Raw genomic sequence first — 106,327 nt, forward strand, 5'->3', positions numbered from 1 at the left:
TCGATCCGCCACTTGACCTGCATCGCACCCCGGGTGTGCCGGGCGATGTCGCGCAGCGCGTGCAGCACCGTGTCCTGGCTGTCGGCGCAGATCTGCAACGACAGGTCACCGTGCAGCTCGGCGGCCTGGAGGTTGTCGTTGGGGAAGGTCTTCATCGGGCGCAGCTTCACCGGCTTGGCCTTCGCGAGGCCGTAGCGGCCGTCGAAGAGCGAGGCGCCGACGCCGACCGTCACGGTGAGGTCGTCGGTCGGGACGACCGGCCCCAGGATGCCGTTGTCGGCCGGCGGGGCACCGACGCCCAGGTCGGGCGGGGTGCCGCCGGCGGTGAGGAAGCGGATCCGGTCGGTCAGGGTGTGGAACAGCGTCTCCAGCGCGGCGCGGTCCGCGGCGATCACGTCGAAGGAGACGAAGGCCGCGTAGCCGGGCGCCGGGGTGGTGACACCGGCCTGGTGCTCGCCGTGGAACGCGACGGCGCCGCGCTTGGCCGCACCGCTGGTCTCCGCGCTGGCCGGACCGGCCGAGAGGGTGAACGCACCTCCGGCTATGGCTGCGGCGCCGGCGCCCGCGCCGAGCGCGGCCTTGACGAAGCTGCGGCGGGCCGGCCCGGCCGGGCAGCCGCTCTCGGCGGGAGCGGCGGTGGCGGCAGCGTGCGGGAAGGGGCAGGAACCGGTTGCGGTCTGGTCGGTCATCAGGCTGACTTCCGGATCTCAAGAAGGTCGGGGATCGGGGCGAGGTCTTCGAGCAACTGGCCGGTGGCGCCGTTCAGCTGCTGTCGCGTGGCGGCGGGGAGCTGGTCCACCGGGGTCCAGCTGCCGTCCGGCTTGCGCGCGGCGGTGAGCAGGGCGTTGACCCGCAGCATTCCGGCGTCGACCTTGGCCAGCAACTCGGGCGACCGCTCCTTGATCAGCGGCTGGAGGACGGTCAGCAGCTCCTGCGTACCCGCCACATTGGCCTGCGCGGTGGCCAGGTTGCTGCCGCTGCCCTGGTCGGTGTCGCCGGTCAGCTCGAACTGGAGGGTGTTCTCCAGGATCTCGTGGGTGCGCAGCGGCAGGTCGCCGGGGTCGAACGACTGGGCCGGGAAGGCCTTGGCCAGGCCGTCCACGTCGGCGGCCAGCTGGTCCGCGACGGGGGCCAGGTCGGCGGCCGACTGGTTGTGCCACAGGCCGTACTCCAACCGGAGGAACCCGCCGAAGTCCTTGTCCCCGGCCTTGTCGGGCAGGCCGTCGGGGCGGCCGTTGATCTTGCCGTCGAAGTCCGCGAAGGTGCCGTACGCGGCGCCCAGCGAGGCGTACTGCAGGTGTGCGGTCAGCCAGTCGGCGCGGGCGGCGTTCAGGTCACCGGCCTGGAGGTCGGCCTGGAGCTTGCGGGTCTTGGCCTGCAGGGCGGTCAGGCCCTGGCCGACGTACGCCTTGTAGGCGTCCAGCGGTGCCTTGAGGTCGTCCTCGGCGACGGGGGCGACGGCCTTGACGTCGGCTCCGCCGGTGACATGCACGGCCGCCGAGGTGACGCTCTTGCCGCCGGTGGGCACGCAGCGCCAGGCGTAGTCGCCGGTGCCGATGGTGGCGGTCAGGGCGCGGGTGGTGGCGGGGGCCAGGCCCTCGACCTCACCGTAGACGGCGCCGCTGGCCGGGTTGATCAGGTAGACCTCTGAGGTCTTGTCACCGGTGTTGCGCATCTGGAAGACCTGCTGGCCGGGCTGCGGGGTGCTGAAGCCCTTGCCGCACTCGGTCTCGGAGACCGCGACCGTCGCGGTGCCGGCCGGCTTGCCGTCGCTCACCGCGATCACCACGGCCGCCACCACGGCGGGGGCGGCGACCAGGGCGGCGGGGAGCAGCCAGCGCGGGCGGCCCGGCGCGGCGGGGGCGGCGGCCGGGGAGGCCTCCGGGGCGCTCTGGGCGGCGGTCCGGGTGGCGGCGTCCGGGGCCTCGGCCGCCGCCTCGGAGACGACCGGCGCAGGGGCGGGCGCGGGGGCGGTGCTGCGGACGCCCTGGACGAAGAGGGTCATCACGATCGCCAGGTAGCCGGCGTAGGCGAGGACCTGGAGCCAGGTCATCGTGACGGTGAGGTTGAACACGCCCTGGACCAGGGTGGCGTACCAGGAGCCCGCGTCCACGGTGGAGCTGATGTCGAACGCGTACGCGTGGCCGCCGGGCAGCACGCCGGACTCCTGGAGGTCGCGCAGGCCGTAGCTGAGCACGCCCGCCGCGATCACGATCAGGACGGCGCCGGTGACGGCGAAGAACCTGGTCAGGTTGATCTTCAGGACCCGGCGGTACAGGCCCCAGCAGAGCCCGGTGGCCAGCACCAGGCCGACGGCCGCGCCGATCAGCGGGCCGGTCGAGCTCTTGGCGGTCTGGATGGTGCTCCAGAGGAAGAGCGAGGTTTCGAGGCCCTCGCGGCCGACGGCCAGGAAGCTGGTCAGGACGAGGGTCCCGGCGCCCATCGCGAGCGCGGCGGTGACCTTCTCGCGGATCTGCGAGGAGAGGGTGCGGGCCGAGCGGCGCATCCAGAACACCATCGCGGTGACGAAGGCGACGGCGATCAGGCTGAGCGCGCCGCCGAACGCCTCCTGCGCGGAGCCGGAGAGCTTGGCGGCGGTGAAGGTGAGCACCGAGCCGAAGCTCAGCGCCAGCGCCAGCGCGGCCAGCACGCCCGTCCACACCTGCGGGAGCCGGGACTTCTGCCCGGAGCGCACCAGGGTGGCGACCAGGATCGACACGATCAGCCCGGCCTCCAGGCCCTCACGTAGACCGATCAAGAAGCTTGGAAACGCGTCGTCCCACATGGCCTTACCTGTCCGAGTGCCCTGACGCCCCGGGCATGGTGCTGCCCGGGGCGTCCCTACTTAGCTTAGGCATACCTTAGCCACAGTGGGGTCGAGCGTCCACGCCGGGGACGGAAGACAGGCGGCAAATCAGACAATCACTCAGGAAACGGCGCGTGAGTCGGCCCACACGCCCTCGAACTCCTCGCGGTAGACCTCCAGCAGACCGGGCTCCTGAACGCCCGGCCGGACACCCGCCTGGGCGGCCGGCCGGCCGCCGGACAGACCGCCCGACAGACCGCCGGGGGAACCCGCCGCCTGACCGGCCGCCGACTGGCCGAAGCCCTGGCCCGCCCCCTGCCCGGCCCCGCCGCGCAGCACCAGCGCGGGCGACTCGATCCCCCGGGACCGCCGCAGGTAGGGCTGCACCACCCCGATGTCCGTCGAGCGCCGCCGACCGCCCGCGCCGGTCACCCGGGGGCCCTCCACCAGGTAGGCGGTGAACCGCGGCGTCTCGTCGAAGACCCGGATCTCGAAGGCGCCCTGGTCGCGCAGCCCGGCCCGGACCCGGCGGACGTGCATGATGTTCATCTCGATCGAGCGGGCCAGCTCGCCGCGCCCGAGCCCCAGCTCGCGCTCGCGGCGGCGGACGGCGCTGCTGGCCGGGTTGAGGAAGAGCAGCCGGACCCGGCAGCCGCCGGAGGCGAGCCGCACCAGCCGCTTGCCGGTGTAGTTCTGGCAGAGCATGCCGAGGCCGATCCCGACGGCGTCCAGCCGCCGGGCCCCGTCGAGCAGGTCCTCCACCGGCAGGTCGCGCTGGAGCCGGACGCGGTCCGGGTGCACGGCGACCACGTCCGCGTACCGGCCGGCGACCAGTTCCTCGACCACGTCGGCGGGCACCCCGCCGGTACCGCCATCCAGCAGGGTCAGCACCCGGGCCGCCGCCCGCTCGGCCTGGGCCAGCACGGTGTGGGAGAGGCTGCGGTTGCGCGAGACCACGTGCCGGGCGACCTCCAGTTCGTCCAGCGCGAGCTCCACCTCCCGGCGGTCCGGCACGTACGGCTCGAAGCACGGCCAGTGCTGCACCATCAGCTCGCGCAGCTGGGGCATGGTCAGGAAGACCAGCGGGTCGTCGTCGGACGGGTCGAGCAGGTAGCCCTTGCGGCGGCTCACCTCGCGGACGGCGCCCGCCCGGTGCACCCACTCCTCGCCGGCCGGTCCGGCGGCGGCCGTCACCCAGTCCTCGCCGTGGGCCGGCGCGTAGACCGGGCGCAGCACCTCGTCGACCAGGGCGCGCAGCCGCTGCTCGACCAGGTTCAGCCAGACGTAGGCCCGGCCGGTCAGCCGGACCCGCTGGTGCGCCAGGTCCCACTGCTCGCCGGACCAGGCGAGCGACAGGCCGTCGGGCGGGCCGGACTGGGCCGGCACGGTGGCGCGGCCCGCCATGGACGCGCGCATGACCATCGTCGGCGCCTCGCTCCGCCCGGGGCCCTCGGACCCGCCCCGGCCGCCGGAGGGGACCACCATGCGCTACCTCACCTCTCGGCCCGCCGACTCCCCGGAGTGACCCGGGGGTGACGTACCGTCCGCTGACACAGTCTCAACCACGGCGGCCTCGGCAGAGCCTGTCTCCGCTTGCGGTTCCGGCATGGTGTCCGGAGCGCGCCGGAAGATCACAGGGTACTGCGCGGGCCGTCCGGGCCGCAGCCGCTTCGCGGCTCCGCCACCGGAATCGGGGCATCCGGCGCCGCTCCGGCCGCCGGACCCCCGGGGGGCGTCACAACCGGCGCGACAGCATCCGGGGGCAGCATCCGCTGCGGGCCCCGACCGCGCCGCGGACACCCGTTCGGGCGAACAACACGTGAATGCGCCCTAACGGCGGGCAGGTGTTGGGGAGTATGCCCCCTGTGTCGTGTATCACGGTACGAACGGAGTCGGCCTACCCGGGCAACCGGCCGGGCAGAGCCCACTGGAGCGCCAATTCCCATGAAGCCAAGGGAGTTTGAGGAATATGCAGGTCTGGCCAGGTCAGCCGTACCCCCTCGGCGCCACGTACGACGGGGCCGGCACCAACTTCGCGGTGTTCTCCGAGAGCGCCGACCGGATCGAACTGTGCCTGCTCTCCGAGGACGGCTCCGAGACGGCCGTCGAGCTCCGTGAGACGGACGCCTTCGTCCGGCACGCCTACCTGCCGGGCATCCAGCCCGGCCAGCGCTACGGCTTCCGGGTGCACGGCCCGCACAACCCCGGCCTCGGCCAGCGGCACAACAGCTCGAAGCTGCTGCTCGACCCGTACGCCAAGGCGATGAGCGGCCAGATCGACTGGGACGAGTCGGTGTACGGCTACCACTTCGGCGCCCCCGAGCGGCGCAACGACCTGGACTCCGCGCCGCACACCATGCACTCGGTGGTGATCAACCCCTACTTCGACTGGGGCAACGACCGCCCGCCGCGCACCGACTACCACCGCACCGTGCTGTACGAGGCGCACGTCAAGGGGCTCACCCAACTGCACCCCGGCATCCCCGACGAGATCCGGGGCACGTACGCGGGCCTGGCGCACCCGGCGGTGATCGAGCACCTGGCCAAGCTGGGCGTCACCGCGATCGAGCTGATGCCGGTGCACCAGTTCGTCCGGGACCACCGGCTGCGCGACCTGGGGCTGGCCAACTACTGGGGCTACAACACCATCGGCTTCTTCGCCCCGCACTCCCCGTACTCCTCCGGGGGCGACCGGGGGCAGCAGGTGCAGGAGTTCAAGTCGATGGTGAAGGCGCTGCACGCGGCGGGCATCGAGGTGATCCTCGACGTGGTCTACAACCACACCGCCGAGGGCAACCACCTCGGCCCGACGCTTTCCCTGCGCGGCCTGGACAACGTCTCGTACTACCGGCTCGCCAAGGACCAGCGCTTCTACGAGGACACCACCGGCACCGGCAACAGCCTGCTGATGCGCAGCCCGCACGTGCTCCAGATGATCATGGATTCGCTGCGGTACTGGGTCACCGAGATGCACGTGGACGGCTTCCGCTTCGACCTCGCGGCCACGCTGGCCCGGCAGTTCCACGAGGTGGACCGGCTCTCCTCGTTCTTCGACCTCTGCCAGCAGGACCCGGTGGTCTCGCAGGCCAAACTGATCGCCGAACCCTGGGACCTCGGCGAAGGCGGCTACCAGGTCGGCAACTTCCCTCCGCTGTGGACGGAGTGGAACGGCATGTACCGGGACACCGTCCGCGACCTGTGGCGCGGCGAGAACGCCAGCCTGGCCGAGTTCGCCTCCCGGCTCACCGGCTCCTCCGACCTCTACCAGGACGACGGGCGGCGGCCGATCGCCTCCATCAACTTCGTCACCTGCCACGACGGCTTCACGCTGCGCGACCTGGTCTCGTACAACGACAAGCACAACACCGCCAACGGCGAGGACAACCGGGACGGCGAGAGCTTCAACCGCTCCTGGAACTGCGGCGCCGAGGGTGACACCGAGGACCCGGACGTGCTGGGGCTGAGAGCCCGCCAGCAGCGCAACTTCATCGCCACCCTGCTGCTCTCGCAGGGCGTGCCGATGCTCTCGCACGGCGACGAGCTGGGGCGCACCCAGCAGGGCAACAACAACGCCTACTGCCAGGACAACGAACTCTCCTGGGTGCGCTGGGAATCCGGCGACACCCACCTGCTGGAGTTCACCCAGGGCATGATCTGGCTCCGCCGGGACCACCCCGTCTTCCGGCGCCGCCGCTTCTTCCACGGCCGCCCCGTCTCCGGCACCCACGACGACCTCACCGACATCGGCTGGTTCACCCCGGCCGGGGAGGAGATGACCAAGGGCGACTGGAGCACCAGCTACGCGAAGTCGCTGACGGTCTTCCTGAACGGCAACGCGATCTCCGAACCGGACCGGCGCGGCGGGAAGATCGTCGACGACTCCTTCCTGCTGATGTTCAACGCCCACTTCGAGCCGCTGGAGTTCACCGTCCCCGCCGACCACGGCCAGGAGTGGGCGGTCGTGGTCGACACCAGCGAGCCGGTCCTCCCGGCCCCCGGCACCGGCACCCGCGTCAAGGCCGGCGACTCCCTCTGGCTCACCGACCGCTCCCTCCTCGTCCTCCAACGCCCAGCCTGACAGACAGGGCCCACCCAAGGGGCGCGGGGAACTGCGCGAGGGCGGAAGGCAACGGTCCGTTCCTCCCGATTCGCGCAGTTCCCCGCGCCCCCAAGGGGTACCCGCACCCGTCCGGTGAACCCAGCGAAGCGTGCGGCGCCGGTACGAAGGTGTTGGCCCGTTCGTACCAACGGGCTCATAGCCGCGCCCCTGCGGGGGTAGGCATGACCTCATGACCTCCGCCGAAGCCTCCGCTCAGCCACGCCCGGCCGGGGCCGCCCCCACGGCCAGCTACCGGCTCCAGCTCCAGCCGGGCTTCACCCTGCGGGACGCCGAGCGCGCGGTGCCGTACCTGGCCGCGCTCGGCGTCTCGCATCTGCACCTGTCCCCGCTGCTGGCCGCCGTCCCCGGCTCCACGCACGGGTACGACACCGTCGACCACGGCCGGATCAGCGAGCAGCTCGGCGGCGAACCCGCCCTGCGCGCGCTCGCCGCCGAAGCCCGCCGGCACGGACTGCGGCTGATCGCGGACGTCGTCCCCAACCACATGGCGCTGCCGGTGCCCGAGCAGCTCAACCAGCCGCTCTGGCAGGTGCTCCGGGACGGCCCCGACTCGCCGTACGCGCCCTGGTTCGACATCGACTGGACGTCCCAGCCGGGCCCCTGGGACGCCCCGGAGCGCGGGCGGCTGCTGCTGCCGCTGCTCGGCGGGCGCCTCGGCGAGGTGCTCGGGGAGCTCGCGGTCGACGGCGAGGTGCTGCGCTACCACGACCACGCCTTCCCGCTGCGTCCCGGCACCGCCGGGCTGCCGTTGCCGGAGCTGCTGGCCCGCCAGTGGTACCGGCTGGCCTGGTGGGAGCTGGCCGGCAGCGAGCTGAACTACCGCCGGTTCTTCACCGTCAACGAGCTGATCGCGGTGCGGGTCGAGGTGCCCGAGGTGTTCGAGGCGACGCACCGGACGCTGCTGCGGCTGCACGCCGACGGCGTGCTGGACGGCTTCCGGATCGACCACCCGGACGGCCTGGCCGACCCGCTCGGGTACCTGCGGCGGCTGGCGGCGGCCACCGGCGGGGCCTACACCGTGGTGGAGAAGATCCTCACCGGACCGGAGCGGCTGCCCGCGGACTGGCCCTGCGCGGGCACCACCGGGTACGACGCGCTGCGCCGGATCGACGGGGTCCTCACCGACCACCTGGGCGCCGAGCGGCTGGTCGCCGCGTACCGGCACGACACGGGCGCCGGGTCCGCGTCGGAGGCCGCCCGGCAGGGCCGGGCCGAGCTGACCGCCCCGCACGGCGAGCTGGCCGCCGAGGTGGACCGGCTGGTCCGGCTCGCCCGGCGGATCTGTGCCGCCGAACCCGCGCTGGCCGACCACGCCGCGCCGGACCTGCGGGAGGCGCTGGGCGAGCTGCTGACGGCGTACCCGGTCTACCGGCCGTACGTCCGGCCGGGCGAGCCCGCGCCGCCGGAGGCCGTCGCGGACGTCGAGGCGGCGCTGCCCGGGGGCGGCGCCACCGGCGAGCTGGTCCGCGGCCTGGCGCTCGGGCGGCTGGGGCGCAGCGCGGCCAAGGACGAGTTCTGCGCCCGGTTCGGCCAGACCGCCTCGGCCGTCGCCGCGAAGGGGGTCGAGGACACCGCGTTCTACCGCTGGAACGCGCTGCTCAGCCTGAACGAGGTGGGCGGCGACCCGGGCCACCCGGGGGTGCGGCCCGCCGACTTCCACCACTGGTGCGGCTACCTCCAGGAGAGCTGGCCGCACTCCATGACGGCGCTCTCCACCCACGACACCAAGCGCAGCGCGGACGCCCGCGCCCGGCTCGCCGTGCTGGCCGAGCTGCCGGAGCGCTGGGCCGCCGAGTGCGCGGCCTGGATGACGGCGGCCGGCCCGTGCCCGGACCGCGGCTCGGCCTGGCTGCTGTGGCAGACCCTGATCGCGGCCTGGCCGGTCGGCCCGGACCGGCTGGTGGCCACCGTGCTGAAGTCGGCCCGCGAGGCCAAGCAGCGGACCTCCTGGACGGCCCCGGACGAGCGCTTCGAACACGCCCTGGCCGACTACGCGCGCGGGGTGGCGGCCAACCCCGGGCTCCACCCGAGGATCGACGGCTTCGTGCGCACCCTCGCCCCCTACGCCCGCAGCAACAGCCTGGCGGCGGCGCTGCTGCACCTGACCGTGCCGGGTGTGCCGGACCTGTACCAGGGCAGTGAGGAGCCGCTCCACACCCTGGTCGACCCGGACAACCGGGCGCCGGTGGACCTGGGCGCGCTCGCCGTCCGGCTGACGGACTCGCCGGTGGACCGGTCCGGCGACCTGGCCCGCGAGAAGCTCCACCTCACCACCACGGCGCTGCACCTGCGCCGCACGTTCGGCCCGTACCGGCCGCTGGCGGCCGAGGGGCCGGCCGCCGCGCACCTGCTGGCCTTCGAGCGCGGCCCCCGGGTGATCAGCGCGGTGACCAGGCTGCCGTACGGGCTGGAGCACTCCGGCGGCTGGCGCGGCACGGTGCTGGAGCTGCCCGCCGGGCGGTGGACGGACCAGCTGACGCGGCGTACGTTCGGCGCCGGCCCGCTCCAGCTGGGGGCCCTGTTCGAGCACCTCCCGGTGGCGCTGCTGACGGAGGGCCCGTGACGGACTACCAGGTGTGGGCGCCGGCGGCCGACCGGGTCGAGGTGGAGGTGGCGGGCTCGGTGTACCGGATGAGCCCGTCCGAGGGCCGTCCCGGCTGGTGGCGGGCCGAGGCACCGGCAGGTGACTACGGCTTCCGCCTGGACGGCGGCCCGCCGCTGCCGGACCCGCGCTCGCCGCGCCAGCCGTACGGACCGGACGGCCTGAGCCGGGCGGTCGACCACGCGGCCTTCGCCTGGTCGGACGTCGGGTGGCACGGAAGGGCGCTGCCGGGCGGCGTGCTGTACGAACTGCACGTCGGCACCTTCACCCCGGCCGGGACCTTCGACGCGGCCGCCGAGCGGCTCGACCACCTGGTCGGGCTCGGCGTGGACTTCGTCGAGTTGATGCCGGTCTGCCCGTTCTCCGGCCGGCACGGCTGGGGCTACGACGGGGTGTCGCTCTGGGCGGTGCACGAGCCGTACGGCGGACCGGAGGGGCTGAAGCGCTTCGTGGACGCGGCCCACCGCAAGGGGCTCGGCGTGGTGCTGGACGTGGTGCACAACCACCTGGGCCCGTCCGGCAACTACCTGCCCGCCTTCGGCCCGTACTTCACCGACCGGCACCGGACGCCCTGGGGTTCGGCGGTCAACCTGGACGCGCCGGGCTCGGACGAGGTGCGGGCGTACCTGATCGGCAGTGCGCTGGCCTGGCTGCGGGACTACCGGATCGACGGGCTGCGGCTGGACGCGGTGCACGCGCTCGCGGACGACCGGGCGGTGCACTTCCTGGAGGAACTGTCGGCCGCCGTCGACACGTTGGCGGTGGCGACCGGCCGGCCGCTGTTCCTGGTCGGCGAGTCCGATCTCAACGACCCGCGTACCACCGCCCCCCGGCAGGCGGGCGGCCACGGGCTGGCCGCGCAGTGGAGCGACGACTTCCACCACGCCCTGCACGCGCTGCTGACCGGCGAGTCCCAGGGCTACTACGCCGACTTCGCCGAGCGTCCGCTCGCCGCGGTGGCCAAGACGCTGACCCGGGGGTTCTTCCACGACGGGTCCTGGTCGTCGTTCCGGGGCCGCACCCACGGGCGCCCCTTCCCCGCCGGGTACGGACACCGGCTGCTGGGCTACCTGCAGACCCACGACCAGGTGGGCAACCGGGCCACCGGCGACCGGCTCTCCGCCGCGCTGCCGCCCGGCCGGCTCGCCGCCGGGGCGGCGCTGGTGCTCACCTCGCCGTTCACCCCGATGCTGTTCATGGGCGAGGAGTGGGGCGCGGGCACGCCCTGGCAGTACTTCACCAGCCACACCGACCCGCAGCTGGCCGAGGCCGTCCGGCAGGGGCGGCGGCGGGAGTTCACCGGGCACGGCTGGACGGCGGAGGAGATCCCCGATCCGCAGGCCCCCGGCACGGTACTCGCCTCGACCCTGGACTGGACCGAACCGGCCCGCGAGCCGCACGCCGCACTGCTCGACTGGTACCGCAGGCTGCTCCGGCTGCGGCGGTCCTGCCCCGAGCTCGCCGACCCGGACCTCGCGGCCGTCCGGGTCGAGTCCGACGAGGAGCAGCACCTGCTGGTGGTGCACCGGGGGCCCTACCGCGTGGTGGTCCGGCTCGACGGCGACGCCCCGCTCGCGGTGCGGCTGGACCGGCCGTACGCGCGGACCCTCGCGCTGTTCGGCGACGCCTGGCCCTCCTCGGCCGAACGCGAGCTCTTCCTCGCGCCGGACTCGGTGGCCGTGGTGCGGGTGGAGACGGAGCCCCGGCAGGGCGCGCGGCCCGACCCCGGCGCCGGGCCTCACCCGAGGTAACCGGCGATCCGCTCGCGCAGGCCGGGCGCGTCCAGGCCGTAGGCGGCGAGGTGCTCGGCGACGGTGCCGTAGTGCCGGTGCTCCTCGCGCGGCACACCGAGGCCCAGCACCCGGTGCGGAAGGTCGGCGAGGGCGTCGTGCGCCTCGTTGTTGGAGGTGCCCGCGAGGTAGGGCTCGACCAGCACCACGTCGGCGCGCCCGCCGAGGGCCGCGCGCAGCCCGGCGGCGTCGAACGGCCGGACGGTGGCGGCGTACAGCACGGTGACGTCCAGGCCCTCGGTGGCGGCCAGCACCGCGTCGAGCATCGGGCCGACGGCGAGCACCACCCCGCCCGTGCCCTGCCGGACGGTCAGGAACCGGCCCGGTGCGACCGGCAGCGCCTCGGCGTTCTGGTGGCCCGAGAGGCGCAGGTACACCTTGCCGTCCCCGTCGGCGGCGGCGTGCCGCAGCAGCGCCTCGGCCTCGTCGGGGTGGCCGGGCACGTGCACCGTCCAGCCGGGCAGGGTGTCGAGCAGCGCGACGTCCCCGGGTGCCATGTGGGTCCGGCCGCCGGCCGGCCAGTCGTACGAGCCGGAGGCGCTGACCAGCACGGCGCCGACGCCCTGGTGGCCGAGGTCCAGCTTGACCTGCTCGAAGGGGCGCTCGACCAGGAAGCTGGCGAAGGTGTGCGCGATCGGGCGCATCCCGGTCAGCGCGAGCCCGCCGGCGGCGCCGATCAGCAGCTGCTCCCGGATACCGACGTTGATCACCCGGTCGGGGTGCCGCTCGGCGGCCGGGGCGAAGCCCGCGGCGCTGATGTCGGCGAGCACCACGGCGAGCCGGGGGTCGTGGTCGAGCAGGTCGGCGGTGGTGGCGATGAAGCGGTCGCGCATGGTGTCCATCAGGGAGCCTCTCGGGTCTCTTCTTCGGGGTGCGGGTTCAGGAGTTCTTGGGCTCGACGCGGGCGACCACGGCGTGCGGGCGGCCGGGGTGCGGCGCGGTGTACGCCGCGTACAGCGCCTCGTGGTCGCGGCCGTCGACGGTCGCGGTGGACCAGCCCTCCGTCTCGAAGCGGGCGGCGATGCCGCCGCGCCAGCCGTGCGTCGCGGAGGAGTTGTCGATGGCCACCACGTGCAGCCGGTCCAGTCCGGCGGCGCCGGCGAAGGCGACCGCCTCGTGGTTGCTGCCCTCGTCGAACTCGGCGTCGCCGATCAGCACCCAGACCGCCGGGTCGGTCAGCCCCTGGGCACGCAGCCCGAGCGCACTGCCCACCGCCAGCGGCAGGCCGTGCCCGAGCGAGCCGGAGCCGATCTCGGCGCCGGGCACGAGCAGCCGGTCCGGGTGGTGGCCGAGCGGGGAGTGGTAGGAGCCGAAGCTCGGCAGCAGGTGCGGGGAGAGGAAGCCCTTGGCCGCCAGTACGGAGTAGTAGGCCATCGGGCCGTGGCCCTTGGAGAGCAGGAAGCGGTCCCGGTCCTGGTCCCGGAGGGTCTCGGGGCTGACCCGCAGGACCCGGTCGTACAGCACCCAGAGCGCGTCGAGGGTCGAGGTGGCGGCGGCGGTGTGCTTCTCGGCGCCGGTCATCAGGGACATCAGCCGGGGCAGGTCCGCGAAGCCGGACTGCTCCGGCCGCTCGGAGTGGCCGGCCCGGCCGGGCCGGCCGGACTGCTGGGGGGTGATCGCTGCGGTGGTCATGGGAGTAGCGTGCAACTTGAAGCCGACTTCAAGTCAAGCGCTATCCTTACGGCCCGTGACACTCTCCCGGCACGACCTCCTCACCATCGGCCAGCTCGCCGAGCGCAGCGGTCTGGCGACCTCGGCGCTGCGCTACTACGAGAAGGTCGGGCTGATCCACGCGACCCGGACGGCGGGCGGGCAGCGCCGCTTCGAACGGGCCAGCCTGCGGCGGGTGGCCTTCGTCCGGGCCGCCCAGCGGGTCGGGCTCTCGCTGGACGAGGCCCGCGCCGCGCTCGACCGGCTGCCGCAGGACCGGGCGCCGAGCACCGGCGAGTGGAGCGGGGCCGCCGCCGCCTGGCAGCACCGGATCGACCAGCAGATCGAGGAACTGGAGCGCCTGAAGCGGAAGTTGACGGGCTGCATCGGCTGCGGCTGCCTCTCGATCTCCCGCTGCGCGCTCTACAACACCGATGACCGGGCGGGCATGGCGGGCCCGGGCGCGCGCTATCTGCTCACCCGTGAACCGACCACCGGTCCCGAGTCCCGTCCACCGGCCGGTTGATTGACCTATGCTGCCTGGCGAACCTGTCGAACGCTCCGGGGGGAAGACCGACATGACCAGCCGTCATACCGAACACCAGTACGTATCACTGGACTGGATGGGCGTGGGGGCCGAGGGGCAGAACCCCGCCGACCTCCACCCCGAGGTGCCGCACCCGGCCCGGATGTACGACTACTTCCTCGGCGGCAAGGACAACTTCCCCGCCGACCGCGCCGCCGCCGAGCAGGTGATGGCGATCAGCCCGATGGTCCGGATCAGCGCACTCGCCAACCGGGCCTTCCTGCAGCGCGCCGTCCGGTACCTCGCCGAGCTGGGCGTCGGGCAGTTCCTGGACATCGGCACCGGCATCCCCACCGCCGGCAACACCCACGAGGTGGCCCGTCGGGTCAACCCCGACTCCCGGGTCGCCTACCTGGACAACGACCCGATCGTGCTGGTGCACAGCCGCGCGCTGCTCGCGGGCGCCGGCCACGGCAGCGCCACCGTCGTCCAGGGCGACCTGCGCGACCCGGCCGCCATCCTGGCCGACCCGCAGATCCGCGAGGTGCTGGACCTCGGGCAGCCCGTCGCCCTGCTGCTCTTCGCCGTCCTGCACTTCATCGACGACCGCGACGACCCGTACGGGCTGGTCCGCCACCTGGTCGACGCGCTGCCCTCCGGCAGCTACCTGGCGCTCTCGCACGGCACCGCCGACTTCCTCTCCCCCGCCGACGCGGCCAAGGGCCCGGCCGTCTACCGCAGCGCCACCGCGCAGCTCACGATGCGCAGCCGCGAGCAGGTGCTGCGCTTCTTCGACGGCCTCGAACTGACCGACCCCGGCCTGGTCACCGCCCCGCTCTGGCGCCCCGACCAGCCGGCCCGGCCGACCGACGCCGAGACCGCCGTCTGGGTCGGCCTCGCCCGCAAGCCGTAGCCAGAGGCGCCGGGGCGCTCCGGCGCCTCTGCCAGGATGTCCGGTATGGCACACATCGGGCTCACCACACTCCTCGTCCGCGACTACGACGAGGCGATCGCCTTCTACGTCGGCGCCGTCGGCTTCGAGCTGCGCGAGGACTCCCCGCGCGGCGACGGCGGCCGCTGGGTGGTCGTCGCCCCGCGCGGCTCGCGGGAGACCGGGCTGCTGCTCGCCCGGCCCGGCCGGCCCGAGCAGGTGGCCAGGATCGGCGACCAGACCGGCGGCCGGGTCGGGCTGTTCCTGAACACCGAGGACTTCGCGGGCGACCACCGGCGGATGACCGAGGCCGGGGTGGTCTTCCTGGAGGAGCCCCGCCACGAGGCGTACGGCTCGGTCGCGGTCTTCACCGACCTGTACGGCAACCGGTGGGACCTGATCCAGCCGAAGGCCTGACACACCGTCGGCACGGTCGTAGAGTTCAGCCCCGGGATCCGAGGGGGGTGTGCCGTGCAACTGCCGAGTGCCAGGATCACGTTGGTGCGCGGCCGGCTGCTCGCGCTCTGTCTGCTGGTCGTCGCCCTGGGCAACCCCTGGTTCCAGCGGACGGTGCGCCCCGAGCGCGCCTCGGACCCGACCGACGCCTGGCTGCGCCAGATCCTGGCCGTCCCCGGGTGGCACCCGACGCTCGCGATGCCCCGGCCCGTCGCCCCCGTGTTCGACTGGACGGCCGACGTCGGCCTGCTCGTACTGCTGGGCTCGGTCGTCCTGCTGGTGCCGTACCTGGTACTCGGCGCCGCGCCGGGGCCGGCCCGCTGGGCCGCGGCGCTCGGCACCGGCGTGCTGGCGGGCGTCCTCTCCGACCTGGCGAGCTTGGCGGTCGTGCTCCGGTTCGGGCACCTCGGACTGTCGGCCGACTCCCTGCTCCAGCAGACGGTGTATCCGTCCGCCGCCTTCGGCGCACTGCTCGGCCTCGCCACCGGGATCGCCTTCGCCGTCCCGCCGACCGGCGCCGTCGCCCGGCCCGCGCGCCCCCGAACCCGCGAACGGAGCCCCGCCATCGCTCAGCAGCACGCCGGACCGGCCGAGCTCGGCAGCGTCCCCGGCGACGTCACCCGCTACCTCTGCGCCGCCGCCTACCTCGACCCGGCCTTCGCCGACCAGGTGGTCGAGGAGCTCCTCGCGGACGAGTTCGGCGCCGTCGCACCGTCCCCGGGCGTCGACCTGGTACCGGTCGCCCGGCACTGCCTGACCGCCCGCCTGCTCCGCCACCGGCGCGACCGCCGGCTGGCCCTGGTGCTCGGCACCCTGCTGCTCATCGCCCCGCTCTGGCTGCTGCTCTGCCGGCCGGCGCTCGCCCTGCTCGGCCGCGCGGGCCGGGACCGCTCCCGCTACCGGGCCACCCGGGGGCGCGACCACAGCGACAGCACGACGGTGTTCTGGCGGGTCGGCGCCACCGGCCTGACCCTGTTCCTGACGGCCACCCTGATCGCCGTCCTGCTCACCGCGCCCTCGCTGCCCGGCCCCGTCCGGTGGCTGACCGGCTCCTACCTGTACGGGATCCCCGCGCTGGCCGCCGTGATCGCCGGGGTCGCGTACGCCTACCTGGTCGTGCTGCGCCACGAGGCGGACACGGACGCCCGGTTGCGGTCCGGGCTGCGCCGCGCGGTCTTCTCCCCGGGCGCCGTCCCGAAACCCGCCCCCGCCGACCCCTGGATCGAAGAGCGCCTGGCGGTGATCGCCGACACCCAGCAGGGCAACGTCACGGTCTACAGCGGCTACACGCCGTTCCTCGGCTACACGAACCCGGAGTTCAGCCGGCGGCTGTCCGTCCCGCTGCTGCCACCCGTCCGGCCGCACGACCGGCGGAACCGCACCGTGCAGGAGTTCGACACCTGGCAGCTGCTGACCCGGATCCGGGAGCGGCTGACCGCCCTCGCGGCCGCACCGGACGGCCACGACGGGACCGCCCTGGCCGGCCTCCTGCTGGAGGACCGGGTGTTCGTCAACGGCGCCACCCTCAAGGGGGACGGCCGCTTCCTGAGCGGCGACCGGCTGACCCCGGCCACCCGGCTGACCGCCGACCAGGTCCGGGAGATCGCCCTGCACCCGACCGGGACCGTCCGCCACTACCTGGCCGCGCACCTGCCGCTCTGGGGCGACGACGTGGTGCCGAGCATGTTCCTGCACCTGTCGACGACCGGACGGACCCTGCACATCGACTGCACGGCCCACGGGCTCGGGCCGGTCCACCGGCGCTACCACCAGGTGGACTCGCTGCCGGCCCACAGCACCGACGAGCGCCGCCGCCGGCTCCTGCTGGCCGCCCTCCAGGAGACCGGCCGGGCCCTGTTCGGCGCACCGGCCGCGGCCGGCCGGCACCGCACCGCGGAGAAGCGCAGGTCCGAACGGCTGCTCCGGGAGCACCTCGCCTTCGAGGAGGACCCGGCCTTCGACTACGGCGCCCGGTCGAGCGTCCGGACCGCCGCGCTGAGCCCCGACTACCAGAACTACTTCCAGGTGGTGGACGCCAACCGGATCCTCTCCGCGCTCTACCGCCACATGCTGGCCGCCATCCGGGACTTCCTCGACGAACACGGCGTCGACACCGTCGACTTCCGCGCCCAGCAGCAGACGATCCTCAACAACGGCATCCTCCAGCAGGGCGGCGTCAGCCACGTCGGCAACCAGGCCGTCGGCACCGGCGCCGTCGCCACCCAGACCGCTCAGAGCTGAGGAGTGTGACCCCGTGACAGCCGAACACCCGCAGGGCTTCCCCGTGAACAACGGCGTGCAGCAGTCCGGCGGCCACAGCCAGGTCGGCAACCAGGCCGTCGGCGCCGGCGCCCGGGCCGTCGCCGGCAACGTGGGCTTCCAGACCGCGCTGCCCGCACAGCAGGCCGGCCCCGCCGAACTGATCGCCCTGATAGAGCGGTTGCTCACCGAGCACCGGGACGCGCTCCCCGACCAGTCCGGCACCCAGGTGGAACTACGCCGGCTGCGCGAGGAGTTGGACGAGGCGGAGCCGCAACCGGGCGTGCTCCGGCGGGCGTTGGAGCGCCTGACGGACTTCGTCGCGCCGGTCGCCCCCCTGGTCGTCGCCGTCGGCCAGCTGGCGCAGGCGCTGAACGGCTGACGCCAGGCCCTACCGGCGCCCCTTCAGCTGCTCCCAGACCTCGCGGACCCGGGCGTCCAGCTCCTCGGGCGTCCCGCCGTTGTCGATCACCAGGTCGGCGATCGACAGACGGTCCTCGCGGGTCGCCTGGGCGGCCATCCGCGCCTTCGCCTCGGCCTCGGCCATGCCGCGCAGCCGCACCAGCCGGTCCAGCCGGACCTCGTCCTCGGCGTCCACCACGACCACCAGGTCGTAGAGCGGGGCGAGCCCGTTCTCGGCGAGCAGCGGGACGTCGTGCACCACGAGGTCGTCCGGCCCGGCGGCGGCCTCCAGCTCGGCGGAGCGGGCCCGCACCAGCGGGTGGACGATGGCGTTCAGGGCAGCCAGCCGCTCCGGGTCCGCGAAGACCACGGCGCCCAGCGCCGGGCGGTCGAGGGTACCGTCCGCCCGCAGGACGTCCGGGCCGAACTCCGCCGCCACCGCGCGCAGGCCGTCCGTACCGGCGGCCACCACCTCACGGGCGATCAGGTCGGAGTCCACGATCACCGCGCCCAGCGCCGCCAGTCGCCCCGAGACCACGCTCTTGCCCGCGCCGATCCCGCCCGTCAGTCCGATCCTCAGCATGGCGCCAGGCTACCGGTCGCCCCCGGCCCGGCCCTCGGCCGGGCCCCGAGGACAACGCCACGCGAACATCTGGCGGCGCCCCGGCGAACAGTACCTCCGCCCACCGGTTACCGGACTCCTGACCTCCGGTAACGCCGGTTAGGGTGCCGGTCAGGCCCCCGCACCTGACCGATCGGAGCTCCCCCATGTCCAGCCGCTGGCCCGTCGGACCCCGCCGCGTCCTGGTCGTCGGTATCGACGGCGTCCGCCTCGACCTGCTGCCGGAGCTGCGCACCCCGCACCTGGACTCGTTCGCGGCCGAGGGCTTCCTCGCCCCCGTCCAGGTGGACGAGGCGACCCCGACCATGTCGGGCCCGTGCTGGGCCACCATCACCACCGGCGTCGGCGTCGCCAAGCACGGCGTGCTCGGCAACCACCTCGGCGGCAACCGGCTGGACGTCTTCCCGGACTTCACCACCCGGCTGGCCGCCGTGCACGGCCGGCGGACCTTCGCGGCCGGCGGCTGGGAGCCGCTCTTCCTGGCCCGCAGCGGCGGCCCGCTCTTCGCCGCACCCGGCCGGCTCTCGTACATCGCCCCGCTGGAGGACACGCCCGAGGCGTGGGAGGTCTGCGACGAGCGGGTGACGGCCGAGGCCGCGTACGTGCTGGGCAGCAGCGACGACGACCCGCAGGCGTCCTTCGTCTACCTCGGCGCGGTGGACGAGACCGCCCACTTCCTCGGCTGTGGCGAGGAGTACCGCCGTTCGATCGAGACCGCCGACCAGCGGCTCGGCCGCCTGCTCGCGGCCGTCCGCAGCCGGCCCGGCTACGCCGGGGAGGAGTGGACGGTCATCGTCGTCACCGACCACGGCCACCTCGACCAGGGCGGCCACGGCGGCCGCACCGACCTGGAGCGGACGGCCTGGATCGCGGCGAGCGGGCCCGGCATCACCCCGGGCGCGCCCGTCGCCCCCCTGCACCACACCGATGTCGCCGCGCACGTCTACGCGGCGCTGGAGATCGTCCCGGACCCGCACTGGACGCTCGACGGCCGCCCGTTCCGGCCGGCCGCCGAGCCCGCACGGGCCCTGGTCAGCAGTGCGGTGCCGGTGTGACGCGTGCGGTGACGGGCACCGGCTCGGGCTCCTCGGAGGCCGCGTCGTAGACCGTCACGCCCGCCTTGACGGTCTCCTCGACGGTGAGGTCCTTGATCGCCTTCGAGGGGACCAGCAGCGGGTTGTCGCTGAGGACGACCAGGTCGGCGAGCTTGCCCACCTCGATGCTGCCCTTGTCGTCCTGCTCGAAGTACTGGTGGGCGGCGTTGATCGTGAGGGACTTCAGCGCGTCCAGGGCCGACACCCGCTGGTGCCGCCCCAGCACGTGACCCGAGCGGGTGACCCGGGTGACCTGGCTGGACAGGATGGCGATCGAGTTGGGCAGCGCCACGGGGGCGTCGTGGTGCGAGGTGTAGACCAGGCCCCGGTCCAGCGCCCAGCGGGCCGGGGAGATCTCCGCCGCGCGTGCCTTGCCGAGCACGGTCTCGCGGTACCAGTCACCCCAGTAATAGGTGTGCATGGAGAAGAACGACGGGATGACGCCCAGCTCGGCGAACGCGTCGAGCTGGTCCGCGCGAGCGGTCTGGGCGTGGATCGCGACCGGCCGGCGGTCGGCGGGCCCGGGCTCGGGCTCGGCCCCGGACTCGGACTCGGCCGTGACCGTCCGTAGGGCTCCGACGAACTGGTCGATGGCCGCGTCGCCGTTGACGTGCGCGATGACCTGCCAGTCGTTCTCGAACCCGGCCCGCAGCTGGGCCAGGGCGGTTTCGTCCTCGATCGCGCGGTAGCCGCGGTAGCCCTCGTCCGTGCCGTCCGGCCGGGTCTTGTACGGCTCGGTGAGCCAGGCGGTCCGGCCCTGCGGCGAGCCGTCCAGCACCATCTTGATCCCGCCCGCCCGCAGACCCCGGACGTACTCCCGGCCGGCCCGGACCCGCTCCGGCTCCGCGACCGCCTCGCCCGCCTTCACGTAGACGACCACGTCGGCGGGGAGGCCGCCGGGGTACTCCGCGGCGGCCTCCCGCATGGCGTCCAGGACGTCCAGCGAGGCGGCGCCCTCCTGCACGGTGGTGAAGCCGAAACGCGCGGCGGCCCGCAGCCCCTTGAACAGGAACTGCCCGACGTCCGACGGGTCCATCCCGTCGATCGCCAGACCTGAGGCGGGGAGGAACGCCGACTCCTCCAGCACGCCGTCGGGCACCCCGTACGGCCGCACGAGAGCGGACTCCCGCCGGATCACGCCACCGGCCGGGTCGGGGGTGCCCGGGCCGTAGCCCAGGAGTTCGAGCCCCTTGCTGTTGACCGCCCCCAGGTGGAACGACTGGTGGATCGCCAGCACCGGCCGCTCGGTGGACACCTCGTCCAGGTCCGCGCGGGTGGGGTGCTTCCGCCCGTCCAGCATGGAGTCGTCGTACCCGAAACCGATGATCCACTCGGACCGCAGGCCGACCGGGCTGTCCGCGAACTCGCGCAGCTTCTGCCGCAGCGAGTCGAGGTCGGTGACGTCACCGTCGGGCTCGGCCAGCAGATTGGCGATCGTGGCCTGCAGGCCGGTGCCGGTCAGATGGCCGTGGGCGTCGATGAAACCGGGCAGCAGCGTACGGCCCTGGAGATCCCGCAGCACCGTCCCGTCGCCCTGCCAGTCCGCGAACGCCCGGGAACGGTCGCCGACGAAGACGATCCTGCCGTCCTTGACCGCCACCGCCTCCGGCGCGAGCTCGGACTCCTCCGCCGCCACGGTCACGATCTCACCGCCGAAGAAGATGACATCGGCGTCGCCGGACGCCGTTCCGCCTGGAGGATCCATTGCCATGACTGGCCACCTGCCTCTGTGCGTCGATCACCCAAAGTGCCGGTTCGCATACTCTCAGAAGCGGGCGGCCCCGTCCATGACGCCCCCGAAGCGGACCGGGGGCCGGCTACCCGAGGTCGAGCTGCTCACCCGGAGACGGCTGGTGGAACTGTGCCCCGGTGCCCGGTCCGCCGTCGCCGAGGAGGCGGCCGTGGACGAGTTGCCCGACGTCGCTGAGGACCGCCTCGTGGATGGCGACGGCCCGCTGCGGGGCGGCCTCGCGGACGTAGTCGATCAGCTCGGAGACCTTGGACCACGGAGCGGCGATCGGCAGCAGCAGCGTCTCGACCGGGTGCGGCGGCAGGGTCAGCGCGTCGCCGGGGTGGAACAGCTTCCCGTCCAGCAGGAAGCCGATGTTGCCGACCCGGGGGATGTCGGGGTGGATGACGGCGTGCCACTCGCCGTGCACGCTCACCCCGAGGCCGTTGATGTCGAAGGCGTCGCCCTCCCCCACCACCGTGACCCGGGCGCCGAGCCCGTCCAGCTGCCCCGCGACCGCGCTGTTGGTCCAGATCCGCAGGCCCGGGTGGGCCTCGGCGGCGGCGCGCAGCCGGTCCTCGACGAAGTGGTCCATGTGCTCGTGCGTGATCAGCACCGCGTCCGCGCCCGTGAGGGCCTCGGCGTCGGTGAACATCCCGGGGTCGATGACGACGGTGGTGCCGTCCTGCTCGATGCGGACGCAGGCGTGTCCGAACTTGGTGAGTCGCATGGGCAAAACAGTACAGCAATGCTGTATTGATTGCGGGTACGATCGTCCCATGACCGACGAACTGGACCCGCTGGAGCTGGCAGCCGAACTGCGCCTCGCCATCGGCACCCTGGTACGCCGCCTCCGGGCGGACGACGAGCTGCCGCAGAACCAGGCCGCGGTGCTCGGCCGGCTGGTCCGCGAAGGCCCCTGCACCACCAGCGAGCTGGCCGGCCTCCAGCGCGTCCGGCACCAGTCGATGGCCCGCACGGTGGCCCTGCTCACCGAAGCCGGACTGGTCGAGCAGCAACCCCACGCCACCGACGGCCGCAAACTCGTGATTACGGCCACCGACTCCGGCGTCCACGCCCTGCACGAACAGCGCGCCCGCCGCGAGGGCACCATCGCGGCGGCCATCACCGAACGCCTCACCCCGGCGGAACAACGGCAACTTCGCGACACCGTCATTCTTCTCGCCAAACTCAGCCGCTGAGACCCCGGGGCGGCAACCGTGCACTATCCAGGGGCGCGGGGAACTGCGCGAAGCGGAAGGCACCCCACCGTCACTCCCGATTCGCGCAGTTCCCCGCGCCCCTGGGGGCCCTACCCCACACGCCCCCGCGAAGGCGCCGCGCTCCGCCAAGCGGGTGACCAGCGCGTTCCTTCGCGGCCGCAGCCGCGTTGTGCAGGGCGTTCCACCCCGCCCCCGAAGGGAACCCCGTGACCACGGTCCGCAACACACTGCTCGTCGCCGCCGCCCTCTGCGGCCTGATGTTCGCCGCCGCCGGCAGCGCCTCCGCCTGCAGCGCCCTGGACGGCATCGCCGGGCTCGCCCCCGGATTCGGGAACTCCTGCGTCAGTCGCTGACGGCCACCAGCGGCCGGTCCCGCTCGGCGCGCTGCGCCGGAACGGTGGCGGTGGCAGCCGCGATCGGCGGCAGCGCCACGTGCTCGGTCAGGCCGATCCTTCGGTGCAGCCGCCGCAGCGGGGCCGGCGCCCACCAGTTGAACTCGCCGAACAGCGTCATCGCCGCCGGGACGAGCAGGCACCGCACCAGCGTGGCGTCCACCGCGACGGCGACCGCCAGGGCGATCCCCATCTGTTTGACCATCAGCATGTCCCCGGCGGCGAACCCGGCGAAGACGATCACCATCAGCAGCGCCGCCGAGGTGATGATCCGGCCGCTGCGCTGGAGCCCCAGCTCCACCGAGCGGGTACAGCTGTACCCCTGGTCCCGGAGTTCCTTGATCCGGGACAACAGGAAGACCTCGTAGTCCATCGACAGCCCGAACGCGAAGGCGAACACCAGCACCGGGATGAAGGTCTCCAGCCCGCCGGTCGGGCTGAACCCGAGCAGTCCGCTGAACCAGCCGTCCTGGAAGACCAGGGTGAGCGCACCGAGCGAGGCGCCGAGCGAGAGCAGGTTCATCAGCAGGGCCTTGACCGGCATCACCACCGAGCCGGTCATCAGGAACAGCAGGATCAGCGTCCCGGCCGCAACCAGGCCGAGCGCCCACGGACCCCGGTTCATCAGTTCGTGCTGGAAGTCGACCACGGACGCGGCGCCGCCGGTCACGTAGGTCCGCAGCCCGCCCCGGTCGGCCCGCAGCTCGTTCACCACGGACTTGGCCGCGCCGCCCTGCGGGTCGCCCTTGACCAGCACGTCGACGGTGCTCACCCGGTCACTGACCGGGGACACCGCCCGTACCCCGCTGACGCCCGGCAGCTTCGCCACCACGGTGTCCGCGTACGACTGCGCCGCCGCCTGCCCGGCCTGCACCACCACGGTGACGGGCGCGGGCGCGGCCTGCGGGAAGCGGTGGTCGATCGTCTCGGCGACCTGCCGGCCGGCCGAGGAGGCGGGCAGCACCGAGGCGCCGGAGTTGCGCATCTGGGCACTCGCGAACGGCGCGCCGGCCGCCACCAGCAGCGCCGTGCAGACTAGTGCCACCGGCACCGCGCGCTTGCGGACCCGCCGCACGGTACGGGCGAAGAAGCCCTCGTCCGGCACCGGCGCGGTCGGCGCCTTGATCCGGTGCCCGGCGAAACCGAGCAGCGCGGGGATCAGCGTCAGCGCGGCGGCGACGGCGATCACCACCACGCTCACCCCGGCCGCCGCGACGGCGCCGAGCACGGGGTTGGTGAAGACGAACAGGCCGCTCAGCGCGACCGCGACGGTCAGCCCCGAGAAGGCGACCGTCCGCCCGGCGGTCGCGGCGGTGCGTTCGACCGCCGCCGCGATGTCCGCGCCGTGGCCGCGCTCCTCGCGGAACCGGTTGACCATCAGCAGCGCGTAGTCGATCGAGAGCCCGAGACCCAGCACGGTCGCGATCGGCAGCACGCTGGTGTCGATCGACATGATCTGGCTGAACCCGAACATCGCCAGCAGCGCCCCGCCGACCGAGGCCACCGCCCCGATCACCGGCAGGCTCGCCGCGGCCAGCCCGCCGAACACCAGCACCATCACGACCAGGGTGAGCGGCAGGGTGACGATCTCGCCGAACTTGGTATCGCTCTGGGTCTGGTCCTTGACCTCCTGCTGGAGCACCAGGTCGCCGCCGACGGTGACGTGCGCGCCGTCCGCCTTGATCGAGTCCAGCCGGTCGGTGACGGCGGTCAGCTGCGCGTTCGTACTGTCGACGGCCATCCGGACGTCGACCAGGCTGGCCCGGCCGTCGGCGGCGGTCAGCGAGGGTCCGGCGCCGTAGGTGTCGGTGACGGCGGAGACGCCCGGGAGCTTCGCGATGTCGGCGGTGGCCTGGGTGACGGCCGCCCGGACGGCCTGGCCGTCCACCGGCGCGCCGTCCACGACGGCCGTGACACTGCCCAGGACCGGGTCGGCGGCCGCGACGACGGCGGATCCCCGGTCCGCCTCGGCGGAGGCGGAGGGCGCGCCGGCCACCGTGCCCTCGAAGACCCGCCCGCCGATCAGGACACCGAGCGCGAGCACCAGCACCCAGAACCCGACCACCCACCGCCGCCTGCGATGGCAGAACCGGCCGAGAGCGGCGAGACGCCCGGCGACCTGGGGAGCGGCGGCGGAGGCGGGTGCTACTGCGAGGGTATTGCGCATATGTGCGTAAGCCTTTCGGGCAGTTCCCTCCAAAGCTAGGCGTAAACGGACCAATCCCCTAGAGCCGTGCAGTGCGGCTCATATCACACGCAACCCGGGCACCATGACGCGGGCTTGTGCCTCAGGGGCGCGGGGAACTGCGCGAAACCGGAAGGCACAGACCGCTGCCTACCGCTTCGCGCAGTCTCCCGCGCCCCCAAGAAACCCCGGCGGAGCCGGAAACGCACGAAACCCCCCACCCGGAGACCCGGGTGGGGGGTTTCGTTCAGCCACTAACCCTCAGCGAGGGAGAGATCAGCTCTGGCCGCCGGCCAGCTTCTCGCGCAGAGCGGCGAGCGCCTCGTCCGAAGCGAGAGCGCCGGAGCCCTCGTCGCTGCTGGAGGAGTACGAGCCACCGGCGGCGGCGGCAACAGCGTCGCCACCCTCGGCAGCGGCCTCGGCGTCGGCCTCACGGCTCTTGATGACCTGGGCCTGGTGCGACTCGAAGCGCGACTGCGCCTCGGCGTACTGGGCCTCCCACGCCTCGCGCTGCTTCTCGAAGCCCTCGAGCCAGTCGTTGGCCTCGGGGTCGAAGCCCTCGGGGTAGATGTAGTTGCCCGCGTCGTCGTACGAGGCAGCCATGCCGTAGAGGGTCGGGTCGAACTCGGCCGTGGCCGCGTCCGCGCCCAGCGCCTCGTTGGCCTGCTTCAGCGACAGGCTGATGCGGCGACGCTCCAGGTCGATGTCGATGACCTTGACGAAGATCTCGTCGCCGACCTGGACGACCTGCTCCGGGATCTCCACGTGGCGCTCGGCCAGCTCGGAGATGTGGACCAGGCCCTCGATGCCCTCGTCGACGCGCACGAACGCACCGAACGGAACGAGCTTGGTGACCTTACCCGGGACGACCTGACCGATCTGGTGCGTCCGGGCGAACTGCTGCCACGGGTCCTCCTGGGTCGCCTTCAGCGACAGGGAGACGCGCTCGCGGTCCATGTCAACGTCGAGAACCTCGACGGTGACCTCCTGGCCGACCTCGACAACCTCGGACGGGTGGTCGATGTGCTTCCAGGACAGCTCGGAGACGTGGACGAGACCGTCGACGCCACCCAGGTCCACGAAGGCACCGAAGTTGACGATCGAGGAGACGACGCCGGAGCGCACCTGACCCTTCTGGAGGGTGGTGAGGAAGGTCTGGCGGACCTCGCTCTGGGTCTGCTCCAGCCAGGCACGGCGGGACAGGACCACGTTGTTGCGGTTCTTGTCCAGCTCGATGATCTTGGCCTCGAGCTCCTTGCCCACGTAGGGCTGGAGGTCGCGGACGCGGCGCATCTCGACCAGCGAGGCCGGGAGGAAGCCACGGAGGCCGATGTCGAGGATGAGACCACCCTTGACGACCTCGATGACGGTACCGGTGACGATCCCGTCCTCTTCCTTGATCTTCTCGATCGTGCCCCAGGCGCGCTCGTACTGCGCACGCTTCTTGGACAGGATCAGGCGACCCTCCTTGTCCTCCTTCTGGAGAACCAGGGCCTCGATGTTGTCACCAACCTTGACAACCTCGTGGGGATCAACGTCGTGCTTGATCGAGAGCTCGCGGGACGGGATAACGCCCTCGGTCTTGTAACCGATGTCGAGGAGAACCTCGTCACGGTCGACCTTCACGATGACGCCCTCAACGATGTCGCCATCGTTGAAGTACTTGATCGTCTCATCGATCGCCGCGAGGAAAGCCTCGGCGTCGCCGATGTCGTTGATCGCAACCTGCGGGGTGGTGCTGACAGAGGTGTCGGTCGTCATTAGGAAAAGGGCTCCGGTACGGACATGAAGTCGTAGGTAATGCCACGCGGGGGGCCTGTGTCGCTCCCACCGAAAGCCGGACAGCCAAGAACACGGCCCACCGATCTGGTTACCCAAGAGGTGTCCGTCTTGCGACCGTGGGGTCTTCGACAGATGCGAGCGCGACCTGCTCCGTCCGAGGCGCGCAGGCCCGCAGCGCAACTTGTAGCATACGGGGACAGCCAGGCACGGTCAACGCCAGGGTAGGCGAGACGGTAGAGGCCGGGATGGATCAGGCCATATCCTCCAACTGCGCACCCCGCGCCCTTGATCGAACAGGGCCGAGGGACGGCAGCCGCAGGGGCCAGCTCCCCGGATGCCACCGCCTGTGCCGCCCCCTCTCACAGGGGTGGACGCGGGCAGCAGCGCTTCCGCAGCCACCACCCTACGCGACAGGCTCTATCACCTTGGCCACCACCCCTGACACAGCGCCGTCAATCCACGCCGAGGACGAGGACGGCGACGCCGTCCGCCGCGACGCCGCGCCCGCCGAGACCAGCCGCGCCAGCCGCTCCTGGTGGGACCGCAACGCCGACGAGTACCAGGACGAGCACGGCGAGTTCCTCGGCGACGACCGCTTCACCTGGTGCCCGGAGGGCCTCGACGAGGCCGAGGCCCGGCTGCTCGGCCCCGCCGGGTCGCTGCGCGGGCTGGACGTGCTGGAGATCGGCGCCGGCGCCGCCCAGTGCTCGCGCTGGCTGGCCGCCCAGGGGGCCCGGCCGGTGGCCCTGGACCTCTCCTTCCGCCAGCTCCAGCACTCCCGGCGGATCGACCTCGGCCGCGGCGGCGAGCCGGTCGCGGTGGTGCAGGCGGACGCCGAGGTGCTGCCGTTCGCCGACGGCGCCTTCGACCTGGCCTGCTCGGCGTACGGCGCCGTGCCGTTCTGCGCCGACACCGCCGCGCTGATGCGCGAGGTCCACCGGGTGCTGCGGCCGGGCGGACGCTGGGTCTTCTCCGTCACCCACCCGATCCGCTGGGCCTTCCCCGACGAACCCGGCCCGGAGGGGCTGACGGCGACCGCCTCGTACTTCGACCGCACCCCGTACGTCGAGCAGGACGAGACCGGGCAGGCCACGTACGTCGAACACCACCGCACCCTCGGCGACCGGGTCCGGGAGCTCACGGCGGCCGGGTTCCAGCTGCTCGACCTGGTCGAGCCGGAGTGGCCGGCCGGCCTGGAGCAGGAGTGGGGCGGCTGGAGCCCGCTGCGCGGGCGGCACTTCCCCGGTACCGCGATCTTCGTGGCGCGCCGCGGCTGATGGTGCTGAACCCCGGGCTGGAACTCCCCGTCCGCACCGCCGTCCCCGCACTGGGCCGCGCCCTCGACGAACGCGGCGTGGCCGTGCTCGCGGCGCCGCCGGGGACGGGCAAGACCACCCTGGTGCCGCTCGCGCTGGCCGGGCTGCTGGACGCCTTCCCCGGGCCGGTGCGGCGGGTCCTGGTCGCCGAGCCGCGCCGGCTCGCCGTCCGGGCGGCGGCCCGGCGGATGGCCTGGCTGCTGGGCTCCGAACTCGGCGGCACCGTCGGTTACAGCATCCGGGGCGACCGGCGGACCGGGCCCGGCACGGTGGTGGAGGTGGTCACCACCGGGGTGCTGCTCCAGCGGCTCCAGCGCGACCAGGAGCTGCCCGGGGTCGACGTGGTGATCCTGGACGAGTGCCACGAACGGCACCTGGACGCCGACACCGCGCTCGCCTTCCTGCTGGACGTCCGCGCCGCACTCCGCCCGGAGCTGCGGCTGGTCTGCGCCTCGGCCACCTCCGACACCGAGGCCTGGGCCGCACTGCTGGGCGGCCCGGACGAGGGCCCGGCGCCGGTGATCGAAGCACACGGCACCTCGCACGCCGTCGACGTGATCTGGGCGCCCCCCGCCCGCCTCGCCCGCCCCGCGCAGGGCACCCGCACCGACCCGGCACTGCTGGAACACGTCGCGGCGACCGTCCGGCGGGCACTCTCGGAGCACCCCGGCGACGTGCTCTGCTTCCTGCCCGGCGTCGGCGAGATCGCACGGGTGGCCGCCCGGCTGGACGTCGACGCCGAGGTGCTGCAACTGCACGGCCAGGCGCCGCAGGCCGTCCAGGACGCGGCGCTCACCCCGGGGAACGGACGCCGGGTGATCCTGGCGACCTCGGTGGCCGAGTCCTCGCTGACCGTCCCGGGGGTCCGGATCGTGGTGGACTCCGGGCTGGCCCGCGAACCGCGCACCGACCACGCCCGCGGACTGGCCGGGCTGGTGACCGTCCGGTCCTCGCTCGCGGCCGGCCGGCAACGGGCCGGACGGGCCGGACGCGAAGCACCGGGGGTGGTGTACCGCTGCTGGTCGGAGGCGGAGGACGCGCTCGCCGTACGCTTCCCCACCCCGGAGATCGCCCTCGCCGACCTGACCGCCTTCGCCCTGCAGGCCGCCTGCTGGGGCGACCCGGACGCACGCGGGCTGGCACTGCCCGACCCGCCGCCGGGCGGGGCGATGGCGGCCGCCCGGCAGACCCTGGCCGCACTCGGCGCGGTGGACGCCGACGGGCGGGCCACCGAACGCGGCCGGCGGATCGCCCGCGCCGGGCTGCACCCCCGGCTGGGCCGGGCGCTGCTGGACGGCGCCGCCCTGGTCGGCTCGCGGCGCGCGGCGGAGCTGGTCGCGCTGCTCTCGGAGGAGCCGCCCCGGGCGCTCGGCGACGACCTGCTCGCCGTCCTGCGGGCCGTCCGCGCGGGGCGGGACGGCTACGCCGCACGCTGGCGCGAGGAGGTCCGGCGGCTGCGCGCCGGCGACACACCCCAGACCGCGCTGCCGGACACCGCCGCGGCGGGCCTGGTCGTCGCGCTCGCCCACCCCGAACGGATCGCCCGCGCCCGGACGGCCGAGGGCCCGTACCTGATGGCCTCCGGAACGGCCGCCGAGGCCACCCCCGGTTCGGCGCTGGCCGGGGCGCCCTGGCTGGCGGTCGCGGTCGCCGACCGGCCGGCCGGCTCGCCGTCGGCCCGGATCCGGCGGGCGGTCGCACTGGACGAGGAGACCGCACGGCTGGCCGGGGCCTCACTGCTGACCGAGCGCGAAGAGGTCCGCTGGGCGGTGCCGCCCGGCGGACGCCGGGGCGAGGTGGCGGCCCGCCGGGTGGAGACGCTGGGGGCGATCGAGCTGGCCTCGGCGACACTCACCTCCCCCGACCGGGCGCTGGTCCGCGAAGCACTGCTGGACGGGCTGGCCCGCGAAGGGGCCGACGCGCTGCTGACCTGGTCCCAGGCGGCCGTCGCGCTGCGCGAGCGCCTCGCCTTCCTGCACCGCGCGCTCGGGGCGCCCTGGCCCGACGTCGGCGAGGCCGCGCTCGCGCAGCCCGACTGGCTGGAGCCCGAACTCTCCCGGGCCCGGCGCCGCGCCGACCTGGAACGGATCGGCGTCGCCTCGGCGCTCCAACGGCTGCTGCCCTGGACGACCGGCGAGGCCGGGCGCCTCGACGAGCTGGCACCGGAGCGGATCACCGTGCCGAGCGGCTCACGGGTGCGGGTCGACTACTCCGGCGAGCGGCCGGTCCTCGCCGTCAAACTCCAGGAACTGTTCGGCTGGCAGGCCGCACCGGCCCTCGCGGGCGGCCGGGTGCCGCTCACCGTCCACCTGCTCTCCCCCGCCGGCCGGCCGGCCGCCGTCACCGGCGACCTCGCCACGTTCTGGCGCGAGGGCTACCGGGCCGTCCGCGCCGACCTGCGCGGCCGGTACCCGCGTCACCCCTGGCCGGAGGACCCCGGCGCCGCCCAGCCGACCCGGCACCTCAACCCGCGGAAGTGACGCTGCCGGGTCACCGCGCACGGGCTCTCCCCGTGCGCCCCGTGGGTGAACAGGGCGCTCGGGGACGGGGACGGCGAAGGACTCGGCACGCCCTGCTGAGCCCTGCCGCAGGTGAGGACCTGCCCGGCCGCGTCCCGCACGCAGTCGGCGGCGTCCGGCGCGGGCGCCGGGCGGCAGGTGGTGCACGCACTCGGCGGCAGCTCCGTACGCCGCCCGGACGACGGCGCCGGGGCGCTCGGCGCCGCGCTGCTCCTCGGCACGGCGCCGGAGGGCTGCCCGGGCACCGGCGCGGCCGCGGGCGCCGAGCCGGGCTGTGCGCCCGGCGGCGCGGAGGGGGCGCCGGAGAGGGACGACGGTACGGCCACCGGCAGGCCGAGCGGCCGGGCGGAGGCCGTCGCGCCGACGGGCGCTCCCGGCTCCGCCGGAGCCGCCGACCCGGGCCCGGCCACCGCCCACCCGAGCCCCGCCACCGCCAGCACGGCCACGCCCCCGACCACCGCGAGGCGTACCCGTCTCCCCCTGGACCGCTCCACCATGTCTCCCCCGGACTCGACGAATCGCGGGGCATCGTAGCGCGCGGAAAAGTCGGGCGGCCCGCCCGGCTCGTGCGGTGCAGCGGCGCGGGGGCCGCGCCGGGCGGCGGGAGCGGCACCGCGCCCGCCGCGCCGGGAGCGAGCCGCAGGTCAGTGCGCGGCCACCTCCCAGTTGGCGCCGACGCCGACCGAGACGTCCAGCGGGGCGCGCAGCGGGTAGGCCCCGGCCATCTGCTCACGGACGATCGACTCGACCTGCTCGCGCTCGCCCGGCGCCAGCTCCAGGACGATTTCGTCGTGCACCTGGAGCAGCATCCGGGTGGCGACCTTCGCCTCCGTCAGCGCGCGGTCGACGTTCAGCATGGCGATCTTGACGATGTCGGCGGCCGAGCCCTGGATCGGGGCGTTCAGGGCCATCCGCTCGGCCATCTCGCGGCGCTGGCGGTTGTCGCTGGTCAGGTCGGGCAGGTAGCGGCGGCGGCCGAGCAGCGTCTCGGTGTACCCGACGGCGCGGGCCTCCTCGACCACCCGGTGCAGGTAGTCGCGGACGCCGCCGAAGCGCTCGAAGTAGGTGTCCATCAGGCCCTGTGCCTCGCCGGGCTTGATGCCGAGCTGCTGCGAGAGCCCGTACGCGGAGAGCCCGTACGCGAGGCCGTAGGACATCGCCTTGATCTTGCGGCGCATCTCGGCGTCGACGGCGTCGCGCTCGACGCCGAAAACCGAGGAGGCGACGGTGGTGTGCAGGTCCTCGCCGGAGGCGAAGGCTTCGAGCAGGGCCTCGTCCTCGGAGAGGTGAGCCATGATCCGCAGCTCGATCTGCGAGTAGTCGGCCGTCAGCAGCGACTCGTACCCCTCGCCGACCACGAAGGCGCGGCGGATCATCCGGCCCTCCTCGGTGCGGACCGGGATGTTCTGCAGGTTCGGGTCCTGCGAGGAGAGTCGGCCGGTGGCGGCGACCATCTGGTTGAAGGTGGTGTGGATCCGGCCCTGCGGGGAGACCGTCTTGAGCAGGCCCTCGACGGTGGTGCGCAGCTTGGCCTGGTCGCGGTGGCGGAGCAGGATGACCGGCAGCTCGTTGGTGGTCTGGCCGGCCAGCCAGGTGAGCGCGTCGGCGTCGGTGGTGAAGCCGGTCTTGATCTTCTTGGTCTTGGGCAGGTTGAGCTCGCCGAAGAGGATCTCCTGGAGCTGCTTGGGCGAGCCGAGGTTGAAGGGGCGCCCGGCGGCGGCGTGCGCCTCCTCGACCACCCGCTGGATCTCGGCGGCGAACTGGGCCTCGATGGTGGTCAGCCACGCACGGTCGGCGGCGATGCCGGTGCGCTCCATCCGGGCCAGCAGCTCGGCGATCGGCAGCTCCATCTCGTGCAGCAGCTCGGTGGCGCCGACCTCGGCGAGCCGGTTCTCGAAGTACCCGGCGAGGTCGAGGACGGCGCGGGCCTGGGTCATCAGGGCCTGGGCGCCGGCCGTCGGGTCGTGCTCGGGCGCGTCGAACGAGAGCTGCCCGCTCTCGGCCGCGGCGGCGGGGGCCAGCGAGCGCGCCAGGTACTCCTCGGCGAGCACGTCCAGGGTGAAGGTGCGGCGGCCGGGCTTGTCCAGGTACGCGGCGAGGGCGGTGTCGGCGGCGACCCCGGCGATCTGCCAGCCCTGCTCGGCGAAGGCGCGCATCACCTGCTTGGCGATGTGCAGCGCCTTGGGCCGCTCCGGGTCGGCGAGCCAGCCGGCGAAGGCCCGCTCGTCGGTCTCGTCCAGCTCGGCCGGGTCGAACCAGGCGGCGGTCTCGCCGGCGGCGAGCGCGATCTCCTGGACCCGGCCGGAGCCGAGCGCCCACTCGTAGACGGCGGCGACGGCGACCCGGCCGCCCGCGGCGTCCGCGTGCTCGGCGAGCCAGCCGGCCAGTGCGCCGGGCTCGGTGAGCACGCTGCCCTCGACGGCGAGGCCCGGGGAGGCCGCGGCCTCCTCGGCCGGCTCGACGCCGCCCGGGTCGACGCCGTAGACCCGGTCCCGGAAGTTGGGGTTGCGGAACTCCAGGCTCTCCATCAGCCGGCCGACGGCCTCGCGGTCGAACGGAGCGCGGGCCAGCTCGGGCACGGTGAGCGGGAGTTCGACCTCGCGGACCAGCTCGGTGAGCACCCGGTTGCGCTTGACGGAGTCGAGGTGCTCGCGCAGCTTCTCGCCGATCTTGCCCTTGACCTCGTCGGCGCGGGCGACCAGCTCGTCGAAGGAGCCGAACTGGTTGACCCACTTGGCGGCCGTCTTCTCGCCGACGCCGGGGATGCCGGGGAGGTTGTCCGACGGGTCACCGCGCAGGGCGGCCAAGTCCGGGTACTGGGACGGCGTCACGCCGTACTTCTCGGCGACCTTCTCGGGGGTGTAGCGGGTGAGCTCGGAGACGCCCTTGGTGGGGTACAGCACCGTGACACGGTCGCTGACCAGCTGGAGCGCGTCCCGGTCGCCGGTGACGATCAGGACCTCGAAGCCCTCGGCCGCGGCGGCGGTCGCCAGGGTGGCGATGATGTCGTCCGCCTCGAAGTTCTCCACCGACATCCGGGAGATCTTCATGGCGTCGAGCAGCTCGTGGATCAGGCCGATCTGGCTCTTGAACTCGTCCGGCGTCTTGGCCCGGTTCGCCTTGTAGTCGGGGAACTCCTCGGACCGGAAGGTCTTGCGGGAGAGGTCGAAGGCCACCGCGAGGTGGGTCGGCTGCTCGTCCCGGACGGTGTTGGCGAGCATCGAGGCGAAGCCGTACACCGCGTTGGTGGGCTGGCCCGTCACGGTGTTGAAGTTCTCCACCGGCAGGGCGAACCACGCCCGGTAGGCCATGGAGTGTCCGTCGAGCAGCATCAGCCTGCCACTCGCCGCACTCTTCCCTGCACTCTGCGTAGCCACGTCAACGTCCGTTCCTGCCGATTCCACTGCCGACAACTGATCCTATGGCCCGCCGCCGACAAGTCCCCCGACCGCACCGGCCCGCCGTACGATCACTGGCAACAGGTACGAAGCCAGCAGGCACGAAGCGACCCCTGAACGGCAAGGAGCACCATGACCGACTCGGCCCCGGTTCTGAACGTCCCGCAGGACGTCCTGGACCACTTCGCGAAGCTCGGCGTCGACCCGACCACCTTCAGCGGTGGCCTGCTCGGCGAGAAGCTGGGACTGCGGATCGTCGAGGCGTCCGGGGACCGGGTGGTCGGCACCATGCCCGTCGAGGGCAACCAGCAGCCGTACGGGCTGCTGCACGGCGGGGCCTCCGCCGCCCTCGCCGAGACGCTCGGCTCGATAGGCGCGATGCTGCACGCCGGCCCCGGCCGGTACGCGGTCGGCGTCGACCTGAACGCCACCCACCACCGCTCGGCGACCTCCGGCCTGGTGACGGGGGTGGCGACCGCCGTCTTCAAGGGCCGGACGGCCGCGACGTACGAGATCGCGATCACCGACGACACCGGGAAGCGGATCACCAGCTGTCGGCTGACCTGCATGCTGCGGGATCTCTGAGCGAGGCTTTACCGGGGGGCATGGGGGGCATGGCGGGCCCTCGCGGCAGGTGCGGCGCCGTACCTGCCGGTTTCGCGCAGTTCCCCGCGCCCCTGGGTAGTGCCTGGCGGGTCCCAAGGGCAAGTGCGGCGCCGTGCCTTCCGTTTCGCGCAGTTCTCCCCCAGCCTTCGGCCGGGAGGTACCCCCACGCGCCCCTGGGGAGTGCCTGGCGGGCCCTGACGGCGGGTGCGCCGCCGTGGGAGTGCAACCGTTGTCGTCACGTCGTTTGGCTGCCGGTTCGGGTGGGCAGGCCATGGCCTGACGAGGGGCGGCGGTATGTCCGGCACGGGACGGGGCGACAGTGCTCACGGTGCGCTCGGCCCGGTGGAGGCGGCCGGGGGCACCGAGGTGCGGCCGGGGCCGGCCCGGCGGCCCGGGCCGACGCGGCGTCAGTGGTACGGGCTCGCCGCCCTGTTGCTGACGGCGGGCGTGCTGCTGGCGGCCCGTGAGCATGCCGGGCGGCCCGCTCCGGAGGCCAACTCGCCGCCTCCGTACCCCTCTCAGGCGGCGGCCTTCAGCTACCTGGGGCCCCTGCGCGACGCCGTGCCCGGCGGCCGGGAGTTCACGCTGAAGGTACGGGCCGCCGCCACCGGCCGGGTCCCGTACGCGATCGTCGCGGTGCGCCAGGAGTACCGGGGGATCAGCACCTCGCTGGACGGAACCGCGCTGCCGGCCACGGTCGGGCCGGGGCGGCCGGCCGAGCTCACCCTCGTGTACCGGGTGACCGACTGCGCGGCGGCGCCGCGCGATGCGGGGATGCCTCTGCTGGATGTAACGCTACGTAACACGCGGGCAATCCAGACCGTCAGCCAGATCCTGGGGGCGGATTACGCCCGCGACCTGTCCCGGAATCTGCACATCATCTGCCCGGATACCGATATCCGGACATCCACGCCCGTTCCAGCCATCCCGGACAGCGTTATCCGATATCCGGACACGGCCCTCATTACCAGGGTTTCTGAAGCCGCGAGCCCTTCCGCCACCTGAGACGTCCTGCACCAACTGACGTCCGCTCAGGCGCAAACGACCAGAATGTGAGACTACTCCGTCATGTCCGCATAACAAGAGAATCACAGCATGCCCGCACCCCTGCCCGAGCCGCCGAACCAGGTTTAGAGTCACGGCCAGTCACCGCGCCAACGGATTAGGCCTGGCCCCAGCGCGCGACCCGGTACCTCGCCACCTCCGGCCGGTGCCTTTCCTCAGAAAGGGAACCCTCGTGCGTAATCGTTCACTCCTCGTCGTGAGCATCGCAGTCGTCGGAGCGCTCTCCCTCTCCGCCTGCGGCTCCCGCGGCGGAAGCAAGTCCGGCTCCGACAACGCGGGCGGCACGGTTGTCACCATCGGCGTCGACGCCCCGCTCACCGGCCCGCTCTCCGCGCTCGGCCTGGGCATCCAGCACTCCACCGAGCTCGCCGCGAAGGTCGCCAACGCCAACAACGAGGTTCCCGGCGTCACCTTCAAGGTGACCGCCCTCGACGACAAGGCCTCGCCGCAGGAAGGCCAGCAGAACGCCACCGCGCTGGTCGCCGACAAGACCGTCATGGGCGTCGTCGGCCCGCTGAACTCGGGCGTCGCCCAGTCGATGCAACAGGTCTTCGAGTCCGCGACCCTGACCGAGGTCTCCCCCGCCAACACCAACCCGGCGCTGACCCAGGGCGACAAGTACGACACCACGAAGAAGCGTCAGTTCAAGACCTACTTCCGGACCGCCACCACCGACGCGATCCAGGGCCCCTTCGCCGCCCAGTACGCCTACACGGACCAGGGCAAGAAGAAGGCCTACCTGATCGACGACAAGAAGACCTACGGCGTCGGCCTGGTCGCGGCCTTCCAGAAGGAGTTCACCAAGCTCGGTGGCACCATCACCGGCTCGGACCACATCGACGACAACAACCTGGACTTCTCCGCCGTCGCCACCAAGGCCAAGGCCGCCGGCGCCGACATCATCTACTACGGCGGCGAGTACCCCCAGTCCGGCCCGCTCACCGACCAGCTCAAGAAGGCCGGCGTCACCGCTCCGGTCATGGGCGGCGACGGCATGTACGACCCCGAGTACATCAAGAAGGCCAACAACAACGCCAACGGCGACCTGGCCACCTCGGTCGGCGCCCCGGTCGAGCAGCTCGACTCCGCCAAGAAGTTCGTCGCCGACTACAAGGCCGCCAACTACGCCGACCCGTACGCCGCTTACGGCGGCTACTCCTACGACGCCGCCTGGTCCATCGTCCAGAGCGTCAAGGCCGTCGTCGCCGCCAACGGCGGCAAGCTGCCCTCCGACGCCCGCAGCAAGGTCGTCGACGGCATGAGCAAGGTCAGCTTCGACGGCGTGACCGGCAAGGTCGCCTTCGACGAGTTCGGCGACGCCGTCAACAAGCAGCTCACCGTGTACGTCGTCAAGGACAACGCCTGGACCGTCGCCAAGACCGGCACCTACGCCGGCTGACCGACCGTCACACCAGCGGCGACAGCCGCACCGGACACACACGAACCACCCAGCGGGGGCGCTGCCAACCAGCGCCCCCGCCGTGCTCCACAGGTTCGAGCGAACCCCACACCGAACCCACCACACCGAAACCCCCTCGGAGGCCCAGCGGTGCACGAACTGCCGCAGCAGCTGGCCAACGGCCTGATCCTCGGCTCCCTCTACGGGCTGATCGCGGTCGGCTACACAATGGTCTACGGCATTGTCCAGCTCATCAACTTCGCCCACGGCGAGATCTTCATGACGGGTGGGTTCGGAGCCCTCACCACCTACCTCGTCCTCCCGTCCGGCACCAGTCTGTGGCTGGCGCTTCCCCTCATGCTGCTCGGCGGCGTGCTCGTCTCCGTCGTGGTCGCCGTCACCGTCGAACGCTTCGCCTACCGGCCGCTGCGCGGCGCGCCCAAGCTCGCGCCGCTGATCACCGCCATCGGCCTCTCCATCACCCTCCAGCAGCTCTGCGAGCAGCTGTACCCCGGCGCCCGGGCCGGCCGCAGCTTCCCCCAACTGCCCGGCGGCGCCACCCACATCGGCAGCGTCACCCTGCAGCCCGCGGACTTCTACCTCTTCATCGCCGCCCCGCTGTGCATGGGCGCACTCGCCGCCTTCGTCGGCAAGACCCGCACCGGCCGCGGCATGCAGGCCACCGCGCAGGACCCGGACACCGCGAAGCTGATGGGCATCAACACCGACCGCATCATCGTCATCGCGTTCGCCCTCGGCGCCGCCTTCGCCGCCATCGCCGCCATCGGCTGGGGCCTGCGCTACGGCCAGGTCGCCCCCACCATGGGCTTCCTCGCCGGACTCAAGGCCTTCACCGCCGCCGTCCTCGGCGGCATCGGCAACATCTACGGCGCCATGCTCGGCGGGCTGGTCCTCGGCATCGCGGAGTCCCTCGCCACCGCCTACATGCAGAACGTCCCCGGCATGCACCAGCTCGGCGGCAACTCCTGGGCCAACGTCTGGGCCTTCGTCCTCCTCATCGTCGTGCTCCTCGTCAGGCCACAAGGCCTACTCGGCGAACGCGTCACGGACCGAGCCTGAGGAAGCGGGAGACCCACACACCATGACCACCACCGTGCGCAGCGCCATCCCCATGCCGCCCGCGGCCGCCAAGGCCCTGGTCGCCACCGGCGGCCTCGCCACCGCCGCCAGCACCTTCGTCCACTGGACCTGGACCTCCGCCTTCCCCGGCGACCTCACCGTCGACGGCTACCCCGGCGGCCTCCAGATCCTCACCCTCGTCGCCGGACTGCTCACCGCCCTCTTCGCGCTCCCGCTGTACGGAGTCAGGGGCACCCGCTGGCTCACCCCGGCCGGCCCCGCGGCCCCCGCGCTCCTGCTCGCCACCGGCGGGTTCGCCACCACCTGGTTCACCCTGATCGCCATCAGCTACGAACTCGGCGGCATCGCCAACCTCGAACCCGGCGGCTACATCGCCGGCGTCGCCTCCGCCCTCCCGCTGATCGGCGCCCTCGGCCTGCCCCACCGCTCCACCACCACCGCCCGGCCCCAGGGCGTCAAGGCGGGCATCCGGCACTACCTCGGCGCCTTCGGCCGGCTGATCGGCCCCGGCGCGGACCTCAAGCCCGCCGAGCCGCTGGACCGCTGGACCGAGATCCTCGTGATCATCACCGCCGCCGCCCTCGGCCTCGTCGTCTTCACCTACGGCATCGTCACCGAGTACGGCGAGCTCTTCGCCGGATTCCTCGTCCTCACCGCCTTCTGCGCCTGGGCCCTCATCAGGTCCGGACTCCTGGCCCGGCTCACCGCCATCACCGCCCGCCACCGCGGCACCGCCACCGCCGCGGCCTTCGCCGCAGCCGCCGCCTTCCCCTTCACCCAGAGCGACGACCACTTCGCGACCGTCGGCGTCAACATCCTCATCTTCGCCACCGTCGCCCTCGGCCTGAACGTCGTCGTCGGCCTCGCCGGCCTGCTCGACCTCGGCTACGTCGCCTTCCTCGGCGTCGGCGCCTACGCCGCGGCCCTGGTCTCCGGCTCCACCTCCTCCCCCGTCGGCCTGCACTTCCCCTTCTGGGCCGCCGCACTCACCGGCATGGGAGCCGCCCTGGTCTTCGGCGTCGTCATCGGCGCCCCCACCCTGCGGCTGCGCGGCGACTACCTCGCCATCGTCACCCTCGGCTTCGGAGAGATCTTCCGCATCGCCGTCAACAGCCTCGACGGCATCTCCGGCCCCAAGATCACCAACGGGCCCAACGGCATCCGCAACATCCCGGACCTCAACGTCCTCGGCTTCAACTTCGGGATCGAGCACACCTTCGGCAGCTTCACGCTCGGCCGCTTCGCCAACTACTTCCTGCTGATGCTCCTCTTCACCGGCATCGTCGTGGTCGTCTTCAGCCGCGCCAACGACTCCCGGATCGGCCGCGCCTGGGTCGCCATCCGCGAGGACGAGACCGCCGCCCAGGCCATGGGCATCAACGGCTTCCGGCTCAAGCTCCTCGCCTTCGCCCTCGGCGCCTCCCTCGCCGGACTCGCCGGCACCGTCATGGCCCACGTCAGCTACAGCGTCGTGCCCGACCCGTACCAGTTCGCCGGCCCCGTGCCCCCCAACAGCGCCTTCCTGGTCGCCGCCGTCGTCCTCGGCGGCATGGGCACCGTCAGCGGACCCCTCCTCGGCGCCACCCTGCTCTACCTGATCCCCGAGAAGCTGGTCTTCCTGAAGAACTACCAGCTGCTCTTCTTCGGCATCGCCCTCGTCCTGCTCATGCGACTGCGCCCCGAAGGCCTCATCGCAGGCCGCCGCCAACAGCTCGAATTCCACGAGGACGAGGACGACAGCCACGAGTCGGCCGAGCCCGGCGAACCCGCACTCACCACGGCAGGGGCGTGACCCGCACCATGACCACCAGCACCGTCCCCGCCCCGCGCCCCGCCGAGAACGCCACCGCGACACCCGTACTCGAAGCCCGCGGCGTCATCATGCGCTTCGGCGGCCTCACCGCCGTCAACAACGTCGACCTCACCGTCAACAGCGGCGAGATCGTCGGCCTCATCGGCCCCAACGGCGCCGGCAAGACCACCTTCTTCAACTGCCTCACCGGCCTGTACGTCCCCACCGAGGGCACCGTCAGCTACAAGGGCACCGTCCTGCCGCCCAAACCCCACCTGGTCACCCAGGCCGGCATCGCCCGCACCTTCCAGAACATCCGGCTCTTCGCCAACATGACCGTCCTGGAGAACGTCCTCGTCGGCCGCCACAGCCGCACCAAGGAAGGCCTCTTCTCGGCCATCCTCCGCGGCCCCGGCTACAAGCGCGCCGAAGCCGAGAGCCGCGAACGCGCCATGGAACTCCTGGAGTTCACCGGACTCGCCGCCAAGGCCGAACACCTCGCCCGCAACCTCCCCTACGGCGAGCAGCGCAAGCTCGAAATCGCCCGCGCCCTCGCCAGCGAACCCGGCCTCCTCCTGCTCGACGAGCCGACCGCCGGCATGAACCCGCAGGAGACCCGCGCCGCCGAGGAGCTGGTCTTCGCGATCCGGGACAAGGGCATCGCCATCCTGGTCATCGAGCACGACATGCGGTTCATCTTCAACCTCTGCGACCGCACCGCCGTCCTCGTCCAGGGCCAGAAGATCGTCGAAGGCGACCGCGAAACCGTCCAGAGCGACGAACGCGTCATCACCGCCTACCTCGGCGCCCCCCTCGAAGGCACCACCGACAGCGCCACCGCCGGCACCACGAACACCACCGAGAGCACCACCGAAGCGGCACCGAGCACCGGGACCGCCGAGGACACGGACGCGGACGCGGACGCCGACGAGGGCACCAACAGCACGGACAGCACGGAGGCCGACCAGTGACCGCTCTGCTCGAGGTCAAGGACCTCCGCGTCTCCTACGGCAAGATCGAAGCCGTCAAGGGCATCAGCTTCACCGTCAACCAGGGCGAAGTCACCACCCTCATCGGCACCAACGGCGCCGGCAAGACCACGACGCTGCGCACCCTTTCCGGACTGCTCAAGCCCACCGCGGGGACGATCGTCTTCGACGGTGCTCCGCTGAACGCCGTCCCCGCTCACAAGATCGTCTCGCTCGGGCTGGCCCACTCCCCCGAAGGCCGGCACATCTTCCCCCGGATGACCATCGAGGAGAACCTGCTCCTCGGCGCGTTCCTCCGCAAGGACACCCCGGGCATCACCGAGGACGTCGAGCGCGCCTACACGCTCTTCCCCATCCTCGGCGAACGACGCAAGCAGGCCGCAGGCACCCTCTCCGGCGGCGAGCAGCAGATGCTCGCCATGGGACGGGCCCTGATGTCCCGCCCCAAGCTGCTGATGCTCGACGAGCCCTCGATGGGCCTCTCGCCGCTGATGATGCAGAAGATCATGGCGACGATCGTCGAACTCAAGGCCGCCGGCACCACCGTGCTGCTCGTCGAGCAGAACGCCCAGGCCGCGCTCTCGCTCTCCGACACCGGCTACGTGATGGAGATCGGCCGCATCGTCCTCACCGGCACCGGCGCGGACCTCCTCCACGACGAGTCCGTCCGCAAGGCGTACCTCGGCGAGGACTGAGCCCGTACACACGGAAGGCCCGGCCGCCGCTGCGGCCGGGCCTTCCGTGTTCTCTCCTCAGCCCTCGGACTGGGCGGCCTCGGACTTCTTCTTGTCCTGCGCCACGCCCTCCTCGATCACGGCCTCGGCGACGGCGGCCATCGTCATCCGGCGGTCCATCGAGGTCTTCTGGATCCACCGGAAGGCGGCCGGCTCGTTCAGCCCGAACTTGGTCTGCAGCACGCTCTTCGCGCGGTCGACCAGCTTGCGGGTCTCCAGGCGCTGGGTGAGGTCGGCGATCTCCTCCTCCAGCGTGCGCATCTCGGTGTAACGCGAGACGGCCATCTCGATCGCCGGCACCAGGTCGCTCTTGCTGAACGGCTTCACGATGTACGCCATCGCACCCGCGTCCCGCGCCCGGTCGACCAGCTCGCGCTGCGAGAACGCGGTGAGCATCAGGACGGGCGCGAGGTGCGCGGCGTGGATCTGCTCGGCAGCCGACAACCCGTCCAGGACGGGCATCTTCACGTCGAGGATCGCCAGGTCGGGGCGGAGTTCCTCGACCAGCTTCACGGCCGTCGCACCGTCCCCGGCCTCGCCGACGACGGTGTAGCCCTCCTCCTCCAGCATCTCCTTGAGGTCGAGACGGATCAGCGTCTCGTCCTCGGCGATCACAATTCGGGTGATCTGGGGCGACTCGGTCTCAAGCGGCTGGGGCTGCTCGTCGGCGGTGCTCACGGGGCTCCTCGTTCCGGCGGGGGTACTGCATGCATGAGGGTACCTAGCTGCACCCGGGGGCGCGCACAGGGTATCCTTCTCAAGCTCGACCACGCCGGGTTGGTGGAATGGCATACACGGATGTCTCAAACACATCTGCCTGAGAGGGCTTGCGGGTTCGAATCCCGCACTCGGCACCAAGATTTACCTTTGAATCCAAGACCGCAAGTGATTGGGTCAAGTTCATCACGTTGAGTGATATTTCCGAATTCCGGTCCGGCATTCGGACTTCGGAGTCACACACTTGGCCGCATGGTCGAACGGTCGATTCGCGAGCAGGCCGTCCTGCTCCTGCGCGACGGACAATCCAACGCCGACGTAGCCCGTGCTCTGAACGTCCCCAAGGGCACGGTCAGCTGGTGGAAGCACCGGGATCTGGCCAAACGGGGTGAGCTTCCGGGAAGGAAGCAGTCCACCTGTCTCCGCTGCTACGACGACCCGCTCGACGGGTCCGCGTACACGTACTTGCTGGGGCTTTATCTGGGCGACGGACACATCATGCACCCGAAGCAGCACCGGGTACCGAACCTCGCCATCACCTGCGACGACAACTGGCCCGGCGTCATGGACTCCGTCGAGCAGGCGATGCGGCAGGTACTCCCGAAGAACTCGCCCTGCCGTGTTCGGCGCACCGGTTGCCACGACGTCAAGGTCTACTCGATGCACCTGCCCTGCTACTTCCCGCAGCACGGTCCCGGCAAGAAGCACGAACGGCTGATAGCCCTGGAGCCGTGGCAGCAGCAGCTGGTCGACGCACACCCCTGGGGGCTGCTCCGGGGCCTCGTCCACTCCGACGGCTGCCGGATCACCAACTGGGCCACCCGCACGGTCGACGGGGTCGTCCGGCGGCACGAGTACCCGCGCTACTTCTTCACCAACACCTCGGCCGACATCAGGCGGATCTTCACCGACACGCTCGACGCCGTGGGTGTGGAGTGGAAGGCCTCGGTGCCACGTCCCTTGGGCGGCGTGAACATCTCCGTCGCCCGCCGGGCGTCCGTCGCCCTGATGGACGAGCACATCGGCCCCAAGTACTGACGTACGGCGTGGCCGCCCCTCAAGGCGACCACGCCGTGCGGCGATGAGGTCAGTTGTCGAGTTCGCCGACGTGGTGGACGCGGACGAGGTTGGTGGAGCCGGCCAGGCCGGGGGGTGAGCCGGCGGTGATGACGACGATGTCGCCCTTCTGGCAGCGGCCGAGGCTGAGCAGCTGGGAGTCGACCTGGGCGACCAGTTCGTCGGTGGTGGGGGCGAACGGGCCGAGGAAGGTCTCGACGCCCCAGGTGACGGCGAGTTGGCTGCGGACGGCCGGCTCGTAGGTGAAGGCGAGGACGGGGATGGGCGAGCGGTAGCGGGTCAGCCGGCGGGCGGTGTCGCCGCTCTGGGTGAAGGCGACCAGGTACTTGGCGTTCAGGAAGTCGCCGATCTCGGCGGCCGCGCGGGCGACGGCGCCGCCCTGGGTGCGGGGCTTGTTGCGTTCGGTGAGCGGGGGGAGGCCGGCGGCGAGGACGTCCTCCTCGACGGCTTCGATGATGCGGCTCATGGTGCGGACGGTCTCGACGGGGTACTTGCCGACCGAGGTCTCGCCGGAGAGCATCAGCGCGTCGGTGCCGTCGAGGACGGCGTTGGCCACGTCGGAGGCCTCGGCGCGGGTGGGCCGGGAGGCGTTGATCATCGAGTCGAGCATCTGGGTGGCGACGATGACCGGCTTGGCGTTGCGCTTGGCGAGCTTGATGGCCCGCTTCTGCACCAGCGGGACCTGTTCCAGCGGCATCTCGACGCCGAGGTCGCCGCGGGCGACCATGATGCCGTCGAAGGCTTCGACGATGGATTCGAGGTTGTCGACCGCCTGCGGCTTCTCGATCTTGGCGATGACCGGGAGGCGGCGGTTCTCCTCGGCCATGATGCGGTGGACGTCCTCGATGTCCTTGCCGCTGCGGACGAAGGAGAGGGCGATGATGTCGGCGCCGGTCCGCAGGGCCCAGCGCAGGTCGGCGACGTCTTTGTCGCTGAGCGCGGGGACGGAGACGGCGACGCCGGGGAGGTTGAGGCCCTTGTGGTCGGAGATCAGGCCGCCTTCGATGACGATGCAGTGCACCCGGAGGCCGTCGACGTGGGTGACTTCGAGGCAGACCCGGCCGTCGTCGACGAGGATGCGTTCGCCGCGGGAGACGTCCGCGGCGAGGCCCTTGTACGTGGTGCCGCAGATGTCGCGGTCACCGACGACGCCGTCCTCGACGGAGATGGTGAACTCGTCGCCGCGTTCAAGGAGTACGGGTCCGTCGGCGAAGGTGTCGAGTCGGATCTTCGGGCCTTGGAGGTCGACCAGGACCCCCACGCTGCGGCCCGTCTCGTCGGAGGCCTTGCGGACCCGGCGGTAGCGTTCCTCGTGCTCCGCCTGGGAGCCGTGGCTGAGGTTGAATCGGGCGATGTCCATGCCGGCGTCGACCAGTGCCTTGATCTGGTCGTACGAGTCGGCGGCGGGCCCGAGAGTACAGACGATTTTTGCTCGGCGCATAGTCACGAGCGTAGGCATTACCCGTGCGTAACAATGACGTTCCGGCCGTCCCCCCGGTGGCGGTTGGTGAACGATTCGGTGAACGGCCTGACACGGCGTGACTTCGACTCCTGTGCGGTGGAGTTGACGCCGGGAGGCGGGCGGGCGGCGGTCGTGCCCGGCCCGGACACCAGCCCTTCGGGTGACCGGTGGGGGTGACGTTGACTCACGGCCGCGTCACCTGGGCGTCTTCCAGTACTCACCTGTTGGCAACGTCCGGGGTCTGTTCCGCGGGCGGATTCTTGTGCAGACTTCTACGCGCGTCACTTGTTCCTTGTTGACGCCTCGTCTTCCCGCCCCACGTTGGAGTCGTCCATGCCCTTGAACCGTCGTGACTTCGTCACCCGCTCGGCCGCCACCGCAGCCGGCGCCGCCATGGTCGGCGGCCTGCCGATGGTCGCCGCCACCCCGGCCGCAGCGGCGGCGGAGGCCCCCGAGTGCCACCAGCCTCCGCAGAAGCAGACGTTCACCGTGATGGGCACCACCGACCTGCACGGCCACGGCGTGAACTGGGACTACTTCACCGACGCCGTCTACGCCGACAAGGCGCAGAACGCCGTCGGCCTGAGCAAGATCTCCACCCTGGTCGAGCAGATCCGCAAGGAGAAGGGCCGCGCGCACACCCTGCTGATCGACGCGGGCGACATCATCCAGGGCACCCAGCTGTCCTACTACTACGCCCGGGTCGAGCCGATCACCGCCAAGCACCACGCGCCCAAGCACCCGATGGCGGTGGCGATGAACGCCATCGGCTACGACGCCGCCGCGCTCGGCAACCACGAGTTCAACTACGGCATCCCGACCGTGCGCGCCTTCGAGGAGCAGCTGGACTTCCCGCTGCTGGGTGCCAACGCCCTGCACGCCAAGGACGAGAAGCCGGCGTTCAAGCCGTACGTCATCAAGGAGCTGCACCTGGGCCACGGGCGCCCGGTGAAGGTGGGCATCCTGGGCCTGACCAACCCCGGTATCGCGATCTGGGACAAGGCGAACGTGGCGGGCCAGATGGTCTTCCCCGGCATCGTGGAGATGGCGAAGAAGTACGTGCCCCGGATGAAGGCGGCGGGTGCGGACATCGTCGTGGTGTCGGCGCACTCGGGCATCGACGAGCCGACCTCGTACGGCGACCAGCTGCCGTACCCGGAGGACGCCTCGGGTGAGATGGCGGAGACGGTGCCGGACATCGACGCGGTGCTGGTGGGCCACACCCACAAGGAGGTGGCGCAGCGGCTGATCGTGAACAAGGCGACCGGGAAGACGGTCGTGCTGTCGGAGCCGCTGTGCTGGGGTCAGCGGTTGTCCTGCTTCGACTTCGAGGTGGAGTTCGACAAGGGTGCGTGGAAGGTCACGTCGCTGTCGGCGCGGGTGCTGAACTCGAACACGGTGGCCGAGGACCCGAAGATCGTGAAGCTGCTGGCCGCGCAGCACAAGAAGGTCGTGGCGTACGTCAACCAGGTGATCGGGACCTGCAAGGTGGACCTGTCCATCGCGGAGGCGCCGTACAAGGATGTGCCGATCATCGACCTGATCGGGCGGATCCAGGCGGACACCGTGAAGGCGGCGCTGGCGTCCACGCAGTACGGCAAGCTGCCGGTGCTGGCGCAGGCGGCTCCGTTCAACCGTACGGCGGACATTCCGGCGGGGCAGGTCAAGCTGCGGGATGCGGCGGGTCTGTACATCTACGAGAACACGTTGGAGGCCCGTATTCTGACGGGTGCTCAGATCAAGGATTACCTGGAGTTCTCGGCGAAGTACTTCGCCCAGCGGGCGGTGGGTGCGCCGATCGACCTGCCGACGCTGACCAACCAGCAGAACACGCCGGACTACAACTACGACTCCGTGTACGGGGTTTCGTACGACATCGACCTGACCCAGCCGGTGGGTTCGCGGATCGTCAACCTGTCGTTCGCGGGCAAGCCGGTGGATCCGGCGGCGCAGTTCGTGCTGGCGGTGAACAACTACCGGGCCAATGGCGGCGGTAACTTCCCGCATGTCGCGACGGCGACGAAGGTGTGGGCGAACTCGGACGAGATCCGCAACACGATGATCGCCTGGGTGAAGGCGAAGGGTGTCATCGACCCGGCGGACTTCGCGGCCGTGGGCTGGCGTCTGGTGCGGGCGGGCGTGCCGCTGTTCTAGTCCTCGCCTGGGGGCTTGCGTGGGGAACCGGTCGGCGGCACTGTGCGTCACAGTGCCGCCGATTCGGTTTTCACGTACGGGGGTTGCCGCATGTCCGGCCCGGTTGCCGGGCGGGGTCACCTGCTGAGGGAGCCGGCCCCTCGGGCGCCTCGGGGGCGGGTGAGTGTGAAGCGGTCGACGGGGAGGAGGTCGCCGTAGGGGCCGGTGACGGCGTAGTAGGTGACGGCGATGGTGGTGTTGCCGCCGCGCTCGCCGGGGTCGACCTCGAAGGCGGCGAAGCCGTAGGAGTGCTCGCCGTCGCGGTACGCGGACCAGGGGGCGTCCTCGACGACGTACAGTGGCGGGCGCTTGCCGGTGGCGGGGTCGAGCGGCCCGACGCCGGTGATGACGCGGCACTTGGCCGGGCTGAAGAACAGCCCGTTGGACGGCGCCGAGGTGCCGCCCCCGCCGATCACCATGTGGACGGTGCCCTTGGTGGTGTCGATGAGCTCGGTGCCGGTGGCGACCGGGATGGGGGTGCGGGTGTCGGTGGGCTGCTGGCCCCGGATCGGGTGTGAGCGCTCGTAGTGGTGCTCGTGGCCGCAGACCACCAGGTCCACCCCGTAGCGGTCGAACAGCGGTACCCAGGTCTCCCGGATGCCGAGGTCCGCGCCGTTGAACTTGTCGGCGGTGGAGATCACCACCTGGTGCATGCAGACCACGATCCAGTCGATCTCCGGATCGGCGTCGGCGGCCGCCAACTCGTGCTCCAGCCAGCGCTGTTGGGCGCCGCCCGAGTAGCCGTGGACGTAGGAGTTGCCGGCGTCCTGGTAGGCGATGTCGTCGTTGTTCAGGCTGATGACGCGGACGGCGCCGGCCGTGAACGAGTACCACAGGCCGCTCAGCTCCTGGTCCGCGCCGGCCGCCGGCAGGCTGAAGTACGCCTGGTAGGCGCCGTAGCCGATCGGGCCGTTGCCGAGTTCGTTCTCGTGGTTGCCCGCCGCGGGCATCCACGGGCGGTGCCGGGCGGAGCGGGAGTTGTTCTCGAACCAGTCCGACCAGGTGCGTACCCGGTCGGTCGACAGGTTGGCGTAGCAGAGGTCGCCGTTGACCAGGTGGAAGAGCGGGGCGATGTGCTCGACCCCGGCCGTGGTGTCGCCGGCGGCCGGGCTGCCCAGGTTGTCGTTCGCGTAGCCGGTGGCGGTGAGCTTGCCGAGGGTGGGTGTGCCCTGGTCGCCGAAGCTGGTGAAGGTGAAGGCGCCGCGGCCGCGCGGTGCGGTGCGCAGCGTGCCGAGCTCCGGGGTCGCGCCGTCGTGGAGGGCGGCGTAGACGTAGTCGGTGTCCGGGTGCAGGCCGGTCAGCCGGGCGTGGTGCACCTGTACCTCGGTGCCGGATTTGGCGTCCCGGTAGGTGGTGGTCTGCGCCTGCTCGGTGCGGCCGAATCCGCCTTGCGAAGTCCCGTACTTGACGCGGGGGTTGGACACGGAGGCGGTGGTGTGCCAGGAGACCACCGCCTCGCGGGAGGCGTCCGAACCGAACTGCAGGTGCAGGCCGGACACCCGGGGGGCGCCCAGTCGGCCCGGCCGCTCCCAGAGCAGCGGGCTCGTCGCCGCCGCGGGGGCGGCGGTGACACCGGCCAGCCCGATGCCGGTGGCGCCGGCCATGAGACCGCGCCGGCTGACGATGGGGCGATCAGCAGAATTCGTAGCACTCATGGCCCGTCAGCCTGCCGGGCACGAGGTGAACAGCATCAGAGCTTTGACGTGAACAAGCTTCACCAGTCGGCCAGTTGCACTTGCAAGGGGCGCGAGGAACTGCGCGAAACCGGGAGGCTACGGTCTGCAGCCTCCCGCTTCGCGCAGTTCTCCCCCAGCCTTCGGCCGGGAGGTACCCCCACGCGCCCCTGGGGTGACCCCGTCCTGCTGGTCATCCCAAGGCCGTTCGCTAGAACGGGAAGCGGGTGCGCTCGTGCTGGATGGAGATCCACTTCAGGGTGGTGAAGGCCTCCACCGTGGCGTCGCCGCCCAGGCGGCCGACGCCGGAGCTCTTCTCGCCGCCGAAGGGGACGATCGGCTCGTCGTGGATGGTGCCGTCGTTGATGTGGATCATGCCGGTGTCGATCTGCTGGGCGAGCCGGACGCCGCGCTCGATGCTGCCGGTGTGGACGGCGCCGCTCAGGCCGAACGGCGTGTCGTTGGCCAGCCGGACGGCTTCGTCCTCGCCGTCGAAGGGGACGATCAGCACCACCGGGCCGAAGATCTCCCGGCGCAGGATCGGTGCGTCCTCGGCCAGGCCGGTGAGCACCACCGGGTCCATCAGGGTGCCGACCGTGGCGCCGCGCAGCAGGACGGTGGCGCCGTCGGCCACGGCTGCGTCGACCTGCGCGGTGATGGCGTCGGCCTGGGCGGTGTTGATCAGCGGGCCGATCTGGGTGGCCGGGTCCTGCGGGTCGCCGACCTTCAGCGAGCTGGTCTTGGCGACGAACTTCTCGGTGAACTCCGCCAGCACCTTCCGGTCGACCAGCACCCGGTTGGCGGCCATGCAGACCTGGCCCTGGTGGGCGAAGCGGCTGAACACCGCGGCGTCGACGGCGTAGTCGAGGTCGGCGTCGTCCAGCACGATCAGTGCACTGTTGCCGCCGAGCTCCAGTACGGTGCGCTTGAAGTGCCCGGCGGCCACCCGGGCGACGTGCCGGCCGACCTGGTCCGAGCCGGTGAAGGCGATCACCTTGGGCACCGGGTGCTCCAGGAAGGCGTCGCCGATCTCCGCGATGTCGGTGAGCAGCACGTTGAGGACGCCTGCCGGCAGGCCGGCGTCCTCGAAGATCTTGGCGATCAGCGTGCCGCCGGTGACCGGGGCGTCCTGGTGGGGCTTGAGGACCACGGCGTTGCCGAGCGCCAGCGCGGGCGCGACGGCCTTGAGCGAGAGGAACAGCGGGAAGTTGAACGGGCTGATCACCCCGACCACACCGACCGGGAGGCGGTAGAGCCGGTTCTCCTTGCCGTCCACCGGGGAGGGCAGGATCCGGCCCTCGGCGCGCAGCGAGATCTGCATCGCCTCGCGCAGCGCGTCCTTGGTGAGCGACAGCTCGAAGGCCGCCTTGAGTGCGGTGCCGCCGAGTTCGGCGATGATCGCCTCGGTGATCTCCTGCTCGCGGTCCTCGATGATCCGCAGGGCCCGCTCGAAGACCAGCCGGCGGGCGTACGGGTTCAGCTTGCCCCAGGGCTTCTGGGCGCGTTCGGCCGCCCGGTACGCCTGGTCGAGTTCCTCGACGGTGGCGACGGTGATCGAGGCCAGCTTCTCGCCGTTGTAGGGGTTCAGGTCGACGATGTCCCAACGGCCGCTCCCGGTCCGCCACTCGCCGTCGATGTACTGCCGTGACAGTTCCGAGAAGTAGGACATCCGATCCCTTTCACCGAGGGGTCGACACCCCTTCACCTGACGGATCATCATCGTACTGATCCGTCACAGCTCCCGGAGGGCGGAGTCGAGAAGTGCCAGCGTGCGGTCGGGTGACAGGCTCTCGGCCCGGACCCGTTCCATCGCGGAGGCGTACTCGGCGACCTCGGCGGGCTTGTCGAGGTAGAGCGCGGTGGTGAACTGTTCCAGGTAGACCAGGTCCGCCAGGTCGGGCCCGGGGAAGCCGAGCACCGAGAACGCGCCGACCTGCGCGGCGACCCCGCCCGAGCCCAGTGGCAGGACCTGGACCGTCAGCCGGGGCAGTGCGGCCAGTTCGACCAGGCGGTGCAGCTGGCGGCGCATCACCTCGGGCCCGCCGCACGGGCGGCGCAGCGCGGCCTCGTCCACGATCGCCAGGATGTCGGGGCCGTCCTCGGCGAGCAGCAGGTGCTGGCGCCGCATCCGGACGGCGACCCGGCGCTCGATCTCCTCGGGCGGTGCGGCGGGGTTGCCGAGCACGATGACGGCGCGGGCGTAGTCCTCGGTCTGCAGCAGGCCCTGGATGAACTGCACCTCGTAGCTGCTGATCGTCCGGGCGGCTTCCTCCAGGCCCAGGTAGGTCTGGAACCAGGGCGGTACCACGTCGCTGTAAGCGTGCCACCAGGCGGGCGTGTTGGTGTCGCCGACCAGGTCGAGCAGGGCGGCCCGCTCGGCTTCGTCGTCGACCCCGTAGAGGGTGAGCAGGTCGGCGACGTCGCGCTGTTTGAAGCCGACCCGGCCCAGTTCCATCCGGCTGATCTTCGACTCGGAACCGCGGATCGAGTACCCGGCGTCCTCACGGGTGACGCCTCTGGACTCGCGCAGGCGGCGCAGCTGGGAGCCGAGCTGCATCCGCCGCGCGGTCGCGCCGCTGCCCGTCTGCACGCCGGTCATTCGCATCAGCCTCCGCACCTGAGTGGTTCGTACTCCGCCCCGCGCGCAGTCTGCCAGTTCCGGCCGCGGCCGGACGGGAAAACGGGCCGACTGCCAGGAACCCCACAGTTTGGGCGGGCGGTTCCCCAGCCGGGTGGTTCCCCGGCCGGCCCCGGCGGCCGGCCGGTCTCCGGGCATGCGGAACGGCACCTGCCCCCAGCTTGGTCGGGGAGGGGGCAGGCGCCGTAGGGACCGCGGTGGCCCGGCAGCTCTGGCGGGTCGGCGGGTGGAGCAGCCGGACGGGGAACATCCGGCGGTTTGCGGTGAGGGTGTTCTGGGGTGGGGCTGGGGTCAGACCGTCAGCGGGCGGTCGGTGGGGCGGATCGGGGCGGGCAGGGCGGTCTTGCCGCCGAGGTACCGGTCCACCGCGGCTGCGGCGGAGCGGCCTTCGGCGATCGCCCACACGATCAACGACTGGCCGCGGCCGGCGTCACCGCAGACGTACACGCCGTCCACGTTGGTGGCGAAGGCGCCGTCCCGGTCGATGTTGCCGCGGGTGTCGAGTTCGACGCCGAGCTGCTCCACCAGGCCGTTGCGCACGTCCGTCCCGGTGAAGCCCATCGCCAGGGTGACCAGCTGCGCGGGGATCGAGCGCTCGGTGCCCTCGACCGGCTGGAACCGGCCGTCCTTGAACTCGACCTCGACGAGGTGGAGTTCGGCGACGTTGCCGTTCTCGTCGCCGGTGAAGTGGGTGGTGTTGACCGCGTAGACGCGTCCCTCCTTGCCCGCCTCCGGCGAGGAGGGTCCCTCTGCCTGGTTGCCCGCCGTCTTCGTCTCCCGGACGTAGATGGCCTCTTCGTGCGCCGAGGTGACCTTGTACGTCATCGGCATGGTCGGCCAGGGCTGGTGGCCGGGGCGCTCGTCGCTGGGGCGCGGCATGATCTCCAGCTGGGTGACGGAGGCCGCCCCCTGACGGAGTGCCGTGCCGAGGCAGTCGGCGCCGGTGTCGCCGCCGCCGATGACGATGACGTGCTTGCCCTTGGCGCTGATGGGGGGCTCGACGAAGTCGCCCTCCTGGACCTTGTTGGCCAGCGGCAGGTACTCCATCGCCTGGTGGATGCCGCCCAGCTCGCGGCCGGGGACGGGCAGGTCGCGGGCGGTCGTCGCACCGGCCGCCACCACCACCGCGTCGAACCGCTCGCGCAGTTGCTGGCCGGTGATGTCCTCGCCGACGCTGACGCCGGTACGGAAGCGGGTGCCCTCCGCGCGCATCTGCTCGACGCGGCGGTTGATGTGCCGCTTCTCCATCTTGAACTCGGGGATGCCGTAGCGCAGCAGGCCGCCGACGCGGTCGGCGCGCTCGTAGACCACGACGGTGTGCCCGGCCCGGGTGAGCTGCTGGGCGGCGGCGAGGCCGGCCGGGCCGGAGCCGACCACGGCGACGGTCTTGCCGGACAGGCGCTCGGGGATCTGCGGGGTGACCCCGCCGCGGTCCCAGGCCTTGTCGATGATGGTGACCTCGACGTTCTTGATGGTCACCGCGTCCTGGTTGATGCCCAGCACGCACGCCGACTCACAGGGAGCCGGGCAGAGCCGCCCGGTGAACTCCGGGAAGTTGTTGGTCGCGTGGAGGCGCTCGATCGCGCCGGTCCAGTCCTCCCGGTAGGAGAGGTCGTTCCACTCGGGGATGAGGTTCCCGAGCGGGCAGCCGTTGTGGCAGAACGGGATGCCGCAGTCCATGCAACGGCCGGCCTGCTTGGTGATGATCGGCAGCAGGCTGCGTTCGACGTAGACCTCGTTCCAGTCACGAAGCCGGACGTCCACCGGTCGCCGTTCGGCGAGCTGCTTGGGCGTGGTCAGGAAGCCCTTGGGGTCAGCCACGTGCCGCCTCCATCATCTTGCGAGTGGTCTCGGACTCGGAGAGTCCGTCGCGCTCAGCGGCATCCTTGGCGGCGAGCACTGCCTTGTAGTCGGTCGGCATGATCTTGGAGAAGCGGGAGACCCCGCTGCCCCAGTCGGCCAGGAGAGCGGCGGCGACGGTGGAGCCGGTCTCCTCGTAGTGCTGCTGCACCGTCTGGCGCAGCCATTCGCGGTCGGCGGCGGTCGGGGCCTCGATGCCCACCATGCCGTCGTTCACGTTCGCGGGGCGCAGGTCCAGGACGTACGCGATGCCGCCGGACATGCCCGCTGCCAGGTTACGCCCGGTCTCGCCGAGCACGATCACCCGGCCGCCGGTCATGTACTCCAGGCCGTGGTCGCCCACGCCCTCGACGACCAGGGTGGCGCCGGAGTTGCGGACGGCGAAGCGTTCGCCGGCCTTGCCGCGCAGGTGGATCCGGCCGCTGGTGGCACCGTACCCGATGGTGTTGCCGGCGATCACGTGGTGCTGGGCGTCGGCGCCGATGGCGGCCGCCTCCCGCGCCGGGCGGACGACGACGACGCCGCCGGAGAGGCCCTTGCCGACGTAGTCGTTGGCGTCGCCCTCCAGGCGCAGCGTGATGCCGCGCGGCAGGAAGGCGCCGAAGGACTGGCCGGCGCTGCCGGTGAAGGTGACGTCGATCGTCCCCTCGGGCAGGCCCGCGCCGCGGTACCGCTTGGTCACCTCGTGGCCGAGCATGGTGCCGACGGTGCGGTTGACGTTGCGGATCGGCAGCTGGATGCGGACGGTCTCGCCGTGCTCCAGGGCGTCGGCGGAGAGCGCGATCAGCTCGTTGTCCAGGGCCTTGTCGAGCGCGTGGTCCTGGGTGGTGGTGTTGTGCAGCGCGGCGCCCTCGGGCAGTTCGGGCACGTGGAAGAGCGGCGTCAGGTCGAGGCCGGCGGCCTTCCAGTGGGTGATGGCGTCGGCGGCGTCGATGTGCTCGGCGTGGCCGACCGCCTCGGCGATCGAGCGGAAGCCCAGCTCGGCGAGGATCTCCCGGACCTCCTCCGCGATGAACTCGAAGAAGTTCACCACGAACTCGGGCTTGCCGGAGAACCGCTCGCGCAGCACCGGGTTCTGGGTGGCGACGCCGACCGGGCAGGTGTCCAGGTGGCAGACCCGCATCATGATGCAGCCGGAGACGACGAGCGGCGCGGTGGCGAAGCCGAACTCCTCGGCGCCGAGCAGCGCGGCGATGACCACGTCGCGGCCGGTCTTGAGCTGGCCGTCGGTCTGGACGACGATCCGGTCGCGCAGGCCGTTGAGCAGCAGGGTCTGCTGGGTCTCGGCGAGGCCGAGCTCCCAGGGGCCGCCCGCGTGCTTGAGCGAGGTGAGCGGGGAGGCGCCGGTGCCGCCGTCGTGGCCGGAGACCAGCACGACGTCCGCGTGCGCCTTGGAGACGCCGGCCGCGACGGTGCCGATGCCGACCTCGGAGACCAGCTTCACGTGGATGCGGGCCGCCGGGTTGGCGTTCTTCAGGTCGTGGATCAGCTGGGCGAGATCCTCGATCGAGTAGATGTCGTGGTGCGGCGGCGGGGAGATCAGGCCGACGCCCGGGGTGGAGTGCCGGGTCTTGGCGACCCACGGGTAGACCTTGTGGCCGGGCAGCTGGCCGCCCTCGCCGGGCTTGGCGCCCTGGGCCATCTTGATCTGGATGTCGTCCGCGTTGACCAGGTACTCGGAGGTGACGCCGAACCGGCCGGAGGCGACCTGCTTGATCGCCGAGCGGCGCTCGGGGTCGTACAGGCGCTCCGGGTCCTCGCCGCCCTCGCCGGTGTTGGACTTGCCGCCGAGGCGGTTCATCGCGATGGCGAGCGTCTCGTGCGCCTCCATCGAGATGGAGCCGTACGACATGGCGCCGGTGGAGAACCGCCTGACGATCTCGGAGACCGGCTCGACCTCGTCGATCGAGATCGCCTCGCGGCCCTTGCCGTCGAACTTGAACAGGCCGCGGAGCGTCATCAGGCGCTCGGACTGCTCGTTCACCCGGCCGGTGTACTGCTTGAAGATGTCGTAGCGGCGCGAGCGGGTGGAGTGCTGGAGCCGGAAGACGGTGTCCGGGTCGAACAGGTGCGGCTCGCCCTCGCGGCGCCACTGGTACTCGCCGCCGATGTCCAGCGCGCGGTGTGCGGCGGAGATGCCGGAGGCCGGGTACGCCTTGGCGTGCCGGGCGGCCACCTCCTTGGCGACCTCGGCCAGGCCGATGCCGCCGAGCTTGGTGGTGGTGCCGGCGAAGTAGGTGTCGACCAGGTCCTGGGAGAGGCCGATCGACTCGAAGACCTGGGCGCCGCGGTAGGACGCGACGGTGGAGATGCCCATCTTCGACATGACCTTCAGAACGCCCTTGCCGAGCGCCTTGATCAGGTTCTTGATGGCCTTCTCGGGCTCCAGGCCGGTGAGGAAGGTGCCCTGGGCGACCAGGTCCTCGACGGTCTCCATCGCCAGGTACGGGTTGACCGCGCCGGCACCGTAGCCGATCAGCAGGGCCACGTGGTGGACCTCGCGGACGTCGCCGGCCTCGACCAGCAGCGCGGTCTGAGTGCGCTGCTTGGTGCGGATCAGGTGGTGGTGCACGGCGGAGGTGAGCAGCAGCGACGGGATCGGCGCGTGCTCGGCGTCCGAGTGGCGGTCGGAGAGCACCAGGATGCGGGTGCCGTCGGCGATCGCGGCGTCGGCCTCCTCGGCGATGGCCTTCAGCCGGGCGGCGAGTGCCTCGCCGCCGCCGGAGACCTTGTACAGGCCGGAGAGGGTGACGGCCTTCAGGCCGGCCTGGTCGCCGTCGGCGTTGATGTGGATCAGCTTGGCGAGCTCGTCGTTGTCGATCACCGGGAAGGTGATGCCCACCGAGCGGCAGTGCGCGGCCTCGGCGGCGAGCAGGTTGCCCTCCGGTCCGAGGTTGCTCAGCAGCGAGGTGACGAGTTCCTCGCGGATGGAGTCCAACGGCGGGTTGGTGACCTGCGCGAAGAGCTGGACGAAGTAGTCGAACAGCAGCCGGGGCTTCTCGGAGAGCGCGGCGATCGGGCTGTCGGTGCCCATCGAGCCGAGCGCCTCGCCGCCGGTCTTCGCCATCGGGGCGAGGATGATCCGCAGCTCCTCCTCGGTGTAGCCGAAGGTCTGCTGGCGGCGGGTCACCGAGGCGTGGGTGTGGTGGATGTGCTCGCGCTCGGGCAGCTGGGAGAGCTGGATCTGCCCGGCCGCCACCCACTCCTGGTACGGGTGCTCGGCGGCGAGCTGCGCCTTGAGCTCCGAGTCCTCGATGATGCGGTGCTCGGCGGTGTCGATCAGGAACATCTTGCCGGGCTGGAGCCGGCCCTTCTTGACGATCTTCTCCTGGTCGAGGTCGAGCACGCCGACCTCGGAGGAGAGCACGACCAGGCCGTCCTCGGTGACCCAGTACCGGGCCGGGCGCAGGCCGTTGCGGTCCAGGACCGCGCCGATCTGGGTGCCGTCGGTGAAGGTGACGCAGGCCGGTCCGTCCCAGGGCTCCATCAGGTTGGAGTGGTACTGGTAGAACGCGCGGCGGGCGGGCTGCATGGTGGCGTGGTTCTCCCACGCCTCCGGGATCATCATCAGCACCGAGTGCGGCAGCGACCGGCCGCCGAGGTGCAGCAGCTCCAGCACCTCGTCGAAGGAGGCCGAGTCGGAGTGGTCCGGGGTGCAGATCGGGAAGATCCGGCTCAGGTCGCCGGGCAGCACGTCGGAGGCGAGCTGGGACTCGCGAGCCGTCATCCAGTTCCGGTTGCCCTTGACGGTGTTGATCTCACCGTTGTGGGCGACGAACCGGTACGGGTGGGCGAGCGGCCAGCTCGGGAAGGTGTTGGTGGAGAAGCGCGAGTGCACCAGGCCGATGGCGGAGGCGTAGAGCCGGTCCGACAGGTCGGGGAAGAAGGGCTCCAGCTGGCCGGTGGTCAGCATGCCCTTGTAGACGATGGTGCGCGCGGAGAGCGACGGGAAGTACACCCCGGCCTCGCGCTCGGCGCGCTTGCGCACGATGAACGCGGTGCGGTCCAGGACCAGCCCGGCCTTCTCGGCGTGGCCGACGAAGAACTGCGCGAAGCGCGGCATCACCGAGCGGGCGGAGGCGCCGAGCAGGTCGGGGGCGACGGGGACCTCGCGCCAGCCGAGGACGGTCAGGCCCTCCTCGACGGCGATGGCGTCGACCCGGGCGGCGGCCTCGGCGGCGGCCTCGTCCTCGACGGGCAGGAAGGCGATGCCGACGGCGTACGAGCCGGCGGCGGGCAGCTCGAAGGAGACCTTGGAGCGCAGGAAGGCGTCCGGGATCTGGGTCAGGATGCCCGCGCCGTCACCGGAGTCCGGGTCGGCGCCGGTGGCACCGCGGTGCTCCAGGTTGCGCAGGACGGTGAGCGCCTGCTCCACGATCTTGTGGTCGGCGATGCCGGTCAGTGTGGCGACGAAGCCGACGCCGCAGGCGTCGTGCTCGTTCCTCGGGTCGTACAGGCCCTGAGCAGCAGGTCGCGCATCCGGAACGAGCGCGTAGGGCTGGCGTGCGGCGCCGGCCTGCTGAGGCTCGTTGGCGGAGTGCATGGATGCAGACAGCATCGGCTCTCCCGTCGTCGTCTTTGGCAAGTGCGAGTTGGCAATAGGGACGACGTTGGCCCTCTGCGATTTCGTGCAGGTTACATGATGCCGGAAATCCCGGTCAGTGGAACGCGGCGTCCACATCGCGGACAGAGTCCCCAGCTCAGAGGCTATTACCAGCCAGTAACCAGAAGGGGGAAGGCGAGCGTTCATCCGCACGCTCCCACCAGTGTGCCCGGGTCTGCGGACGGCGAAACAGGGGTGAAATCCGCCGTCCATTTACCGGGAACGACACCGCCTGCGATTCCGCCTCCGGCAACGGACCGGTGGGCACGAATCTGCGGGTCGTCACCTTCCGCTGGCGAGGTTAGGCCAGGTCGGGGCACCGAACCCATGTGTGGAACGTCACGCATCACCCAGCATATTCATGCAGCGCTCTGTGTCATCGCACGAGCCCGAACGGGTGAGGCACTCTGTCAGCTCACGCCCCTCCGGGGTGCCGCATGCACGTGGGCAACCACAGCAGGGGCGCGTGGGGGTACCCCCGGCCGAAGGCTGGGGGAGAACTGCGCGCGCAACCGTGCACCTACGTCGTGCCCTGGTCGCGCAGTTCCCCGCGCCCCTGTAGGAACCCTGTCCTGAACGGTGAACCCAAAGGTTCAGCCGACGTGGCCGCCGATGAGGAGGCCGAGGAGGTAGGTGACGCCGGCCGCCGCGCCGCCGAGGACCAGTTGGCGCAGGCCGCTGAACCACCAGGCGCGAGCCGTCACGCGGGCGACGACCGCACCGCAGAGGAAGAGACCGATGAGCGACAGCACCAGCGCCGGCAGCAGCGAGGTCGCGCCCAGCAGGTAGGGCAGCAGCGGCAGCAGGGCGCCGAGGGCGAAGCAGAGGAACGAGGAGGAGGCCGCCACCAGCGGCGACGGCAGGTCGTGCGGGTCGATGCCGAGTTCCTCGCGGGCGTGGATCTCCAGCGTCTGGTCCGGGTCGGCGGAGAGCTGGCGGGCCACCTCGTGGGCGAGCGCGGGCTCGACCCCGCGCGAGACGTACAGCTGCGCCAGCTCGGCCAGCTCGCCCTGCGGGTTGCGGTTCAGCTCCAGGCGCTCGGCCTCGATCTCCGCCTCGACCAGCTCGCGCTGCGAGGCGACCGAGGTGTACTCCCCCGCCGCCATCGAGCAGGCGCCCGCCGCGAGCCCGGCGAGGCCGGTCAGGATCACCGCACTGTTGCCGACGTTGCCGCCCACCACCCCGGTCATCAGCGCGAAGTTGGAGACCAGGCCGTCCATCGCACCGAACACGGCGGGGCGCAGCCAGCCGCCGTTCACATCGCGGTGGTGGCCCTCCGCGGGTATCCGCGGCCTGGGCTGCTCGTCGGCAGCGGGCTCGACAATGGTTGTGCTCACGGTGCAGGGCCTCCGAATCGATGTCCCCCCGGCAGCAGCCGGGCCCGGCTCCGGCCGTGGCGTGGCTGCCCGCGGGGCTCTCACATTGTTGAACGTAGTCGGATGGTCAGACACATTCCAGCAAAGTAAGGCTGTCCGAACACCGCGAAGGCCGCCCTCCGATGCTGCGGCGGGCGGCCGGGGTGCGGTGTCGGCGCAGGTCAGGAGTGGTTTTTCAGGTCCTTGTCCCGGTCCGTGACGGCACTGTCGGGGGCATCGGGTGCCGTGGTCCCGGCCGGGACGTCCGGCTCGCTCTCTGCGGACTCGGTCAACTCGTCCTCGTGGGCGGCCGGGTCGATCGAGTCGGGGGCCTCCCGTCCGGGACGCTTGCGGCCCACGATCAGCAGGTAGGCGACCGCGCCGACGAAGACCACGATCGAGGTCCAGTCGTTGAGCCGCAGGCCCAGGATGTGGTGTGCCTCGTCGATCCGCAGGTACTCGATCCAGGCCCGGCCCACGGTGTACGCGGCGACGTACAGCGCGAAGGCGCGGCCGTGGCCGAGGGTGTAGCGGCGGTCGGCCCAGAGCACCAGCAGGGCGACGCCGACGCACCAGATCGACTCGTAGAGGAAGGTCGGCTGGTAGACGCCGCTGACGATGCTGCCGTCCGGCTGGACCTTGTGGATCTCCAGGCCCCACGGGAGGGTCGTGGCCTTGCCGTACAGCTCCTGGTTGAACCAGTTGCCCCAGCGGCCGCAGGCCTGCGCCAGGGCGATGCCCGGCGCGATGGCGTCGGCGTAGGCGGGCAGCGGGACTCCTCGGCGGCGGCAGCCGATCCAGGCGCCGACCGCGCCGAGCGCGATCGCCCCCCAGATGCCGAGGCCGCCCTCCCAGATCTTGAAGGCGTTCCACGGGTTCTTGCCGTCACCGAAGTACAGCTGGTGGTCGGTGATCACGTGGTAGAGGCGTCCGCCGACCAGGCCGAACGGCACCGCCCACACGGCGATGTCACCCACGGTGTGCTTGGCACCGCCCCGGGCGACCCAGCGCTTGCTGCCGAGCCAGACGGCCACGACGACACCGATGATGATGCAGAAGGCGTACGCGCGCAGCGGGATCGGTCCCAGGTACAGGACGCCTCGCGACGGGCTCGGAATGTAAGCGATATCCATGGCAGGGTCGACGCTACCGTGCGCGCCCGCCCGACCGGGCACCGGTGCCGGTCACAGCTTGCGAACGACGGCCCGCCGTCCCTCCTTCGAGGGACGGCGGGGCGACTCGCGGGGCCGCTCGGGGGCAGCGCTCAGGGGGACGGCGAGGTGCCGGCCGCCGGGGCGGCGCTGCCGGTCGGGGCCGGGCTCGCGGAGGCGGCGCCGGTGGTGCCCAGCGGCTTGCCCTGGTTGGCTTCGTCGATCCACTTGACCAGGTTCTGCGGGCTGATCTCCTCGTCGCCCTTCTTGGGGTAGATCGGGGTGCCGTTCAGCAGGATGGTCGGGGTGGACTTGTAGCTGGACTTGTCGAAGTCCTGCTGCACCGCCGACACCCAGCCGCTGTACTTGTTGCCGTTGACGCAGCTCTCGAAGGCCGGGGTGTCCAGGCCGGGGACCTGCTTGGCCAGGCTGATCAGGGTGGCGTTGCTGCCGAAGGCGTCCGAGGTCTCGTCCGGCTGGTTCTTGTACAGGACGTCGTGGTAGTCGCGGAACTTGCCGGCGTCCTGGGCGCAGGCAAGCGCGTTGGCGCCGAGCTTGGAGCCCTTGCCGCCGAGCGAGCGGTCGATGAACGAGACCAGGTGGTAGTTGTTGTAGACCTTGCCCTGGTCCTGCAACTGGTCGACGGTGGCCGAGAACTCGCGCTCGAACGAGCCGCAGGCGGGGCAGCGCGGGTCCTCGTAGACGGTGAGCACGGACGGCGCGTTGGCGGGGCCGTCCGGGATCACCAGGTTCTTCGGGCCGATCGCGCCGGCCGGCGCGGCGACCGGGGTGTCCGGCTTGGAGCGCTGGTTCTGCACCACGACGCCGACCACGGCGGCGGCGGCGACCACCGCCAGCACGACGCCGACGACCGCCAGCTTCTTGTTCCGCTTGCCACGGGCCTCCTCGGCCGCCCGTTCCTCGTGCATCCGCTCACGGGCGGTGCGCTTGCCTTCTCGGTTCTTCTCACTCATTGCTCGGTACGTCCAAGGTGGGGGCCGGTGGATTCGGTTGCGGTGGGCGACGTGCCGCTACATGGCGAGCCAGGCGTCGGCCGAGAGCTTCGTCCGGGGCCGGAAGAGCAGCCAGCCCGCCATCAGCAGGAAGCCGGTGTCGCGCAGGATCTCCTGCAGGTACTCGGTCTGGGAGGCGGCGACCGCGCCGCCGCCGCCGAAGCAGCCGCAGTCGATCGAGATGCCGCGGGCCCAGGCCGAGCTGATCCCGGCGATGAAGGCGAGCAGCATGACGGCCGAGATGCCGGCCACGATCCGCACGCCCAGCCCGATGACCAGCAGCAGGGCCAGTGCCAGCTCCAGGAACGGCAGCGCGTACCCGACCGGCTTCACCAGGGATTCGGGCAGGATCTCGTAGGCCCGGACGGCCTGTGCGGCCGCGGCCGGGTCGGAGACCTTCGCGAACCCGGCCCAGGCCCAGACCACCGCGAGGCCGAGCCGGACGGCCAGGCCGACCCACTCCGCCACCGGCCCGTCCACCGCACGGCGCAGCGCCGAGCCGCCGCGCGGCTGCGCCGTCTGCTCACCGGCCATCTGGATACCCCCCTCGGAGTCACGTCCTGACGTGGCGGCACGTACGCCACCCGATGAACCGTAGGGGATGAGGGGCAGTTCCTCCACATTCGGGGTTTAAGCCTAATGAGTGACGTATCTGAGTGTATGTCCGATTAACTCACCGTCAGTCGACCGCCCTGTCAGCGGGCCCCCGGGGCACAGTGGCGGCCCGGGTGCACGGTGGCCAGCACCGGCCTGCCGTCGCTCTGCGAGCGGCTGGCCCGGGCCCCCGAGGCGAGCACGGCGGCCTGGCCGCATACGGACGCCTCCCGCTCGGCGCGCTCCGCACCCCGCCTGGCCAGCGCGTGTCCGACGGCGGCCTCCGCGCCGACGGCGGCGGTCAGGGCCAGGACCGCGGCGGCGGCCCGCAGGATGACGGCGCGCTGGAGGCCGGGCACCGGCAGCTCCTTCGATAGGTCTCGACGGCCGGTCGACCGCCTCACATTGGTTGAACAGTGCACGAACCACGAGGGGCGGAGACCACCCCAACTCGTCCCTCCACTCAACGCCGGTCAACCCTCACCGATGCGTCGGGAGCGCACTCTTCACCCTTTCGGGTCCACCGGCTTGCCACCGGCCCGTCAGGGCGGACGAAAGGGGCGCGGGGCCGTGCGGGACCGGAAGACACTGTGTCTTCCGGTCCCGCCCGTCCCCGCGCCCCTCGCGAGCCCCGGCCCGCAGGGCCGGCCCGTGGACCCGGCGCAGCCTCAGCGGCGGCGGACGCCCTCGGCCAGCTCGGCGGCCAGCCCGCGCACCGCCGTCAGCGCGGCGGCCTCGTCGCCGTCGGCGTCCAGGATGCGCTGGACGAACGCGGAGCCGACGATCACGCCGTCCGCGAAGCCCGCGACCTGGGCCGCCTGGTCGGCCGTGGAGACCCCGAGGCCGACGCAGACCGGCAGGTCGGTGGTGGCCCGGGTACGGGCGACCAGGTCCTCGGCCAGGTTGCCGACGGCCGCCCGGGTGCCCGTCACGCCCATCACGGCGGCCGCGTAGACGAAGCCGCTGCCGGCGGCGGTGACCTCCGCCAGGCGCGGGTTCTTGCTGCTGGGGGCGACCACGAAGACGGTGTCCAGACCGTGCTCCCCGGCGGCCTTGCGCCACTGCTCGGACTCCTCGACCGGCAGGTCCGGCAGGATGCAGCCCGCTCCCCCGGCGGCGGCCAGGTCGGCGGCGAACCGGGCGACGCCGTAGCGGTCGACCGGGTTCCAGTACGTCATCACCAGGACCGGCGCGTCCGGGTGGGCGGCCACCACCTCGGCGACGGTGCGCAGCACGTCCTTGATCCGGACGCCGCCGCGCAGCGCGATGTCGTCGGCGTGCTGGATGGTCGGACCGTCCAGCACCGGGTCGGAGTGCGGCAGGCCGACCTCGACGACGTCGCAGCCGCCTTCGAGCAGGGCGCGGGCGGCCTTGATGCCGCCCTCGATCGTCGGGAAGCCCGCAGGGAGGTACCCGACCAGGGCCGCGCGGTTCTCGGCCTTGGCGGCGGCGAGGGTCTGGCTGAGCTTCGAGCCCATGGTCACTTGCCCTCGCTGTCGTAGAGGCCGAAGTACTCGGCGGCGGTGTGCATGTCCTTGTCGCCACGGCCGGAGAGCGAGACCAGGATGGTCGCCTCCGGGCCCAGCTCGCGGCCGAGCACCAGCGCGCCGGCCAGCGCGTGCGCGCTCTCGATGGCCGGGATGATGCCCTCGGTGCGCGACAGCAGGCGCAGCGCCTGCATGGCCTGGTCGTCGGTGACCGGGCGGTACTCGGCCCGGCCGGTGTCCTTGAGCCAGGCGTGCTCGGGGCCGACGCCGGGGTAGTCCAGACCCGCCGAGATCGAGTGCGACTCGATGGTCTGGCCGTCCTCGTCCTGGAGTACGTACGTCCGGGAGCCGTGCAGCACGCCGGGGTCGCCCTTGGTGAGGGTGGCGGCGTGGCGCGGGGTTTCGGCGCCGTCGCCGGCCGCCTCGCAGCCGATCAGCCGGACGCCCGCGTCCGGGATGAACTCGTGGAAGATGCCCATCGCGTTGGAACCGCCGCCGACGCAGGCGACCACGGCGTCGGGCAGCTTGCCGGTGCGCTCGATGACCTGCTCGCGGGCCTCGATGCCGATCACCCGGTGGAAGTCGCGGACCATCATCGGGAAGGGGTGCGGCCCTGCGACGGTGCCGAACAGGTAGTGCGTGGAGTCGACGTTGGCGACCCAGTCGCGGAACGCCTCGTTGATGGCGTCCTTGAGCGTGCGGCTGCCGGACTTCACGGCGACGACCTCGGCGCCGAGCATCCGCATCCGGGCCACGTTGAGCGCCTGGCGCTCGGTGTCGACCTCGCCCATGTAGATGGTGCAGTCGAAGCCGAACAGGGCGCAGGCGGTGGCGGTGGCCACTCCGTGCTGCCCGGCGCCGGTCTCGGCGATGATCCGGGTCTTGCCCATCCGGCGGGTCAGCAGCGCCTGGCCCAGCACGTTGTTGATCTTGTGTGAGCCGGTGTGGTTCAGGTCCTCGCGCTTGAGCAGGATGCGCGCGCCGCCCGCCTCGGCGGAGAAGCGGTGCACGTCGGTGAGCGGGCTGGGGCGCCCGGTGTAGTCCTTGAGCAGGGCGTCCAGCTCGGCGGCGAACGCCGGGTCGGCCTTGGCCTTCTCGTACTCCTCGGCGACCTGCTCGACGGCGGCGACCAGCGCCTCCGGGATGAAGCGGCCGCCGTAGGCGCCGAAGTAGCCCTGGGCGTCGGGGACTTGGGTACCGGGCAGGTAATCGTTCTCGGACATGGCAGAGGTCCTTGGGTGTCGTGGTCGGACGGCTACGGTGACTCGGAGCGGCTTGCTCAGCCGTGAGTCCCACGCCATCGACTGCCCTGGACCTGGCCCGGCTCACAGCCGATCACGTACCGCACCCGCCGCCCCAGCACCCGGCGCGCGGGCGCGCGGCAGCCGCGCGGGCGGCAACCGGGAGCGAGGCGGGTGGCGAGTGACATGGCTCTGTTCAGCCCCGTCCGGGGTTGCGCAGCGCCGGGTGGGCGCCGGCGGCGACCAGGTCGGCCACGGCGGCCTTCGGGTCCCGGCCGGTCACCAGCGACTCGCCGACCAGCACCGCGTCGGCGCCGAGGTTGGCGTACGCGATCAGGTCGTGCGGGCCCCGGACACCGGACTCGGCGACCTTGACGATGTGCGCCGGGATGGCGTCCACCACGTTGCCGAAGGTGTTGCGGTCCACCTCAAGGGTCTTGAGATTGCGGGCGTTGACGCCGATGATGCGCGCTCCGGCGTCGACCGCGCGGGCGATCTCCTCCTCGTCGTGCACCTCGACCAGCGGGGTGAGGCCGATCGACTCGGCCCGCTCGATGAGCGAGACGAGGGCCGGCTGCTCCAGGGCCGCGACGATCAGCAGTGCGAGGTCGGCGCCGTGGGCGCGGGCCTCCCAGAGCTGGTACGCGGTGACGATGAAGTCCTTGCGCAGCAGCGGGGTGTCCACTGCGGCCCGGACTGCGTCGAGGTCGGCGAGCGATCCGCCGAAACGGCGCTGCTCGGTCAGTACGCTGATCGCCGCCGCGCCTCCGGCGGCGTAGTCCGCCGCGAGGGCCGCCGGGTCGGCGATCGCCGCCAGCGCCCCCTTCGACGGGCTGGAGCGCTTGACCTCGCAGATCACCCGGACACCGTCGCCGCGCAGCGCGGCGACGCCGTCCTTGGCCTCGGGTGCCTTGGCGGCCAGCTCCTTGAGCTCGTCAAGGGTGACCCGGGCCTGTCGCTCGGCGAGGTCCGCACGGACCCCGTCGATGATCTCGTCGAGCACGCTCACGCGGGTGCCCCCATCATTCTGCTAGGCATTCGGCCAGCTGCGCCGGAAGCGCTGAGTGCTCCGGCCTGGCGGATCCGGTCAAGTCCCACGGGTGCGATTCGCACGGATCGGTGAGGATCGTGTGCCGGTACGCCCCCGCCGGTTTTTTGATGATATCGGGCACGGGCCTCGTGAAGCGCATCGAAATGTTATCGGCCGACAGGGGCGTGAACCTCATCCGAGCGGCGCGCGTCTCGCGGAGCGGACCGGCGTGCAAGCCCTTCGCACACCACGCGGCGGCCCGGCGCGCGCTGCTCCACGGCTGCTCCGCCGCTGGTCTGCCGCTGCTCCACCCCTGGTCAGACCAGTGGCGGAGCTAGTCCGGCCCCGGCCGGGAGGTTGCGGAAGACCGTGAAGAGGGCCAGCACCAGCATCAGTACGGCGGTCTGCCGGCCACTGATAACGACGCGCGGCGAGGGGCCGCCGGTGAGCGCGGCCCAGAACCAGCGCAGCCAGAGCACCCCCAGCACGCCCGCCAGGGCGAGTACCAGCAGGTTGTCGTGGCCGGCGGTGGTGAGGTCGCCGTGGGCCAGTGCGTGCACGGCCCGCAGGCCGCCGCAGCCCGGGCACCACCAACCGGTGGCCCGCAGTACCGGGCAGGCCGGGTAGTGGCCGGGGGTGTTCGGGTCGACGGCCGCGACGTACAGCGCCGGGACGCCCACGGCGGCCAGAGCGGCGAGCGGACGGGCGATCCGCCGCAGCACCGGGGGCGGGGCGGCGGACTTCGGAGCGGCGGGCTTGCGGGCGGCGGGTACGTTCACGCCGCTGATTGTTCCCCGCCGTACTGCCGGACACCCGCACACCGGGCGGCGGCGTGGCGCGCACAGCGGCACACGGCGTGGCGCGGGTGGCAGCGCGGCGCGCGGCGCTGCGCGGAAGCCGCCGGGCCGCCGGGCAACCGGAACCGGGCAGCGCGAAGGGGCGCGGGGAAGCGCGCCGTCCGGAAGGTGCCGTCACTTCCGGATGCCGCGCGGTCTCCCCGCGCCCCTTCGGGTGGAACCGGCCGCGTCAGGCGGCGCTGGCGACGGACTCCGCCTCGGCGGCCACCGCGTGGTGCTGGTGGTGGCCCGGGGCCGGCTTGCCGAGGCCCGCCATCGCCATCGCCTTGCCGACCACGCCGGCGAGCACGACGACGGCCATGCCGACCCAGAAGAGCCAGACCATGGGGATGATCATGGCCACGCCGCTGACGCAGAAACCGGCGAAGGCGATGGTCACGCCGGTCCAGGCGGCGGGGTTGTGGCCGTGCGCTGCTGCCGACATCTCAGGTACTCCTTGGTTCTACGGGGCCCGGCCGGGCTGCGCGGGGCGCTCGGCGGGTTGACGTCTTCCATTGTGCCGGGCCGGTGTGACCGACCCCAAGCGGGGTCCGGGGTCAACTGGTGGGATCTTCGCCACGGTCCAGTGCCTGCCAGAGCTCGGCCGGGGTCCCGGCCGTCCCGGCCGACGGCCGGCCGGCCTTCGCCTTGCGGGTCGGGGCGTCGTACCGGGCGCCCATCGAGGGCCAGTCCCGCCCGTCCCGCAGGGTCAGCAGCCCCGCCAGCGCCAGCAGCAGCCCGCCGGCCAGCGCGACCCAGGGCCAGGCGGTGTGCGAGACCTGCTCCGCGTGCGCGCTGACCAGGGCGAGCTTGTGCGCGGCCTCGGCGTCCAGTCCGGCGGTGTCCCTGGCCCCGAGCACGGCCGAAACGGCCACCCCGAGCCCGGAGAGCAGCGCCAGGACGCCGACGGCGATCCGGCCCGCCCCCCGGACGGCGAACACCGCCACGGCCGCCGCCATCGCGACCAGCGCCAGCCCGCCGGGCAGTCCGGAGACGGCACTGCCGGTGACCGTGACCGCCAGCTGCTGACCGGCCCTGCCCTGCCCCCAGACCCGCCCGACGGCGGTCAGCACCAGCACGGCGCCGAGTCCCGTCAGCAGCAGCATCAGCCCGAGGCTGCGCCGGCCCGCCCCCTTCGCGGCAGGGGCGGGCTCATCGGCCACGGCGGGCGCGTCGGTACGGGGGGAGGGCAGCTCGGTCACCCGTCCACTATCCCTGACGCCCGCGACCGCACGGCCGGCCGGGGTCCTCCGGGAGGCCGTCGGTGCGGATCGCCCGGCTCCCGGTCACTCTCACGACAGCGGCGCCCGCAAGGTGTTGGCCGTGGCGACGGCGCGCAGGACGGCGGCGGCCTTGTTGCGGCACTCGGTGTCCTCGCTGTGCGGGTCGGAGTCGGCGACGACGCCCGCGCCGGCCTGGACGTAGGCGGTGCCGTCGCGCAGCAGGGCGGTGCGGATGGCGATCGCGGTGTCGGAGTCGCCCGCGAAGTCGAGGTAGCCGACGCAGCCGCCGTAGAGGCCCCGGCGGGTGGGCTCCAGCTCCTCGATGATCTGCATCGCCCGCGGCTTGGGCGCGCCGGAGAGGGTGCCGGCCGGGAAGCAGGCGGTGAGCACGTCGAAGGCGGAGCGCCCCTCGGCGACCCGGCCGGTGACGGTGGAGACGATGTGCATCACGTGGCTGTACTTCTCGACCGACATGAAGTCGACCACCTCGACGCTGCCCGGCTCGCAGACCCGGCCCAGGTCGTTGCGGCCCAGGTCGACCAGCATCAGGTGCTCCGCCCGCTCCTTCGGGTCGGCGAGCAGTTCGGCGGCGAGGTCGGCGTCCTCGTGCGGGGTGGCGCCCCGGTGCCGGGTCCCGGCGATCGGGTGCACCATCGCCTGACCACCCGTCACCTTGACCAGCGCCTCCGGGCTGGAGCCGACCACGTCGAAGCCGCCGTCGGCCGTGCCGTCCGGGCCGGGGAAGCGGAACAGGTACATGTACGGGCTGGGGTTGGTGGTGCGCAGGATGCGGTAGACGTCCAGGGCCGAGGCCGCGCAGGGAGCTTCGAAGCGCTGCGAGGGGACGACCTGGAAGGCCTCGCCGGCCCGGATCCGCTCCTTGATCTCCTCCACGGCGGCCCGGTACGGGGCGCCGCCGAAGGGTGAGTGGGCGTCAACGGCGGTCGGGGTGAAGACCGCAAGCCCCGGGTCGACCGGGTGGGCGAGGTCGGCCTCCATCGCGTCGAGGCGGGCGACGGCGTCCGCGTAGGCCTCGTCGACGCCGCTGGCCAGGTCGTTCTGGTTGACCGCGTTGGCGATCAGCAGCACCGAGCCGTCCGAGTGGTCCAGGACGGCCAGGTCGGTGGCGAGCAGCATGGTCAGTTCGGGGAGTTCGAGGTCGTCGGGCGTGAGGTTCGGCAGCTTCTCCAGCCGGCGGACGATGTCGTACCCGAGGTAGCCGACCAGGCCGCCGGTGAGCGGCGGGAGGCCGTCGTCGTCGTGGCGCGGGGTGTGCAGCGCGGCCAGGGTGGCCCGCAGTACCTCCAGCGGGTCGCCCTCGGTGGGGATGCCGACCGGCGGGGCGCCGTGCCAGCGGGCGTTGCCGTCCCGGTCCGCGGTGAGGGTGGCCGCGCTGCGCACGCCGACGAAGGAGTGGCGCGACCAGGTGCCCTGCTCGGCCGACTCCAGCAGGAAGGTCCCCGGGCGCTCGCCGGCCAGGCTCCGGTACAGGCCGATGGGGGTGAGACCGTCCGCGAGGAGCCGGCGGGTGACCGGGATGACCCGGGTGTCTACGGCGAGCTTGCGGAATGCCTCAAGGTCCATGGGGTTCAGCACCGTTCAGGGTTGGCGGACAGTGGGGAGAAGACTACCGAGCGGGCAGCAGGACGTCCTCGTCGAAGCAGGTCCGCGCACCGGTGTGGCAGGCGGCGCCGACCTGGTCGACCCGGACGAGCAGGGTGTCGCCGTCGCAGTCCAGCGCGACCGACTTGACGTGCTGGTAGTGGCCGGAGGTGTCGCCCTTGACCCAGTACTCGTTGCGGCTGCGGCTCCAGTAGGTGCAGCGGCCGGTGGTGAGGGTGCGGTGCAGCGCCTCGTCGTCCATCCAGCCGAGCATCAGCACCTCGCCGGTGTCGTACTGCTGGGCGACGGCGGGAAGCAGGCCGTCGGCGGTGCGCTTGAGGCGGGCGGCGACGACGGGATCGAGCGCGGTGCTGCCGGGGGCTGCGGGTGAGGTCGACATGCGGCCATTGTCGCAGCCCGGCCTGCCGCCGCCCCGCCCGGCCGCCCGGGCCGCGCGGCCCGGCGGCCACCGCCCACGGTCAACGTCCGGCGGTCAACGTCCGGGTACGGGACCGGGTCCCGGCCCGGGCGCCGGCTCGGGGCTCGCGCAGCCGTCCGGCCAGACCACCTGGACGTACAGGCCCGCCCGGCGCGCCTGCGCCACCACCTCGGCGGCCTCGCTGCCGGGACGGCCGTCCCAGACGGCGATCACCTCGTCCACCATGCCCACCAGGGCCCGGCAGGTGTCGTCCCCGAGCCCGCCCGACTCGGCGGGCGCCAGCCGGTGCACCGCGTTGGCCTCGTTCAGCAGCCGCTGCCTGGTCCGGCTGCCGGGCCCGGCGAAGGCCCCGGCCCGGCCGGCACCGGCCGGGACGATCACCTCGACCTTGCCGCCGTGGTCGAGCACCGCCTGCGCGAACCAGCTCTCCGGCCCCTCCCGCAGGCAGGTCACCCCGACCAGCTCGTAACTGCCGAACACCGTGACCAACTGCCACATCTCGCCGCGCACCAGCATCTCGGTGATCCCCGAGAGGCCTTCGTGACCGATGATTCCGACTCGCATGAGTGAAAGACCCCTTGAACGGGTCGTGCCGCCCTCAGCGTAGGGCACGGCCCGGCCGCGCAGCCCGCCGATCCCGGGCCGGTGCGCGGCCGGACTGGGATAGCTTGGAGCACCGACAGCTCGAACACCCGTGCACCAGCACGTCCGTACACCCGTACACCCGTACACCGACCGGTCGTACCGCGTCGACCGCCGCCGGACCGAGGAGGCCCCCGCTTGAGCACGTACCAGCAGCAGCCCGGATGGACCCCCGGGTGGGGCGGTGCGCCCGCGCCGCTCGGGCACCCGTCGCTCCAGCAGACCGCCGCTGCGCACCTGCACCCCGGCGAGGCGCTGCTCGGCGTGTTCGCGGTCGACCTCGACCCGCTGCTGCCGCTCTGGACCGTCGACTGGGGGCAGACCCGCAGCGACCTGCTCTGGGCGCCGGTGCGGTTCCTCGTCCGGTGCCTGCGCGGTCTCTGGCGCGGGATCTGCCTGTACTTCCTCCCCCGCTGGCTGGTGGAGATCCTGATGCCCGACCTGCTGTACCGCCGGCCGTACGGGCTGCGCCTGGAGCGGCGGGCGTACCGCGCGATCCGGCGGCCGCTGCACGGCGGCTCGTGGAGCGGTGGCGAGAAGAGCACGGCCCGGGCGGTGTGGCGGGCCGTGCGGACCACGCCGGGCGAGAAGCTCCGGGCCGACCACGACCACTTCACCCTGGTGCTGACGGACCGCCGGATGCTGCTGCTGAGCCGGCTCTGGCTGTACGAGGAGTCGAAGGCCTACCAGGCCACCGGACTGCTCGAACTGCCGCGCGGCACGTACGGGCTGCGCCGGGACGTGCCGGGCTCCGTGTTCACCCGGCGGATCGACCTGGCCTTCAGTGACGGCTCGTGGATCGCGCTCGACGCGGTCAACGAGGACGCGCTGAAGGGGCTGACCGCCCTGCTGGGCTGACGGGCCGGCCCCGGCCGGGACGCCCGAGGGGGCACCGCGGAGTCCGCGGTGCCCCCTCGGGCGTGGGGCCCGCCGTCCGGCGGGCGCGGGCGTCACCCGAAGGCGCTCTCGATCCTGGACGTGTCGACCCGGTACGGCGCCGGCTCGGTCTCGATCCCCAGGTCGTGCCCGAGCTCGCCCTCGACGGCGGACTTGTTGGTGCCGCTCATCAGGCCCTCCTTCGCCACTCCCAGGGCCGACTTGCCGGCCGCCCCCGCAAGGCCCTTGAAGCTGAGGTCACCGGTCTGCACCTGGTCGTCCGGGCTGATGCCGAGGACGTTGTCGATACCGTCCTGGGCCAGGCCGGTCAGCTTGCCGTCGGCGTAGCTGACGCCCTTGCGGACGGCGAAGTCCTTGAGGCCGTCGCCGACCCCCGCCATCGACTTGTCCTTCCAGGCGTCCTTGGCCAGCTTGCCGAGTCCGTCCCCGCCCTGCTCGAAGTCCCGGAGCCCCTGGGCCGCGGTCTTGACCTCCTTGAGCGCGTCCATCGCCTTCTTGGCGTCACCGATGCTCCTGGCCGTCTTGACGGCGGACCCGAGCTTCTTGAGCGCCATCAGGAGCTTTTCGAGCGTCTCGGCCAGCTTCGTGGACACCCGGGCGACCCGGGCCACGTAGACCGCGATCTCGCCCTCGGTGAGCAGCGCGTCCGCGATGACGCCGATGCCCGCCGTGAAGACGGCGATCACGGCCTCGGCGGCGAGCGAGGCGATCAGTGCCTCGATCGCCTCGCTGATGATCTCGATGACCATGCCCTCGGCGAGGGCGCACTCCTGGGCGCACTGGCCGATGATCTGCGCCGTCTGCAGCATGCAGTCGGCGGTGGAGTCGAGAGCCTCGACCACCTGGCCCATGTGGTTGCCGAAGGAGTCGGACGCGGTGCCCGACCACTGCCCGGCCAGCGGCTGGACGCGGCCGCGCAGTTCCTCCGCCGCCAGCTGCGCGGCCTTCGCCTGCGCCTGCCACTCCTGGGCGGCGGCGTTCAGCTGGGCGAGGTCACCGGTGACCTTCTCCAGCTCGTCCATCAGGCCGGACTTCTCCAGCGCGTACTGGACGGCCTCGTCCAGCATGCCGCCCAGACCGCCCCGGGACGGGTGGGTCGCCTCGGGGATCGGGGCCATCGGCGTCGGCGGGGTGGCCTGCGCCCAGTCGTACGCGGCGCTCCCGGACTCGTCTCCCGGCGCCGATCCCGGGTAGCCGCCGGAGGAGGAGTGGAGACGCGACGTGGGACCGGCCGCAGCACCGCCCACCGCACCGACCGCTGCCCCGACGCCCGCGCCGACGCCGGCCGCGAAGCCGCCGCCGGAACCCTCGCCGCCCGAGCCCTCGCCACCGGCGCCCTCACCGGCGCCGTCGCCCACGGAGTCCAGGCCCGTCGAGGACTCCCCCGTGGAGCCCCCGCCTTCGCCCGAGCCGTCCTCGGGCCCGAAGAGCTTGCCGTTGACCCACTCGCCGGCCTTGTCGCCGACCTTCTCGCCGACCTTGTCCTTGAAGCTGTCGCCGGCCTTCTGGACGAGGCCCCCGAGGAAGCCGTGCTGCGGCTCGCCGCCCGCCTCGCCACCGCCGCCGTCCGGCGCGGGGTCGTCGCGGTCCGGTGCGGGGTGCGGCGCGCCGTTGTCGTCCGGCGGCACGGGATTCGGCGCGGGGTGCGGGCCGGGGTGCGGGTGCGGGTGCACGACCGGCTCGGGCGGGGTGGGAGCGGGGTGGGGGTGGTTGCTCCAGGACTGGCCCGGCTGCCGGGGGTCGACCGGCCGGTGCGTCGGCTCCGGAGCCGGGGTGTGCCCGTGGGTGTGCCCTGACGTGTGGTGCTGACTCACTGTCCGCCCCCGAGACCCGAGCTGATCGCACGATCCTGCTCGGCGTAGTTCTGTGCCGTGTAGTTGAGCCCGTCCGCCGTACCGGTCAGCGCCTGGAGGAGGTCGGCGAGGTTCTGCCGGCTCGCGTCGGCGTGCTCCTGGTAGACCTGTGCCAGATTCTGAGCGTTCGGCAGGTGGCCGAAGGCGTCCGACGAGATGGCGATCCCGGAGACCGCCGACTGGATCTGCCCTACCTGCTCGGCCTGTCCGGCGACCGTTGCCGCATATCCGCTGATCGAGTCGGGCTGTGCCCGAAACCCCGTGTCCCCCATGGCAGATGCCCTTCAGCTAGCCGCTATTCAGCGGCTTATCCTACTGACACACGCATCCCGGGCGTACCGAGGGTCGGCCGCCACCCCCTGGGCCCGGCCACCTCGCGCCGCTCCGCCGCAGCCCCCGCACGGAACCCGCGAATCCGTGGCGCCACCCTCACCGGGCCGCCACAATGGGCCGCGACGGGTGGGCGGGCCGAGGGGGACGGACAGACATGACAGACGAGCCGACAGAGCGGCGTCCGCGCCGCGCACGGGCAGCGGTGATCGTGGTCCTCGCACTGGCGCTGGTGGCCGCCGTGACGGTCCTGCTCTGGCCGGACGCGCGGAAGAAGGCCGCCCTCCCGCCGCCCCCGACGGCGCCGAGCACGTCGAGCGCCCCGTCGCCGAGCCCGACGAAGGTGCTGCCGTACCCGTACTTCCTGCCGGGGACGTGCTTCGACCACCCGCAGCTCAGCACCGTGATCACCCGGGCCGAGGCCCGGCCGTGCGCTCAGGGGCACGACGGCGAGGCGATCGCCGACGTCGTGCTGCCCGAGGGGCTGACCAGCGACACCCAGATCGGCCGGGCCCTGCGGGAGGCCTGCAAGACGCCGCTGGCCCAGTGGGAGCAGCGCCAGGGCGGCGGCGGCCCCTACTACGGCTTCCCGCTCGGCCCCTACCTCCAGTACTACGAGGCGGGGATGCGGGACGCCACCTGCACCCTGACGGCCAGCGACCGGCAGGGCGGCCGGAAGCTGACGGGTCTGCTGCGGTAGGTCTATGTTGACGCCATGTCGAACTTCGCACGTACCGAACGTCAGCGGCTGGCCGACCTGCTGACGGCGGCCGGCCCCGAGGCGCCGACCCTCTGCGCGGGGTGGACGGCCAGGGACCTGGCCGCGCACCTGCTGCTGCGCGAGCGCCGGGCCGACGCGGCCCCCGGGATCCGGGTGAAGGCGCTCGCGGGCTGGACGGCGAAGGTCCAGGCCGGGTACGCGGCCCGTCCGTACGAGGAGTCCGTCCGGGTGTTCCGGGCCGGGCCGCCCCGGTTCTCGCCGTTCGCGCTGGCGCGGGTGGACGAGGCCGCGAACACCGTCGAGTACTTCGTCCACGCGGAGGACGTCCGGCGGGCGCAGGGCGGGGAGCGGGGCTGGGAGCAGGGCGGGGGGCCGGAGGATGTCCCGGCCGGCCTGGCGGCGGCGCTGTGGCGGCGGCTCCCGCTGCTCGCCCGGCTGGAGGCGGGCCGGAAGTCGCCCGTACGGCTGGCGCTCGTCAGCCCCGGCCGGGGCCGGATCGAGGTCGGCCCGGCCGGTGCGGAGGTCGTCGAGGTGACCGGCGAGCCGGGCGAGTTGGTGCTCTTCGCGTTCGGGCGCGGCGCCCGGGCTGCGCTCACGGTGGAAGGCGCGGAGGGGGCGGTGGCGGCGCTGCGTGCGGCGCTGCCACTGCCCCCGGCCGACCGGTGAGGTCAGCGGCACAGCCTGGTGGTGTGCAGCTGCGGGTCGGCCTTGATCTCGGCCTCGGTGAACCGCTCGGTGACCCACTGCTTCTGCGAGAACAGCACGGCCTGGTCGCTGTAGTGGGGTGACGTGGGGTTGACGGACTCGCCGTAGGTGAGCAGCGTCCGGGCGTCCGGGCCGTGCGGCGTCAGCTCGACGGCCATCACGAAGCTGGAGCCGAAGGCCCCGCCCGCCTGCCCGGGGTCGACGGCACCGGCGCCGCCCGAACCCACCGTCGCGTTGAGCACGTTGAAGCAGCCCTCGCCGCCGTCGCAGCCGTTCAGCGGGACGCCCGCCCAGCGCTGGGTGCTCGCCGGGGCGGCGTCGGGTGCGAGGCCGCGCGACCCGAGCTGCTGCACGGCGTCGGCCAGGGCGCGCTGCACCTGCGGGTCGTCGCCGTTGATGCCGCGCGGGGTGGTGAGCGGCTGGGCCGGGTCGTACGGCACCCGCCACCAGGTCTGCGGGATCCGCCAGTCGTTCAGCAGCCCGAAGAAGGCGGACCACAGGACGGCGCCGTGGCTGTCGGCGTCGCCGCGCAGATTCCAGCCGGCCAGCGCGTCGCAGGCGGCCCGGGTGTCGACCGGGGTGCCGTCGGTGGCGGTCAGGGTGGAGTGGGCGCGGCACATCGTGAGCACGTCATCCCGGCCGAGCTCCCCGCTGAGGTCGCGGTCACCGAGCATCGTGTCCTGGAGCGTGGGCAGGGTGAAGCCCGGCGTGCCCAGCCCGTCCGTCCCGTCCAGCCGCTGCGCGATCATCCGGAGCCCGAGCTGCGGCCGCAGGTCGAGCTGCCGCCCGGAGGCATAGACACCCGGGTAGCCGGTGAGCGGTTCGGCGGGGTTGGCGAGGTACGGGCTGTTGTTGGAGTTGGCCAGGTAGTCCGTGCGGGTCAGCCGGGGAGCACTGCCCGGGCCGAAGATGCCCGGCTCGATCGCGTCCGGGTCGCTGCCCCAGTCGCAGGCCGTCGTCGAGCCGTCCAGGGCGCCGCCCGGGACGGCGCACTGCCGGGCCTGGGCGTCGGTGAGGTGCGGGACGACCGAGGAGTCGGTGAAGTACGCCGTACCACCGGTGTCGGTCGCGAGGGTGTACGTCCACGGGATGCCCTGGTAGGCGCTCTGCGCGGCCTTCAGCTGAGCGACGTTCTGCGAGGTGTCCATCGCCAGCCACTCGTTCATCGAGCGCAGGTTGTCGGCGTTGGCGTCCCGGATCGCGTAGGCGTTCGCCGCCGTCCAGTTGCTCGCCAGCACCGGACCGTAACGGGAGGTGTAGAGCGTGCTGGTGACGGTGGCCGGCTTGCCGTCGGCCCCGGGCGCGGAGACCTGGACGGTCTGCCGTGTCATCGGCACGGCCTTCCCGTCCACCAGGTAGCTGGTCGGGTCGCCGGGCACCAGCGAGAGCCGGTAGAGCTCGGCGTGCTGTGCGTAGGTGGTGGTGTGCGTCCAGGCCAGGCCCCGGGTGTGGCCGATCTCGACCAGCGGCGTGCCGTAGATGCTGGCACCGGAGACGTCCAGCACCCCGGGGATCGTCAACTGCACCTGGTAGAAACGGGCGTTGCCCGTCCACGGCAGGTGCGGGTTGGCCAGCAGCATCCCGTCGTGGCCCTGCGTCGCATCCCGGCCGAGCGCCCAGCCGTTGCTGCCCGTCCGGCTCACCGGCGCGTCCGGGGCGCCCGGGACGCCCGAAGCACCCGGGGCGCCCGGGAGGGAGAGCGGAGCGGGCGGTGCGGCCGCGGCCTTGCCGCCGGCACCCGCACCGGCACCCGCGCCGGTGCCGGCCGTCGGCGGCGTCGCGGTGGCGATCAGCTGCTTGTACTGCGGGGCTCCGGCCACCTGGTCGACGTCGTGGATGAGCGTCCAGATGTCCAGTGCGGTGATCGGGCCGACCCAGGGCTTGCCCTTGCAGGTCGGGTCCGGCAGGTTCGCCACGCCGGTGTCGCGCAGGTAGCGGTTGTAGCCGTCGGCGTACCCGTCGACCAGTTGGCGCATCCGGTCCGTGGGGCCGAGCGGTGCCGGGCGGTCCAGCAGCTGCTGGACGGTGCCGGCCTCCCGCTGCGCCTGGTAGTAGGTGTCGCTGGCCAGGTTGGTGGCAGGGCTCTCCAGGATGTCGCTGGAGGCCGCCGTCGGGCCGAAGTACCTGGAGCGCTCACCCCGGAGCGTCACCACCCGGTCGGCCGTCGCGCAGAGGTTGTCCTGGGCGAACGCGTAGCCGTACCCGTACCCGAGACCGCCGAAGTCGTGCGCCAGGATGTGCGGTATCCCGTACTCGGTGCGCCGGATCTCGGCCGTGTGCCCGTTGCCGCTCGTCGTCGTGACGGCCGAGGCCGTCGACGGTGCGGACGCGGAGGCGGGTGTCGGCAACAACCCCGGGGCTGCGGCGATGCACAGGGCGGCGGCGGAGGCCGCCAATCGCTTCAGCGGGAACCGGTGGTAACGCTTGGTCAGCTCGCCAGGTTCTCTCATGCGGCCAAGATTTCCACGGGTGGTGACGGAGCGTCATCCTCCTCCAGGGCGGACTTCGCGGGTACGCGTCACTCCTTGGATGTACTCCTGTGGACCGACGCGGCGGGGCCCGCCGCGCGGCGCCCTCGGGCGGTGTGCGGCGGGCCCCGGTGGAGCCGTTCGGTGGAGCGGCCGGGCCGCTCAGCGGACCGGGTGGCCGGCCTCGCGCAGGGCGGTCTTGACCTGGCCGATGTGCAGGTCGCCGAAGTGGAAGACGCTCGCGGCGAGGACGGCGTCGGCGCCGGCCTCGACGGCCGGGGCGAAGTCGGCGAGCCGGCCGGCGCCGCCGGAGGCGATCACCGGGACGGAGACCGCCTTGCGGACGGCACGGATCATCTCCAGGTCGTAGCCGTCCTTGGTGCCGTCGGCGTCCATCGAGTTGAGCAGGATCTCCCCCGCGCCCGACTCCGCCGCGCGGCCCGCCCATTCGACGGCGTCCAGGCCGGTGCCCTGGCGGCCGCCGTGGGTGGTGACCTCGTAGCCGGAGGCGGTCTCGGTCCCTTCGGGGCAGCGCCGGGCGTCCACCGAGAGGACGAGCACCTGGCGCCCGAAGCGCTGGGCGATCTCGCGGATCAGCTCGGGCCGGGCGATGGCGGCGGTGTTGACGCCGACCTTGTCCGCGCCGGCCCGCAGCAGCCTGTCGACGTCCTCGACGGCACGGATGCCGCCGCCGACGGTGAGCGGGATGAAGACCTGCTCGGCGGTGCGGCGGACCACGTCGTAGGTGGTCTCCCGGTCGCCGGAGGAGGCGGTGATGTCCAGGAAGGTCAACTCGTCGGCGCCCTCGGCGTCGTAGAGCTTCGCCAGTTCGACCGGATCGCCCGCGTCGCGCAGGTTCTGGAAGTTGACGCCCTTGACCACCCGGCCGTTGTCGACGTCGAGGCAGGGGATCACACGTACTGCGAGGGTCACGGCGTGCCTTCCAAGGGCTGTGCGACTGGCTGTGCGAGCGGTCGGGCGAGTGGTTCGGCGAGCGAGGCGGCGAGCCCGGGGCGGTGGGCCTCGACCTCGACCTCGACCATCATCCGGGAGTCGATCAGGCCCTCGACCACGACCATGGTCGCCACCGGGCGGGTCGCGTCGAAGAGCTTCTTGTGCGCCCGGCCGACCTCGTCGCAGTCCCGGACGTGGGTCAGGTACATCCGGGTGCGGATCACGTCGGCGGCCGAAAGCCCGTACTGGGCCAGGGCCTTGAACGTGACGCCGAAGGCGGCCAGGGCCTGGTTGTACGGGTCGCCCTCGTGCTGGACCATGCCGTCGTCCCAGGCGGTGGTCCCCGCCACGTAGACGAAGTCCCCGGCCGTCACGGCGCGGGCGAAGCCGAACTCGTCCTCCCAGGGGGACGTGCCGGATACCCAGTGGGTGCGCGGATTCGGTGTGCCGGCCGGGGTCTCGGTCATCGGGATACAGCCTCCAGGGCCTCTTCGAGGGTGAACTTCTGCTCGTAGAGGGCCTTGCCCACAATGGAGCCCTCGACACCTACCGGTACCAGGCCCGCGATGGCGCGCAGGTCGTCGAGCGAGGAGACACCGCCGGAGGCGACCACCGGCCGGTCGGTGGCGGCGCAGACGTTGCGCAGCAGCTCCAGGTTGGGCCCGGTGAGGGTGCCGTCGCGGTCCACGTCGGTGACGACGTACCGGGTGCAGCCCTCGGAGTCGAGGCGGGCCAGCACCTCGTACAGGTCGCCGCCGTCGCGGGTCCAGCCGCGGCCGCGCAGGGTGGTGCCGACCACGTCGAGGCCGACCGCGATCTGGTCACCGTGCTCGGCGATGACCTTGGCGACCCACTCGGGGGCCTCCAGGGCGGCGGTGCCGAGGTTGACCCGGGTGCAGCCGGTGGCGAGGGCGGCGGCCAGCGACTCGTCGTCGCGGATGCCGCCGGACAGCTCGACCTTGATGTCGAGGCGGCCGGTCACCTCACGGAGCAGCTCGCGGTTGGAACCGGTGCCGAAGGCGGCGTCCAGGTCGACCAGGTGCAGCCACTCGGCGCCGGCGTTCTGCCAGGCCAGGGCGGCGGCGAGCGGCTCGCCGAAGGAGGTCTCGGTGCCGGAGGCGCCCTTGACCAGGCGGACGGCCTGGCCGTCCCGGACGTCGACGGCGGGGAGGAGTTCGAGGCGGCTCATATGCAGCAACTTCCAAGCGTCAGAGGGTGTTGACCTGTCAGAGGGTGTTGACCCAGTTGGTCAGCAGGGCGGCACCGGCGTCGCCGGACTTCTCGGGGTGGAACTGGGTGGCCCAGAGCGGGCCGTTCTCGACGGCGGAGACGAACGGCTGCCCGTGGGTGGTCCAGCTGACCAGCGGCGCGTTGATCTTCTCGTTGGTCACCTCCAGCTCCCAGTTCCGGACGCCGTAGGAGTGCACGAAGTAGTAGCGCTCCTGCGGGTCGAGCCCGGCGAACATCCGGCCGCCCTCGGGGCGCTCGACGGTGTTCCAGCCCATGTGGGGGACGACCGGCGCGTCCAGCGGCTCGACCGTGCCGGGCCACTCGTCGCAGCCGGGCGTCTCGACGCCGTGCTCGACACCGCGCTCGAACAGGATCTGCATGCCGACGCAGATGCCGAGCACCGGCCGGCCGCCCGCGAGGCGGCGCCCGATGATCACGTCGCCGCGGACGGCCTTCAGCCCGCGCATGCACGCCTCGAAGGCTCCCACGCCGGGGACGAGCAGGCCGTCCGCGTCCAGCGCGGTCTGGAAGTCGGAGCTGACGGTGACCGTCGCCCCGGTCCGCTCGACGGCGCGCTGCGCGGAGCGGAGGTTGCCGGACCCGTAGTCGAGGACCACGACGTTCTTGGACATGAGAAGAGGTGATCCAGTCTCTAGAGGCGCATGGCGCCGGCGGCCAGGCACATCACCGCGCCGATCGCGAGGACCGCGATCACGCTCTTCGAGTGCTTCTGCTTCCAGAACGAGTACACACCGCCGGAGAGGAAGAGTCCGACGACGATCAGCAGTGTTGCTTTGCTCACAGCGCACCCTTGGTCGAGGGGAGGATGCCCGCCGCGCGCGGGTCGCGCTCGGAGGCGTAGCGCAGGGCACGGGCGAGGGCCTTGAACTGGCATTCGACGATGTGGTGCGCGTTGCGACCGTACGGTACGTGCACGTGCAGCGCGATGGCGGCCTGGGCCACGAAGGACTCGAGTATGTGCCGGGTCATCGTGGTGTCGTAGGAGCCGATCATCGGCGCCATGCCCTCGGGCTCGGTGTGCACCAGGTACGGGCGGCCGGAGAGGTCCACGGTGACCTGGGCGAGCGACTCGTCCAGCGGCACGGTGCAGTTGCCGAAGCGGTAGATGCCGACCTTGTCGCCGAGCGCCTGCCGGAAGGCGGCGCCGAGCGCGAGGGCGGTGTCCTCGATGGTGTGGTGGCTGTCGATGTGCAGGTCGCCGTCGGTCTTCACGGTGAGGTCGAAGAGTCCGTGGCGGCCGAGCTGGTCGAGCATGTGGTCGTAGAACCCGACGCCCGTGGAGATGTCGGTCTTTCCGGTGCCGTCGAGGTCGATCTCGACGAGGACCGAGGTCTCCTTGGTGGTGCGCTCAACGCGTCCGAGACGGGACATACGAGTTACAGCTCCTTGATCACAGTGGCGACGGCTTCCAGGAAGGCGTCGTTCTCGGCGGGAGTCCCGGCGGTGACGCGCAGCCGGCCGGGGACGCCGTTGTCGCGGACGAGCACACCCCGGTCGAGGATCGCCTGCCACACGGCGTGGGTGTCGGCGAAGCGGCCGAACTGGATGAAGTTGGCGTCCGAGTCGGTGACTTCGAGGCCGAGGTCGCGCAGCGCGGCGACCAGCCGGTCGCGCTCGGACTTCAGCCGCTCGACGTACCCGAGCAGGGTGTCGGTGTGCTCCAGGCAGGCCAGCGCCGTCGCCTGGGTGACGGCCGAGAGGTGGTACGGCAGCCGGACCAGCTGCACGGCGTCCACCACGGCCGGGTCGGCGGCCAGGTAGCCGAGCCGCAGCCCGGCGGCGCCGAACGCCTTGGACATCGTGCGGGTGACCACCAGGTGCGGGCGGCCTTCGAGCATCGGCAGCAGCGAGGCGCGGTGCGAGAACTCGACGTACGCCTCGTCGACGATCACCATGGTCGGCTTCACGGCCTGCGCGGCGTCGTACAGCGCGAGCACGGTGTCGGCGGCGACGGCGGTGCCGGTCGGGTTGTTCGGCGAGCAGACGAAGACCACGTCGGGGCGGTGCTCGCGCAGCGCGACCAGCGCGGCGTCGAGGTCGACGGTGAAGTCCTCGCGGCGCGGGCCGGAGATCCACGTCGTGCCGGTGCCACGGGAGATGAGCGCGTGCATCGAGTACGAGGGCTCGAAGCCGAGCGCGCTACGGCCGGGCCCGCCGAAGGTCTGCAGCAGCTGCTGGAGCACCTCGTTGGAGCCGTTCGCCGCCCAGACCTGCTCGCGGGTGACGGCGAAGCCCGTCGTCCGGGACAGGTAGGCGGCCAGGCCCTCGCGCAGCTCGACCGCGTCGCGGTCGGGGTAGCGGTTGAGGTGGCGGGCCGCCTCGGCGACCCGCTCGGCGATCCGGGCCACCAGCGGCTCGGGCAGCGGGTACGGGTTCTCGTTGGTGTTCAGCTGGACGGGAACGTCCAACTGCGGCGCGCCGTACGGGGACTGTCCGCGCAGCTCGTCGCGGATCGGGAGGTCGTCGATCTTCATGCGCCGGGAACCGTCCAGTCGAAGCGGGCGCGGATGGCGTCACCGTGACCGGGCAGGTCCTCGGCGTTCGCGAGGTTCACCACGTGCGCGGCGACGTCCGCCAGCGCCTCGCGGGAGTAGTCCACGACGTGGATGCCGCGCAGGAAGGACTGCACCGACAGGCCGGACGAGTGGCAGGCGCAACCCCCGGTCGGCAGCACGTGGTTGGACCCGGCGGCGTAGTCGCCGAGCGAGACCGGCGCGTACGGGCCGATGAAGATCGCGCCCGCGTTGAACACCCGGGCGGCGACGGCGCGGGCGTCCCGGGTCTGGATCTCCAGGTGCTCGGCGGCGTAGGCGTTGACGACGGCGAGGCCCTGTTCGAGGTCGTCCACCAGCACGATGCCGGACTGCCGCCCGCCGAGCGCCTCGGTGACGCGCTCGCGGTGCTTGGTCTTCGCCACCTGCGCGGCGAGCTCGACCTCGACGGCGTCGGCCAGCTCCAGCGAGTCGGTGACCAGCACGGAGGCGGCCATCGGGTCGTGCTCGGCCTGGCTGATCAGGTCGGCGGCGACGTCGCGCGGGCTCGCCGAGGAGTCGGCCAGCACCGCGATCTCGGTCGGGCCCGCCTCGGCGTCGATGCCGATCCGGCCCTTGAGCAGCCGCTTCGCGGCGGCGACGTAGATGTTGCCGGGGCCCGTCACCAGGTTGACGCGGGCGCACTCCTCGGTGCCGTACGCGAACATCGCGATCGCCTGGGCGCCGCCCGCCGCGTACACCTCGGTGACGCCGAGCAGCGCGCAGGCCGCCAGGATCGTCGGGTGGACAGAGCCCCCGAAGTCCTTCTGCGGCGGCGAGGTGACGGCGATGCCGGGCACCCCGGCCTCCTGCGCCGGCACGACGTTCATCACGACCGAGGACGGGTAGACCGCCAGCCCGCCGGGCACGTACAGCCCGACCCGCTCGACCGGCACCCAGCGCTCGGCGACCGTGCCGCCCGGCACCACCTGGGTGGTGTGGTCGGTGCGGCGCTGCTCGCGGTGGACCAGGCGGGCGCGGCGGATCGACTCCTCCAGCGCGGCGCGCACCTTCGGGTCGAGCGCCTCCAGGGCGGCCTTGATCTCGGCCTCGGGCACCCGGGTGGTGGTCAGCGTCACGCCGTCGAAGCGTTCGGTGATCTCGATCAGCGCCGCGACCCCGCGATGGCGTACGTCCTCGCAGATGGGCCGCACCTTCTCCAGGGCGGCTTCCACGTCGAACTCGGCTCGGGGCAGCACGTCGCGCGGGTCGGCAAGCGAGCCGCGCAGGTCGATTCGAGAGATCACACAGCCCAGTGTAGGGAGTGGCCGGAATCCGAGCCGCCACATTTCAGTCCGTGATACGAAAGGCGAGACGGACCAAGATCTTGGGGGGATCAGGGATGGAGAGACCGCCGCGCGGCTGGACGCCGGTCGAAAAGGGCCTCTGGGAGGCGTTCCGCCAGGGCGAGGTCTACGACCTGCGCGCGGGCGACGACGCCCAGGACGACGTGCTCGCCTCGCCCGACTGGGGGCCCGGGCGCACCGTCCGCGCCGAGGTGCTCGCCCGGCTGCTGCTCGCCGGGCCGGCGCCCGTACCCGGCCGGGTCGCCTCGCTCAAGCTCAACGGCGCGTTCGTGTCCGGCCACCTGGACCTCGCGGGCGGGACGATCGCGCACTACGTCGAGCTGCACCACTGCCGGTTCGAACGGAAGGTGCTGGTCTCCGAAGCACGGGCGGGCACGATACGGCTGGTCAGCTGCCTGATACCCCGGCTGGAGTCGTCCAGGCTGGCCACCGAGGGCGACCTGCACCTCGCCCGCTGCGTCATCCCGCACGGGATCCGGCTCACCGACGCCAAGATCGGCACCGACCTGCTGATGAACCAGGCGGTCATCGGCGGCGACCAGTTCGGCCGCTCGCTGGCGGCCGACGGCATCACCGTCAGCCAGGACTTCGAAGCCGAGCGGCTGACGTCGTACGGCGAGATCAGCATGCGGGCCGGCCGCATCAACGGCCGGCTCTCCCTGCTCGGCGCCCAGCTGCGGCCGCCCGCGCCCGACCGCTACTGCCTCAACCTGGCGCGGATCAGCGTCGGCAACACCGCCTACTTCAGCGGCTCGCCGGACGTCGGCTGGACGAGCTCCCGGACGATCTACGGCCAGGGGTACGGCGAGGCCGTACCCGTCGGCACCTCCTCCACCCCGCTGCGCGCGTACGGCGGGGTCCGGCTGGTCGGCGCGCGCTTCGACAACGCCTGCGTGATCGGCGACGCCGAGTTCCACTTCTCCCCCGACGCGGAACTGTCGCTGCAGCAGATCCAGACCCCCGAGCTGCTCTTCGTCTGCCCGACCCCGCCGGGCGGCAGGCTCGGCCTCTCCCGCGCCAGGGTGGGCAACCTGGTCGACCTGCCGCAGAGCTGGCCGGGGAACGGACAGGTCGGGCTCACCGGCTTCACCTACGAGTCGCTGCGCTCCCCCGTGCCCTTCACGGTGAAGCAGCGGATCGCCTGGCTCGACGGTGCCCTCGCCGAGTTCCGCCCGGAGCCGTACGAGCAGCTGGCGGCGGCCCTGCGGCGGGACGGGCGCGACGACGACGCCCGCGAGGTCCAGTACGCCAAGGAGCGCCGCCGGCGCGCCACGCTGCCGCTGCCCGGGCGGCTCTGGGGACGGCTCCAGGACGCCGCCGTCGGGTACGGCTACCGGCCGGGGCGGGCCGGGCTCTGGCTGCTGCTGGCCTGGGCGCTGGGCTCCGCGTACTTCGGGACGCACCAGCCGCCGCCGCTGAAGGCCGACGAGGTGCCGCACTGGAACCCGTACCTGTACGCGCTCAGCAAGGTGCTGCCGGTGGTCGACCTCTCCCAGGACGGGTGGAACCCGGGCGGCGCGGGCCAGTGGGTGGCGACCGCCCTGGTGATCTCGGGCTGGGTGCTGGCGACCACGGTGGTGACGGGCGCGACCAGGATGCTCCAGCGCGGGTAACGGCTCCGTGGTGGAAAGCCCGGCGCGCGGCGGGCCGTCGGACAACTACGCTGTGCGCCGTGACTGAACGGCTCCCGCTCTTCCCGCTCAATACGGTCCTCTACCCGGGTCTCGTGCTGCCCCTGCACGTCTTCGAGGAGCGCTACCGGCGGCTGGTCGGCGATCTGCTGGCCCAGCCGGAGGACCGCCCGCGCCGCTTCGGCGTACTGGCGATCAAGGACGGCCGCGAGGTCGCGCCGGTCCGCGAGCACCCGGGCCCGGCCGGGCCGCTGGACGGGCTCGGCACGGTGACCGGCGACCCGCTGGAGGCGCTGCACCACGTCGGGTGCATCGCCGACGTGACGGACGTCCAGGAACTGCCGGACGGCCAGTACCGGCTGGTCGTCACGGGGACCACCCGGTTCCGGCTGCGCTCGGTGGAGACCGGCGGGCCGTACCTGGTCGGTACGACCGAGCTCGTGGAGGAGCTGCCGGGCGAGGCCGCCGGCGCCCTCGCCGCCGGGGTGGAACGGGCCTTCCGGGCCTACCAGAAGCGTCTGGCGGGCGCCCGCGAGGCCAGCCTCGCCGGGGAGCAGGAGCTGCCCACCGACCCGCAGGTGCTCTCGTACCTGGTCGCGGCGGCGGCGATCCTGCCCACCCCGGTCAAGCAGGAACTGCTCGCCTGCCCCGACACCGCCCAGCGGCTCACCAGCGAGCTGGCACTGCTGCGGCGCGAGACGGCACTGCTCGCCTGGCTGCCCTCGCTGCCGGCCCACGAGCTGACCCGGCAGGCGTTCAGCCCCAACTGAGGAGGACGGCGTGGCGAAGCGCAAGGGCGGCCAGGGCACACCCGCGACGGTCGCACTGGAGGCGGCCGGGGTGCCGTTCACCGTGCACGCGTACGCACACGACCCGGCGGCGGCCTCCTACGGCGGCGAGGCCGCCGAGGCGCTCGGGGTGCCCGCCGCGCGGGTCTTCAAAACCCTGGTCGCCGAGGTCGACGGCACACTGACGGTCGGCGTGGTGCCGGTCTCCGGGCAGCTGGACCTCAAGGCGCTCGCCGCGGCCGTCGGCGGCAAACGGGCCGCGATGGCCGACCCGGCGGCGGCCGAGCGCAGCAGCGGCTACGTGCTCGGCGGGATCTCCCCGCTCGGGCAGCGGCGCGCACTGCGGACGGTCCTGGACGCGAGCGCCCTGGACCACCCGACGGTCTACGTCTCCGCCGGCCGGCGCGGCCTGGAGGTCGAACTCTCCCCCGCCGACCTGCTCACCCTCACCAAGGCCCGCACCGCCCCGATCGGCAGGGACTGACCCGGGGGCGCTCCCGTCCCCGGGTCTCCAGGGGCGCGGGGAACCGCGCGGGACCGAAAGCCCGCCCTCGCAGCGAAGCGTTACCCGGGCGGGTTCTCCTCCTGCTGCGGCCCCGCCCAGTACGGCGGCGGGTCGTCCTCGCGCTTGCCGAAGGCGGCCGAGAGGGCGAGCAGCACCACCATCGCCGTGATCGGCCAGACCAGCAGCGCACCCCGCGCGCCGAGTTCGATGGCGGCGCTGAAGTCCACGCCCTGCCCGGCGCGCTTGGCGTCGGCGAGTACGTTCGTGCTCGGGCCGAGCCGCATGCCCAGCTTCCAGGCGATCGCCGACCCGGCCAGGCCGCCGGCCGCCAGGCCGACCGCGACCGAGATCCCGCCGCCCCGGCGGCGGGTCAGCAGGAAGGCCACCAGGGCCGTCAGCAGGCCCGCGCCGAGGCCGAGCAACGCGAAGACGGTGTCCGCGCCCGCCCGCTGCTCGCCCTCCGGGTCCACGTACCGGATCGCGTCGGTGCCCGCGACGAGCATCACGCGGGGGGCCAGGTGGAGCCAGAGCACGCCGACCAGCAGCCCGAGCAGCGCTCCGGCCGCCGTGATCAGCCCGCCGATCAGCAGCTCCGGGAGCAGCGGGCGCCGCACCCGGGGCGGTTCGGGGAGGTACGGGCCCCCCTCGAAGCTGTCGGCGCCGGCATCGGGACCCGCAGGTGTGTTCGGTACGGTCACCCGACCATCGTTTCATGACCGGGCGGTTCCGGGCGGACCGGTCCGCCCCCGGGTGCCCGTCAGCGCACGGTGGCCCAGCGGTAGGCCCGGGTGGCGAGCGCCAGCGAGGCGAGTCCGACCACCACGCAGACCGAGAGGTCCCCGGCGACGGCCGCCCAGTCGGGGTCGGGGGTGAAGGTCCGGGCGAAGGCCTCGACGCCGTACGTGGAGGGCAGCAGGTCCCGCAGCCACTGGACCGCCGTCGGCAGGTGGGAGACCGGCAGGACGCCGAGCAGCAGCGCCGCCGACATGCCGAGCTGGCCGAGCAGGGTGGCGATCTCCTGGCGCGGCGCGAGCAGCCCGCAGGCCGCGCCGAGCCCGGCCAGCGCCGCACCGGCCGTCGGCACGACGGCCAGCAGGACCCACAGGTGCGTCCAGGGCAGGTCGAACATCCAGGCGCCGGCGCCCGCCGTCACCAGCGCCCCGGGCACGGTGAAGGAGGCGTACGCGGCGGCCGTGCCGAGCACCACCGAGGTCGGCGGCACCGGCAGCGTGGCGTAGTGGTCCAGGCCGCCGGTGGCGCGCAGCCGGCCGAAGTACTGGGCGAGCAGGTTGAGCGCCACGAAGGCGACCACCAGCACGCTGGAGCCCGCGACCACCGCGTGCGCGGCCGGGTTGTCGCCGGGGTCGACCACGCCGCGCATCATCACCAGGATGCCGAGCGACTGGAAGGTGGCGACGAACAGCAGCGGGATCCGGGAGACCCTGGCCCGGGCGAGCTGCGCCCGGTAGACGGCGGCCAGCGCGGGCAGCAGCCGGGCGGCGGGCGCGGGCGGGGCGGCGGTGACGACCTCGGGGGCCTCTTCGAGCAGGGTCACTTGACGAGCCCTCCGTGTCTGCCGCCGAGCTTGAGGTAGGCGTCCTCCAGGCTCGGGGTGGCCAGCGTGAAGTCGTCCAGGGCCGCGAAGGCGGGGCCGGTGGTGACCGCGGCGACCAACTCGCGGGCCTCGTCGGGGGTGGTGCGGACGGTCCAGCGGCGGCCGGTGCGCTCGGCGCGTTCGGCCAGCCGGGCGACGGCCGGGACCTCGACCGGGGCGTCCGTCCGCCAGACCAGGTCGAGCCGGACGTCGCCGTCCACCAGGGCTTTCAGTCCGCCGGGGGTGTCACAGGCGATCACCCGGCCGTCGTCCACCACCGCGACCCGGTCGAGCACGGTCTCCGCCTCGATGACGTTGTGGGTGACCAGCAGGACGGTCGTGCCGCGCTCGGCCCGGCGGCGGTCGACGGCGGCCCAGACGGCGCGGCGGGCGACCGGGTCCATGCCGGTGGTCGGCTCGTCCAGCACCAGCAGCGGCCGCTCGCCCACCAGGGCGGCGGCGAAGCAGGCCAGGCGGCGCTGGCCGCCGGAGAGCTTGGCGAGCGGGCGGGTGGCGAGCGGCTCCAGGCCGAGTTCGGTGAGCACCTCGGCGGTCTCGGCGCGGGCCCGGGCCCGGGTCAGACCGCGCAGCTGCCCGGTGGTCTCGGCGGCCATCACGACGGTCAGCTCGTCCAGCGCGCTGGACTCCTGGCCGAGGTAGGCGAGCAGCCGGGCGGCCAGTTCCGGGTGCCGGACGATGTCGTGGCCGAGGATCTCCACGCTGCCCCGGTCGGGCCGGAGCAGCCCGGTGAGCTGGCGGACCAGGGTCGACTTGCCCGCGCCGTTGGGCCCGAGCAGCCCGAACACCTCGCCGCAGCGGATGTCCAGGTCGATGCCGTCGTTGGCCTTGATCTCGGTGGTCTCGCCGCGCCGGCGGCTGCGGTAGGTCTTCGCCAGGTCGCGTACGGTGCAGCACTGCCGGGCCGGTCGGCCGGGCCCGCCGGGGTCGTCCTGCGGCGTGGCCCGTGGTGCCGGCCGGTCGGTGTCGCTCACGGTCGAAGACTCTACGCGCTGACCGGGCGGATTCGGACACGGGGCTCCGCGCTCGCCGGGCGCCGCTTCGGCGGGGGCGCCCGGCGTGCTTTGTCCAGGTCTAGCCGTCCGCCCGGCTCTCCGAGACCACCAGTTCGCCGCCCGGGACCCTGGTCGCCAGCTCCTTCCAGAAGCCGGCCCTGATCGCGTAGCGGTCGTGCTCGTCGATCTGGTCGTCCTTGTGCGCGAGCAGCCCGAACCGGGCGGCGTACCGCAGCAGCTCGCCGTCCAGGCGGTGCGGGATGCGCGGGTAGTCGTTCCAGAGCAGGGTGAGCCGCTCGATCGCGCCGAGGCGGTCCATCCAGCGGCGGGCGAAGACGTGGCCGACCTCGTGGGCGTCGCCGCCGATGGTGGTGATGTCCTCCTCGCGGTCGGCCCAGCGCTGCTCGGCGGAGGTGAGCTGGGCGAGGGTGGGCAGCAGGTCGCCGGGGGTGCAGGACTCGGGGCCCTGGTGCGGGCGTTCGACCCAGCCGCGTTCGGAGGACCAGCGCAGCACCAGGGAGGTGGGCACGGGTGTCGCGGTGCGGGAGGCGAGGTCCTTGGGGGTGGGGACCACCTTGAGCGCGGCGGCCGGTGCGGCCGGCGCCGAGGGCTCGGGCACGGCGGCCACGGCGGCCGGGTGGGGGACGGGCGGTGCGGCCAGCAGGCCGGCCAGTTCGGCGCGCGGGCCGGGGGCGTGCTGGAAGTGCGGGGGTGCCTCGCGGACCCGGACCCAGCGCTCGATCCACTCGCGGTCCAGCACCCGGCGCTCGTCGGCCTCGCCGACCAGGTCCTCGGACTGGTTGAAGTCGCCGTCGGCGGCCTGGAGCGCCCACAGGTGGACGACCACGCCGTGCTCCTTGGCGGACATCATGCCGGGCAGCAGGTCGCCGTCCCCCGTCACCAGCACGATGTCGGCGCAGGCCCGGTTGCGGGCCAGTTCGGAGAGTTCGGCGTGCATCGCGGCGTCCACGCCCTTCTGCACCCGCCGGCCCTCCGCGCGGGTGAGCGCGCCGAGCCGTACCGTCACCCGGGGCAGCACCCGCAGGCGGCGGTGCTCGGGCAGCGGGCGGCGGTCGGGGGCGGCGTCGAACCAGTAGATCCGCAGCAGCGGCAGCCCGGTCTCGGCCTCCGCGCGCTCGCGCAGGGCGGCGATCAGCACGGTGTGGTCGACCGTCACCCGCGAACGGGAGGGTTCCCCCGCCAGCAGACTGGCCGAGGCCCCGAGCAGGTATCCGGCGTCCACCAGGACAACGCAACGGTCCACTTGCGCACCTCTTCTCCGGTCGGCCCCCGTCACCGGAGAGCCAGACGGCGCTCCCGCAGGGACTGCATGGGCGCCGGATCCCGGCCGCACGACCGTTGGGCACTCCTCTACCCCCCGATCGGACGGTGAACCGTCCTGCGCCCGGCCCCGTTGATCCGGTCCGCCCGGCGGACCGGCCGGGGCGGCGCCTCCCGCCCGGAGCCGCGGCGCGGCGCCACCGGCTCCCGGACGGCCGCGCGGGCAGGGCCCGCACCCGTGGGTGGGGCCCTGCCCGCGTGGGTGGGGCCCTGCCCGCGTGGGTGGGGCCCTGCCCGCGTGGGGCCGGCCGGTGTCAGCCGTTCAGCTCGGCGGCGACCAGCTCGGCGATCTGGACGGCGTTCAGGGCCGCGCCCTTGCGCAGGTTGTCGTTGGAGAGGAAGAGCGCGATGCCGTTCTCGACAGTCTCGTCGGAGCGGATCCGGCCGACGTACGAGGCGTCCTTGCCGGCCGCCTGGAGCGGGGTCGGGATGGCGGAGAGCTCGACGCCGGGGGCGTCCGCCAGCAGCTCGGCGACCCGCTCGACGCTGATCGGCCGGGCGAAACGGGCGTTGATCTGGAGCGAGTGGCCGCTGAAGACCGGGACCCGGACGCAGGTGCCGGAGACCTTGAGCCCGGGGATGTCCAGGATCTTGCGGCTCTCGTGCCGGAGCTTCTGCTCCTCGTCGGTCTCGAACGAGCCGTCGTCGACGATCGAGCCGGCCATCGGCACCACGTTGAAGGCGATCGGGCGCTGGTAGACGTTCGGCTCGGGGAACTCGACCGCCTCGCCGTCGAAGGCGAGCTGGTCGGCCTGCTCGGCCACCTTGCAGGCCTGTCCGTACAGCTCGGCGACACCGGCCACGCCGGAGCCCGACACGGCCTGGTAGGTGGTGGCGACCATCGCGGTCAGCCCGGCCTCCTCGTGCAGCGGACGCAGCACCGGCATGGCGGCCATCGTGGTGCAGTTGGGGTTGGCGATGATGCCCTTGGGACGGTCGGCGATCGCGTGCGGGTTGACCTCGGAGACCACCAGCGGGACCTCGGGGTCGCGCCGCCAGGCCGAGGAGTTGTCGATCACGACCGCGCCCGCCGCCGCGACCTTCGGCGCCAGCGCCTTGGACGTCGCGCCGCCGGCCGAGAAGATCACGATGTCCAGGCCGCTGTAGTCGGCGGTGGCCGCGTCCTCGATGGTGATCTCGGTGTCCTGCCAGGGCAGCGTCCGCCCGGCCGAACGTGCCGAGGCGAACAGGCGCAGCTGCGTGACGGGGAACTCGCGCTCCGCCAGAATGCCGCGCACGACGCCGCCGACCTGCCCGGTCGCTCCTACGATGCCGATCCTCATCCGACTTCTCCTCCGGTGTTCTGCTCGGTCAAAGCCCGCACGGTGCCCATCATGCCTGTTCAGCCGTCCAGGGCGGCGAGGCGTTCCAAGGCGTGGTCGACGGACGCCCGGCCCGCGGGCAGCAGCGGCAGCCGGACGGCCGGGCTGGGGATCCGGCCCTGGGCGTGCAGCACGCCCTTGACCACCGCCGGGTTGGGCTCGGCGAACACCGCCCGGGCCAGCGCGGCGAGGCGGTGCCCGAGGGCGCGGGCCCGGACGGCCTCGCCCTGCCGCCAGGCGTCCGCCAGTTCGACGAACCGCCCGGTGGCCAGGTGGGCGGCGGCCAGGATGCCGCCGGCCGCGCCCATCGCCAGCATCGGCGAGAGGTAGAGGTCGTCGCCCGCCAGCACCGCGAAGTCCTCGGGTGGGTCGGCGAGCAGGGCGACGGTGTCCTGGTCGATCCCGCCGACCGCGTACTTCACGCCCGCCACCGCGGGCAGGGCGGCCAGCCGGCCCAGGGTGTCCGCGCCGAGCGCCTGACCGGTGCGGTAGGGGATGTGGTAAATGACCAGCGGGACGGGGCTGTGCTCCGCCAGGTGCTCGAAGTGCGCCAGCACCCCGGCCTCGCCGGGCCGGCTGAACGACGGCACGGTCACCAGCGCGGCGTCCGCCCCCGTCAGCCGCGCGAGCGCCGCCGCGCTGCTGCGGGTGTCGCCGGCGCCGATGCCGACGATCACGGTGGCCCCGCGTTCGCGGCAGACCCGGGTGCCCACCTCGACGACCGTACGGCGCTCGGCCTCGTCCAGGGCAGCGGCCTCGGCCGTCGTGCCCAGCAGCGCCAGACCGGCGGCGCCCTCGTCGAGCACCGCGTGGGCCAGCCCTTCGAGCGCGTCGGCGGCCAGTGCGCCGTCCGGGGTGAAGGGGGTGATCAGCGGTACGTAGATCCCTCGCAGTTCCATGCGGCCAGCCTGCCGGGCGGGTACTGTGCGGGTCCAGTTCAGGTTTCCGAGGTATTGCGTAAGCTCTGCTTATGCTCGATGTCCGACGACTGCGCCTGCTGCGCGAACTGGCCCACCGCGGCACCATCGCCGCCGTCGCCGAGGCGCTCTCCTTCAGCCCGTCCGCGGTGTCCCAGCAACTCTCGGTGCTGGAACGGGAGGCCGGGGTGCCGCTGCTGGAACGGACCGGACGCCGGGTCGCGCTCACGCCCGCCGGCCAGAACCTCGTCCGGCACGCCGAAGCCGTCCTGGAGCGGCTGGAACGGGCCGGCGCCGAGCTGGCCGGCGCCCGCCGAGGACTCAGCGGGCCACTGCGGATCGGCACCTACCCCTCCGCCGCCCGGGCGATCGTCCCCGGCGCGCTGGCGGCGCTCGGCCGCGACCACCCGGGCCTGGAGCCGATGGTGACGGAGGTCGACCCCGCCGTGGTCGCCGCCGCCCTGCGGGCCGGCGAGCTGGACGTGGCCCTCGTGCACGAGTACGACTTCGTGCCGCGCGAGGAGGGGCCCGGGCTGGCGGGCGAGGCCCTCTTCACCGAGCCGATGTACCTGGCCGCCCCGGCGGCGGGCGGCATCGCCGACCACCGCGAGTCGCCCTGGATCATGGCCCCGCCCGGCACGCTCTGCCACACCATGACCTTCCGCGCCTGCCAGGCGGCCGGCTTCACCCCCCGGGTCCGCCACCAGATCGACGACTTCGCGACCGTACTGGCCCTGGTCGCGGGCGGCCAGGGCGTCGCGCTCATCCCGCACCTCGGCAGCGCGGCCCCGCCACCGGGCGTCGTCCTGACCCGGATGCCGATGTCCCGCCGCACCCACCTCGCCTTCCGCAGCGGAGCAGCGGGCCACCCGGCGGTGGCGGCCTTCGCCGACGCCCTGCGGGGCGCGATTCCCGCGGAGCTCAGCCAGTCGCCGACCTGAGCGCGGCGGTGGGTGCGGCGCCGCACCTGCCGCTCCGCTCACGAGAGCACGCGACGGCGGAAGTTGCGCAGGCCGAGGCCGAAGAAGAGGACACAGAAGGTGGTCAGGACGGGTGAGCCGGGCTTGCCCTCAGCACCCTCAAGCGGTGCGCCCGCTCACCCGAACCAACAGCCCAGCACATCGCCCCCAGTACCGGCCCACCTTGGTCGCCCCGCCCGCCGCGCCGCGCGGCTCCTGCTCACCCACCCCGAGCACCTGCGCGCGAAGGAAACCGACCCCCTGGCAGCTCTCACCGCCGCCTACCCCGAAGTAACCTAACTCACCAGGCCAGTAAGGGATCTCGCCGAATTGATAACACCGGCCGCGGCAATGACATCCGACTACGGCGAGGTAGGACAGGGCACCTGGGCGCGGCAGAGCCGAAAACCTGACATTCCCGAACCACATGACAGGCAGGCCCCGCACCGCCGGTTGGCGGTGCGGGGCCCAAGTGCCAGCGGCCATTGAGTGTTACGGATTGGGGTTGTAGGTGCCGGAGTTCCAGATGGCCGTGTTGGCTGTGTTGTAGATGACGAAATTGCAGTCGGCCTGGACGGTGGCGTGAGCACCAACGCTGCCAGCGGTGCCCGAGGTCCAGAGGGCGTCGCTTGAGGAGCCGGGTGTCGGGTAGACGGGATTACCGCCTGCGTCGGTCTTGGGTGTGTAGACAACGAGGCTGCCGTCGCTCTGCATGGTGGCCCAGGCGCCAAGGTGTCCGTTGGTCCTGGTGCTCCAGAGGGCGATGCCGGTGTTGAGGGAGTAGAGGACGAGGTTGCCGTCGGTCTGCATGACCAGGCGGGTGTGGGCGGCGTAGGCGGTGTCCCCGGGGTGGAGGATGCCGCCGGGGGCGAGGGTGCTACTCACGGGGGTGCCGACCGAGCCGAAGTTGGCCGGGGCGGCGAAGCCGTTGACGGCCTTGGTGGCAGGATCGGCAGTGCCGGGCCAGACGTACAGGGTGCGGTTGGTGGGGTCGTTCTTGACAGCCCAGAAGTCGGGGATGCCATCGCCGTTCAGGTCGCCGGAGGAGCCGACGAGGGGGAAGTTGACGGGGTCGATGCTGCCGGTGTGGGGGATATAGCCGCTGGCGGGGTCCTGGAGCTTGGTGTAGTCGGGGTTGCCCTGGCTGTCCAGGGCGATGGGGTAGGAGTGGATGGTGCCGTCGAGTCGGCTGCGGGCCCAGATGGTTGCCTGGTTGGGGGTGGTGAGCCCGTTGGCGGGGCCCGGGGCGATCAGGTCGTAGTTGTTCCAGCTGGTGTTGGCGGCCACGGTGGACGCGAACGGGATCAGCTGGGCGGTTCCGCTGAGCTGGTCGTAGGCGCCGTCGCTCGGGCGGAAGAGCCACAGCTGGCCGTTCTCGACGGCGAGCAGGGAGGTCTGCGTGATAGTGACGTGCTTGGTGGGATCCGTGACATTCGTCGCGGTGGCTTCGCCTTCCGGGGTGCCGATGGCGACCAGTTGGGTGATGTCGGACCAGTCCGGCCCGTAGGTGGCGGGGCAGGCGCCGGGAGTTCCACCGAGTGTGAGGACGCACTGGGTGGGGCGAGTGAGGAGTGTGGCCGGTTTCTGGGCGAAGTTGCCGTGGCCGTCGTTGTAGACGAGGTAGAGGAACTTCTTCTGGGCGGTGTCCTTGGTGTTGTGGACGATCAGCTGGTCGACTCCGAGGCCGCTGTCCAGTGTGCCGCGGTGGGTGATCCGGAAGTCGTTCCAGGTGAAGTGGTTGTTCTGGTCGTTGCCCGGGGCGCTGGCGGCGACCGCGGCGGCGGCGTGGACGGGGTCAGCGCTGCCGCCTACGATGCGCAGGTTGCCGGAGCTGTCGGGCAGCAGGATGTCCGGCTTCTGGTCGCCGTCCACATCCCCGAACGTGGGCACTGTGCCGGGCTTCCAGGGGGCGTAGTAGCTGTAGGCGGCGGGCTGGCTGTAGTTGCCGGCATTGTCCATGGCCTGGGCGTAGAGGAGGTTGGTGCCCCACAGGCCGGGGATGTGCGAGTAGTCGACGTGTCCGCCGGCGTAGGTGTCGCCCTGGCTCTCGCCGCAGGTCCAGCCGGTCGCTGGGCTGGAGCTGGTGGTGATCCGGATGCAGGCGACTCCGGAGGCACTGCCGCCGCTCGGCACGGGGTCGGCGGCCGTGACCGTGAAGTGGCCGATGTCGCTGGCGTACTTGGTGGTGGGTGCCGCCGGGCTGCCGGAGGGCGGGAAGTCGGTCGAGTTGATGCTGACGTTCGGCGGGGTCTTGTCGACGCGCAGGAAGCAGGCGCTGGTGAGGTTGCTGGTGAGGCTGCCGTCCGTGGTGTTGGCGTACCAGGCGAACGTGTGGCCGTCAGGCATGGAGCTGGAGTTGACGGGGACCTGGACGTCCTGATTGCCGGCGTACGGCGAGGTCTGGTAGATCGGCGGCGCGCCGGTGTCGCTCCAGAACTTGAAGGTGGTCTGGAGCTGCTGTCCGGTGGGTGACCAGTGGGAGACGTTGAGGCTGATGTTCTGGTTGGCACCGATCCAGGCGGGGTTGGTGCCGCTGTTGCAGTCCTCGTGGCTGTTGTTCGATGCGAAGCCGGGGGCCTGGCCCGTGTCGGTGCGGGTGCGGGGCCACCAGATGGAGGGCTGGAGGTCGTAGGTCGTGGTGATGGAGGGGTTGTTGGCCAGGTGGTGGCGCTGGTAGAGGTCGCTCTCGTTGTCAGGAATGACAGCGATGGTCCAGTTGTCGTTGTTGCCGCCGGCGATCTGCTGGACGGCGGAGGTAACGTCGAAGCTGATCTGGCCGGTCCCGGTGAGTGCCTGGGAGTTGTTGGTAACCTTATTGCACCCGTACATGCCGTTGCCGCAGGGCTGGTTGTGCCAGGTGGTGTCGCCGTCGATCGTGCCGGTCCAGTACACCCCGTAGGTGGTGGCTGTACTGGGGCTGGACGCCGAAGTGACCTGGACGGCGAGGGTGGAACTCAGGATGGTGGGCCGGGCTGGGGCGCCAGTGGGCTGGGTGTACAGCTGCGACGGGATTTGGATCCGGTAGTAGGCGCGCTCGTGACCGTTGCTCGGGTCCGGGCAGTAGTCAGGCCACGAGGCGTAACCGCAGTACCCGGTACCGAGGTTGGCGACCTGGTCTGCGTACTTGGTGTCCGGGTTGTACTCCTGCACCTGGACCGATTGCACGCTCCATCCGGTGACCTGGACGGCGGGGTCGATGTACCACGGCCCGGTGCCCTGACCGAGCTTGCTCTGGTCAGGGGTGATGTCAATGGCACTCGCGCTGGCGGTGATGCCCATAGCCGTGACGTTCGCACCCGCGCCCGGCTCAAGTGGAGTGGAGACGCTGTCCTGTTTCGCGGCAGATGGATGCGATGCGCTTCTGGCTCTCGGCGCGGCGGCGCTTGTGGCGGTGCGTTGCGAGACAGCCGGGGCCGACGACGTACTGGAGTCCCATTGGAAGGAGGTCGGGGAGCTCAGTCGCACCGCACCGGTGGCGTCCTTGAAGGAGAGGTTACCGGCGCTGTCCGCGCTGACGTTCAATCCGGTCGTTGAAATGGGAAAGTGAAGATTCTTCAGGGCAGGATTTGCGGCAGCGGCAGCGGTCTTGACGATCAGGACGTCGCGCCAGCCAGCTGCTGTGGCGGTCAGTTGGAGGTCGATATCCGGAAGGACCGACGCATAGGTCGCGGTATCGCCATTCAGTGTCGGCTTGGGCAAATCGAAGGGCGCGCTGGTGGACAGCTTCAGACCGTCGGAGGTGGCGAGGGTGGCCATGGCGCCGGCACCACCGCCGGACAGAGACACCGAGGCGGGGACGGCGGCGGGAGCAACCGTCCCGTCCGGCCCGACACGCAGCGTGGTGTCGATGGCTGTCCAGGCACTGCCCTGCTTGAACCTTGCCGGCTGTGTGGACTGATTTGTCGTCAGACTGCCGTCAGGATTGGCGACGGTGGTAGACGTCTCCGTGGTCAGCGCGTCGACCGGCTCCGCAGTGCCGCTGGCCTTGGCCATGGCCTGTGCGTCATGGACCGCCTGCGCGGTAGCGGACAGCGCAGGAGTGATGATCGGAGCGTCCGCGTAGGCCGCTGGAACGCCTACCAGACCCAGGGCCAGGCTGGAGGCCGCAGTGACAGCGGCTACCTGCAGTGCAGTCCATCGGAGCTTCCTCACCCCTCGCGAAGGAGGCCGGAGCGATGCTGTGGCAAACATGGGCTGTCTGTGTTCCCCTCGGTGTCACCTGCCCCATGGCAGACGGGTGTTCGAAGGAACGATCCGCGATTGCTTGCGTCCGGTCAAGAACAAATTTTGTTTTGACAAGGTATGTCCGAGTTGCCCCAGCGACTACGAACAATGATCCCTCTCAAGCGGTTTCCGGGCGCCTGATTTCCCTGGCCCGCGAGTTGGGCCAGCCCGTAGTGTCAGCGATGCTTCGCACTCGAGTGCGTAATTCATCTCTGGGCAGCATGGGAGAGGCTATGGGGAATTGGAACGTCCGGATACATACCGGGCGCTGGTGGAGAGATCCACATCGAGGTCTGAGCCTGCCCACGGCACTGGTGGTGATGCTCGCCACGGTTGTCGGACTGCCGGCAGCCGCTTTGGCGGACGACAGTTCGGACGGCACGGTCTGGGTACCACCGAACACCCCGCTCGGTACTGGTACGAACGCGGTCACAGGGTCCGCTCTTGATGTCCAGCCGCTCAGGGCCCCGGCCAACCCTGTCCCTCAGGACTGGACGCCTTCGAACTCCGTCGCACTGCAGTCCGGTTCGGTATCACTGACGCTTGGTGCGGCGTCGGCTGAGGCGAAGGCCGCCCGCGAGGCGACCGGCGGCGCTTCGCCGACCTCCAGCGGGCAGGCCCTGGTCCAGGCCGGCCAGCTTCCCGTGGCACTGGCACCCGCCGACGGCGACACCTCGACGCGCACCGTGAAGGTTCAGGTCACCGACCCGAACAGTGCTCACGCTGCGGGTGTCGACGGCGCGCTGGTCGCACTGACCAGTGCAGACACCTCTGCGAATATGGGCCCGGACAACGTCAAGGTCGCACTCGACCTCAATGCCCTGCAGGCACAGAGCTGGTCCGACCGCGCCCATCTCGTCGCACTGCCGGCCTGCGCACTCACGACTCCGGACAACGCCGACTGCCGCAAGCAGACCCCGGTCGCCGCCACGGTCGATGTGAGCTCCGGTCAGCTCACAGCCTCAGTGACACTTCCTGAAGCCAAGAGCCCTGCCTCCGCCGCACAGTTGAAACCCTCCTCGACAGTCGTCCAGAGTTCCTACACCACAGGAGCGGCACCGGCCTCGCTCGACACCGCGTCGCCGATGGTGCTGGCGGCGGTGGCGGGTCCGTCCGGCTCGGCCGGCAGCTACGCAGCCACCTCCCTCTCGCCGTCGACGGCCTGGAGCGCAGGCTCGAACGTCGGCAACTTCACCTACTCGTACCCGATCCAGGTGCCCGCGGTTCCGGGCGGCTCGGCCCCGACAGTGGCGCTGTCCTACGACTCCTCGGCGGTTGACGGCAGGACCTCGGCCACCAACGCGCAGCCTTCGTGGATCGGGGACGGCTGGGACTACCAGCCCGGTTTCATCGAACGCTCTTACCAGAGCTGCGCCAAGGACGGCATCACCGGCAGCGGTGACCAGTGCTGGGGCGGCCAGAACGCGACCCTGAGCCTCGGCGGGCACTCCGGCACCCTGGTCCGTGACGACACCAGCGGCCTGTGGCACCTGCAGGGCGACGATGGCTCGAAGGTCGAGCAGCTGACCGGCGCGCCCAACGGGCTGCCCACCGGCGAGTACTGGCACGTCACGACCTCAGACGGCACGCAGTACTACTTCGGGCAGAACCACCTGCCCGGCGGAGACGGCACCGACGCGGCCACCAACTCCGCCTGGAGCGAGCCGGTCTACTCCCCCAACAGCGGAGACCCGTGCTACAGCGCGGGCTCCGGCCAGGGGTCGTTCTGCACAATGGGCTGGCGCTGGAACCTCGACTACGTCGTGGACACCCACCAGAACCTGACGACCTACACCTACGGGACCGAGTCCAACTCCTACAGCCTCGGCGGCGGCCAGAACAGCGGCAGCGGCACTCCGACGTCCTACGTGCGAGCCGGGTACCTGAAGCAGATCAACTACGGCCAGCGTCTCCCCGACCAGATCGCGGCGCACGGCTCACTGAACCCCGCCGCCGAAATCGTCTTCGCCACGACCGAGCGCTGCCTGGCCACGGACGGCAGCTGCGCCGAGTCCAAGCGCATCGCCGCCAACGCCTCCTCCTGGCCCGACGTGCCACTGGACCAGGTATGCGACGGCAGCCCGGGCTGTACGAACTACAGCCCCAGTTTCTTCACCACCAAGCGCCTCACAGGCATCAGCACCGTGGTATTCGTCAACTCGGCACCGGTCACGGTCGACTCCTGGGCGCTCACCCAGTCATTCCCCAACCCCGGTGACGGGACCAAGCCCCCACTCTGGCTGTCCTCCATCGTGCGGACAGGGACAGACGGCCAGCCGTCCGCGGCCCTGCCGGCGGTCTCGTTCGTACCTCGTGAGATGGCCAATCGGGTGGATGGCCTGGTGCCGGCGGCGCCGATGTTCAACCGGCCGCGGATCCAGCAGATCAACACCGAGACCGGCGGGCAGATCAACGTCGTGTACTCCGACCCGCAGTGCTCGCGGGTCAAGAAGACCATGCCGACGTCGGAGGACGACGACAAGCTCGCCTGCATGCCGGTGAAGTGGTACCTGCCGGGATCCTCCAGCCCGGACCCGGTGAGCGACTGGTTCAACAAGCCCCTGGTCGCCGACGTGACCGAGCAGGACGCTGTCACCGGGCTCAGCGTCGTCAAGGACACGCACTACACCTACAACGGTGACGCGGCCTGGCACCGCAACGACAGCGAGTTCGCCGACCCCAAGACCCGGACCTGGGACGGCTTCCGCGGCTACCAGTCGGTGACCACCACGACCGGCAGCGCGTATGTCGGCGAGGCACCCAAGACGCAGGTCACCACGACGTACCTGCGCGGCATGGACGGCGACTACAAGGCCGACGGAACCACCCGCGCCATCACGGTGCCCAACCCGCTGGGCGGCGCGGACGTCACCGACAGCAACTGGCTGACAGGGCGGACACTGGCGGTCCAGACATACGACCAGGCCGGCGGCGCGGTCGTCTCGATGAGCGGCACGATCACCAACGGGCAGCAGACCACCGCCACCCACAAGCAGTCCGGCGGCATGCCGGACCTGGTCGCCCGCTACCCCGCCTCACAGGTCACCGCGACCAGCAAGTCCCAACTCTCGGACAAGTCCTGGCGCACTACCAGTACGATCACCACAACGGATCCCGCGAACGCCAACCGCATCGTCCAAACGGACGACCAAGGCGACCGTACCTCCGCCACCCCCGAGATCTGCACCACTACCAGCTACGCCGCCGGCAGCAACCCCGCGATGCTGGCCGACGTCTCGGAGACGAAGGCCGTCACCGGACCGTGCGGGACCACCGCCACAGCGCAGAACACCATCGCCGACCACCGGACCCTCTACGACGGCAAGTCCTTCGGCCAACTCGGTGACCAGGCCGATGCCACCAGCACCCAGACCCTCGACCACTACGACACCGCGGGCAACCCCGTATACACCAATGTCGGCAGCGCCACCTTCGACGTCTACGGCCGCGCACTGACGTCAAGCGTGACCGACGGATCGACCTACGACACCTCCGGCAACCAACTGACAAAGCCCACGGTCGCCGCACCTGCCACAAGTCACACGGCCTACCTCCCCACAACCGGCGCCGTGCCCACGACCGTGACGACGACGGGGCCAATGGGAGACACTTGGAAGACCACCGTGACCCAGGACCCGGGCCGCGGCGTGCCGCTCACCACCACCGACCAGAACGGCCGAGTGGCCACACAGCAGTACGACGGCCTGGGCCGCCTCACCGCGGTGTGGGAACCGGGACGCACTCCCGCGCAGGATCCGAACCCGAACACCAAGTACTCCTACGCGATCAACGGTCTGACAAGCCCCTCGGTCGTCATGACGCAGACCCTTCAGGAGGGGGGTGGCGCCTACTCCTCCAAGACCGAGCTGTACGACGGCCTCGGGCGGCTCCGCCAGACCCAGAGCACCACCCCGGCCAAACCCACCGGACGGCTGATCACCGACACCGGCTACGACTCGCACGGCTGGGCCATCAAGACCTCGGCCCCCTACTACGAGCCGACCACCCTTCCCTCCAGCACGATCTTCTCCCCCGGCAACGACTCGCAGATCCCGGCGCAGACGTGGACAAGCTATGACGGCCAGGGCCGCGTCGTCCGCAGCGAGTTCCGCTCCTACGCACAGCTCCAGTGGGCCACCACCACCGCGTACCCCGGCGCGGACCGGACCGATGTGACCCCGCCAGCAGGCGGCACGCCGACCAGCACCGTCACCAACGCCCGCGGCCAGAACACCGCACTGTGGCAGTACCACGGGAACACCGCGACGGGCAATCCCGCCGACGCCGACATCACCTCGTACGCGTACACACCCGGAGGGCAACCCGCCGGACGCACGGACACCGCAGGCAACACCTGGACATACCAGTACGACCTGCACGGTCGCCAGACCTCGGCCACCGACCCGGACACCGGCACCAGCCAGACGTTCTACGACGTCAACTCCCGCGTCGACCACACCACCGACGCCAAGGGCAACACCCTTGCCTACACCTACGACCTGCTGGGCCGCAAAACCGGCATGTACACCGGCAGCGTGGCTCCGGCGAACCAGCTGGCCTCCTGGACCTTCGACACCCTGGCGAAGGGACAGCCGACCTCCTCCACCCGCTACGCCAAGGGCACCAACGGCACAGTGCTGTCGTACACCGAAGCCACCACCGGCTACGACACCGCCTACCGCAGCCTGGGCACCTCGGTGACCATCCCGACGGCCCCCGAGAACGGGACACTGGCGGGCACGTACATCACCAGCAACACCTACAACCCGGTCCTGGGCACCCTGGCCACCGCCAGCTACCCGGCGCTCGGCGGCCTGCCGGCCGAGACCACCGGCTACACCTACACCGTCACCGGCATGCTGACCAGTGCCAAGAGCGCGGGCAAGCCCCTCGTCGCGGACATGCAGTACGACGCGATGGCACGGCCCGTACGCACCACCGTCGGCGGCTACGGGACACAGGTGGTCTCCACCCAGCAGTACGACTGGGCGACCGGACACGTCATCAACTCCTTCATCGACCGCCAGGTCGGCACCACCTCCGCCGACCAGACCAGCTACACCTACAATCCGGCCGGCGCCATCACCTCCGCCAGCGACCTGCAGAACGCGGCCGCCACCGACACCCAGTGCTACACCTACGACTACCTGGGACGGCTCACCAACGCCTGGACCGACACCGGCGGCACCGCCACCACCGCCGACTGGACGGACTCCTCGGGCACCCAGCACGGCACCGGAAGCTCCAACACCGTCCCAGGAATCGGCGGTTGCAAAAACGCAGGTGGCCCCGCCACTGTCGCCGGCAAACCCACGGTGGGCGGCCCCGCCCCGTACTGGCAGTCCTACAGCTACGACACCACCGGCAACCGCAGCCAGCTTGTCCAACACGACGTGAACGGCAACGCCGCCAACGACACCATGAGCACCCAGACCTTTGGTACGGCCAAGACCCTCAACACCCCCACCACGGCCAAGGGCACGGGCGGCGGCACCGGTGGACCCCACGGCCTGCTCACCAGCACCGCCACGACCGGCACCGTCAACAAGGCAACGAGCTACCAGTACGACGAACTCGGCAACACCACGGCCGTCACCGACACCACCGGCACCACCAACCTCGTCTGGAACGCTGAAGGAAGGCTCGACTCCGTCACCAAGACGGGCCAGCCCTCGGGCACGTCGTACCTCTACGACGCGGATGGCAACCAGCTCATCCGCAGGGACCCCGGCAAGACCACTGTCAACCTCGGGGCCGATGAACTCACTCTCGACACCTCCACCCCCAACGGGTCCATGAGCGACGTCCGGACGCTGTCGGCGCCCGGCGGACTCACACTCACCCGCGTCACCGCCCCCGTGGGCGGTGGACACCTCCTCTACCAGGCAGCCGACCCTCACGGGACCACGGGTGTCCAGATCAACTCCGACGCCAACCAGTCCGTCACCCGACGCCCCACCGACCCGTTCGGCAACCCTCGTGGCGCGGTTGTCCCGGCCTCCAGCTGGGCAGGCGACAAGGGCTTCGTAGGCGGAACCAAGGACGACGCCACCGGCCTCACCAACCTCGGTGCCCGCGAATACCAGCCGGCCACGGGGCGCTTTCTCAATCCCGACCCGCTTCTCGACGCGGGCAACCCCCAGCAGTGGAACGGGTACGCCTACAGCGACAACGACCCGGTCAACGCATCCGACCCCAACGGGCTGATGATCGACCGAAACGGCGGCGGCAGCGACAACGGACCGGCCGACCCCACACTGACGCAGCAGATCAACTGCCTGTACGCGGGCGGTTGTGGTGGCACGCCACCGGCAACAACCAGTAGCAACGGCAGTGGCAGTGGCGATACGACCACTCCCCATACCAAGAAGTGCGGTGGCTGGCTCAGCGGCGGCGGATTCAGCTGCCACGTAGGGAACGGCGTCAAGCGCACTCAGCACGTCGTAGCGCAGAACCCCATCATCAAAACCATTGCCACCGCAGTGACCTACGGGGCGACATTCAGCAGCTGCTGGGAGGCAGCCGGCCTGGGTGCGATGGAGACTGGTGGTGCGACGCTGGTCGCTGCCGGCATGGGCTGCGGTGCCCTCGCCGGCGCCGCCAGCTCCCTGGTAGGCAACCTCCTGACCGAAGACGCAGACCACTCCTTCACCGGCCAGCTCACGGACATGGCTGGCGGAGCACTCCTCGGAGGCGCCACGGGAGCCGTCGGAGCGGGCGCGCAGGTGGCGGCCAGTGCTGCTTCCAGCGGCGGCGCAAAGGCCATTCTGGGAGCTGTCGGCGACTTCCTAGGTGGCGGCAGCTGCCCTCACCCCAACAGCTTCCCTGCTGGAACACTCGTCCTGCTCGCGGACGGCTCCACCAAGGCCATCGACCAACTGACCACCGGGACGGCGGTGGCCGCCACCGACCCCCAGACCGGAACCAACACGCCAGAACCTGTCACGGCGACCATCGTTGGCCACCAGGACCAGGACTTCACCGAGCTCACACTCGCCGTCACGCCGGAACCGAGCTCCCCCCCGACCGACCACAACAGCCCCGCGCAGTCCGCCAAAATCACCTCAACCAAGCACCACCCATACTGGGACATCACCACCCGACGTTGGACCGATGCCACTGACCTCCACCCCGGCGACCAGGTCCGCTCAGCCACTGCCACCCCGGTTACGGTTCAAGCTGTCCGCAACTTCCACACCACACCGCAATCCGCGTACAACCTCACCGTCGCAGACCTCCACACGTACTATGTGCTGGCCGGGGCCACGCCGGTCCTGGTCCACAATTGTGATCTGTCCGACCGCGCCAGCGAAATTCATGGCGCGGAGCCCGATGATTATGTTCGGAAGAACATCAGTACTGTGGCTGTGGTGCGGGTGCGCACGCCGCAGGGTCAGGTTGATCTGATTGCGGGAAGTGGAGATGGCTTGACGCCGGCTCAGATGTCCATACCTCTCCGCCCCGGCGAGATGCACGTTCCAAACATTCCGGGAACGCACGCCGAACAGAATGCCTTGTTGTATGCAAAGGCTTTTGGCTATGAACCGATTGCCGGAGGAACGTCAAGGAATGTGTGCCTCTCGATCTGTGCACCGTTCATTCGAGGCGGTGGCGGTAGGATGATGGGGAATGTGTTCCCAGGTAATGGTGTGACCACAACGCGCCAGAGGAGTTTTGAATGGTAGTGGACGAGGCGGTCGCCGAATCCGTCCGGGCTGCTGAGCGGGTGACTCTTGCAGTGTTCGGCGCAAGTTGCGCCGAACGGATGGCCCAGCTCTTTACGGGCCTGCGAGGCGGCGACCCCAATCGCACCGGAGACGTGGATCTCTTCCTGGAAATCCTGGATGAACTCTGGAACCTTGACCTGGAAGGCAGTATATTTTCCGCCCGCGTAGACGCGCTGCAGGAGTTTGCAGAGCTGCAGCCATCAGAAGAGGGGCTGGTCGATGTAGACGACATCTATGCCTTCTATTCTGTTCTCTGCATGCGCTATGCAGTGCTATATCGGGTGAGCGGCGACGCCGAAGAGGCGCTGCGTTGTGCCCACGCGAGCCTCACCGCATTGGGGCAGCTAGATCGCAATATGTCGGAAACTGCGTTCTTCGAAGGCGAGCACGAATGTCAGCGTCGAATTACGCTCGGCGATACTGTTGTCGACGATTCACTCCAGCAGCTAAGGAACAGTGATCGAGAGGCTAGCCGCGAGCGACTGATCGCGGTGAGTTCACGACTGCGGAAGTAGCGCCACGAAAACATCCAGAAGCTCCGCCGGGTAGGTGTTCCGGCGGGGCTTCTGGGGTCTCTGACGGCAGTAGTTGACGGCAACGTCAGCGGACGGGCGCTGCACAAAGTGGTGGGTCATCGCCATCGTCGGGCTGGCTGGTGGTCCCTGCGGGCTTGCGGAGGGCGCGGCCGAGGAGGTCGATGGCGTCGCGCTGGAGGCGGAGCCGGACGTGTAATGGTGACGTCGGATATTAGAACCGTCCGAATGCCTGCGGCCCGGATCTTAGAAAGACCTATCGTCCCAGCTCAGCGGCACTCTCCACGTTTTCGACCACGCGTCGGACAGCCCACTTCATGAGAGCGCGAGGCTAATACTCCAGCCGTAGATCGTGATCTTCATGCCTGATTCGCGGCTTGTCGGCTGTAATGACTGGCCTGGGCGCGGGCTTGGTGACGGCGGCGCCAGTGG

Annotated in this window: 84 protein-coding genes and 1 tRNA gene; 34 read left to right on the plus strand and 51 right to left on the minus strand. The window is 71.8% G+C overall.

Annotated elements, in window-relative coordinates; translation table 11 throughout:
* The 3 genes from ABD330_RS19550 to ABD330_RS19560 all read right to left on the minus strand — a co-directional run.
* A partial coding sequence (locus tag ABD330_RS19550) for a Dyp-type peroxidase domain-containing protein (protein ID WP_344466808.1) occupies window positions 1–689 on the minus strand: 689 nt, incomplete at its 3' end.
* Entirely contained in the window at window positions 689–2,785 is a 2,097-nt protein-coding gene (efeU, locus tag ABD330_RS19555; protein WP_344466810.1) for an iron uptake transporter permease EfeU, read from the minus strand. The genes ABD330_RS19550 and efeU, both read right to left, overlap by 1 nt.
* A 141-nt stretch (window positions 2,786–2,926) precedes the next feature.
* A complete protein-coding gene (locus ABD330_RS19560; protein WP_344466812.1) occupies window positions 2,927–4,291 on the minus strand; it encodes an SAV2148 family HEPN domain-containing protein in 1,365 nt (454 codons plus the stop codon).
* 484 nt (window positions 4,292–4,775) lie between these two features.
* Here ABD330_RS19560 and glgX point away from each other — a divergent pair, with 484 nt between their 5' ends.
* From glgX to treZ, 3 genes are all read left to right on the plus strand, one after another.
* Window positions 4,776–6,884, plus strand: coding sequence for a glycogen debranching protein GlgX (glgX, locus tag ABD330_RS19565; protein WP_344466814.1), 2,109 nt, complete (start codon window positions 4,776–4,778; stop codon window positions 6,882–6,884).
* A gap of 211 nt (window positions 6,885–7,095) precedes the next feature.
* On the plus strand, window positions 7,096–9,489 hold the full coding sequence (gene treY / locus ABD330_RS19570; protein WP_344466816.1) for a malto-oligosyltrehalose synthase: 2,394 nt from the start codon (window positions 7,096–7,098) through the stop codon (window positions 9,487–9,489).
* On the plus strand, window positions 9,486–11,279 hold the full coding sequence (gene treZ / locus ABD330_RS19575; protein ID WP_344466818.1) for a malto-oligosyltrehalose trehalohydrolase: 1,794 nt from the start codon (window positions 9,486–9,488) through the stop codon (window positions 11,277–11,279). Before treY ends, treZ begins: the two co-directional genes overlap by 4 nt.
* On the opposite strand, the gene ABD330_RS19580 is transcribed toward treZ, so the two are convergent.
* The gene (locus ABD330_RS19580; protein WP_344466820.1) at window positions 11,267–12,160 is read right to left on the minus strand and encodes a transketolase family protein; all 894 of its coding nucleotides are present in this window, start codon (window positions 12,158–12,160) and stop codon (window positions 11,267–11,269) included. The two genes, treZ and ABD330_RS19580, sit on opposite strands and share 13 nt — an antisense overlap.
* Before the next feature lie 37 nt (window positions 12,161–12,197).
* Window positions 12,198–12,950 carry a transketolase gene (locus tag ABD330_RS19585; protein ID WP_425555587.1) on the minus strand — a complete coding sequence of 251 codons (753 nt, stop codon included), beginning with the start codon at window positions 12,948–12,950 and terminating at the stop codon, window positions 12,198–12,200.
* 55 nt (window positions 12,951–13,005) lie between these two features.
* Here ABD330_RS19585 and soxR point away from each other — a divergent pair, with 55 nt between their 5' ends.
* Genes soxR through ABD330_RS19610 form a run of 5 tightly spaced genes read left to right on the plus strand, consistent with a single transcriptional unit; the run spans window position 13,006 to window position 17,522 of the window.
* The gene (soxR, locus tag ABD330_RS19590) at window positions 13,006–13,494 is read left to right on the plus strand and encodes a redox-sensitive transcriptional activator SoxR (protein WP_344466822.1); all 489 of its coding nucleotides are present in this window, start codon (window positions 13,006–13,008) and stop codon (window positions 13,492–13,494) included.
* A 52-nt stretch (window positions 13,495–13,546) separates the two neighbouring features.
* Entirely contained in the window at window positions 13,547–14,407 is an 861-nt protein-coding gene (locus ABD330_RS19595) for an SAM-dependent methyltransferase (RefSeq protein ID WP_344466825.1), read from the plus strand.
* Between the two features lie 45 nt (window positions 14,408–14,452).
* A complete protein-coding gene (locus ABD330_RS19600; protein WP_344466827.1) occupies window positions 14,453–14,842 on the plus strand; it encodes a VOC family protein in 390 nt (129 codons plus the stop codon).
* A gap of 54 nt (window positions 14,843–14,896) precedes the next feature.
* Window positions 14,897–17,122, plus strand: a complete 2,226-nt coding sequence (locus tag ABD330_RS19605; protein ID WP_344466829.1) for a hypothetical protein — start codon at window positions 14,897–14,899, stop codon at window positions 17,120–17,122.
* 13 nt (window positions 17,123–17,135) lie between these two features.
* On the plus strand, window positions 17,136–17,522 hold the full coding sequence (locus ABD330_RS19610; RefSeq protein WP_344466831.1) for a DUF5955 family protein: 387 nt from the start codon (window positions 17,136–17,138) through the stop codon (window positions 17,520–17,522).
* A 9-nt stretch (window positions 17,523–17,531) separates the two neighbouring features.
* Here the strand turns inward: ABD330_RS19610 and coaE are convergent, their stop codons facing one another.
* On the minus strand, window positions 17,532–18,125 hold the full coding sequence (gene coaE / locus ABD330_RS19615) for a dephospho-CoA kinase (protein WP_344466833.1): 594 nt from the start codon (window positions 18,123–18,125) through the stop codon (window positions 17,532–17,534).
* A 185-nt stretch (window positions 18,126–18,310) separates the two neighbouring features.
* On the opposite strand from coaE, the gene ABD330_RS19620 reads away from it, so the two are divergent.
* Window positions 18,311–19,219 carry an alkaline phosphatase family protein gene (locus ABD330_RS19620; RefSeq protein ID WP_344466835.1) on the plus strand — a complete coding sequence of 303 codons (909 nt, stop codon included), beginning with the start codon at window positions 18,311–18,313 and terminating at the stop codon, window positions 19,217–19,219.
* On the opposite strand, the gene ABD330_RS19625 is transcribed toward ABD330_RS19620, so the two are convergent.
* Together ABD330_RS19625 and ABD330_RS19630 are read right to left on the minus strand one after the other, a co-directional pair.
* The gene (locus ABD330_RS19625) at window positions 19,197–20,969 is read right to left on the minus strand and encodes an amidohydrolase (protein WP_344466837.1); all 1,773 of its coding nucleotides are present in this window, start codon (window positions 20,967–20,969) and stop codon (window positions 19,197–19,199) included. The genes ABD330_RS19620 and ABD330_RS19625 overlap by 23 nt on opposite strands.
* 106 nt (window positions 20,970–21,075) lie before the next feature.
* Window positions 21,076–21,717, minus strand: a complete 642-nt coding sequence (locus ABD330_RS19630; protein ID WP_344466839.1) for an MBL fold metallo-hydrolase — start codon at window positions 21,715–21,717, stop codon at window positions 21,076–21,078.
* 49 nt (window positions 21,718–21,766) lie between these two features.
* Between ABD330_RS19630 and ABD330_RS19635 the strand changes: the two genes are divergently transcribed.
* Window positions 21,767–22,189: a MarR family winged helix-turn-helix transcriptional regulator gene (locus tag ABD330_RS19635; RefSeq protein ID WP_344466841.1), complete on the plus strand. Its 423-nt coding sequence runs from the start codon at window positions 21,767–21,769 to the stop codon at window positions 22,187–22,189.
* A 227-nt stretch (window positions 22,190–22,416) separates the two neighbouring features.
* Window positions 22,417–22,563 (plus strand): hypothetical protein, encoded by a 147-nt coding sequence (locus ABD330_RS19640; RefSeq protein ID WP_344466843.1) that lies wholly within the window; start codon window positions 22,417–22,419, stop codon window positions 22,561–22,563.
* On the opposite strand, the gene ABD330_RS19645 is transcribed toward ABD330_RS19640, so the two are convergent.
* Both ABD330_RS19645 and rpsA read right to left on the minus strand, forming a co-directional pair.
* Window positions 22,553–24,769 (minus strand): MMPL family transporter, encoded by a 2,217-nt coding sequence (locus ABD330_RS19645; RefSeq protein WP_344466845.1) that lies wholly within the window; start codon window positions 24,767–24,769, stop codon window positions 22,553–22,555. The genes ABD330_RS19640 and ABD330_RS19645 overlap by 11 nt on opposite strands.
* Before the next feature lie 294 nt (window positions 24,770–25,063).
* The gene (rpsA, locus tag ABD330_RS19650; RefSeq protein WP_344466847.1) at window positions 25,064–26,548 is read right to left on the minus strand and encodes a 30S ribosomal protein S1; all 1,485 of its coding nucleotides are present in this window, start codon (window positions 26,546–26,548) and stop codon (window positions 25,064–25,066) included.
* A gap of 446 nt (window positions 26,549–26,994) precedes the next feature.
* Here rpsA and ABD330_RS19655 point away from each other — a divergent pair, with 446 nt between their 5' ends.
* The 3 genes from ABD330_RS19655 to ABD330_RS19665 all read left to right on the plus strand — a co-directional run bounded on the left by ABD330_RS19655 (window position 26,995) and on the right by ABD330_RS19665 (window position 30,938).
* On the plus strand, window positions 26,995–27,846 hold the full coding sequence (locus ABD330_RS19655; protein WP_344466849.1) for a class I SAM-dependent methyltransferase: 852 nt from the start codon (window positions 26,995–26,997) through the stop codon (window positions 27,844–27,846).
* Window positions 27,846–30,365 carry an ATP-dependent helicase HrpB gene (hrpB, locus tag ABD330_RS19660; protein ID WP_344466851.1) on the plus strand — a complete coding sequence of 840 codons (2,520 nt, stop codon included), beginning with the start codon at window positions 27,846–27,848 and terminating at the stop codon, window positions 30,363–30,365. The genes ABD330_RS19655 and hrpB overlap by 1 nt, the downstream gene beginning before the upstream one ends.
* A gap of 111 nt (window positions 30,366–30,476) precedes the next feature.
* A complete protein-coding gene (locus ABD330_RS19665; protein WP_344466853.1) occupies window positions 30,477–30,938 on the plus strand; it encodes a hypothetical protein in 462 nt (153 codons plus the stop codon).
* Window positions 30,939–31,048: 110 nt separating this feature from the next.
* Here the strand turns inward: ABD330_RS19665 and polA are convergent, their stop codons facing one another.
* Window positions 31,049–33,736: a DNA polymerase I gene (gene polA / locus ABD330_RS19670; protein WP_344466968.1), complete on the minus strand. Its 2,688-nt coding sequence runs from the start codon at window positions 33,734–33,736 to the stop codon at window positions 31,049–31,051.
* Between the two features lie 198 nt (window positions 33,737–33,934).
* Between polA and ABD330_RS19675 the strand changes: the two genes are divergently transcribed.
* From ABD330_RS19675 to ABD330_RS19705, 7 genes are all read left to right on the plus strand, one after another.
* Window positions 33,935–34,387 carry a PaaI family thioesterase gene (locus ABD330_RS19675; RefSeq protein WP_344466856.1) on the plus strand — a complete coding sequence of 151 codons (453 nt, stop codon included), beginning with the start codon at window positions 33,935–33,937 and terminating at the stop codon, window positions 34,385–34,387.
* Between the two features lie 315 nt (window positions 34,388–34,702).
* The gene (locus ABD330_RS19680; RefSeq protein ID WP_344466858.1) at window positions 34,703–35,413 is read left to right on the plus strand and encodes a hypothetical protein; all 711 of its coding nucleotides are present in this window, start codon (window positions 34,703–34,705) and stop codon (window positions 35,411–35,413) included.
* A 232-nt stretch (window positions 35,414–35,645) separates the two neighbouring features.
* Window positions 35,646–36,872, plus strand: coding sequence for a branched-chain amino acid ABC transporter substrate-binding protein (locus ABD330_RS19685; RefSeq protein ID WP_344466860.1), 1,227 nt, complete (start codon window positions 35,646–35,648; stop codon window positions 36,870–36,872).
* 150 nt (window positions 36,873–37,022) lie between these two features.
* Window positions 37,023–37,952 carry a branched-chain amino acid ABC transporter permease gene (locus ABD330_RS19690; RefSeq protein WP_344466862.1) on the plus strand — a complete coding sequence of 310 codons (930 nt, stop codon included), beginning with the start codon at window positions 37,023–37,025 and terminating at the stop codon, window positions 37,950–37,952.
* A 22-nt stretch (window positions 37,953–37,974) separates the two neighbouring features.
* Window positions 37,975–39,765 carry a branched-chain amino acid ABC transporter permease gene (locus ABD330_RS19695; protein ID WP_344466864.1) on the plus strand — a complete coding sequence of 597 codons (1,791 nt, stop codon included), beginning with the start codon at window positions 37,975–37,977 and terminating at the stop codon, window positions 39,763–39,765.
* A gap of 8 nt (window positions 39,766–39,773) precedes the next feature.
* Complete coding sequence (locus tag ABD330_RS19700; RefSeq protein ID WP_344466970.1) at window positions 39,774–40,736, plus strand: ABC transporter ATP-binding protein; 963 nt, start codon at window positions 39,774–39,776, stop codon at window positions 40,734–40,736.
* Window positions 40,733–41,449: an ABC transporter ATP-binding protein gene (locus ABD330_RS19705; RefSeq protein WP_344466866.1), complete on the plus strand. Its 717-nt coding sequence runs from the start codon at window positions 40,733–40,735 to the stop codon at window positions 41,447–41,449. Before ABD330_RS19700 ends, ABD330_RS19705 begins: the two co-directional genes overlap by 4 nt.
* A gap of 57 nt (window positions 41,450–41,506) precedes the next feature.
* On the opposite strand, the gene ABD330_RS19710 is transcribed toward ABD330_RS19705, so the two are convergent.
* Window positions 41,507–42,166, minus strand: coding sequence for an ANTAR domain-containing response regulator (locus ABD330_RS19710; protein ID WP_344466868.1), 660 nt, complete (start codon window positions 42,164–42,166; stop codon window positions 41,507–41,509).
* Window positions 42,167–42,259: 93 nt separating this feature from the next.
* On the opposite strand from ABD330_RS19710, the gene ABD330_RS19715 reads away from it, so the two are divergent.
* Together ABD330_RS19715 and ABD330_RS19720 are read left to right on the plus strand one after the other, a co-directional pair.
* Window positions 42,260–42,345: transfer RNA gene (locus ABD330_RS19715), tRNA-Leu, on the plus strand.
* Between the two features lie 112 nt (window positions 42,346–42,457).
* Entirely contained in the window at window positions 42,458–43,243 is a 786-nt protein-coding gene (locus ABD330_RS19720) for a helix-turn-helix domain-containing protein (RefSeq protein WP_344466870.1), read from the plus strand.
* 49 nt (window positions 43,244–43,292) lie between these two features.
* Here ABD330_RS19720 and pyk read toward each other — a convergent pair whose 3' ends face one another.
* The gene (gene pyk, locus ABD330_RS19725) at window positions 43,293–44,723 is read right to left on the minus strand and encodes a pyruvate kinase (protein ID WP_344466872.1); all 1,431 of its coding nucleotides are present in this window, start codon (window positions 44,721–44,723) and stop codon (window positions 43,293–43,295) included.
* A gap of 354 nt (window positions 44,724–45,077) precedes the next feature.
* Between pyk and ABD330_RS19730 the strand changes: the two genes are divergently transcribed.
* Entirely contained in the window at window positions 45,078–46,898 is a 1,821-nt protein-coding gene (locus ABD330_RS19730) for a bifunctional metallophosphatase/5'-nucleotidase (RefSeq protein WP_344466874.1), read from the plus strand.
* A gap of 116 nt (window positions 46,899–47,014) precedes the next feature.
* On the opposite strand, the gene ABD330_RS19735 is transcribed toward ABD330_RS19730, so the two are convergent.
* From ABD330_RS19735 to ABD330_RS19825, 20 genes are all read right to left on the minus strand, one after another.
* Window positions 47,015–48,541 (minus strand): purple acid phosphatase family protein, encoded by a 1,527-nt coding sequence (locus ABD330_RS19735; RefSeq protein WP_344466876.1) that lies wholly within the window; start codon window positions 48,539–48,541, stop codon window positions 47,015–47,017.
* Between the two features lie 280 nt (window positions 48,542–48,821).
* Window positions 48,822–50,279, minus strand: a complete 1,458-nt coding sequence (locus tag ABD330_RS19740; protein ID WP_344466878.1) for an aldehyde dehydrogenase family protein — start codon at window positions 50,277–50,279, stop codon at window positions 48,822–48,824.
* Window positions 50,280–50,342: 63 nt separating this feature from the next.
* Window positions 50,343–51,209 carry a helix-turn-helix domain-containing protein gene (locus ABD330_RS19745; protein WP_344466879.1) on the minus strand — a complete coding sequence of 289 codons (867 nt, stop codon included), beginning with the start codon at window positions 51,207–51,209 and terminating at the stop codon, window positions 50,343–50,345.
* A gap of 330 nt (window positions 51,210–51,539) precedes the next feature.
* Window positions 51,540–53,069 (minus strand): glutamate synthase subunit beta, encoded by a 1,530-nt coding sequence (locus ABD330_RS19750; RefSeq protein ID WP_344466881.1) that lies wholly within the window; start codon window positions 53,067–53,069, stop codon window positions 51,540–51,542.
* On the minus strand, window positions 53,062–57,666 hold the full coding sequence (gene gltB / locus ABD330_RS19755) for a glutamate synthase large subunit (protein ID WP_344466883.1): 4,605 nt from the start codon (window positions 57,664–57,666) through the stop codon (window positions 53,062–53,064). The genes ABD330_RS19750 and gltB overlap by 8 nt, the downstream gene beginning before the upstream one ends.
* A gap of 638 nt (window positions 57,667–58,304) precedes the next feature.
* Window positions 58,305–59,036, minus strand: a complete 732-nt coding sequence (locus ABD330_RS19760) for a VIT1/CCC1 transporter family protein (protein ID WP_344466972.1) — start codon at window positions 59,034–59,036, stop codon at window positions 58,305–58,307.
* 212 nt (window positions 59,037–59,248) lie between these two features.
* A complete protein-coding gene (gene lgt / locus ABD330_RS19765) occupies window positions 59,249–60,199 on the minus strand; it encodes a prolipoprotein diacylglyceryl transferase (RefSeq protein WP_344466885.1) in 951 nt (316 codons plus the stop codon).
* 131 nt (window positions 60,200–60,330) lie between these two features.
* Window positions 60,331–61,191 (minus strand): DsbA family protein, encoded by an 861-nt coding sequence (locus ABD330_RS19770; RefSeq protein WP_344466888.1) that lies wholly within the window; start codon window positions 61,189–61,191, stop codon window positions 60,331–60,333.
* 57 nt (window positions 61,192–61,248) lie between these two features.
* Window positions 61,249–61,764 carry a MauE/DoxX family redox-associated membrane protein gene (locus ABD330_RS19775; protein WP_344466890.1) on the minus strand — a complete coding sequence of 172 codons (516 nt, stop codon included), beginning with the start codon at window positions 61,762–61,764 and terminating at the stop codon, window positions 61,249–61,251.
* 161 nt (window positions 61,765–61,925) lie between these two features.
* Window positions 61,926–62,183, minus strand: a complete 258-nt coding sequence (locus ABD330_RS19780) for a hypothetical protein (RefSeq protein ID WP_344466892.1) — start codon at window positions 62,181–62,183, stop codon at window positions 61,926–61,928.
* Between the two features lie 309 nt (window positions 62,184–62,492).
* A complete protein-coding gene (gene trpA, locus ABD330_RS19785; protein ID WP_344466894.1) occupies window positions 62,493–63,302 on the minus strand; it encodes a tryptophan synthase subunit alpha in 810 nt (269 codons plus the stop codon).
* A gap of 2 nt (window positions 63,303–63,304) precedes the next feature.
* Entirely contained in the window at window positions 63,305–64,534 is a 1,230-nt protein-coding gene (gene trpB, locus ABD330_RS19790) for a tryptophan synthase subunit beta (protein WP_344466896.1), read from the minus strand.
* A gap of 56 nt (window positions 64,535–64,590) precedes the next feature.
* Entirely contained in the window at window positions 64,591–64,740 is a 150-nt protein-coding gene (trpM, locus tag ABD330_RS32500; protein ID WP_425555588.1) for a tryptophan biosynthesis modulator TrpM, read from the minus strand.
* A gap of 8 nt (window positions 64,741–64,748) precedes the next feature.
* The gene (trpC, locus tag ABD330_RS19795) at window positions 64,749–65,561 is read right to left on the minus strand and encodes an indole-3-glycerol phosphate synthase TrpC (RefSeq protein ID WP_344466898.1); all 813 of its coding nucleotides are present in this window, start codon (window positions 65,559–65,561) and stop codon (window positions 64,749–64,751) included.
* Window positions 65,562–65,899: 338 nt separating this feature from the next.
* Complete coding sequence (locus ABD330_RS19800) at window positions 65,900–66,361, minus strand: DUF2752 domain-containing protein (protein WP_344466900.1); 462 nt, start codon at window positions 66,359–66,361, stop codon at window positions 65,900–65,902.
* Between the two features lie 247 nt (window positions 66,362–66,608).
* Window positions 66,609–66,863: an HGxxPAAW family protein gene (locus ABD330_RS19805; RefSeq protein WP_344466902.1), complete on the minus strand. Its 255-nt coding sequence runs from the start codon at window positions 66,861–66,863 to the stop codon at window positions 66,609–66,611.
* 112 nt (window positions 66,864–66,975) lie between these two features.
* Complete coding sequence (locus ABD330_RS19810) at window positions 66,976–67,620, minus strand: TIGR02234 family membrane protein (protein WP_344466904.1); 645 nt, start codon at window positions 67,618–67,620, stop codon at window positions 66,976–66,978.
* Window positions 67,621–67,710: 90 nt separating this feature from the next.
* Window positions 67,711–69,225: an anthranilate synthase component I gene (locus tag ABD330_RS19815; protein WP_344466906.1), complete on the minus strand. Its 1,515-nt coding sequence runs from the start codon at window positions 69,223–69,225 to the stop codon at window positions 67,711–67,713.
* Between the two features lie 43 nt (window positions 69,226–69,268).
* Window positions 69,269–69,643 carry a phosphoribosyl-AMP cyclohydrolase gene (gene hisI / locus ABD330_RS19820; RefSeq protein WP_344466909.1) on the minus strand — a complete coding sequence of 125 codons (375 nt, stop codon included), beginning with the start codon at window positions 69,641–69,643 and terminating at the stop codon, window positions 69,269–69,271.
* A 93-nt stretch (window positions 69,644–69,736) separates the two neighbouring features.
* On the minus strand, window positions 69,737–70,246 hold the full coding sequence (locus tag ABD330_RS19825) for a hypothetical protein (protein ID WP_344466911.1): 510 nt from the start codon (window positions 70,244–70,246) through the stop codon (window positions 69,737–69,739).
* A 216-nt stretch (window positions 70,247–70,462) separates the two neighbouring features.
* On the opposite strand from ABD330_RS19825, the gene ABD330_RS19830 reads away from it, so the two are divergent.
* Complete coding sequence (locus ABD330_RS19830; RefSeq protein WP_344466913.1) at window positions 70,463–71,182, plus strand: hypothetical protein; 720 nt, start codon at window positions 70,463–70,465, stop codon at window positions 71,180–71,182.
* A 92-nt stretch (window positions 71,183–71,274) separates the two neighbouring features.
* Here the strand turns inward: ABD330_RS19830 and ABD330_RS19835 are convergent, their stop codons facing one another.
* Entirely contained in the window at window positions 71,275–73,035 is a 1,761-nt protein-coding gene (locus ABD330_RS19835) for a WXG100 family type VII secretion target (RefSeq protein WP_344466915.1), read from the minus strand.
* Complete coding sequence (locus ABD330_RS19840; RefSeq protein ID WP_344466917.1) at window positions 73,032–73,346, minus strand: hypothetical protein; 315 nt, start codon at window positions 73,344–73,346, stop codon at window positions 73,032–73,034. Before ABD330_RS19840 ends, ABD330_RS19835 begins: the two co-directional genes overlap by 4 nt.
* Window positions 73,347–73,561: 215 nt before the next feature.
* Between ABD330_RS19840 and ABD330_RS19845 the strand changes: the two genes are divergently transcribed.
* A complete protein-coding gene (locus ABD330_RS19845; protein ID WP_344466919.1) occupies window positions 73,562–74,104 on the plus strand; it encodes a hypothetical protein in 543 nt (180 codons plus the stop codon).
* A 15-nt stretch (window positions 74,105–74,119) separates the two neighbouring features.
* The gene (locus ABD330_RS19850; RefSeq protein ID WP_344466921.1) at window positions 74,120–74,791 is read left to right on the plus strand and encodes a TIGR03085 family metal-binding protein; all 672 of its coding nucleotides are present in this window, start codon (window positions 74,120–74,122) and stop codon (window positions 74,789–74,791) included.
* A gap of 2 nt (window positions 74,792–74,793) precedes the next feature.
* Here ABD330_RS19850 and ABD330_RS19855 read toward each other — a convergent pair whose 3' ends face one another.
* The 9 genes from ABD330_RS19855 to hisD all read right to left on the minus strand — a co-directional run bounded on the left by ABD330_RS19855 (window position 74,794) and on the right by hisD (window position 83,281).
* Window positions 74,794–77,280: a penicillin acylase family protein gene (locus ABD330_RS19855; RefSeq protein ID WP_344466923.1), complete on the minus strand. Its 2,487-nt coding sequence runs from the start codon at window positions 77,278–77,280 to the stop codon at window positions 74,794–74,796.
* Between the two features lie 180 nt (window positions 77,281–77,460).
* Complete coding sequence (hisF, locus tag ABD330_RS19860; RefSeq protein ID WP_344466925.1) at window positions 77,461–78,231, minus strand: imidazole glycerol phosphate synthase subunit HisF; 771 nt, start codon at window positions 78,229–78,231, stop codon at window positions 77,461–77,463.
* Window positions 78,228–78,719, minus strand: a complete 492-nt coding sequence (locus tag ABD330_RS19865; protein WP_344466927.1) for a RidA family protein — start codon at window positions 78,717–78,719, stop codon at window positions 78,228–78,230. Before ABD330_RS19865 ends, hisF begins: the two co-directional genes overlap by 4 nt.
* The gene (gene priA / locus ABD330_RS19870) at window positions 78,716–79,441 is read right to left on the minus strand and encodes a bifunctional 1-(5-phosphoribosyl)-5-((5-phosphoribosylamino)methylideneamino)imidazole-4-carboxamide isomerase/phosphoribosylanthranilate isomerase PriA (RefSeq protein WP_344466929.1); all 726 of its coding nucleotides are present in this window, start codon (window positions 79,439–79,441) and stop codon (window positions 78,716–78,718) included. Before priA ends, ABD330_RS19865 begins: the two co-directional genes overlap by 4 nt.
* 37 nt (window positions 79,442–79,478) lie before the next feature.
* Window positions 79,479–80,114 (minus strand): imidazole glycerol phosphate synthase subunit HisH, encoded by a 636-nt coding sequence (gene hisH, locus ABD330_RS19875; RefSeq protein WP_344466931.1) that lies wholly within the window; start codon window positions 80,112–80,114, stop codon window positions 79,479–79,481.
* Between the two features lie 20 nt (window positions 80,115–80,134).
* Window positions 80,135–80,284: a hypothetical protein gene (locus ABD330_RS19880; protein ID WP_344466933.1), complete on the minus strand. Its 150-nt coding sequence runs from the start codon at window positions 80,282–80,284 to the stop codon at window positions 80,135–80,137.
* Window positions 80,281–80,874 carry an imidazoleglycerol-phosphate dehydratase HisB gene (gene hisB / locus ABD330_RS19885; protein ID WP_344466935.1) on the minus strand — a complete coding sequence of 198 codons (594 nt, stop codon included), beginning with the start codon at window positions 80,872–80,874 and terminating at the stop codon, window positions 80,281–80,283. The genes ABD330_RS19880 and hisB overlap by 4 nt, the downstream gene beginning before the upstream one ends.
* Before the next feature lie 5 nt (window positions 80,875–80,879).
* Window positions 80,880–81,977, minus strand: coding sequence for a histidinol-phosphate transaminase (locus ABD330_RS19890; protein ID WP_344466937.1), 1,098 nt, complete (start codon window positions 81,975–81,977; stop codon window positions 80,880–80,882).
* Window positions 81,974–83,281 carry a histidinol dehydrogenase gene (gene hisD, locus ABD330_RS19895; RefSeq protein WP_344466939.1) on the minus strand — a complete coding sequence of 436 codons (1,308 nt, stop codon included), beginning with the start codon at window positions 83,279–83,281 and terminating at the stop codon, window positions 81,974–81,976. Before hisD ends, ABD330_RS19890 begins: the two co-directional genes overlap by 4 nt.
* 95 nt (window positions 83,282–83,376) lie before the next feature.
* On the opposite strand from hisD, the gene ABD330_RS19900 reads away from it, so the two are divergent.
* Genes ABD330_RS19900 through ybaK form a run of 3 tightly spaced genes read left to right on the plus strand, consistent with a single transcriptional unit; the run spans window position 83,377 to window position 86,244 of the window.
* Window positions 83,377–84,954, plus strand: a complete 1,578-nt coding sequence (locus ABD330_RS19900; protein ID WP_344466941.1) for an oxidoreductase — start codon at window positions 83,377–83,379, stop codon at window positions 84,952–84,954.
* A gap of 59 nt (window positions 84,955–85,013) precedes the next feature.
* The gene (locus tag ABD330_RS19905) at window positions 85,014–85,742 is read left to right on the plus strand and encodes an LON peptidase substrate-binding domain-containing protein (RefSeq protein ID WP_344466943.1); all 729 of its coding nucleotides are present in this window, start codon (window positions 85,014–85,016) and stop codon (window positions 85,740–85,742) included.
* Window positions 85,743–85,752: 10 nt separating this feature from the next.
* A complete protein-coding gene (gene ybaK / locus ABD330_RS19910) occupies window positions 85,753–86,244 on the plus strand; it encodes a Cys-tRNA(Pro) deacylase (protein ID WP_344466945.1) in 492 nt (163 codons plus the stop codon).
* Between the two features lie 80 nt (window positions 86,245–86,324).
* On the opposite strand, the gene ABD330_RS19915 is transcribed toward ybaK, so the two are convergent.
* From ABD330_RS19915 to ABD330_RS19940, 6 genes are all read right to left on the minus strand, one after another.
* The gene (locus ABD330_RS19915) at window positions 86,325–86,963 is read right to left on the minus strand and encodes a hypothetical protein (RefSeq protein WP_344466948.1); all 639 of its coding nucleotides are present in this window, start codon (window positions 86,961–86,963) and stop codon (window positions 86,325–86,327) included.
* Between the two features lie 59 nt (window positions 86,964–87,022).
* Window positions 87,023–87,820, minus strand: coding sequence for an ABC transporter permease (locus tag ABD330_RS19920; RefSeq protein ID WP_344466950.1), 798 nt, complete (start codon window positions 87,818–87,820; stop codon window positions 87,023–87,025).
* Window positions 87,817–88,755 carry an ABC transporter ATP-binding protein gene (locus ABD330_RS19925; protein WP_344466974.1) on the minus strand — a complete coding sequence of 313 codons (939 nt, stop codon included), beginning with the start codon at window positions 88,753–88,755 and terminating at the stop codon, window positions 87,817–87,819. The genes ABD330_RS19920 and ABD330_RS19925 overlap by 4 nt, the downstream gene beginning before the upstream one ends.
* Window positions 88,756–88,951: 196 nt before the next feature.
* Complete coding sequence (locus ABD330_RS19930) at window positions 88,952–90,136, minus strand: NYN domain-containing protein (RefSeq protein WP_344466952.1); 1,185 nt, start codon at window positions 90,134–90,136, stop codon at window positions 88,952–88,954.
* Window positions 90,137–90,467: 331 nt separating this feature from the next.
* A complete protein-coding gene (locus ABD330_RS19935; RefSeq protein WP_344466954.1) occupies window positions 90,468–91,496 on the minus strand; it encodes an aspartate-semialdehyde dehydrogenase in 1,029 nt (342 codons plus the stop codon).
* Window positions 91,497–91,555: 59 nt separating this feature from the next.
* Window positions 91,556–92,434, minus strand: a complete 879-nt coding sequence (locus tag ABD330_RS19940; protein ID WP_344466956.1) for a dihydrodipicolinate synthase family protein — start codon at window positions 92,432–92,434, stop codon at window positions 91,556–91,558.
* Window positions 92,435–92,505: 71 nt separating this feature from the next.
* On the opposite strand from ABD330_RS19940, the gene ABD330_RS19945 reads away from it, so the two are divergent.
* Entirely contained in the window at window positions 92,506–93,393 is an 888-nt protein-coding gene (locus ABD330_RS19945; protein WP_344466958.1) for a LysR family transcriptional regulator, read from the plus strand.
* A 510-nt stretch (window positions 93,394–93,903) separates the two neighbouring features.
* Here ABD330_RS19945 and ABD330_RS19950 read toward each other — a convergent pair.
* Window positions 93,904–96,690, minus strand: a complete 2,787-nt coding sequence (locus ABD330_RS19950; protein ID WP_344466960.1) for a hypothetical protein — start codon at window positions 96,688–96,690, stop codon at window positions 93,904–93,906.
* On the opposite strand from ABD330_RS19950, the gene ABD330_RS19955 reads away from it, so the two are divergent.
* The 3 genes from ABD330_RS19955 to ABD330_RS19965 all read left to right on the plus strand — a co-directional run bounded on the left by ABD330_RS19955 (window position 96,662) and on the right by ABD330_RS19965 (window position 105,877).
* Complete coding sequence (locus ABD330_RS19955) at window positions 96,662–96,958, plus strand: hypothetical protein (protein WP_344466962.1); 297 nt, start codon at window positions 96,662–96,664, stop codon at window positions 96,956–96,958. The genes ABD330_RS19950 and ABD330_RS19955 overlap by 29 nt on opposite strands.
* A gap of 997 nt (window positions 96,959–97,955) precedes the next feature.
* On the plus strand, window positions 97,956–105,320 hold the full coding sequence (locus tag ABD330_RS19960) for an RHS repeat-associated core domain-containing protein (RefSeq protein WP_344466976.1): 7,365 nt from the start codon (window positions 97,956–97,958) through the stop codon (window positions 105,318–105,320).
* A complete protein-coding gene (locus tag ABD330_RS19965) occupies window positions 105,314–105,877 on the plus strand; it encodes a hypothetical protein (protein WP_344466964.1) in 564 nt (187 codons plus the stop codon). The genes ABD330_RS19960 and ABD330_RS19965 overlap by 7 nt, the downstream gene beginning before the upstream one ends.
* Window positions 105,878–106,327 lie beyond the last annotated feature (450 nt).

This window comes from Kitasatospora kazusensis (assembly GCF_039529945.1).
GTDB classification, from domain to species: domain Bacteria; phylum Actinomycetota; class Actinomycetes; order Streptomycetales; family Streptomycetaceae; genus Kitasatospora; species Kitasatospora kazusensis.

Bases quoted from the DNA above. Each gene is read 5' to 3' on its own strand.
- ABD330_RS19890 (WP_344466937.1), bottom strand. From the start codon at position 81,977: ATGAAGATCGACGACCTCCCGATCCGCGACGAGCTGCGCGGACAGTCC.
- trpA (WP_344466894.1), bottom strand. From the start codon at position 63,302: ATGGGCTCGAAGCTCAGCCAGACCCTCGCCGCCGCCAAGGCCGAGAAC.
- ABD330_RS19745 (WP_344466879.1), bottom strand. From the start codon at position 51,209: ATGACCGGCGTGCAGACGGGCAGCGGCGCGACCGCGCGGCGGATGCAG.
- ABD330_RS19630 (WP_344466839.1), bottom strand. From the start codon at position 21,717: ATGCGACTCACCAAGTTCGGACACGCCTGCGTCCGCATCGAGCAGGAC.
- rpsA (WP_344466847.1), bottom strand. From the start codon at position 26,548: ATGACGACCGACACCTCTGTCAGCACCACCCCGCAGGTTGCGATCAAC.
- ABD330_RS19955 (WP_344466962.1), top strand. From the start codon at position 96,662: ATGGCACTCGCGCTGGCGGTGATGCCCATAGCCGTGACGTTCGCACCC.
- ABD330_RS19825 (WP_344466911.1), bottom strand. From the start codon at position 70,246: ATGCGAGTCGGAATCATCGGTCACGAAGGCCTCTCGGGGATCACCGAG.
- ABD330_RS19600 (WP_344466827.1), top strand. From the start codon at position 14,453: ATGGCACACATCGGGCTCACCACACTCCTCGTCCGCGACTACGACGAG.
- hrpB (WP_344466851.1), top strand. From the start codon at position 27,846: ATGGTGCTGAACCCCGGGCTGGAACTCCCCGTCCGCACCGCCGTCCCC.
- ABD330_RS19965 (WP_344466964.1), top strand. From the start codon at position 105,314: ATGGTAGTGGACGAGGCGGTCGCCGAATCCGTCCGGGCTGCTGAGCGG.
- ABD330_RS19635 (WP_344466841.1), top strand. From the start codon at position 21,767: ATGACCGACGAACTGGACCCGCTGGAGCTGGCAGCCGAACTGCGCCTC.
- trpM (WP_425555588.1), bottom strand. From the start codon at position 64,740: ATGTCACTCGCCACCCGCCTCGCTCCCGGTTGCCGCCCGCGCGGCTGC.
- hisI (WP_344466909.1), bottom strand. From the start codon at position 69,643: ATGTCGACCTCACCCGCAGCCCCCGGCAGCACCGCGCTCGATCCCGTC.
- ABD330_RS19700 (WP_344466970.1), top strand. From the start codon at position 39,774: ATGACCACCAGCACCGTCCCCGCCCCGCGCCCCGCCGAGAACGCCACC.
- ABD330_RS19770 (WP_344466888.1), bottom strand. From the start codon at position 61,191: ATGAGTGAGAAGAACCGAGAAGGCAAGCGCACCGCCCGTGAGCGGATG.
- ABD330_RS19850 (WP_344466921.1), top strand. From the start codon at position 74,120: ATGTCGAACTTCGCACGTACCGAACGTCAGCGGCTGGCCGACCTGCTG.
- ABD330_RS19625 (WP_344466837.1), bottom strand. From the start codon at position 20,969: ATGGCAATGGATCCTCCAGGCGGAACGGCGTCCGGCGACGCCGATGTC.
- ABD330_RS19815 (WP_344466906.1), bottom strand. From the start codon at position 69,225: ATGGACCTTGAGGCATTCCGCAAGCTCGCCGTAGACACCCGGGTCATC.
- ABD330_RS19945 (WP_344466958.1), top strand. From the start codon at position 92,506: ATGCTCGATGTCCGACGACTGCGCCTGCTGCGCGAACTGGCCCACCGC.
- ABD330_RS19595 (WP_344466825.1), top strand. From the start codon at position 13,547: ATGACCAGCCGTCATACCGAACACCAGTACGTATCACTGGACTGGATG.
- ABD330_RS19775 (WP_344466890.1), bottom strand. From the start codon at position 61,764: ATGGCCGGTGAGCAGACGGCGCAGCCGCGCGGCGGCTCGGCGCTGCGC.
- ABD330_RS19845 (WP_344466919.1), top strand. From the start codon at position 73,562: ATGACAGACGAGCCGACAGAGCGGCGTCCGCGCCGCGCACGGGCAGCG.
- ABD330_RS19560 (WP_344466812.1), bottom strand. From the start codon at position 4,291: ATGGTGGTCCCCTCCGGCGGCCGGGGCGGGTCCGAGGGCCCCGGGCGG.
- trpB (WP_344466896.1), bottom strand. From the start codon at position 64,534: ATGTCCGAGAACGATTACCTGCCCGGTACCCAAGTCCCCGACGCCCAG.
- ABD330_RS19805 (WP_344466902.1), bottom strand. From the start codon at position 66,863: ATGTCGGCAGCAGCGCACGGCCACAACCCCGCCGCCTGGACCGGCGTG.
- pyk (WP_344466872.1), bottom strand. From the start codon at position 44,723: ATGCGCCGAGCAAAAATCGTCTGTACTCTCGGGCCCGCCGCCGACTCG.
- priA (WP_344466929.1), bottom strand. From the start codon at position 79,441: ATGAGCCGCCTCGAACTCCTCCCCGCCGTCGACGTCCGGGACGGCCAG.
- ABD330_RS19730 (WP_344466874.1), top strand. From the start codon at position 45,078: ATGCCCTTGAACCGTCGTGACTTCGTCACCCGCTCGGCCGCCACCGCA.
- ABD330_RS19620 (WP_344466835.1), top strand. From the start codon at position 18,311: ATGTCCAGCCGCTGGCCCGTCGGACCCCGCCGCGTCCTGGTCGTCGGT.
- ABD330_RS19720 (WP_344466870.1), top strand. From the start codon at position 42,458: ATGGTCGAACGGTCGATTCGCGAGCAGGCCGTCCTGCTCCTGCGCGAC.
- gltB (WP_344466883.1), bottom strand. From the start codon at position 57,666: ATGCTGTCTGCATCCATGCACTCCGCCAACGAGCCTCAGCAGGCCGGC.
- ABD330_RS19865 (WP_344466927.1), bottom strand. From the start codon at position 78,719: ATGACCGAGACCCCGGCCGGCACACCGAATCCGCGCACCCACTGGGTA.
- coaE (WP_344466833.1), bottom strand. From the start codon at position 18,125: ATGCTGAGGATCGGACTGACGGGCGGGATCGGCGCGGGCAAGAGCGTG.
- lgt (WP_344466885.1), bottom strand. From the start codon at position 60,199: ATGGATATCGCTTACATTCCGAGCCCGTCGCGAGGCGTCCTGTACCTG.
- ABD330_RS19580 (WP_344466820.1), bottom strand. From the start codon at position 12,160: ATGGACACCATGCGCGACCGCTTCATCGCCACCACCGCCGACCTGCTC.
- ABD330_RS19855 (WP_344466923.1), bottom strand. From the start codon at position 77,280: ATGAGAGAACCTGGCGAGCTGACCAAGCGTTACCACCGGTTCCCGCTG.
- ABD330_RS19840 (WP_344466917.1), bottom strand. From the start codon at position 73,346: ATGGGGGACACGGGGTTTCGGGCACAGCCCGACTCGATCAGCGGATAT.
- ABD330_RS19950 (WP_344466960.1), bottom strand. From the start codon at position 96,690: ATGGGCATCACCGCCAGCGCGAGTGCCATTGACATCACCCCTGACCAG.
- hisB (WP_344466935.1), bottom strand. From the start codon at position 80,874: ATGTCCCGTCTCGGACGCGTTGAGCGCACCACCAAGGAGACCTCGGTC.
- ABD330_RS19735 (WP_344466876.1), bottom strand. From the start codon at position 48,541: ATGGCCGGCGCCACCGGCATCGGGCTGGCCGGTGTCACCGCCGCCCCC.
- ABD330_RS19680 (WP_344466858.1), top strand. From the start codon at position 34,703: ATGTCCGGCACGGGACGGGGCGACAGTGCTCACGGTGCGCTCGGCCCG.
- ABD330_RS19695 (WP_344466864.1), top strand. From the start codon at position 37,975: ATGACCACCACCGTGCGCAGCGCCATCCCCATGCCGCCCGCGGCCGCC.
- ABD330_RS19675 (WP_344466856.1), top strand. From the start codon at position 33,935: ATGACCGACTCGGCCCCGGTTCTGAACGTCCCGCAGGACGTCCTGGAC.
- ABD330_RS19585 (WP_425555587.1), bottom strand. From the start codon at position 12,950: ATGACCACCGCAGCGATCACCCCCCAGCAGTCCGGCCGGCCCGGCCGG.
- polA (WP_344466968.1), bottom strand. From the start codon at position 33,736: ATGCTGCTCGACGGACACTCCATGGCCTACCGGGCGTGGTTCGCCCTG.
- ABD330_RS19935 (WP_344466954.1), bottom strand. From the start codon at position 91,496: ATGAGGATCGGCATCGTAGGAGCGACCGGGCAGGTCGGCGGCGTCGTG.
- ABD330_RS19940 (WP_344466956.1), bottom strand. From the start codon at position 92,434: ATGGAACTGCGAGGGATCTACGTACCGCTGATCACCCCCTTCACCCCG.
- ABD330_RS19740 (WP_344466878.1), bottom strand. From the start codon at position 50,279: ATGTCCTACTTCTCGGAACTGTCACGGCAGTACATCGACGGCGAGTGG.
- ABD330_RS19900 (WP_344466941.1), top strand. From the start codon at position 83,377: ATGGAGAGACCGCCGCGCGGCTGGACGCCGGTCGAAAAGGGCCTCTGG.
- efeU (WP_344466810.1), bottom strand. From the start codon at position 2,785: ATGTGGGACGACGCGTTTCCAAGCTTCTTGATCGGTCTACGTGAGGGC.
- ABD330_RS19960 (WP_344466976.1), top strand. From the start codon at position 97,956: ATGCTCGCCACGGTTGTCGGACTGCCGGCAGCCGCTTTGGCGGACGAC.
- treY (WP_344466816.1), top strand. From the start codon at position 7,096: ATGACCTCCGCCGAAGCCTCCGCTCAGCCACGCCCGGCCGGGGCCGCC.
- glgX (WP_344466814.1), top strand. From the start codon at position 4,776: ATGCAGGTCTGGCCAGGTCAGCCGTACCCCCTCGGCGCCACGTACGAC.
- hisH (WP_344466931.1), bottom strand. From the start codon at position 80,114: ATGTCCAAGAACGTCGTGGTCCTCGACTACGGGTCCGGCAACCTCCGC.
- ABD330_RS19645 (WP_344466845.1), bottom strand. From the start codon at position 24,769: ATGCGCAATACCCTCGCAGTAGCACCCGCCTCCGCCGCCGCTCCCCAG.